Annotated in this window: 98 protein-coding genes and 1 pseudogene (1 of these 99 running past the window's edge); 54 read left to right on the top strand and 45 right to left on the bottom strand. The window is 59.4% G+C overall.

Going from position 1 to position 115343, the window contains the following annotated elements; genetic code table 11:
* From KUF73_RS18360 to KUF73_RS18350, 3 genes are all read left to right on the top strand, one after another.
* Positions 1-170, top strand: partial view of a TusE/DsrC/DsvC family sulfur relay protein gene (locus KUF73_RS18360; protein WP_218439472.1) — the 3' portion only. The gene continues 166 nt to the left of window position 1, outside the view; 170 of the gene's 336 nt are visible here — the last part of the coding sequence; its start codon lies beyond the left edge, outside the window; it ends in the stop codon at positions 168-170.
* Positions 167-1168, top strand: coding sequence for a glycosyl transferase family protein (locus tag KUF73_RS18355; RefSeq protein WP_218439471.1), 1002 nt, complete (start codon positions 167-169; stop codon positions 1166-1168). The genes KUF73_RS18360 and KUF73_RS18355 overlap by 4 nt, the downstream gene beginning before the upstream one ends.
* A 90-nt stretch (positions 1169-1258) precedes the next feature.
* Positions 1259-2260, top strand: a complete 1002-nt coding sequence (locus KUF73_RS18350; protein WP_218439470.1) for a glutathione S-transferase family protein — start codon at positions 1259-1261, stop codon at positions 2258-2260.
* Positions 2261-2373: 113 nt separating this feature from the next.
* Here the strand turns inward: KUF73_RS18350 and cysG are convergent, their stop codons facing one another.
* The 6 genes from cysG to KUF73_RS18320 form a co-directional block, all read right to left on the bottom strand.
* Positions 2374-3768, bottom strand: a complete 1395-nt coding sequence (gene cysG / locus KUF73_RS18345; protein WP_218439469.1) for a siroheme synthase CysG — start codon at positions 3766-3768, stop codon at positions 2374-2376.
* Positions 3769-5049, bottom strand: a complete 1281-nt coding sequence (serS, locus tag KUF73_RS18340; RefSeq protein WP_218439468.1) for a serine--tRNA ligase — start codon at positions 5047-5049, stop codon at positions 3769-3771.
* Between the two features lie 15 nt (positions 5050-5064).
* Positions 5065-5439, bottom strand: a complete 375-nt coding sequence (gene crcB / locus KUF73_RS18335) for a fluoride efflux transporter CrcB (RefSeq protein ID WP_218439467.1) — start codon at positions 5437-5439, stop codon at positions 5065-5067.
* Positions 5439-6761, bottom strand: coding sequence for a replication-associated recombination protein A (locus tag KUF73_RS18330; RefSeq protein ID WP_218439466.1), 1323 nt, complete (start codon positions 6759-6761; stop codon positions 5439-5441). Before KUF73_RS18330 ends, crcB begins: the two co-directional genes overlap by 1 nt.
* Before the next feature lie 154 nt (positions 6762-6915).
* Positions 6916-7539, bottom strand: a complete 624-nt coding sequence (lolA, locus tag KUF73_RS18325) for an outer membrane lipoprotein chaperone LolA (RefSeq protein ID WP_218439465.1) — start codon at positions 7537-7539, stop codon at positions 6916-6918.
* Positions 7540-7605: 66 nt separating this feature from the next.
* Positions 7606-10017 carry a DNA translocase FtsK gene (locus tag KUF73_RS18320; RefSeq protein ID WP_218439464.1) on the bottom strand — a complete coding sequence of 804 codons (2412 nt, stop codon included), beginning with the start codon at positions 10015-10017 and terminating at the stop codon, positions 7606-7608.
* 296 nt (positions 10018-10313) lie between these two features.
* Here KUF73_RS18320 and trxB point away from each other — a divergent pair, with 296 nt between their 5' ends.
* The 4 genes from trxB (at position 10314) to infA (ending at position 13110) form a co-directional block, all read left to right on the top strand.
* Entirely contained in the window at positions 10314-11273 is a 960-nt protein-coding gene (gene trxB, locus KUF73_RS18315) for a thioredoxin-disulfide reductase (RefSeq protein ID WP_218439463.1), read from the top strand.
* A 61-nt stretch (positions 11274-11334) separates the two neighbouring features.
* A complete protein-coding gene (gene aat, locus KUF73_RS18310; RefSeq protein ID WP_218439462.1) occupies positions 11335-12015 on the top strand; it encodes a leucyl/phenylalanyl-tRNA--protein transferase in 681 nt (226 codons plus the stop codon).
* Between the two features lie 57 nt (positions 12016-12072).
* Positions 12073-12780, top strand: a complete 708-nt coding sequence (locus KUF73_RS18305) for an arginyltransferase (RefSeq protein ID WP_218439461.1) — start codon at positions 12073-12075, stop codon at positions 12778-12780.
* Positions 12781-12891: 111 nt separating this feature from the next.
* Positions 12892-13110 (top strand): translation initiation factor IF-1, encoded by a 219-nt coding sequence (gene infA / locus KUF73_RS18300; protein ID WP_002553999.1) that lies wholly within the window; start codon positions 12892-12894, stop codon positions 13108-13110.
* Positions 13111-13355: 245 nt separating this feature from the next.
* Here infA and clpA read toward each other — a convergent pair whose 3' ends face one another.
* Both clpA and clpS read right to left on the bottom strand, forming a co-directional pair.
* Positions 13356-15626 carry an ATP-dependent Clp protease ATP-binding subunit ClpA gene (clpA, locus tag KUF73_RS18295; protein ID WP_218439460.1) on the bottom strand — a complete coding sequence of 757 codons (2271 nt, stop codon included), beginning with the start codon at positions 15624-15626 and terminating at the stop codon, positions 13356-13358.
* A 30-nt stretch (positions 15627-15656) separates the two neighbouring features.
* On the bottom strand, positions 15657-16040 hold the full coding sequence (gene clpS / locus KUF73_RS18290; protein ID WP_020799529.1) for an ATP-dependent Clp protease adapter ClpS: 384 nt from the start codon (positions 16038-16040) through the stop codon (positions 15657-15659).
* Positions 16041-16264: 224 nt separating this feature from the next.
* Between clpS and cspD the strand changes: the two genes are divergently transcribed.
* On the top strand, positions 16265-16531 hold the full coding sequence (gene cspD, locus KUF73_RS18285) for a cold shock domain-containing protein CspD (RefSeq protein ID WP_218439459.1): 267 nt from the start codon (positions 16265-16267) through the stop codon (positions 16529-16531).
* Positions 16532-16609: 78 nt separating this feature from the next.
* Here the strand turns inward: cspD and icd are convergent, their stop codons facing one another.
* Positions 16610-17866, bottom strand: coding sequence for an NADP-dependent isocitrate dehydrogenase (gene icd, locus KUF73_RS18280; protein WP_218439458.1), 1257 nt, complete (start codon positions 17864-17866; stop codon positions 16610-16612).
* Between the two features lie 506 nt (positions 17867-18372).
* Here icd and KUF73_RS18275 point away from each other — a divergent pair.
* The 24 genes and pseudogenes from KUF73_RS18275 (at position 18373) to KUF73_RS18165 (ending at position 45648) form a co-directional block, all read left to right on the top strand.
* Entirely contained in the window at positions 18373-20598 is a 2226-nt protein-coding gene (locus tag KUF73_RS18275) for an NADP-dependent isocitrate dehydrogenase (RefSeq protein ID WP_218439457.1), read from the top strand.
* Between the two features lie 198 nt (positions 20599-20796).
* On the top strand, positions 20797-21243 hold the full coding sequence (locus KUF73_RS18270; RefSeq protein WP_218439456.1) for an NUDIX hydrolase: 447 nt from the start codon (positions 20797-20799) through the stop codon (positions 21241-21243).
* Between the two features lie 59 nt (positions 21244-21302).
* Positions 21303-22448 carry a tRNA 2-thiouridine(34) synthase MnmA gene (gene mnmA, locus KUF73_RS18265; protein WP_218439455.1) on the top strand — a complete coding sequence of 382 codons (1146 nt, stop codon included), beginning with the start codon at positions 21303-21305 and terminating at the stop codon, positions 22446-22448.
* On the top strand, positions 22445-23068 hold the full coding sequence (hflD, locus tag KUF73_RS18260; RefSeq protein ID WP_218439454.1) for a high frequency lysogenization protein HflD: 624 nt from the start codon (positions 22445-22447) through the stop codon (positions 23066-23068). Before mnmA ends, hflD begins: the two co-directional genes overlap by 4 nt.
* Before the next feature lie 124 nt (positions 23069-23192).
* Positions 23193-24563, top strand: a complete 1371-nt coding sequence (gene purB / locus KUF73_RS18255) for an adenylosuccinate lyase (RefSeq protein WP_218439453.1) — start codon at positions 23193-23195, stop codon at positions 24561-24563.
* 86 nt (positions 24564-24649) lie between these two features.
* On the top strand, positions 24650-25822 hold the full coding sequence (locus KUF73_RS18250; RefSeq protein ID WP_218439452.1) for a cupin domain-containing protein: 1173 nt from the start codon (positions 24650-24652) through the stop codon (positions 25820-25822).
* Positions 25815-26240 carry a GNAT family N-acetyltransferase gene (locus tag KUF73_RS18245; RefSeq protein WP_218439451.1) on the top strand — a complete coding sequence of 142 codons (426 nt, stop codon included), beginning with the start codon at positions 25815-25817 and terminating at the stop codon, positions 26238-26240. Before KUF73_RS18250 ends, KUF73_RS18245 begins: the two co-directional genes overlap by 8 nt.
* A gap of 285 nt (positions 26241-26525) precedes the next feature.
* On the top strand, positions 26526-27287 hold the full coding sequence (locus tag KUF73_RS18240; protein WP_218439450.1) for a secretin N-terminal domain-containing protein: 762 nt from the start codon (positions 26526-26528) through the stop codon (positions 27285-27287).
* Between the two features lie 476 nt (positions 27288-27763).
* Positions 27764-29089, top strand: coding sequence for an isocitrate lyase (gene aceA / locus KUF73_RS18235; protein WP_159957769.1), 1326 nt, complete (start codon positions 27764-27766; stop codon positions 29087-29089).
* A gap of 631 nt (positions 29090-29720) precedes the next feature.
* Entirely contained in the window at positions 29721-30134 is a 414-nt protein-coding gene (locus KUF73_RS18230; protein WP_003223812.1) for an NADH-quinone oxidoreductase subunit A, read from the top strand.
* Positions 30135-30144: 10 nt separating this feature from the next.
* Entirely contained in the window at positions 30145-30819 is a 675-nt protein-coding gene (locus KUF73_RS18225) for an NADH-quinone oxidoreductase subunit B family protein (RefSeq protein ID WP_008146035.1), read from the top strand.
* 72 nt (positions 30820-30891) lie between these two features.
* Positions 30892-32676: an NADH-quinone oxidoreductase subunit C/D gene (gene nuoC, locus KUF73_RS18220; RefSeq protein WP_218439449.1), complete on the top strand. Its 1785-nt coding sequence runs from the start codon at positions 30892-30894 to the stop codon at positions 32674-32676.
* Between the two features lie 2 nt (positions 32677-32678).
* On the top strand, positions 32679-33176 hold the full coding sequence (nuoE, locus tag KUF73_RS18215) for an NADH-quinone oxidoreductase subunit NuoE (protein WP_218439448.1): 498 nt from the start codon (positions 32679-32681) through the stop codon (positions 33174-33176).
* Positions 33173-34528, top strand: coding sequence for an NADH-quinone oxidoreductase subunit NuoF (gene nuoF, locus KUF73_RS18210; protein WP_218439447.1), 1356 nt, complete (start codon positions 33173-33175; stop codon positions 34526-34528). Before nuoE ends, nuoF begins: the two co-directional genes overlap by 4 nt.
* A gap of 137 nt (positions 34529-34665) precedes the next feature.
* On the top strand, positions 34666-37380 hold the full coding sequence (gene nuoG / locus KUF73_RS18205) for an NADH-quinone oxidoreductase subunit NuoG (RefSeq protein WP_218439446.1): 2715 nt from the start codon (positions 34666-34668) through the stop codon (positions 37378-37380).
* On the top strand, positions 37377-38384 hold the full coding sequence (gene nuoH, locus KUF73_RS18200; protein WP_218439445.1) for an NADH-quinone oxidoreductase subunit NuoH: 1008 nt from the start codon (positions 37377-37379) through the stop codon (positions 38382-38384). Before nuoG ends, nuoH begins: the two co-directional genes overlap by 4 nt.
* Before the next feature lie 9 nt (positions 38385-38393).
* Positions 38394-38942, top strand: a complete 549-nt coding sequence (nuoI, locus tag KUF73_RS18195; RefSeq protein WP_075947948.1) for an NADH-quinone oxidoreductase subunit NuoI — start codon at positions 38394-38396, stop codon at positions 38940-38942.
* A gap of 9 nt (positions 38943-38951) precedes the next feature.
* Complete coding sequence (gene nuoJ, locus KUF73_RS18190) at positions 38952-39455, top strand: NADH-quinone oxidoreductase subunit J (RefSeq protein ID WP_218439444.1); 504 nt, start codon at positions 38952-38954, stop codon at positions 39453-39455.
* Between the two features lie 2 nt (positions 39456-39457).
* Positions 39458-39766 carry an NADH-quinone oxidoreductase subunit NuoK gene (gene nuoK, locus KUF73_RS18185; protein WP_007946416.1) on the top strand — a complete coding sequence of 103 codons (309 nt, stop codon included), beginning with the start codon at positions 39458-39460 and terminating at the stop codon, positions 39764-39766.
* A complete protein-coding gene (gene nuoL / locus KUF73_RS18180; RefSeq protein WP_218439443.1) occupies positions 39763-41616 on the top strand; it encodes an NADH-quinone oxidoreductase subunit L in 1854 nt (617 codons plus the stop codon). The genes nuoK and nuoL overlap by 4 nt, the downstream gene beginning before the upstream one ends.
* Positions 41617-41656: 40 nt before the next feature.
* Entirely contained in the window at positions 41657-43189 is a 1533-nt protein-coding gene (gene nuoM / locus KUF73_RS18175) for an NADH-quinone oxidoreductase subunit M (protein WP_218439442.1), read from the top strand.
* Positions 43190-43196: 7 nt separating this feature from the next.
* On the top strand, positions 43197-44660 hold the full coding sequence (nuoN, locus tag KUF73_RS18170) for an NADH-quinone oxidoreductase subunit NuoN (protein WP_218439441.1): 1464 nt from the start codon (positions 43197-43199) through the stop codon (positions 44658-44660).
* 334 nt (positions 44661-44994) lie between these two features.
* A pseudogene (locus KUF73_RS31430) lies at positions 44995-45344 on the top strand (toxin).
* Positions 45334-45648 carry a DNA-binding transcriptional regulator gene (locus tag KUF73_RS18165; protein WP_218439440.1) on the top strand — a complete coding sequence of 105 codons (315 nt, stop codon included), beginning with the start codon at positions 45334-45336 and terminating at the stop codon, positions 45646-45648. Before KUF73_RS31430 ends, KUF73_RS18165 begins: the two are co-directional and overlap by 11 nt.
* Positions 45649-45727: 79 nt before the next feature.
* Here KUF73_RS18165 and KUF73_RS18160 read toward each other — a convergent pair whose 3' ends face one another.
* The 6 genes from KUF73_RS18160 to KUF73_RS18135 are packed head-to-tail and all read right to left on the bottom strand — an operon-like array spanning position 45728 to position 51681.
* Complete coding sequence (locus KUF73_RS18160; protein WP_218439439.1) at positions 45728-47470, bottom strand: ABC transporter substrate-binding protein; 1743 nt, start codon at positions 47468-47470, stop codon at positions 45728-45730.
* A 47-nt stretch (positions 47471-47517) separates the two neighbouring features.
* Positions 47518-47790: a DUF2160 domain-containing protein gene (locus KUF73_RS18155; protein WP_218439438.1), complete on the bottom strand. Its 273-nt coding sequence runs from the start codon at positions 47788-47790 to the stop codon at positions 47518-47520.
* 10 nt (positions 47791-47800) lie between these two features.
* Positions 47801-48601, bottom strand: a complete 801-nt coding sequence (locus KUF73_RS18150) for a carbohydrate ABC transporter permease (RefSeq protein WP_218439437.1) — start codon at positions 48599-48601, stop codon at positions 47801-47803.
* 7 nt (positions 48602-48608) lie between these two features.
* On the bottom strand, positions 48609-49475 hold the full coding sequence (locus KUF73_RS18145; RefSeq protein WP_218439436.1) for a carbohydrate ABC transporter permease: 867 nt from the start codon (positions 49473-49475) through the stop codon (positions 48609-48611).
* The gene (locus KUF73_RS18140; protein ID WP_218439435.1) at positions 49472-50587 is read right to left on the bottom strand and encodes an ABC transporter ATP-binding protein; all 1116 of its coding nucleotides are present in this window, start codon (positions 50585-50587) and stop codon (positions 49472-49474) included. The genes KUF73_RS18145 and KUF73_RS18140 overlap by 4 nt, the downstream gene beginning before the upstream one ends.
* On the bottom strand, positions 50587-51681 hold the full coding sequence (locus tag KUF73_RS18135) for an ABC transporter ATP-binding protein (protein WP_218439434.1): 1095 nt from the start codon (positions 51679-51681) through the stop codon (positions 50587-50589). Before KUF73_RS18135 ends, KUF73_RS18140 begins: the two co-directional genes overlap by 1 nt.
* Before the next feature lie 370 nt (positions 51682-52051).
* On the opposite strand from KUF73_RS18135, the gene KUF73_RS18130 reads away from it, so the two are divergent.
* Positions 52052-53908 carry a sigma-54-dependent Fis family transcriptional regulator gene (locus tag KUF73_RS18130; RefSeq protein ID WP_218439433.1) on the top strand — a complete coding sequence of 619 codons (1857 nt, stop codon included), beginning with the start codon at positions 52052-52054 and terminating at the stop codon, positions 53906-53908.
* A gap of 138 nt (positions 53909-54046) precedes the next feature.
* Here the strand turns inward: KUF73_RS18130 and cysS are convergent, their stop codons facing one another.
* A complete protein-coding gene (cysS, locus tag KUF73_RS18125; RefSeq protein ID WP_218439432.1) occupies positions 54047-55429 on the bottom strand; it encodes a cysteine--tRNA ligase in 1383 nt (460 codons plus the stop codon).
* Positions 55430-55449: 20 nt separating this feature from the next.
* Positions 55450-57147 (bottom strand): glutamine--tRNA ligase/YqeY domain fusion protein, encoded by a 1698-nt coding sequence (locus KUF73_RS18120; RefSeq protein WP_218439431.1) that lies wholly within the window; start codon positions 57145-57147, stop codon positions 55450-55452.
* A gap of 263 nt (positions 57148-57410) precedes the next feature.
* Between KUF73_RS18120 and KUF73_RS18115 the strand changes: the two genes are divergently transcribed.
* Entirely contained in the window at positions 57411-57914 is a 504-nt protein-coding gene (locus KUF73_RS18115) for a peptidylprolyl isomerase (protein ID WP_218439430.1), read from the top strand.
* Complete coding sequence (lpxH, locus tag KUF73_RS18110; protein WP_218439429.1) at positions 57911-58657, top strand: UDP-2,3-diacylglucosamine diphosphatase; 747 nt, start codon at positions 57911-57913, stop codon at positions 58655-58657. Before KUF73_RS18115 ends, lpxH begins: the two co-directional genes overlap by 4 nt.
* A 107-nt stretch (positions 58658-58764) precedes the next feature.
* On the opposite strand, the gene KUF73_RS18105 is transcribed toward lpxH, so the two are convergent.
* From KUF73_RS18105 to KUF73_RS18075, 7 genes are all read right to left on the bottom strand, one after another.
* The gene (locus KUF73_RS18105) at positions 58765-60297 is read right to left on the bottom strand and encodes a DHA2 family efflux MFS transporter permease subunit (protein ID WP_218439428.1); all 1533 of its coding nucleotides are present in this window, start codon (positions 60295-60297) and stop codon (positions 58765-58767) included.
* Between the two features lie 192 nt (positions 60298-60489).
* Complete coding sequence (locus tag KUF73_RS18100; RefSeq protein WP_218439427.1) at positions 60490-61692, bottom strand: efflux RND transporter periplasmic adaptor subunit; 1203 nt, start codon at positions 61690-61692, stop codon at positions 60490-60492.
* A gap of 15 nt (positions 61693-61707) precedes the next feature.
* Positions 61708-63177, bottom strand: a complete 1470-nt coding sequence (locus KUF73_RS18095) for an efflux transporter outer membrane subunit (RefSeq protein ID WP_218439426.1) — start codon at positions 63175-63177, stop codon at positions 61708-61710.
* Positions 63174-63647 carry a MarR family winged helix-turn-helix transcriptional regulator gene (locus tag KUF73_RS18090; protein WP_218439425.1) on the bottom strand — a complete coding sequence of 158 codons (474 nt, stop codon included), beginning with the start codon at positions 63645-63647 and terminating at the stop codon, positions 63174-63176. The genes KUF73_RS18095 and KUF73_RS18090 overlap by 4 nt, the downstream gene beginning before the upstream one ends.
* Positions 63648-63883: 236 nt before the next feature.
* A complete protein-coding gene (locus KUF73_RS18085) occupies positions 63884-67558 on the bottom strand; it encodes a translocation/assembly module TamB domain-containing protein (protein ID WP_218439424.1) in 3675 nt (1224 codons plus the stop codon).
* Entirely contained in the window at positions 67555-69282 is a 1728-nt protein-coding gene (locus tag KUF73_RS18080) for an autotransporter assembly complex family protein (protein WP_218439423.1), read from the bottom strand. Before KUF73_RS18080 ends, KUF73_RS18085 begins: the two co-directional genes overlap by 4 nt.
* A 76-nt stretch (positions 69283-69358) precedes the next feature.
* Positions 69359-70009 carry an N-acetyltransferase gene (locus KUF73_RS18075; protein WP_218439422.1) on the bottom strand — a complete coding sequence of 217 codons (651 nt, stop codon included), beginning with the start codon at positions 70007-70009 and terminating at the stop codon, positions 69359-69361.
* A gap of 345 nt (positions 70010-70354) precedes the next feature.
* On the opposite strand from KUF73_RS18075, the gene xthA reads away from it, so the two are divergent.
* Together xthA and KUF73_RS18065 are read left to right on the top strand one after the other, a co-directional pair.
* Positions 70355-71167 carry an exodeoxyribonuclease III gene (xthA, locus tag KUF73_RS18070; protein ID WP_218439421.1) on the top strand — a complete coding sequence of 271 codons (813 nt, stop codon included), beginning with the start codon at positions 70355-70357 and terminating at the stop codon, positions 71165-71167.
* Positions 71168-71365: 198 nt separating this feature from the next.
* Complete coding sequence (locus tag KUF73_RS18065) at positions 71366-72706, top strand: substrate-binding domain-containing protein (RefSeq protein WP_218439420.1); 1341 nt, start codon at positions 71366-71368, stop codon at positions 72704-72706.
* A gap of 113 nt (positions 72707-72819) precedes the next feature.
* Here the strand turns inward: KUF73_RS18065 and KUF73_RS18060 are convergent, their stop codons facing one another.
* Positions 72820-74049 (bottom strand): acyl-CoA dehydrogenase, encoded by a 1230-nt coding sequence (locus tag KUF73_RS18060; RefSeq protein WP_218439419.1) that lies wholly within the window; start codon positions 74047-74049, stop codon positions 72820-72822.
* A gap of 188 nt (positions 74050-74237) precedes the next feature.
* Between KUF73_RS18060 and KUF73_RS18055 the strand changes: the two genes are divergently transcribed.
* The 3 genes from KUF73_RS18055 (at position 74238) to KUF73_RS18045 (ending at position 76756) form a co-directional block, all read left to right on the top strand.
* A complete protein-coding gene (locus tag KUF73_RS18055) occupies positions 74238-75173 on the top strand; it encodes a LysR family transcriptional regulator (protein ID WP_218439418.1) in 936 nt (311 codons plus the stop codon).
* A gap of 134 nt (positions 75174-75307) precedes the next feature.
* Complete coding sequence (locus KUF73_RS18050) at positions 75308-75709, top strand: MerR family DNA-binding transcriptional regulator (protein ID WP_218439417.1); 402 nt, start codon at positions 75308-75310, stop codon at positions 75707-75709.
* A 147-nt stretch (positions 75710-75856) separates the two neighbouring features.
* Positions 75857-76756, top strand: a complete 900-nt coding sequence (locus tag KUF73_RS18045; protein ID WP_218439416.1) for a hydroxymethylglutaryl-CoA lyase — start codon at positions 75857-75859, stop codon at positions 76754-76756.
* Positions 76757-77407: 651 nt separating this feature from the next.
* On the opposite strand, the gene KUF73_RS18040 is transcribed toward KUF73_RS18045, so the two are convergent.
* Positions 77408-79102, bottom strand: a complete 1695-nt coding sequence (locus KUF73_RS18040; protein ID WP_218439415.1) for an AMP-binding protein — start codon at positions 79100-79102, stop codon at positions 77408-77410.
* Between the two features lie 305 nt (positions 79103-79407).
* Here KUF73_RS18040 and KUF73_RS18035 point away from each other — a divergent pair, with 305 nt between their 5' ends.
* The 4 genes from KUF73_RS18035 (at position 79408) to KUF73_RS18020 (ending at position 85077) form a co-directional block, all read left to right on the top strand.
* The gene (locus tag KUF73_RS18035) at positions 79408-80571 is read left to right on the top strand and encodes an isovaleryl-CoA dehydrogenase (RefSeq protein WP_218439414.1); all 1164 of its coding nucleotides are present in this window, start codon (positions 79408-79410) and stop codon (positions 80569-80571) included.
* Positions 80572-80583: 12 nt separating this feature from the next.
* Positions 80584-82191 (top strand): carboxyl transferase domain-containing protein, encoded by a 1608-nt coding sequence (locus KUF73_RS18030; RefSeq protein ID WP_218439413.1) that lies wholly within the window; start codon positions 80584-80586, stop codon positions 82189-82191.
* Positions 82192-82306: 115 nt separating this feature from the next.
* The gene (locus tag KUF73_RS18025; protein ID WP_218439412.1) at positions 82307-83122 is read left to right on the top strand and encodes a gamma-carboxygeranoyl-CoA hydratase; all 816 of its coding nucleotides are present in this window, start codon (positions 82307-82309) and stop codon (positions 83120-83122) included.
* Positions 83122-85077, top strand: coding sequence for an acetyl/propionyl/methylcrotonyl-CoA carboxylase subunit alpha (locus KUF73_RS18020; RefSeq protein WP_218439411.1), 1956 nt, complete (start codon positions 83122-83124; stop codon positions 85075-85077). The genes KUF73_RS18025 and KUF73_RS18020 overlap by 1 nt, the downstream gene beginning before the upstream one ends.
* Positions 85078-85116: 39 nt before the next feature.
* Here the strand turns inward: KUF73_RS18020 and KUF73_RS18015 are convergent, their stop codons facing one another.
* Positions 85117-85755 (bottom strand): LexA family transcriptional regulator, encoded by a 639-nt coding sequence (locus KUF73_RS18015; protein WP_218439410.1) that lies wholly within the window; start codon positions 85753-85755, stop codon positions 85117-85119.
* Positions 85756-85884: 129 nt separating this feature from the next.
* Between KUF73_RS18015 and KUF73_RS18010 the strand changes: the two genes are divergently transcribed.
* Positions 85885-86226, top strand: a complete 342-nt coding sequence (locus tag KUF73_RS18010) for a DUF6124 family protein (protein ID WP_218439409.1) — start codon at positions 85885-85887, stop codon at positions 86224-86226.
* A 504-nt stretch (positions 86227-86730) separates the two neighbouring features.
* Here KUF73_RS18010 and KUF73_RS18005 read toward each other — a convergent pair.
* The 5 genes from KUF73_RS18005 to KUF73_RS17985 form a co-directional block, all read right to left on the bottom strand.
* The gene (locus KUF73_RS18005) at positions 86731-88341 is read right to left on the bottom strand and encodes a gamma-glutamyltransferase family protein (protein WP_218439408.1); all 1611 of its coding nucleotides are present in this window, start codon (positions 88339-88341) and stop codon (positions 86731-86733) included.
* A 131-nt stretch (positions 88342-88472) separates the two neighbouring features.
* The gene (locus tag KUF73_RS18000; RefSeq protein ID WP_218439407.1) at positions 88473-89252 is read right to left on the bottom strand and encodes an amino acid ABC transporter ATP-binding protein; all 780 of its coding nucleotides are present in this window, start codon (positions 89250-89252) and stop codon (positions 88473-88475) included.
* Position 89253: 1 nt separating this feature from the next.
* Positions 89254-90021 (bottom strand): amino acid ABC transporter permease, encoded by a 768-nt coding sequence (locus KUF73_RS17995; RefSeq protein WP_218439406.1) that lies wholly within the window; start codon positions 90019-90021, stop codon positions 89254-89256.
* 11 nt (positions 90022-90032) lie between these two features.
* Positions 90033-90839 carry an ABC transporter substrate-binding protein gene (locus KUF73_RS17990; protein WP_218439405.1) on the bottom strand — a complete coding sequence of 269 codons (807 nt, stop codon included), beginning with the start codon at positions 90837-90839 and terminating at the stop codon, positions 90033-90035.
* 133 nt (positions 90840-90972) lie between these two features.
* Positions 90973-91641 carry a GntR family transcriptional regulator gene (locus KUF73_RS17985; RefSeq protein ID WP_218439404.1) on the bottom strand — a complete coding sequence of 223 codons (669 nt, stop codon included), beginning with the start codon at positions 91639-91641 and terminating at the stop codon, positions 90973-90975.
* Between the two features lie 306 nt (positions 91642-91947).
* Between KUF73_RS17985 and KUF73_RS17980 the strand changes: the two genes are divergently transcribed.
* A complete protein-coding gene (locus tag KUF73_RS17980; RefSeq protein WP_218439403.1) occupies positions 91948-93099 on the top strand; it encodes a M14-type cytosolic carboxypeptidase in 1152 nt (383 codons plus the stop codon).
* A gap of 129 nt (positions 93100-93228) precedes the next feature.
* Here KUF73_RS17980 and KUF73_RS17975 read toward each other — a convergent pair whose 3' ends face one another.
* Both KUF73_RS17975 and KUF73_RS17970 read right to left on the bottom strand, forming a co-directional pair.
* Positions 93229-93774 (bottom strand): cytochrome b, encoded by a 546-nt coding sequence (locus KUF73_RS17975; protein WP_218439402.1) that lies wholly within the window; start codon positions 93772-93774, stop codon positions 93229-93231.
* Complete coding sequence (locus KUF73_RS17970) at positions 93771-94856, bottom strand: catalase family peroxidase (protein WP_218439401.1); 1086 nt, start codon at positions 94854-94856, stop codon at positions 93771-93773. The genes KUF73_RS17975 and KUF73_RS17970 overlap by 4 nt, the downstream gene beginning before the upstream one ends.
* A gap of 164 nt (positions 94857-95020) precedes the next feature.
* Between KUF73_RS17970 and KUF73_RS17965 the strand changes: the two genes are divergently transcribed.
* Both KUF73_RS17965 and KUF73_RS17960 read left to right on the top strand, forming a co-directional pair.
* Positions 95021-95527 (top strand): sigma-70 family RNA polymerase sigma factor, encoded by a 507-nt coding sequence (locus tag KUF73_RS17965; protein ID WP_218439613.1) that lies wholly within the window; start codon positions 95021-95023, stop codon positions 95525-95527.
* On the top strand, positions 95524-96276 hold the full coding sequence (locus tag KUF73_RS17960) for an anti-sigma factor (RefSeq protein WP_218439400.1): 753 nt from the start codon (positions 95524-95526) through the stop codon (positions 96274-96276). Before KUF73_RS17965 ends, KUF73_RS17960 begins: the two co-directional genes overlap by 4 nt.
* A 104-nt stretch (positions 96277-96380) precedes the next feature.
* Here KUF73_RS17960 and KUF73_RS17955 read toward each other — a convergent pair whose 3' ends face one another.
* From KUF73_RS17955 to KUF73_RS17925, 7 genes are all read right to left on the bottom strand, one after another.
* Positions 96381-97352, bottom strand: a complete 972-nt coding sequence (locus KUF73_RS17955) for a spore coat U domain-containing protein (RefSeq protein ID WP_218439399.1) — start codon at positions 97350-97352, stop codon at positions 96381-96383.
* On the bottom strand, positions 97349-99706 hold the full coding sequence (locus tag KUF73_RS17950; RefSeq protein WP_218439612.1) for a fimbria/pilus outer membrane usher protein: 2358 nt from the start codon (positions 99704-99706) through the stop codon (positions 97349-97351). Before KUF73_RS17950 ends, KUF73_RS17955 begins: the two co-directional genes overlap by 4 nt.
* Before the next feature lie 92 nt (positions 99707-99798).
* Entirely contained in the window at positions 99799-100587 is a 789-nt protein-coding gene (locus KUF73_RS17945) for a molecular chaperone (protein ID WP_218439398.1), read from the bottom strand.
* A 28-nt stretch (positions 100588-100615) separates the two neighbouring features.
* Positions 100616-101116 carry a spore coat U domain-containing protein gene (locus KUF73_RS17940; RefSeq protein ID WP_218439397.1) on the bottom strand — a complete coding sequence of 167 codons (501 nt, stop codon included), beginning with the start codon at positions 101114-101116 and terminating at the stop codon, positions 100616-100618.
* A gap of 4 nt (positions 101117-101120) precedes the next feature.
* Entirely contained in the window at positions 101121-101657 is a 537-nt protein-coding gene (locus KUF73_RS17935) for a spore coat U domain-containing protein (protein WP_218439396.1), read from the bottom strand.
* A gap of 20 nt (positions 101658-101677) precedes the next feature.
* Entirely contained in the window at positions 101678-102211 is a 534-nt protein-coding gene (locus KUF73_RS17930) for a spore coat U domain-containing protein (protein WP_218439395.1), read from the bottom strand.
* 95 nt (positions 102212-102306) lie between these two features.
* Entirely contained in the window at positions 102307-102834 is a 528-nt protein-coding gene (locus KUF73_RS17925; RefSeq protein WP_218439394.1) for a spore coat U domain-containing protein, read from the bottom strand.
* Positions 102835-103118: 284 nt separating this feature from the next.
* Here KUF73_RS17925 and zapE point away from each other — a divergent pair, with 284 nt between their 5' ends.
* Positions 103119-104246: a cell division protein ZapE gene (gene zapE / locus KUF73_RS17920; RefSeq protein ID WP_218439393.1), complete on the top strand. Its 1128-nt coding sequence runs from the start codon at positions 103119-103121 to the stop codon at positions 104244-104246.
* Positions 104247-104386: 140 nt separating this feature from the next.
* Entirely contained in the window at positions 104387-105712 is a 1326-nt protein-coding gene (locus KUF73_RS17915; protein ID WP_218439392.1) for a leucine-rich repeat-containing protein kinase family protein, read from the top strand.
* A gap of 62 nt (positions 105713-105774) precedes the next feature.
* On the opposite strand, the gene KUF73_RS17910 is transcribed toward KUF73_RS17915, so the two are convergent.
* The gene (locus KUF73_RS17910; RefSeq protein ID WP_218439391.1) at positions 105775-106479 is read right to left on the bottom strand and encodes a YebC/PmpR family DNA-binding transcriptional regulator; all 705 of its coding nucleotides are present in this window, start codon (positions 106477-106479) and stop codon (positions 105775-105777) included.
* A gap of 217 nt (positions 106480-106696) precedes the next feature.
* On the opposite strand from KUF73_RS17910, the gene KUF73_RS17905 reads away from it, so the two are divergent.
* Positions 106697-108124: a type VI secretion system Vgr family protein gene (locus KUF73_RS17905; RefSeq protein ID WP_218439390.1), complete on the top strand. Its 1428-nt coding sequence runs from the start codon at positions 106697-106699 to the stop codon at positions 108122-108124.
* A 3-nt stretch (positions 108125-108127) separates the two neighbouring features.
* Here KUF73_RS17905 and KUF73_RS17900 read toward each other — a convergent pair whose 3' ends face one another.
* Both KUF73_RS17900 and KUF73_RS17895 read right to left on the bottom strand, forming a co-directional pair.
* Positions 108128-109519, bottom strand: a complete 1392-nt coding sequence (locus KUF73_RS17900; RefSeq protein WP_218439389.1) for an FAD-dependent oxidoreductase — start codon at positions 109517-109519, stop codon at positions 108128-108130.
* A 70-nt stretch (positions 109520-109589) separates the two neighbouring features.
* Positions 109590-110915, bottom strand: a complete 1326-nt coding sequence (locus KUF73_RS17895; protein ID WP_218439388.1) for an MFS transporter — start codon at positions 110913-110915, stop codon at positions 109590-109592.
* 270 nt (positions 110916-111185) lie between these two features.
* On the opposite strand from KUF73_RS17895, the gene KUF73_RS17890 reads away from it, so the two are divergent.
* The gene (locus KUF73_RS17890; protein WP_218439387.1) at positions 111186-112064 is read left to right on the top strand and encodes a LysR family transcriptional regulator; all 879 of its coding nucleotides are present in this window, start codon (positions 111186-111188) and stop codon (positions 112062-112064) included.
* A gap of 117 nt (positions 112065-112181) precedes the next feature.
* Here the strand turns inward: KUF73_RS17890 and KUF73_RS17885 are convergent, their stop codons facing one another.
* Positions 112182-113048, bottom strand: coding sequence for a LysR substrate-binding domain-containing protein (locus KUF73_RS17885; protein WP_218439386.1), 867 nt, complete (start codon positions 113046-113048; stop codon positions 112182-112184).
* A gap of 109 nt (positions 113049-113157) precedes the next feature.
* Here KUF73_RS17885 and KUF73_RS17880 point away from each other — a divergent pair, with 109 nt between their 5' ends.
* Both KUF73_RS17880 and phnX read left to right on the top strand, forming a co-directional pair.
* Entirely contained in the window at positions 113158-114267 is a 1110-nt protein-coding gene (locus tag KUF73_RS17880; protein ID WP_218439385.1) for a 2-aminoethylphosphonate--pyruvate transaminase, read from the top strand.
* Positions 114268-114414: 147 nt separating this feature from the next.
* Positions 114415-115242: a phosphonoacetaldehyde hydrolase gene (gene phnX, locus KUF73_RS17875; RefSeq protein WP_218439384.1), complete on the top strand. Its 828-nt coding sequence runs from the start codon at positions 114415-114417 to the stop codon at positions 115240-115242.
* The last annotated feature ends 101 nt before the right edge of the window (positions 115243-115343 follow it).

Raw genomic sequence — 115343 nt, 5'->3', positions numbered from 1 at the left:
ACGCCGAATTCCAGTTGTCACCGGCCACCCGCCCGCTGATCAAGTACACCGCATTGAAACTCGGCCCGGACAAAGGCAACAGCCTGCACCTGAACCGACTGTTCAAAGGCACCCCCGCCAAACTCGCCGCGAAACTGGCGGGCCTGCCCAAACCGACGAATTGCTTATGACCGACTACCCAGCGCTGAACCTCAAAACGCCCGCCGAACACCCGTTCGCCCAGTTCGTACGGATCCTCGGCAAAGGCAAACGCGGCGCCCGCGACCTGACCCGCGAAGAAGCCAGCGAAGCCATGGGCATGGTCCTCGACGACAAGGTCGAGGACACCCAGCTCGGCGCATTCCTGATGCTGCTGCGCCACAAGGAAGAAAGCGCCGAGGAAATGGCCGGCTTCACCGAGGCCTTGCGTGCGCGCCTGAATCCACCTGCGCTGGCGGTCGATCTGGACTGGCCCACCTACGCCGGCAAGAAACGGCATTTGCCGTGGTATCTGTTGGCGGCCAAGTGCCTGGCGCAGAACGGCGTGCGCATCTTCATGCATGGCGCTGGTGCCCACACAGCGGGCCGGCTCTATAGCGAGCAATTGCTGAATGATTTGAAAATTCCGCTGTGCCGTAACTGGCAGCAGGTCAGTGCGGCGCTGGATAACGGCGGTCTTGCATTCATGCCGCTGGTGGACTGGGCACCGCAACTGCAACGCATGATCGACCTGCGCAACACCTTGGGCCTGCGTTCGCCGATCCATTCCCTGACGCGAATTCTCAATCCACTGCGCGCGCGCTGTGGCCTGCAAAGTATTTTTCACCCTGGCTATCAGGCGGTGCATCGCGATGCCAGCGGCTTGCTTGGCGACACCGCAATTGTGGTCAAGGGCGATGGCGGCGAGATCGAGATCAACCCGGATGCCGACAGTCACCTCTATGGCACCATCGGCGGCGAAAGCTGGGATGAGGAATGGCCGCAACTGTCGAGCCAGCGCCACGTCAAACCCGCTTCGCTGGAACCTGAGCATTTGAAAGCCGTGTGGCGTGGCGATGTGGTCGACAGCTACCCGCAAATGGCCCTGATTTCCACCATGGCTTTGGCCTTGCGTGGCCTAGGCCAAAGCCGTGAGCAAGCGTTTGAGACTGCACAGCAGTATTGGGATGCGCGGGACAGATCGATTTAACCGATCATAACTGCCCAACCTTTGCGCTTTTTGTTCGAACTCATGGGCATAGACTCAGCTCCAACGAATATTGGTTGAGGAGTCTTGAACATGGGTTTGTTAGTCGAAGGCCGCTGGCAGGACAAATGGTACGAAAGCAGCAAGGACGGCGCGTTCCAGCGTGAACAGGCGCAGCGCCGTAACTGGGTGACCGCTGATGGCCAGCCCGGCCCGAGCGGTGTCGGCGGGTTTGCTGCCGACGCCGGCCGCTATCATCTCTATGTGTCCCTCGCTTGTCCGTGGGCGCACCGCACGCTGATCTTGCGCAAACTCAAAGGCCTCGAAAGCCTGATCGACGTATCGGTGGTCAGTTGGTTGATGCTGGAAAACGGCTGGACCTTCGACAAGTCCCTTGGCTCGACCGGCGACAAGCTCGATCACTTCGACTTCATGCACCAGCGCTATACCGCCGACACCGCCGATTACACCGGCCGCGTCACCGTCCCGGTGCTCTGGGATAAACAGCAGAAGCGTATCGTCAGTAATGAATCGGCGGAAATCATCCGCATGTTCAACAGCGCCTTCGATGATCTGACCGGTAATGATCTGGACTTCTATCCGGCGCCGCTGCGCAGTGAGATCGATGCGCTGAACGAACGGATTTATCCGGCAGTGAACAACGGCGTGTACCGCGCCGGCTTTGCTACCTCGCAGCAGGCCTACGAAGAGGCGTTCGATGAGTTGTTTGCCGAACTGGATCACCTGGAGCAGCTGCTCGGTGCCAATCGTTATCTGGCGGGCGAATACCTGACCGAAGCGGACATCCGCCTGTTCACCACGCTGATTCGCTTTGACGCGGTGTATTACGGCCACTTCAAGTGCAACCTGCGTCGGATTGCCGACTATCCGAATCTGTCGAACTGGCTGCGGGAGGTTTATCAGTGGCCGGGTGTAGCCGAGACGGTGGATTTCGAACACATCAAGAATCACTACTACGGCAGCCACAAGACCATCAATCCGACGGGGATTGTGCCTAAAGGCCCGGCGCAGGATTTCGATGCGGCCCATGATCGGGCACGGTTGAATGGGAAAGGGGTTTGGCGGCGGATTTAAAAGCTCAAAATCAAAAGATCGCAGCCTTCGGCAGCTCCTACAGGGGATTGCATAATCCTGTAGGAGCTGCCGAAGGCTGCGATCTTTTTCCAACAGACAACACAGATCTGAAATCAGACCTGTGATTGAGCCCCTTCAAACCACGCCAGTTTCTCGCGCAGTTGCACCACTTCACCCACGATCACCAATGTCGGCGCATGCACTTCATGCTCCGCCACCAGTCGTGGCAAATCGGCCAACGTGCCGGTAAACACCCGCTGATTGACCGTGGTGCCCTGCTGGATCAATGCCGCCGGTGTATCGGCGCCGCGACCGTGCTTGATCAACTGTTCGCAAATGATCGGCAAGCCCACCAACCCCATGTAGAACACCAGGGTTTGCGCCGGCGCGACCAGGTCCGCCCACGGCAGATCGGTGGAACCGTCCTTCAGATGCCCCGTGACAAACCGCACTGACTGCGCGTAATCGCGATGGGTCAGCGGAATACCGGCGTACGCCGCGCAACCGCTGGCTGCCGTGATACCCGGCACAACCTGGAACGGGATGCCATGGGCCGCCAGCTCTTCGATCTCTTCACCGCCACGGCCGAAGATGAACGGATCGCCGCCCTTCAACCGCACCACACGCTTGCCTTGCTTGGCCAGGTCTACCAATTGCTGGTTGATCTGATCCTGCGGCACGGCGTGATCGGCGCGACGCTTGCCCACATAAACCCGCTCGGCATCACGACGACACAGCTCCAGAATTGCCGGTGCCACCAAGCGGTCGTACAGCACCACATCGGCTTGCTGCATCAAGCGCAAGGCGCGGAAAGTCAGCAGGTCGGGATCACCAGGACCCGCGCCCACCAAGTAAACCTCACCCGTCGCCACTGGCGCTTCACCATCGACTTTCGCTTGAAGCAAACGTTCGGCTTCAGCGCCCTGCCCAGCCAATTGCCGGTCTGCAATCGGGCCCTGGAACACGTCTTCCCAGAAGGCCCGACGCTGTTGCACATCCGGAAACAGGCCTTTGACCTGGTTACGGAAGCGCGCGGCCAAACCGGCGAGTTGACCGTAAGTAGAAGGAATCCAGGTTTCGATCTTGGCGCGGATCAAGCGGGCCAGCACCGGCGCATCGCCGCCGCTGGACACAGCAATGATCAGCGGCGAACGGTCAACGATCGCCGGGAAGATCACGCTGCACAAGGCTGGCGCATCCACCACGTTGACCGGCACGCAACGCCGATGGGCGTCGGCGGAGACTTGCGCGTTCAGCGACTCGTCATCGGTGGCGGCAATGATCAGCCCGCAACCCTCCAGATCCGCCTCGACGTAACCGCGCAACACGCACTCGCCATCGCTGGCGGCAACCAGTTCGCGCAATTGCTGTTCGATTTCAGGTGCAACCACCCGCAGCAGCGCACCGGCATCGGCCAGCAGGCGGGATTTGCGCAAGGCAATTTCCCCTCCGCCGACGACCAACACACGACTGCCGCGAAGGTTATGGAACAGCGGCAGATATTTCATTTAGCCGATGACCTCAAGGCCACCCATGTATGGCTTCAGTACTTCAGGCACGCGGATCGAACCGTCAGCCTGCTGGTAGTTTTCCAGTACCGCCACCAGCGTACGACCGACCGCCAGGCCGGAGCCGTTCAGGGTGTGCACCAGTTCAGGCTTGCCGGTTTCCGGGTTGCGGAAACGCGCTTGCATGCGACGGGCCTGGAAATCGCCACAGTTGGAGCACGAGGAGATTTCGCGGTATTTGTCCTGGCTCGGAATCCACACTTCCAGATCGTAAGTCTTGACCGCACTGAAACCCATGTCGCCGGTGCACAGCGCGATGGTGCGGTAAGGCAGTTCCAGCAATTGCAGGACTTTTTCGGCGTTGGCGGTCAGGCCTTCCAGCGCTTCCATCGAGGTCGACGGCTCAACGATCTGCACCATCTCGACTTTGTCGAACTGGTGCTGACGGATCATGCCGCGGGTGTCACGACCCGACGCACCGGCTTCACTGCGGAAGCACGGAGTGTGGGCAACGAATTTGATCGGCAGCAATTTCGAATCGACGATTTCGCCGGCAACGATATTGGTCAGCGACACTTCGGCGGTTGGAATCAGGTACAGATCGGCTTCGCCTTCGCGAGCGATCTTGAACAGGTCTTCTTCGAACTTCGGCAGTTGGCCGGTGCCTTGCAGTGCCGGAGCTTGAACCAGATAAGGCGTGTAAGCCTCTTCGTAGCCGTGCTCAGTGACGTGCAGGTTGATCATGAACTGCGCCAGGGCGCGATGCATACGGGCGATCGGGCCGCGTAACAAGGCGAAACGGGCACCGGACAGCTTGGCGGCGGTTTCGAAGTCCAGCCAGCCGAACTTCTCGCCCAGGGCGACGTGATCCTGAACCGGGTAATCGAACGCGGTCGGGGTGCCCCAGCGGCGCACTTCGACGTTGTTTTCTTCGTCTTTGCCGACCGGCACGGATTCGTGCGGCAGATTGGGGATGCCGAGCACGATCGAGTCCAGTTCGGTCTGGATTGCGTCCAGTTCGACTTTACCGGCGCTCAACTCGCCCGCCATGCGCTCGACGTCCGCCATCAACGGCGCAATGTCTTCGCCGCGCTGCTTGGCCTGACCGATGGATTTGGAGCGCGCATTACGTTCAGCCTGCAGTGCTTCGGTGCGGGTCTGGACGGTCTTGCGCTGTTCTTCCAGCGCTTCGATGCGCGCGGTATCCAGGGCAAAGCCACGGGATGCCAGGCGGTCCGCTACGTCCTGAAGGTTGCTACGTAACAGTTTGGAATCGAGCATGTCGGTCTCTCGTTATCAAAGTTTGGTCAAGGACAGGCCAGCCCAGGTGGCGAGCAGCCCGCCGAATACGCTGATGGCAGCATAGCCCAGGGCCAGTGGCACCTGCCCGCTTTCCAGCAGGCGCACCGTATCCAGTGAAAAGGATGAAAAAGTCGTCAGCCCTCCGAGGAAGCCGACGATCAAACCGGCGCGCACCTCGAACGGCACCTCCGGGCGTATCAAAAACAGACCGTATAGAACGCCGATCAGCAAACAGCCGACGATATTAACGGCCAGCGTCGCGGTATAGAAGTGCCGCGGCCAATTAGCGTTGACCCAATTCCCCGTGGCGAAACGCAACAGCGTGCCGGCAATGCCGCCGACGGAAACCGCAACGATCAATGAAAGCACTATTTTCTCCGCTGCCGGGGACTGAGACGGTCAAGTTGAGCAAGATGATTGAGCTTCTCGCCGATCTTCAATTCCAGGCCACGGGGCACTGGCTGATAGAACGGGATCGGGTCGAGTTCTTCGGGGAAGTAGTCTTCGCCGGCGGCATAGGCGTCCGGCTCATCGTGGGCATAACGGTATTCATCGCCGTAACCCAATTGCTTCATCAGCTTGGTCGGCGCATTGCGCAGGTGCAGCGGCACTTCCAGCGAACCGTGTTCGGAGGCACTGCGCAGCGCAGCCTTGAAGCCCATGTACACCGCGTTGCTTTTCGGCGCGCAAGCCAGATAAGTAATGGCCTGAGCCACTGCCAATTCGCCTTCGGGGCTACCGAGGCGCTCCTGGACTTCCCACGCTGCCAGGCACAGGCTTAGCGCGCGCGGGTCAGCGTTGCCAATGTCTTCGCTGGCCATGCGCACCACGCGCCGGGCCAGATACAGCGGATCGCAACCGCCGTCGATCATTCGCGCGAACCAGTACAGCGCGCCGTCGGGGTTGGAGCCGCGCACCGATTTGTGCAGCGCGGAAATCTGGTCGTAGAACGCTTCGCCGCCCTTGTCGAAACGCCGACGGGTATCGCCGAGCAGGCTTTGCAGCAGATCGACGCCGATCTCGCTGTTGTCTTCGGCCAGGTCCGAGGCGTTTTCCAGCAGGTTGAGCAGGCGCCGGCCATCGCCGTCGGCGGCCGACAGCAACATCTGGAAGCCTTCATCGCTGAGGGTCAGCTGGCGTTTGCCCAGGCCACGTTCTTCGGTGAGCGCGCGCTGCACCAGCTTGCGCAGTGCCGCTTCGTCGAGGCTTTTGAGCACGTAGACGCGGGCCCGAGACAACAAGGCGTTATTGAGTTCGAATGAAGGGTTTTCCGTGGTCGCGCCGATGAAAATCAGTGTGCCGTCTTCAACGTACGGCAGGAACGCATCCTGCTGAGACTTGTTGAAACGGTGCACTTCATCGACAAACAGAATCGTGCGCCGGCCGTACTGCGCGGCCTGCTGTTTGGCGATTTCAACCGCCTGACGAATTTCCTTCACACCGGCGAGCACCGCCGACACTGTTTCGAAGTGCGCATCCGAGACTTCCGCCAGCAGCCGCGCCAGCGTGGTCTTGCCTACGCCCGGCGGGCCCCAGAAAATCATCGAATGCAAGGCACCCTGCTCCAGGGCTTCGCGCAATGGTTTGCCGCGAGCGAGCAGGTGTTCCTGACCGACGTACTCGTCCAGATTGGCCGCGCGCAAACGAGCGGCCAATGGTTGAGAGATCGGGGCACTGCGAAACAGGTCCATCACTGCTTATGAAACCTCACTTGGGTCCTGATGCCGGTCACTGTAGGAGCGAGCTTGCTCGCGATAAACCCAAGTACGCTGCGGGGTGTCAGGTTTACAGCGTTATCGTTGACGACCATCGCGAGCAAGCTCGCTCCTACAAAGGTCCTGCGGGTTATTCCTGGATCACGTCCGCCCCTTTAGGGATGTCGAACTTGAACTTGGACGCCGGGATCGGCTCGTTGGCCTTCACGCCGGTGAACAGGATGTTGGTGCGCTGGCCGACGCTGTCGATCAGTTGCATGTCATTGACCAGGCCATTGCGGAAGGACAGGCGCAGGCTGTCGAACAGGGTGTCTTTGGTTTTCGGCTTCAAGGTGAAGTCGATCACGCCTCCGGCTTCCTTGGCACTGATGTCGAAGCTCTGGCTAATCTTGGATACATCACCGGACAGCAGCAAGGCTGGCGTCTGGGTCAGGCGCTGGTCGAGGTTCTTGATGGTGGCCTGTTCCAGGTCAGGGTCCCACAGGGTGACTTTCTTGCCGTCGGAAACCATGGTCTGCTCGGCCGGCGCGTTGGTGTGCCAGTAGAACAGGCCAGGACGCTGCAGGGACATTTCGCCGGCAGTTTCCTGCAATTGGGTGCCGCTGCCATCCAGCGTCAGCTGAGAGAAGCGCGCGGTCAGGGTCTGGGACTTTTCCAACAATTGAGTCAGACGCGCCACGTCCTTGTCATCGGCGTGGGCCGAGAGCGTGGTCAAAGCCAGTACCGGCAGCAACAGCATGCGGATAAGACGCATGGGAGTCCTCATAACATTCGTGGGAGTACAGGCGGCGCCTCAAGACGCCGCCCTTTCAAAATCAGATCAGTCGCGCACCGGGCCGGGAGCCAGGACTTCACGCGAACCGTTGGTGTTCATGGACGTCACGACCCCGGCCATTTCCATGGCTTCGATCATGCGCGCAGCGCGGTTGTAGCCAATCTTAAGCTTGCGCTGAACCGCAGAAATGGATGCGCGACGGCTTTCCAGAACGAACTGCACCGCTTCGTCGTACAACGCGTCGGTTTCAGGATCATCACCATCGCCGCCACCGCTGCTGCTTTCGAAGCCGCTGCCGGCCTCTTCGACACCGTTGAGAATGTCGTCGTTATATTCCGGCGCACCGCGCAGTTTCCAGGCTTCTACAACCCGGTGAACCTCTTCATCGGAAACGAACGCGCCGTGAACACGGATCGGCAGGCTGGTGCCCGGCGGCATGTACAGCATGTCACCGTGGCCCAGCAATTGTTCGGCGCCGCCCTGGTCGATGATGGTCCGGGAGTCGATCTTGCTCGATACCTGGAACGCCATACGGGTCGGAATGTTGGCCTTGATCAGGCCGGTGATCACGTCCACCGACGGACGCTGGGTCGCGAGGATCAAGTGAATGCCGGCGGCACGGGCTTTCTGGGCGATACGGGCGATCAGCTCTTCCACCTTCTTGCCGACGATCATCATCATGTCGGCGAATTCGTCGACGACCACAACAATGGTCGGCAGCTTTTGCAACAGCGGCGCTTCGTCGTGGATGCTCTCGCGTTTGTACAGCGGATCGCTCAACGGCTCGCCGGCGTCCTGGGCTTCCTTGACCTTGGCGTTGAAGCCCGACAGGTTTCGTACGCCCATCTTTGCCATCAGCTTGTAGCGCCGCTCCATCTCGGCAACGCTCCAGCGCAGGGCGTTGGCCGCGTCCTTCATGTCGGTGACCACCGGGCACAGCAGGTGCGGAATGCCTTCGTAGATCGACAGCTCAAGCATTTTCGGGTCGATCATGATCAGCTTGGCGTCTTCCGGGCCGGACTTGAACAGGATCGACAGGATCATCGCGTTCACGCCCACCGACTTACCGGAACCGGTCGTACCGGCCACCAGCAGGTGAGGCATTTTCGCCAGGTCGGTGATCACCGGTTTGCCGCCAATGTCATGGCCCAGTGCTAACGTAACAGGCGATTTGAAGTTGTCGTACTCGGGGGTCGACAGCACCTCGGAGAAGCGCACGATCTGCCGGTCTTCGTTGGGAATCTCGATACCGACCGTGGTCTTGCCCGGAATCACTTCCACCACCCGCACACTGGTCACGGCCAGGGAGCGCGCCAGGTCTTTCGCGAGGTTGGAGATACGGCTGACCTTGACCCCGGCCGCTGGCTGGATTTCGTAACGGGTGATCACCGGGCCCGGATGGATCGAATCCACGGTGACTTCGACGCCGAATTCCTTGAGTTTGATTTCCAGCAAGTGGCCAACCGCAGCCAGCGATTCAGGCGAATAATTGAGTTGTTTCTTTTCCGCAGGATCAAGAATCGAGATCGGCGGCAGCGTCCCTTCCACGGCGCTGTCGACGAACAGCGGTGCCTGCTTCTCTTTTTCCACGCGCTTGCTGGGCGCGGCTGGCTTGGGAGGCGCAGGCGCAATCACCGGCGGCACCTGTTTCTCGCGCTCGGACATGTGTTTGCTCAGGGCCTGCTCACGCTCGATCAGGCGCTCCTTGACCTTGGCTTGCTCGCGCTTGTCGGTGACGGTCGGCGCAACCACGTCATGCACGCGATCGTCGACTTCACGCAGCTGGGCGACCAGTTGCTTGCGTTCCGTACGGGCCGACCACCAGCGATTGGCTGCGCCCTGGAACAGTTCGAACAGATCGAGGGTAATTTTGCCGGTGAGGTCCATCACCTTGAACCACGACAGGTCGGTAAACACTGTCAGGCCGAACAGGAACAGCGCAATGAACAGCAGCGTGCTGCCTTGAATGTTCAGCGCGTTTTTTGCCAGATCACCAAGGCTTTCACCCAGCGCACCACCCGCGCCGGCCGGCAAACCGGTCGCGGCATGGAAATGGATATGGGCCAGCGCGGCACCCGACAGCACCAGGAATACCAGGCCGATCAGGCGCCAGGAAAACAACCAACCGCTCCACTGCCACGGCTCGTGGCGTTGACGGAAGATCTGGTAAGTCTTGATCGCCAGCAATAGCGGGAAGATATAGGCGAAGTAGCCGAGCACCATGAACAGGATATCGGCGCTGTAAGAGCCCGCGGGGCCACCGAAGTTCTGCACGTCGTCGATCTTGCTGTTATGGCTCCAGCCCGGATCGTCCTTGCCATAGGTTAACAAGGCCATCATCAGGAACAGGCACAAGGCACCAATGGCGATCAGTGCACCTTCCTTGAGTCGGTAGTGCAAATGCTGGCGCCAGAGCGGAACGACGGCTGGTTTAGGTGCTGCGGTGGATTTCTTCAAAACGCTTCTATTCCTGCGCCATGGGCGCGTCCATCTGTTGAATGACTATAAAAAACCGCCCAATCCAGGCAGGTAAAAAAGTTAACAGGCGCAACTGGGACTACTTTTAACACTGCACTCCGGCTTTTATAAACACGCAGTACAACGAATATTCTGTAACAACCCGGCATTGTACGGATTTGTTCACCCGATGCCATGCTTCAGCCCTCGGGTTGCAGCATAGCCAACAGCACAATACGCGCAGCTCAATTTGAGCATGCATTCTCTTTTGTGACAAAGGCTTATGAGGTGTTTTTATGAGCGCAGCGAAGCATCACCGCCTGATCATTCTGGGTTCCGGCCCCGCCGGTTACAGCGCAGCCGTGTATGCCGCCCGCGCCAACCTCAAACCCGTTGTCATTACCGGCATACAGGCAGGTGGCCAGCTCACCACCACCGTGGAAGTCGATAACTGGCCAGGCGATGTCGAAGGCCTTACCGGTCCAGTCCTGATGGAACGCATGCAAAAACATGCCGAGCGCTTTGACACAGAGATCGTCTACGACCACATCCACACGGCCAAGTTGCAACAGCGCCCGTTTGAACTCACCGGCGACAGCGGCACCTATACCTGTGATGCGCTGATTATTGCCACTGGAGCTTCCGCGCAATATCTCGGACTGCCTTCGGAAGAGACCTTTGCCGGCAAAGGCGTTTCAGCTTGCGCGACTTGTGACGGGTTCTTCTATCGCAATCAAGTAGTGGCGGTGATCGGCGGCGGCAATACAGCGGTTGAAGAAGCGTTGTACCTGTCGAACATCGCCAAGGAAGTTCATCTGATTCATCGTCGCGACAAGTTACGTTCGGAGAAGATCCTGCAGGACAAACTCTTCGAGAAAGCCGCCAACGGGAATATCCGCCTGCACTGGAACCAGAATCTGGATGAAGTGCTGGGCGACGCCAGCGGCGTGACAGGCGCACGCCTGCGCGACAGCCATACCGGCATCACCCAGGAGTTGCCCCTCGCTGGCGTATTCATCGCCATCGGCCACAAGCCCAATACCGATCTGTTCGTCGGCCAGCTGGAAATGCGTGACGGCTACCTGCTGGTCAAGGGTGGTAGCGAAGGCGATGCCACCGCGACTGCCATCGAAGGCGTGTTTGCGGCAGGCGACGTGGCCGACCACGTCTATCGTCAGGCCGTTACATCCGCGGGGGCCGGTTGCATGGCCGCACTGGACGCGGAAAAATACCTCGACGACATTCCTGCTGTTTGACGGCACACTAGCGGCGGGCCGACACCCGCCACTGCCCTCCCCTTTTGCAAGCCCGGACGCCATGCTGACTTGGTTACAACGCAACACCCTGACTTTCCCGCCGCTGGAAAAAGCCATGCGCGACCCCAACGGGCTGCTGGCTGCCGGTGGCGATCTGTCCGCCGATCGGCTGATTCGGGCCTACCGTCACGGATGCTTCCCATGGTTTTCAGAAGGCCAGCCAATACTCTGGTGGTCGCCGGATCCACGCACGGTTTTGTTTCCCGACGAACTGCATATCTCTCGCAGTCTGAACAAACTGCTGCGTCAACAGCGCTACCAAGTGACCTTCGATCAGGATTTTTCCGCGGTCATCAGCGCCTGCGCAGCGCCTCGCGACTACGCCGACGGCACCTGGATCACCCAAGCCATGCAGGACGCTTACCTTGAACTGCACAGGCGTGGCTACGCGCATTCCGTGGAAGTCTGGGATCAGGGCGAACTGGTCGGCGGGCTGTATGGCCTGGCGATGGGGCAACTGTTTTTCGGCGAATCCATGTTCAGCCGCGCCGACAACGCCTCCAAATATGGCTTTGCCACGCTGGTTCGACATCTGAAAAATTCAGGCTTTGTCCTGATCGACTGTCAGATGCCTACCGACCATCTGCACAGCCTGGGTGCCAGGGCGATTCCTCGCAGCGCGTTTGCCGGTTACCTGGCGCAGTATCTGGATCAACCCAGCCGCGCAACCTGGGTTTGCTGAGCGACTTTTGCGCGCGTGGCTTACACTTAATCCAAAGCACTATCCCGAGGGTTGATCATGACCGAGTTGGCGCGTTTGAAGTTCTATGCCACTCAGCCGCACTCTTGCAGTTATCTGCCCGAGGAGCAGGCCACGACCCTGTTCCTCGACCCTAGCCAGCCCATGGATGTGCATGTCTATGCAGACCTGTCGGAGATGGGTTTCCGTCGCAGCGGCGATCATCTCTACCGCCCGCATTGCCAGAACTGCAATGCGTGCGTTCCCGCGCGCATCCCTGTAGGGGTATTCACGCCCAATCGTCAGCAGAAACGTATTTTCAAACGTAACGCCGACTTGCAGGTACGCCCGGCCAAGCCAGGTTTCAGCGAAGAGTACTTCGATCTGTACCAGCGCTATATCGAACAGCGCCATGCCGATGGCGACATGTACCCACCCAGTCGCGATCAGTTTTCGACGTTTTTGGTCCGTGACCTGCCGTTTTCACGTTTTTACGAATTCCGCCTCGACGGCCGGCTGCTCGCTATCGCCGTCACCGACCTTCTGCCGAACGGTCTGTCGGCGGTCTACACCTTCTATGAACCCGCTGAAGAGCGTCGCAGCCTGGGGCGGTTCGCGATCCTCTGGCAAATTGGCGAAGCCCGGCGGCTGGGGCTGGATGCGGTCTACCTGGGCTACTGGATCAAAAACTGCAAAAAAATGAGCTACAAGACCCAATATCGCCCCATTGAACTGCTGATTAATCAGCGTTGGGTCGTTCTGAACTAGAGCACGCCCTAAACCCCTTGGCTTGAACCCCACTTTTCGGGCACAATGCACGCCGCTTTTGCCTGGCGCAGTTGCACCGGGCCATTCATTGGACACCGAGGGCTTTACTGCATGTCGAAAGAAGACAGCTTCGAAATGGAAGGCACTGTCGTCGACACCCTGCCCAACACCATGTTTCGCGTGGAGTTGGAAAATGGGCACGTCGTAACCGCGCATATTTCCGGCAAGATGCGCAAGAACTACATTCGTATTCTTACCGGTGACAAGGTGCGCGTCGAGCTGACGCCCTATGACTTGAGCAAAGGGCGCATCACTTACCGCGCTCGCTAAGGTAGGAGCGAGCTTGCTCGCGAAAAACCTGAGAGCACCGCGTCAAGTCAGACTCCCTGCATCATCTTTGACGACCATCGCGAGCAACCTCGCTCCTACATAGGGCGCGCTCGCTAATCAAGTCAATACAAAACGCCCGGCATTGCCGGGCGTTTTTGTTTGTCCGCAATCTGGCCTCGGCAGCTCCTACAAAGGGAAAGCAAAAAGGCGCCAATCGGCGCCTTTTTGCTTAGTTGCGGTTAAAGTCAGGCCATTTCAGCCGTAGTCTCGAACTCGAAGGTCAGTTCGCCGTCCTTGATGTCGATGTGCACCACACCGCCATGTTCGGCCAGCTCGCCAAAGAGAATCTCCTCCGCCAGTGGCCGCTTGATCTTGTCCTGGATGAGGCGAGCCATAGGTCGAGCACCCATTGCCGAGTCGTAACCACCTGCCGCCAGCCAGCTGCGGGCAGCATCGGTGACTTCCAGCAAGACACGCTTGTCTTCCAGCTGCGCCTGAAGTTCGATGAGGAATTTGTCCACCACGCTTTTGATGACCTCATGGCTGAGGCGACCAAATTGGATGATGGTGTCCAGTCGGTTGCGGAATTCCGGCGTGAAGCTCTTCTTGATCACTTCCATCGCATCGGAAGAGTGATCCTGATAGGTGAAACCGATCGAAGCACGCGCTGCAGTCTCAGCACCGGCGTTGGTCGTCATGATGACGATCACGTTACGGAAGTCTGCCTTGCGCCCGTTGTTATCGGTCAGCGTACCGTGGTCCATGACCTGCAATAGCAGGTTGAAGACTTCCGGGTGCGCCTTTTCGATTTCATCGAGCAACAGCACGCAGTGTGGCTGCTTGGTGATCGCTTCAGTCAACAGACCGCCCTGGTCAAACCCGACATAACCTGGAGGTGCACCGATCAGACGCGATACGGTGTGACGCTCCATGTATTCGGACATGTCGAAACGAACCAGCTCAACACCTAACGCCTTGGCCAGCTGACGCGCCGCTTCGGTTTTACCCACACCGGTAGGACCGGCGAACAGGAACGAACCTACAGGCTTGTCTGGTGACTTGAGGCCGGCACGGGACAGCTTGATCGCGGTAGCCAGAGAGTCGATCGCGGCATCCTGACCAAACACGGTCAACTTCAGATCACGCTCAAGGTTACGCAGCAGTTCTTTATCGGAACTGGTGACGTGTTTTGGCGGAATCCGCGCGATTTTCGCAACGATGTCCTCGACCTGAGGCACTTCGATGCGTTTTACGCGCATCTCAACCGGCTGCAGGCGCTGATAGGCACCGGCCTCATCGATTACGTCGATGGCCTTGTCCGGCATATGCCGGTCATTGATGTAACGCGAGGCCAGTTCGGCAGCCGCGCGCAGGGCTTCATCACTGTATTCGATATTGTGATGACTCTCGAAACGCCCTTTCAGGCCGCGCAGAATACCGATGGTGTCTTCCACCGAAGGCTCCGACACATCGACTTTCTGGAAGCGCCGAGCCAAAGCACGGTCCTTCTCGAAAATCCCGCGGAATTCCTGGAAGGTGGTCGAACCGATGCATCGGATATCGCCGGACGACAGCAACGGTTTGAGCAGATTCGAGGCATCCATGACGCCACCGGACGCAGCACCCGCACCGATGATGGTGTGGATTTCGTCGATGAACAGGATTGCCTGCGGACGTTTTTTCAGTTCATTGAGCAACGCCTTGAAGCGCTTCTCGAAATCGCCGCGGTATTTGGTCCCGGCCAGCAAGGCGCCGAGATCAAGGGAGTACACCACGCTGTTGGCCAGCAAGTCCGGCACCTGGTTGTCGACAATGCGTTTGGCCAGACCTTCGGCAATCGCGGTTTTACCCACGCCCGCCTCGCCCACCAGCAACGGATTGTTTTTGCGACGGCGCGCCAGGATCTGCGCAACGCGTTCGACTTCCAGCTCACGACCTACCAGCGGATCGATACGACCCTGGCGTGCGAGTTCGTTAAGGTTACTGGCATAAGCATCCAGTGGATTGCCTGAAGATGAAGACTCACCGCCCTCGTCGTCCTGCATATCTTGCTCGCCCTCAGAGTGATCGCCGTGCCCTGGCACTTTGGAAATGCCATGGGCGATATAGTTGACGACATCAATACGGGCAACGCTCTGCTGTTTCAGCAGGAACACTGCCTGACTCTCTTGCTCGCTGAAGATCGCGACCAGCACGTTGGCGCCGGTCACTTCGCGTTTGCCCGAGCTCTGTACGTGAAACACAGCACGTTGCAGGACACGCTGAAAGCCCAGGGTTGGCTGGGTTTCGCGATCCTCGTCATGGACGGGGATCAATGGCGTGGTGGAGTCGATGAACTCCTGCAGGTCATGCTTGAGTTTGTCGAGGTTTGCGCCGCAGGCACGCAAAACGGTGGCGGCAGCCTCATTGTCCAATAGGGCCAGCAGGAGATGCTCGACGGTCATGAACTCATGACGCTTCGAACGGGCCTCCTTGAAGGCAAGATTGAGGGTGACTTCGAGCTCGCGGTTTAACATAGCTTCACCTCATACCCAAGTGTCCGGCGATTAACCGTCCTTCTCGATTTCACAGAGTAGCGGATGCTGGCTTTCCCTGGCGTACTGGTTGACCTGCATGGCCTTGGTCTCGGCGATGTCGCGGGTAAACACTCCACATACTGCCCGTCCTTCTGTATGGACGGCCAGCATGACCTTGGTCGCCAGCTCGCGATTCAGGTTAAAAAACACCTCGAGCACTTCGACGACGAAATCCATCGGTGTGTAGTCATCATTAAACAAAACCACCTTGTACATCGGCGGCGCCTGTAAAGCAGGCTTGGCCTCCTGAACAGCAATGCCTGCGGAATCGTCGTCGTGTTCCTCCGGGCGATCCTTTTGGAGAGTCGGGCGATCCTGATTGAATGTTAGTCGAATCTGGCTGATTGCATGCATGGAAAGAAAGGTTCGTCAGTTGTGCAAATACAGTGGTGGGGGCGCCCATGGACGATTTCAACTCCGACTACCGGGTCAACTTGACTATCGGCAAAACGGTGTTACAACCAATAGAGCCCACAGTGGGTAAAAAAGGTCCGCGGAGTCAACTTTTTTCGAAGAAGTGACTGCGGATGAACTGGATGATACTCCAGTGATGGAGTCAGTTGCAGAGGGATATGGGTATGTCAGGCGTCAAGGTCAGCGGCAAGGTGAAATGGTTCAACAACGCCAAGGGTTACGGTTTTATCAACGAGGACGGCAAAAGCGAAGACCTGTTCGCCCATTACTCGGCCATCCAGATGGATGGCTATAAAACCCTGAAAGCCGGCCAGGCTGTCGTCTTCGAAATCATCCAGGGCCCTAAAGGCCTGCACGCCATCAACATTGGCGCGCCTCAGGACATCTCGGCCGTCGCGGCACCCGCCGGGCAACAAACCGTTACGGCCTGAACCGCACACGCCCCCAGTCATAAAAAACCGCCCGGCTCAATCACTTGAGCCGGGCGGTTTTTTGCTGCCTGGATTCGCTTACATGTGCGAGATCATGGCATCGCCGAACGCCGAAGAAGACAGCAGTTTGGCGCCGTCCATCAAACGTTCGAAGTCATAGGTCACGGTCTTGGCGGAAATTGCGCCGTTAGTGCCTTTGATGATCAGGTCGGCCGCTTCGGTCCAGCCCATGTGACGCAGCATCATTTCGGCGGACAGGATCAGCGAACCCGGATTGACCTGGTCTTTGCCGGCGTATTTCGGCGCAGTACCGTGGGTGGCTTCGAACATGGCCACGGTGTCGGACAGGTTGGCACCTGGCGCGATGCCGATCCCGCCCACTTCCGCCGCCAGGGCATCGGAGAGGTAGTCGCCGTTCAGGTTCAGTGTGGCGATCACATCGTATTCGGCCGGGCGCAGCAGGATTTGCTGAAGCATGGCGTCGGCGATGGCGTCCTTGACGATAACGTTCTTGCCGGTTTTCGGGTTCTTGAACTGCATCCACGGACCGCCGTCGAGCAGGGTCGCGCCGAATTCTTCAGCTGCAACTTCGTAGGCCCATTCCTTGAAGGCACCTTCGGTGAACTTCATGATGTTGCCTTTGTGCACAATGGTCAGCGAATCGCGATCATTGTCCACCACATATTGCAGGGCCTTGCGCGCCAGACGCTTGGTGCCTTGCAGGGAAACGGGCTTGACGCCGATGCCGCAGTTTTCGTCGAAACGGATCTTGGTAACGCCCATTTCTTCTTTCAGGAACTTGATGACCTTGGTGGCTTCCGGCGAACCGGCCTTCCACTCGATACCCGCATAGATGTCTTCAGAGTTCTCGCGGAAGATCGTCATGTCGACGTCGCCTGGTTTCTTGACCGGGCTAGGCACGCCTTCGAACCAGCGCACCGGGCGCAGGCAAACGTACAGGTCGAGTTGCTGGCGCAGCGCCACATTGAGGGAGCGGATACCGCCGCCAACCGGGGTGGTCAAAGGCCCTTTGATGGAAACCACGTAATCCTTGACCGCGTCCAGGGTTTCCTGAGGCAGCCAGGTGTCCTGATCGTAAACCTGAGTCGCTTTTTCCCCGGCGTACACTTCCATCCAGGAAATCTTGCGCTCGCCGCCGTAAGCCTTCTTCACAGCAGCATCGACAACCTTGATCATGACCGGGCTGATATCAACGCCGATGCCGTCACCCTCGATGAAGGGAATGATCGGGTTATTAGGAACATTGAGAGAATGGTCTGCGTTGACGGTGATTTTGTCGCCGACGGCTGGAACCTGAATCTTCTTGTAACCCATGCTGAACTCCATTGTTTGGATTGAACATCTGGCTTGGTTCGAGCGTAACCCAGTTAAATCAGCACGCAAACCCTCTGTTCCATCGATGTGCCGCGAGGCGGCATAACTCGCGACCTACAAGCCTGAAAGCAAAGGGAAAAGCGCCAAACTACAGCACGACGAATGACGCTACGCCCGGCTCTCGCCTGCGACCTTTAGACCAATGGACGAGAATCGTTGCGTATGAACCATCGGCAGATTGCCAGCTACCTATGTATAATGCCGCCGCTGACTACAGGGTCACGACGGCTGAGTCTCCTGCTACAGATTAATAGCGATGAGACTTGCCGCCCTATAAGCCGGTCTGTTACCGCAGGCCGACCGCTTGACGCTCGACTGATGCACCCAACATCACAGCAACGAAACCTCGACATTCGGCTCATGGATGACTTTGAACGAACGCGCTTACCCGGCGCCCCTCGAGTTTCTGCGCACGCTTTAGCAAAGAAGAGAGAGTTAATCCGAATATGCCCACCCGCTCGAAGATCATCTATACCTTCACCGACGAAGCCCCAGCCCTCGCCACCTATTCACTGTTGCCTATCGTAGAGGCCTTCACCGCCTCGGCTGATATCGCCGTTGAAACCCGCGATATCTCTCTTGCAGGGCGCATCCTGGCCAGCTTCCCCGAGCAATTGGGTGATAAAGCCGTAGCCGACCACCTCGCCGAACTGGGTGCCCTGGCCGTTACGCCTGAAGCCAACATCATCAAGCTGCCGAACATCAGCGCCTCGGTTCCGCAACTGCAAGCCGCAATCAAAGAGCTGCAAGCCCAGGGCTACGCTCTGCCGGACTACCCGGAAACCATCACCAGCGACGCCGACAAAGAAGCCAAGGCCCGTTACGACAAGATCAAGGGCAGCGCCGTGAACCCGGTTCTGCGCGAAGGCAACTCTGATCGTCGCGCCCCGCTGTCGGTCAAGAACTACGCACGCAAGCACCCGCACAAAATGGGCGCCTGGGCTGCAGACTCCAAGTCCCACGTCGCGCACATGAACACCGGTGATTTCTACGGCAGCGAAAAAGCTGCCCTGATCGACGCCGCTGGCGCAGTGAAAATCGAACTGATCGCTCAAGACGGCACCACCACCGTCCTGAAAGAAAAAACCACCGTACAAGCCGGTGAGATCCTCGATTGCGCGGTCATGAGCAAAAACGCTCTGCGCAGCTTCATCGCTGCCGAGATCGAAGACGCCAAGCAAAAAGGCGTGCTGCTGTCGGTTCACCTGAAAGCCACCATGATGAAGGTCTCCGACCCGATCATGTTCGGCCAGATCGTTGCCGAGTTCTATAAAGACGCACTGGCGAAGCACGCAGACGTGCTGGCACAGATCGGCTTCAACCTGAACAACGGCATCGGCGACCTGTACGTTCGCATCAAGGCCCTGCCGGCCGAGCAGCAAGCTGCCATCGAAGCCGACATTCAGGCGGTCTACGCCGCTCGTCCATCGCTGGCGATGGTCAACTCCGACAAAGGCATCACCAACCTGCACGTGCCGAGCGACGTCATCGTCGACGCCTCGATGCCAGCCATGATCCGTGACTCCGGCAAAATGTGGGGCACCGACGGCCAGTTGCATGACACCAAGGCTGTGATCCCGGATCGCTGCTACGCGACCATTTACCAGGCAGTCATCGAAGACTGCAGGGCAAACGGCGCGTTCGATCCAACCACCATGGGCAGCGTGCCAAACGTTGGCCTGATGGCGAAAAAAGCCGAAGAGTACGGCTCGCACGACAAGACCTTCCAGATCAAGACCAACGGTGTTGTCCGCGTCAGCGACAGCAACGGCACCTTGCTGCTGGAACAGTCGGTTGAAGCCGGCGACATCTTCCGCATGTGCCAGACCAAAGACGCGCCGATCCAGGACTGGGTCAAACTGGCCGTCAACCGCGCTCGCGCCAGCGCCACTCCAGCGATCTTCTGGCTGGACCCGATGCGCGCCCACGACGGTGTAGTGATCGAGAAAGTTCAGGCTTACCTGAAGGACCACGACACTGCCGGTCTGGACATCCAGATCATGGCCCCGGTCGACGCGATGAAGTTCACCCTGCAGCGCACCCGCGACGGCAAGGACACCATTTCGGTAACCGGCAACGTACTGCGCGACTACCTGACTGACCTGTTCCCGATCATGGAACTGGGCACCAGCGCCAAGATGCTGTCGATCGTTCCGCTGATGAATGGCGGCGGCCTGTTCGAAACCGGCGCCGGCGGTTCGGCACCGAAGCACGTTCAACAGCTGCTGGAAGAGAACTTCCTGCGCTGGGATTCCCTGGGCGAGTTCCTGGCCCTGGCCGCTTCCCTCGAGCATCTGGGTGTGACTTACAACAACCCTAAGGCGCTGGTTCTGGCCAAGACCCTGGACCAGGCCACCGGCCAGTTCCTGGACAACAACAAGTCGCCATCGCGCAAAGTCGGCAACATCGACAACCGCGGCAGCCACTTCTACCTGGCGCTGTACTGGGCTCAGGCCCTGGCCGCCCAGACTGAAGATACCGCGCTGCAATCGCAGTTCAGTACCCTGGCCAAAACCCTGACCGAGAACGAAGCAACCATCGTTGCCGAACTCAACGCCGTTCAGGGCAAGCCAGTGGACATCGGCGGTTACTACCACGCCAGTGCCGAGCTGATCAGCAAGGCCATGCGCCCAAGCGCCACTCTCAACGCGGCGATTGCTGCGCTGGTTTAAGGTTGTAAGGAAGCAAAGAAGCCCCGGCCACGTGCCGGGGTTTCTGTTTTCAGGATCCACACAATTCAATTGTAGGAGTGAGCCTGCTGGCGATAGCGGTATACCATTCAACAACTGTGGTGACTGACTTTGCGCTATCGCGAGCAGGCTCACGCCTACATTTGACCGTATTTACACCTTGGAAATTGAGGAAGATTCATGGACTGGAAACCCCACATCACCGTCGCCACCATCGTCGAAGACAACGGCCGCTTCCTGATGGTCGAAGAACTCAAAGGTGGACGAACGGTACTCAACCAACCCGCGGGCCACCTGGACCCGGACGAAACCCTGACCGAAGCGGCTATCCGCGAAACCCTCGAAGAAACCGGCTGGGACGTCGAGCCGACCGGCGTACTGGGCATTTACCTCTACACTGCCCCTAGCAATGGCGTGACCTACCAACGGGTCTGCTTCATTGCCAAAGCCTTGAAACACCACCCGGACTACCAACTGGACGACGGCATCGTCGGTGCCAAGTGGCTGACCCGCGAGGAATTAATCGAGCAGCGCGACAACTGGCGCAGCGAGTTGATCATCCGCTGCATCGACGACTATCTGACAGGGATTCACTTCGACCTCGAATTGATCCGTCCTTCTCTTTAGCCTTGCGAGCTCCAGCCTGTTAGAATCGCGTCCTTTTTCAAGACACTCATTGAATCCCTATGCGTGATCCAGCCCCTTCTGATACACAAAAGAAGCGCGTCATTGTCGGCATGTCCGGCGGCGTGGACTCTTCCGTTTCCGCTCTCCTGCTAATCGAGCAGGGTTATGAGGTGGAAGGCCTGTTCATGAAGAACTGGGAAGAAGACGATGGAACTGAATATTGCACCGCCATGGACGACCTGGCGGACGCCCAGGCCGTGTGCGACAAGATTGGCATCAAGCTGCACACCGCCAACTTCGCCGCCGAGTACTGGGACAACGTGTTTGAGCACTTCCTGGCCGAATACAAGGCCGGCCGTACGCCGAACCCGGACATCCTGTGCAACCGCGAGATCAAGTTCAAGGCGTTCCTCGACTATGCCATGGTGCTCGGCGCCGACCTGATCGCCACCGGCCATTACGTGCGCCGCCGCGACATCGACGGCCGCACCGAACTGCTCAAGGGCCTGGACGCCAACAAGGACCAGAGCTATTTCTTGCACGCAGTCGGCGGCGAACAGATCGCCAAGACCCTGTTCCCGGTCGGCGAACTGGAAAAGCCGGAAGTGCGCGCGATTGCCGAGAAATACGAACTGGCGACCGCGAAGAAAAAGGACTCCACCGGGATCTGCTTTATCGGCGAACGCCGTTTCAGCGATTTCCTCAAGCAATACCTGCCGGCCCAACCGGGCGAGATCAAGACCACTGAAGGTGAAGTCATCGGCCGTCACCACGGCTTGATGTATCACACCATCGGCCAGCGTCAGGGCCTGGGAATCGGCGGTTTGAAAGACGCCGGCGAAGAACCGTGGTACGTGCTGATCAAGGACCTGGAGCACAACGAGCTGATCGTCGGCCAGGGCAACGACCATCCATGGTTGTTCTCCCGCGCCCTGCTCGCTTCGGACATCTACTGGGTCAACCCGATTGACCTGAGCGAACCGCGCAAGCTGACCGCCAAGGTCCGTTATCGCCAGAGCGACCAGCCCTGCACCCTGGAAAAAACCGCCACCGGCTACCGCGCGACTTTCGATGATCCACAACGTGCAGTGACTCCGGGCCAGTCCGTGGTGTTCTACGACGGTGAAGTGTGCCTGGGTGGTGGCGTGATCGAAGTAGCAGAACCCTGGACGAGTAAGAGCACCAGCAAAGGCCAGGCCCAATGAGCCCGACCCAGGAGCAACTGACAGCACTGGGCGGCGTATTCCTCGCCGCCGTGCTCGTCGACAAGATTGCCAAGTCAGGCCAGACCAACGAGGCCGGCCTGACTTGCATGCTCGGCAGCCTGTTGATCCGCGACCCCAAGGACACCCTGGAAGTCTACGGCGGCGACGACATCAATCTGCGTGAAGGCTATCGCGCCTTGATTGGTGCCCTGGAGCGTGATCCGAGCGCCCTGCAGCGCGAGCCGCTGCGCTATGCGCTGGCCATGCTCGGTCTTGAGCGTCAACTGGCCAAGCGTGGCGATATGCTGGACGTGATCGGCAAGCGCCTGCCGCAGATCCAGTCGCAGGTCGAGCACTTCGGCCCGGCCCACGAAAACGTGATTGCCGCCTGTGGCGCACTGTATCAGGACACCCTGAGCACCTTGCGCCAACGCATCCAGGTTCACGGCGACATGCGCAACCTGCAGCAACCAAGCAACGCCTCTAAAATTCGCGCGCTATTGCTGGCCGGTATACGTTCGGCACGCCTGTGGCGGCAGCTGGGTGGGCATCGCTGGCAGTTGGTGGTCAGCCGCCGCAAATTGCTTAAAGAGCTTTACCCGTTGATGCGTAACGAATAAGTAGCATCGACACACCTTTACACCGTGTTACGCGTAATACGCCGGTCAGTTGGCAACGGACCGGCGAATTTTTTCATGTATGATACGCGCCCCATTTCGTTGCCCGACTGTCCGAGAACACCCCATGCAGCTCTCTTCGCTCACTGCGGTTTCCCCTGTTGACGGCCGCTACGCCGGCAAAACCCAGGCCCTGCGCCCAATTTTCAGCGAGTACGGCCTGATCCGTGCTCGCGTTCTGGTTGAAGTGCGCTGGCTCCAGCGCCTGGCCGCTCACCCTGCCATCAGCGAAGTGCCGGCGTTCTCCGCCGAAGCCAACGCCGTTTTGAACGAGCTGGCAGAAAACTTCGCTCTGGAGCACGCCGAGCGCGTCAAAGAGATCGAGCGCACCACCAACCACGACGTCAAAGCCATCGAATACTTGCTCAAGGAGCAAGCGGCCAAGCTGCCGGAACTGGCCAAAGTCAGCGAGTTCATCCACTTTGCCTGCACCAGCGAGGACATCAACAACCTGTCCCACGCCCTGATGCTGCGCGAAGGCCGTGATGACGTGATGCTGCCGCTGATGCGCCAGACCGCCGAAGCCATCCGCGAACTGGCCATCCGTTTCGCCGGCGTGCCGATGCTGTCGCGCACCCACGGCCAACCGGCTTCGCCGACCACCCTGGGCAAAGAGCTGGCGAACGTGGTTTACCGCCTGGAGCGTCAGATCGCTCAAGTCGCTGCCGTTCCGCTGCTGGGCAAGATCAACGGCGCTGTCGGCAACTACAACGCTCACCTGTCGGCCTACCCTGAGATCGACTGGGAAGAAAACGCCCGCGCCTTCATCGAAGACGAACTGGGCCTTGGCTTCAACCCGTACACCACGCAGATCGAACCGCACGACTACATTGCCGAGCTGTTCGACGCGATCGCCCGTTTCAACACCATCCTGATCGACTTCGACCGCGACATCTGGGGCTACATCTCCCTGGGTTATTTCAAGCAGCGCACCATCGCTGGCGAAATCGGCTCGTCGACCATGCCGCACAAGGTCAACCCGATCGACTTCGAAAACTCCGAAGGCAACCTGGGTATCGCCAACGCGCTGTTCCAGCACCTGGCGAGCAAACTGCCAATCTCCCGCTGGCAGCGCGACCTGACCGACTCCACCGTACTGCGCAACCTCGGTGTCGGCTTCGCCCACAGCGTGATCGCGTACGAAGCCAGCCTCAAAGGCATCAGCAAGCTTGAGCTCAACGAGCAGAAAATTGCCGCCGACCTCGACGCGTGCTGGGAAGTATTGGCCGAGCCGATCCAGACCGTGATGCGTCGCTACAACATCGAAAACCCGTACGAAAAACTGAAAGAATTGACTCGCGGCAAGGGCATCAGCCCTGAAGCGTTGCAGACTTTCATCGACGGCCTGGACATGCCAGCCGCCGCCAAGGCCGAGCTGAAATTGCTCACCCCGGCGAACTACATCGGCAACGCTGTAGCTCAAGCCAAACGCATCTGATCGACCGCTTGACCCTTTTAAGACGCCCGGCAGCGCCGGGCGTTTTTATTCCCGTCTGAAAAGTGCATTTTTTCAATAGGTTACACATGAATCCTGACATTCCTCTTCAACTTCTGGGCGGCATCACGGCACGGGAATTCCTGCGCGACTACTGGCAGAAAAAACCACTGCTGATCCGCCAGGCCATCCCTGACTTCGAAAGCCCGATCGACGCCGACGAACTGGCCGGCCTGGCGCTGGAAGAAGAAGTCGAATCGCGCCTGGTGATCGAGCACGGCGAGCGCCCTTGGGAATTGCGTCGCGGCCCATTCGCCGAGGACGAATTCAGCAAATTGCCGGAGCGCGAGTGGACCCTGCTGGTGCAGGCCGTTGACCAGTTCGTGCCGGAAGTCAGCGAGCTGCTGGAAAATTTCCGCTTCCTGCCGAGCTGGCGCGTCGACGATGTGATGATCAGCTTCGCCGCACCGGGTGGCAGCGTCGGCCCTCACTTCGACAACTACGACGTGTTCCTGCTGCAAGGCCACGGCAAGCGCAACTGGAAGATCGGCCAGATGTGCAACTCCGAAAGCCCGCTGCTGCCACACGCGGACCTGCGGATCCTTGCCGATTTCGAAGCGACCGACGAGTGGATCCTGGAACCGGGCGACATGCTCTACCTGCCGCCGCGCCTGGCCCACTGCGGTGTAGCAGTCGATGACTGCATGACCTACTCCGTCGGTTTCCGTGCACCAAGCGCCGCTGAAGTGCTGACCCACTTCACCGACTTCCTCAGCCAATTCCTGACAGATGAAGAGCGCTACACCGACGCCGACGCCCTGCCCGCGGCTGATCCTCATCAGATCCAGCACGACGCCCTTGATCGCTTGAAAGCCCTGCTGGCCGAGCACATGAGCGACGAGCGCCTGCTGCTGACCTGGTTCGGCCAGTTCATGACCGAGCCGCGCTACCCGGAACTGGTGGCTGGCCCCGAAGACCTCGAAGAAAACGAGGTCATCAGCGCGCTGGAGCAAGGTGCGATCTTGATTCGCAACCCGAGCGCCCGCCTCGCCTGGTCGGAAGTCGATGACGACCTGCTGCTGTTCGCCAGCGGCCAGAGCCGCTATCTGCCAGGCAAACTGCGCGAGCTGCTGAAAATGATCTGTGCCGCCGATGCCCTGCATCTCGACAATCTTGGCGACTGGTTGACCGACGAAGACGGCAGCGGCCTGCTGTGTGAACTGGTCAAGCAAGGTAGCCTGGGGTTCGCCGACGATGAATAAAATTCACGTACGTGTCGCAGACTGGCAAAAGGACAACGCCGAGATCCGGCGCATTCGTGAAGCGGTGTTCGTCGCCGAGCAGTCCGTTCCACCAGAACTGGAATGGGATGCCGACGACCAAGGCGCCGTGCACTTCCTCGCCCTCGAAGGTGACTTTCCGGTTGGCACTGCCCGCCTGCTGCCTGACGGCCACGTCGGCCGGGTCTCGGTGCTCAAGGATTGGCGCGGTTTGAAAGTTGGCGATTCGCTGATGCAAGCAGTGATCGGTGAAGCCGAGAAGCGTGGGCTGAAGCAGCAGATGCTCAGCGCTCAGGTACAAGCCACGGCGTTCTATGAGCGCCTGGGCTTTACCGTGGTCAGTAGCGAATTCCTCGAAGCAGGGATTCCGCATGTGGACATGGTGCGCGAGTCGGCTTAGACCCAGTGGCGAGGGGGCTTGCCCCCGCTGGGTAGCGAAGCAGCCCAATAAATTCAGGGCCGCTTCGCGCCCCAGCGGGAGCAAGCTCCCTCGCCACAATAGTTCTTCGATCACACCACAAAACGCCCCGTCATTTTCGGATGCCGGGGCGTTTTGCTGTCTAGCATTCAACTTGCCCCACCCCGGGCCGACAAACTGGCACTATCGATAAATCAAAGGGCAAGATCAAAAGATCGCAGCCTTCGGCAGCTCCTACGGGCTATTTAATTGGCGGAGATAACGGATATGTCCCTACGCACCCTGCTCACCACGCTGCTGGTGACCTGCAGCTTTTCGGTCATGGCAGCCACCGAAATCGTGCCTCTGAACTACCACACCAGCGCCGACCTGTTGCCAGTTGCGCAGGACTTCATCGGCAAGGACGGTCAGGTCAGCGCTTACGGAAATCAGCTCATCGTCAACGCCGATCAACGCAAAATCGACGAACTTAAGACCCTGTTAGCCCAACTCGATACGGCGCCAAAACGCCTGCTGATCACCGTCGACACCAACGAAAACAACTTCCAGGGTGACCAGGGTTACTCGGTGAACGGCACCAAGCCTAGCCAGACCCGCATCATCAACCGCAGCACCGCAAGCCGTGATGGCGGCATTCAGCAAGTCCAGGCCAGCGAAGGCGCACCGGCACTGATCCAGGTCGGCCAGAGCGTACCGCTCACCAGCAGCCAGACGGATTCCTACGGCGACCTGCGCAGCCAGACCGAATATCGCAACGTTACTCAGGGTTTTTACGTCACCGCGACGGTCACCGGCGACATCGTTCACCTGGCAATCAGTACCAACCGTGACCGCATGAGCCAGGAACGTCCCGATGTAGTGAACGTGCAAAGCACCGACACAACTGTCACGGGACGCTTGGGCGAGTGGATTCTGCTGGCCGGCGTAAACAGCCAGACACAAGCCGACAAACAGGGCCTGACCCGCAGCTACTCGACCCAGGGCAGGGATGACATGACTCTGCGGGTGAAAGTCGACACTCTGGACTAAGGCACCGAAAACTGACTGGCAAGTCGTATTAGACCAAAGATGTAGTGCTCTAAAAAAAGCACTACAAAACGTTTGACGAGCCAAAAAAGCGAAGGCATGATGGCCTCGCTCCCGCTAATCAGAGGCCCTGGCAAGGGCCTTCGAGTCGCCGCTTGCCACTTATCCCCGCAAGCCGATTCGTGTCTGTACCGCCCACAAGGTGTGTTTGACGAGGTTGCCGACTGGAACGAAGTTGTCCCGAGGGACGGAAGCGTAATTAGGTAACCCGGCACCACACTGATGTTCGTACCAAGGCCCACGACGCCCGAATGCGCCCGCAGTTTGCCTTTACCTGCTCACTTCCCCTCGAGCTCATCGTTCATCCCGTCGCCATCCCCGCCGAACCCGACTTGACCACCTAAGCTTCTGGTCAGCGAGCGCAGGAATTTTCCACCGCAGAACAACTTTTCATAAAGACGCGACGAGGTTTATCTCCCATGGCACTGACACGCGAACAGCAAATTGCAGCCCTCGAAAAAGACTGGGCTGAAAACCCGCGCTGGAAAGGCGTGACACGCGCTTACTCCGCTGCTGACGTCGTCCGTCTGCGTGGCTCGGTTCAACCAGAGCACACCTTTGCAAAATTGGGCGCCGAGAAACTGTGGAACCTGGTTACCCAGGGTGCCAAGCCGTCCTTCCGTCCTGATAAAGATTTCGTCAACTGCATGGGCGCCCTGACCGGCGGCCAGGCTGTGCAACAAGTCAAAGCCGGTATCCAGGCGATCTACCTGTCGGGCTGGCAAGTGGCTGCGGACAACAACTCCGCCGAATCGATGTACCCGGACCAGTCGCTGTACCCGGTGGACTCGGTTCCAACCGTGGTCAAGCGCATCAACAACTCGTTCCGTCGTGCCGACCAGATCCAGTGGAAAGCCGGCAAGAACCCAGGCGACGAAGGCTACATCGACTACTTCGCGCCAATCGTGGCTGACGCTGAAGCCGGTTTCGGCGGTGTATTGAACGCCTACGAACTGATGAAGAGCATGATCGAAGCAGGCGCCGCCGGCGTTCACTTCGAAGACCAACTGGCTTCCGTGAAAAAATGCGGCCACATGGGCGGCAAGGTACTTGTTCCTACTCAGGAAGCCGTACAAAAGCTGACCGCTGCTCGTCTGGCGGCTGACGTTGCCGGTACGCCGACCATCATTCTGGCCCGTACCGACGCTAACGCGGCTGACTTGCTGACTTCCGACTGCGATCCGTACGACCAGCCATTCGTGACTGGCGAACGTACCCAGGAAGGCTTCTACAAAGTGCGCGCTGGCCTGGACCAGGCTATCGCTCGCGGCCTGGCTTACGCGCCGTACGCCGACCTGATCTGGTGCGAAACCGCCAAGCCGGATCTGGACGAGGCTCGTCGCTTCGCTGAAGCGATCAAAAAGGAATACCCGGACCAACTGCTGTCGTACAACTGCTCGCCTTCCTTCAACTGGAAGAAGAACCTGGACGACGCGACCATCGCCAAGTTCCAGCGCGAATTGTCCGCCATGGGTTACAAGCACCAGTTCATCACCCTGGCCGGCATTCACAACATGTGGCACAGCATGTTCAACCTGGCGCACGACTACGCCCGCAACGACATGACTGCCTACGTAAAGCTGCAAGAGCAGGAATTCGCTGACGCCTCCAAGGGCTACACCTTCGTGGCTCACCAGCAGGAAGTGGGCACCGGCTACTTCGACGACATGACCACTGTGATTCAAGGTGGCTCGTCTTCGGTGACCGCGCTGACCGGCTCGACCGAAGAAGAACAGTTCCACTGATTTGCTTCGCTTGAGACAACGGCCGTTGCGGACTGATTAGAAACCGCAACGCCGCACATCTGACGCCCCGACTGGTTCGGGGCGTTTTTTTGCCTGCGTTTTCCCAAACACCAGAAAATCCTGTACGAGCTGACGAGTGAAACGAGGCTGCGATCTCTTGATCTTGCTTGTTAAAGGTCAAAAGATCGCAGCCTCGTTTCACTCGTCAGCTCCTACAGGGAGTGGCGGTGCCCCTGGCAAAGACATTGAGCCTCAGCCAAGGAAAATCCGCCAAAACGAACGCCACCGCTACTTGCAGTAATGCGCATATAAGACAACTTCCACAGCACTTGCTCGTTAAACAGTTTAAAAACCAAGCCAAACAATACTGATTATCATTTAGCTGAAAACCTGTTCGTTACATTCCCTACAAAACATAATTAACGAAATGCCAGCTAATGCCCACAGGCCAAGGGTTACAGGGCTTTTGGCATGCGCCATGTCCTTATTCCTATAAATAATTTCGCTATAGGAATTTTACTTGCCGGGTGTTTAGCCATAAAATCAGCGGGATTGATTGCTGCGACATATCGTCACTGCTTTGTTTCTTTTCAAGCTCAGAGACCTTTGCTCTCTGTTAAGGATTACCAGCATGCCCGAAGCGACAGGACTCATGGCCCACAACTGGGGCTTTGCCATTTTCCTTCTAGGCGTCGTCGGCCTCTGTGCCTTCATGCTGGGTGTCTCCAGCCTCCTCGGGTCAAAAGCCTGGGGCCGCAGCAAAAACGAACCGTTCGAGTCCGGCATGCTACCTACAGGTGGCGCCCGCTTGCGGCTTTCAGCCAAATTCTATCTGGTCGCGATGCTCTTCGTGATCTTCGATATCGAAGCCCTCTTTCTCTTTGCATGGTCTGTGTCCGTCCGCGAAAGCGGCTGGACCGGATTCGTCGAAGCTCTCGTTTTCATAGCAATTCTGTTGGCAGGCCTTGTCTACCTATTCCGAGTGGGCGCCCTTGATTGGGCTCCGGAAGCTCGGCGCAAGCGGCAAGCGAAGCTGAAACAATGAGGCTTTGGCAATGCAATACAATCTCACCAGGATCGACCCCGATGCTCCTAACGAGCAGTATCCGATTGGCGAACGGGAAACCGTTTCCGATCCGTTAGAAGATCAAGTCCACAAAAACATTTTCATGGGCAAGCTCGAAGACGTGCTTAACGGCACGATCAACTGGGGGCGCAAAAACTCCCTGTGGCCGTATAACTTCGGTCTTTCGTGCTGCTATGTGGAAATGACCACCGCCTTCACGGCGCCCCACGACATCGCGCGCTTTGGCGCCGAGGTTATCCGGGCATCACCGCGTCAGGCGGATTTCATGGTTATCGCCGGTACCTGCTTCATCAAGATGGCGCCGATCATCCAGCGTCTCTACGAGCAAATGCTCGAACCTAAATGGGTTATTTCCATGGGTTCGTGCGCCAACTCCGGTGGCATGTACGACATCTACTCTGTCGTTCAAGGGGTGGACAAGTTCCTGCCCGTGGACGTCTACGTGCCTGGCTGCCCGCCCCGTCCTGAAGCTTTTCTGCAAGGCTTGATGCTCTTGCAAGAGTCCATTGGACAGGAGCGTCGTCCGCTTTCCTGGGTCGTTGGTGATCAAGGCGTATACCGCGCCGAGATGCCTTCGCAAAAGGAACAGCGCCGCGAACAGCGAATCGCAGTCACCAACCTGCGCAGCCCCGACGAAGTCTGATCCAGATCTGCTGTTTCAAAGAAACGAGAAGCTGGCTTCATTCTTTACGTTGACCGAAAGCGATAAATAACCATGACTACAGGCAGTGCTCTGTACATCCCGCCTTATAAGGCAGACGACCAGGATGTGGTCGTCGAACTGAACAATCGTTTTGGCCCGGAGGCGTTTACCGCCCAGCCTACCCGCACCGGCATGCCGGTGCTTTGGGTTGCCCGTGCCAAACTCGTCGAAGTCCTGACCTTCCTGCGCAACCTGCCCAAGCCGTACGTCATGCTCTATGACCTGCACGGCGTGGACGAGCGCCTGCGCACCAAGCGTCAGGGGCTGCCAAGCGGCGCCGACTTCACTGTGTTCTATCACTTGATGTCGATCGAGCGTAATAGTGACGTAATGATCAAGGTCGCCTTGTCCGAGAGCGACCTCAGCGTACCGACCGTTACCGGCATCTGGCCGAACGCCAACTGGTACGAGCGTGAAGTGTGGGACATGTACGGGATCGACTTCAAAGGTCACCCGCACCTGACCCGCATCATGATGCCGCCGACCTGGGAAGGTCACCCGCTGCGCAAGGATTTCCCGGCTCGTGCCACCGAGTTCGACCCGTTCAGCCTGACCCTGGCCAAGCAACAGCTTGAGGAAGAGGCCGCGCGCTTCAAGCCTGAAGACTGGGGCATGAAGCGTTCCGGTCCGAACGAGGACTACATGTTCCTCAACCTCGGCCCTAACCATCCTTCGGCGCACGGTGCGTTCCGCATCATCTTGCAGCTGGACGGTGAAGAGATCGTCGATTGCGTTCCGGACGTCGGTTACCACCACCGTGGTGCCGAGAAGATGGCCGAGCGTCAGTCCTGGCACAGCTTCATTCCGTACACCGACCGTATCGACTACCTCGGCGGCGTGATGAACAACCTGCCGTACGTGCTCTCGGTCGAGAAGCTGGCCGGCATCAAGGTGCCCGAGAAGGTCGACGTCATCCGCATCATGATGGCCGAGTTCTTCCGGATCACCAGCCACCTGCTGTTCCTGGGTACTTACATCCAGGACGTCGGCGCCATGACGCCGGTGTTCTTCACCTTCACCGATCGCCAAAAGGCGTACACGGTGATTGAGGCCATTACCGGTTTCCGTCTGCACCCGGCCTGGTACCGCATCGGCGGCGTCGCACACGACCTGCCACGCGGCTGGGAAAAACTGGTGAAAGACTTCGTCGAGTGGATGCCAAAGCGTCTGGACGAATACCAGAAAGCTGCCCTCGACAACAGCATCCTGCGTGGCCGTACCATCGGCGTCGCCGCCTACAACACCAAAGAAGCCCTGGAATGGGGCGTCACCGGTGCCGGCCTGCGCTCGACCGGTTGCGATTTCGATCTGCGTAAGGCGCGTCCGTACTCGGGCTACGAGAACTTCGAATTCGAAGTGCCACTGGCCGCCAATGGCGATGCCTACGACCGTTGCATCGTGCGCGTCGAGGAGATGCGCCAGAGCATCAAGATCATCGACCAGTGCATGCGCAACATGCCGGAAGGCCCGTACAAGGCGGATCACCCGCTGACCACGCCGCCACCGAAAGAGCGCACCCTGCAGCACATCGAGACCTTGATCACGCACTTCCTGCAAGTTTCGTGGGGCCCGGTCATGCCGGCCAACGAATCCTTCCAGATGATCGAAGCGACCAAGGGCATCAACAGTTATTACCTGACGAGCGATGGCGGCACCATGAGCTACCGCACCCGGATTCGCACCCCAAGCTTCCCGCACCTGCAGCAGATCCCTTCGGTGATCAAAGGCAGCATGGTCGCGGACTTGATTGCGTACCTGGGTAGTATCGATTTCGTTATGGCCGACGTGGACCGCTAAGCATGAACAGCACGCTTATCCAGACAGACCGTTTCGCCCTGAGCGAAACCGAGCGCTCGGCCATCGAGCACGAGCTGCATCACTACGAAGACCCGCGCGCGGCGTCGATCGAAGCCCTGAAGATCGTCCAGAAGGAACGTGGCTGGGTGCCGGACGGCGCTCTGTACGCCATCGGCGAGATCCTCGGCATCCCGGCCAGCGACGTTGAAGGCGTGGCGACGTTCTATAGCCAGATTTTCCGTCAGCCAGTCGGTCGCCACATCATCCGCGTCTGCGACAGCATGGTCTGCTACATCGGTGGCCACGAGTCCGTGGTCAGCGAAATCCAGAGCAAGCTGGGCATCGGCCTGGGCCAGACCACCAGCGATGGTCGTTTCACCCTGCTGCCGGTCTGCTGCCTCGGCAACTGCGACAAGGCGCCGGCGTTGATGATCGACGACGACACTTTCGGTGATGTGCAGCCAGCCGGCGTTGCCAAATTGCTCGAGGGCTACGTATGACCCTGACTTCCTTCGGTCCAGCCAACCGCATCAAGCGTTCGGCCGAGACTCACCCGCTCACCTGGCGTCTGCGTGATGATGGCGAAGCCGTATGGCTCGACGAGTACCAGGCCAAGAACGGTTACGCCGCTGCGCGCAAGGCCTTTGCCGACATGGCTCAGGACGATATCGTCCAGACCGTGAAGGATTCAGGCTTGAAAGGTCGCGGCGGTGCAGGCTTCCCCACTGGCGTGAAGTGGGGCCTGATGCCAAAAGACGAATCCATCAACATCCGCTACCTGCTGTGCAACGCGGATGAAATGGAGCCGAACACCTGGAAAGACCGCATGCTGATGGAGCAACTGCCCCATCTGCTGATCGAAGGCATGCTGATCAGTGCCCGCGCACTGAAAACCTACCGTGGCTACATCTTCCTGCGTGGCGAATACACCACCGCCGCCAAGCACCTCAACCGTGCCGTGGAAGAAGCCAAGGCAGCGGGCCTGCTGGGCAAGAACATCCTGGGCAGCGGCTTCGATTTCGAGCTGTTCGTCCACACCGGTGCCGGGCGTTACATCTGCGGTGAAGAAACCGCACTGATCAATTCCCTCGAAGGTCGCCGCGCCAACCCGCGCTCCAAACCGCCCTTCCCTGCTGCCGTTGGCGTGTGGGGCAAGCCGACCTGCGTGAACAACGTTGAAACCCTGTGCAACGTGCCGGCGATCATTGCCGACGGCGTGGACTGGTACAAATCGTTGTCTCGCGAAGGCAGCGAAGACATGGGCACCAAGCTCATGGGCTTCTCCGGCAAGGTCAAGAACCCGGGCCTGTGGGAACTGCCGTTCGGCGTCACCGCTCGCGAGTTGTTCGAAGACTACGCTGGCGGCATGCGCGACGGTTACAAGCTCAAGTGCTGGCAGCCTGGCGGCGCCGGTACCGGTTTCCTGTTGCCGGAACACCTGGACGCGCAAATGTACGCCGGCGGCATCGCCAAAGTGGGCACCCGTATGGGTACCGGCCTGGCCATGGCGGTGGACGACAGCGTCAACATGGTGTCCCTGCTGCGCAACATGGAAGAGTTCTTCTCCCGTGAGTCGTGCGGTTTCTGCACTCCTTGCCGTGACGGTTTGCCGTGGAGCGTCAAGCTTCTGCGCGCCATCGAGAACGGTGAAGGGCAAGCCGGCGACATCGAGACCCTGCTGGGTCTGGTCGGCTTCCTCGGCCCAGGCAAGACCTTCTGTGCTCACGCACCGGGCGCCGTGGAACCGTTGGGCAGCGCAATCAAATACTTCCGTCCAGAATTCGAAGCCGGCATCGCGCCTACCAGCGCCGCCGTCCCGCCTCTGGCAAGGCCGATCGTAGTCGGTGCGTAAACGCTTAAAAAAGGCGAAGGGTCCGTGCCCTTCGCTTTTCGTGTGATGACGCCTTTACCGGCTGTTTTGATTCACGCGGATAACAAGATTCCATTAGCCACGCCCGCTGACACCGGGCCAACGAAGAACTTTGAACCATGGCCACTATCCACGTAGACGGCAAAGAGCTCGAAGTCGATGGGGCAGACAACCTGTTACAGGCATGTCTGTCGCTAGGCCTCGATATCCCGTATTTCTGCTGGCACCCAGCCCTAGGCAGCGTTGGCGCTTGCCGCCAGTGCGCGGTCAAGCAGTACACCGACGAGAACGACAAGCGTGGTCGGATCGTCATGTCCTGCATGACCCCCGCCACCGACGGCAGCTGGATCTCCATCGACGACGAAGAAGCGAAAGTATTCCGCGCCAGCGTTGTTGAATGGCTGATGACCAACCACCCGCACGACTGCCCGGTCTGCGAAGAAGGCGGTCACTGCCACCTGCAAGACATGACGGTAATGACCGGCCACAACGAGCGCCGTTACCGCTTCACCAAGCGTACCCACCAGAACCAGCAACTGGGCCCGTTCATTTCCCACGAAATGAACCGCTGCATCGCTTGCTACCGCTGCGTGCGCTTCTATAAGGATTACGCTGGTGGCACTGACCTCGGTGTGTTCGGCGCACACGACAACGTGTACTTCGGCCGTGTAGAAGACGGCACCCTGGAAAGCGAGTTCTCCGGCAACCTCACCGAGGTCTGCCCGACCGGTGTGTTCACCGACAAGACTCACTCCGAGCGCTACAACCGCAAGTGGGACATGCAGTTCTCGCCGAGCATCTGCCATGGCTGCTCCAGCGGTTGCAACATCTCCCCGGGCGAGCGTTATGGTGAGCTGCGTCGTATCGAGAACCGTTTCAACGGTTCGGTAAACCAGTACTTCCTGTGCGACCGTGGCCGTTTCGGCTATGGCTACGTCAACCGCGAAGACCGTCCGCGTCAGCCTCTGCTGGCCAATGGCGCCAAGCTGAGCCTCGACGAAGCGCTGGACAAAGCCGCCGAACTGCTGCGCGGTCGCAATATCGTCGGTATCGGTTCGCCGCGCGCCAGCCTCGAAAGCAACTACGCGTTGCGCGAACTGGTCGGTGCCGAGCACTTCTACTCGGGTATCGAAGCGTCCGAGCTGGAACGCATTCGTCTGGTCATGCAGGTGTTGAAAGACAGCCCGCTGCCGATCCCGAACATGCGCGATATCGAAGACCACGACGCGATCTTCGTCCTCGGTGAAGACCTGACCCAGACCGCTGCGCGCATGGCCTTGTCCCTGCGTCAATCGGTCAAGGGCAAGGCTGAAGACATGGCCGACGCCATGCGCGTTCAGCCTTGGCTCGACGCCGCCGTGAAGAACATCGGTCAGCACGCGCTGAACCCACTGTTCATCGCCAGCCTGGCTGAAACCAAGCTCGACGACGTTGCCGAAGAGTGCGTTCACGCTGCTCCCGACGATCTGGCCCGCATCGGTTTCGCCGTGGCTCACGCCCTCGACGCCAACGCTCCAGCCGTTGAAGGCCTGGACACTGAAGCCCTTGGGCTGGCCAAGCGCATCGCCGACGCCCTGCTCGCGGCCAAGCGCCCACTGATCATCGCCGGTACTTCCCTGGGCTCCAAAGCCCTGATCGAAGCCGCCGCGAACATCGCCAAGGCCTTGAAGCTGCGCGAGAAGAACGGTTCCATCAGCCTGATCGTGCCAGAGGCCAACAGCCTCGGCCTGGCCATGCTCGGCGGCGAATCGGTCGATGCCGCGCTGCAAGCAGTGATCGACGGTAAAGCCGACGCCATCGTCGTGCTGGAAAACGATCTGTACACCCGAACCGACAAAGCCAAGGTCGATGCCGCCCTGACCGCCGCGAAAGTGCTGATCGTCGCCGACCATCAGAAGACTGCCACCAGCGATCGCGCGCACCTGGTCCTGCCAGCCGCCAGCTTCGCGGAAGGCGACGGTACGCTGGTCAGCCAGGAAGGTCGCGCCCAGCGCTTCTTCCAGGTCTTCGATCCGAAGTACATGGACGCGAGTATCCTGGTTCACGAAGGCTGGCGCTGGCTGCATGCCCTGCGCGCGACCCTGCTGAACCAGCCGATCGACTGGACCCTGCTGGACCACGTCACCGCCGCCGTCGCTTCCAGCACCTCGATTCTGAATCGCATCGTCGATGCCGCACCGTCCGCCGCGTTCCGCATCAAGGGCATGAAACTGGCCCGTGAACCGCTGCGCTACTCCGGTCGGACCGCCATGCGCGCCGACATCAGCGTGCACGAACCGCGTACTCCGCAAGACAACGACACCGCGTTCAACTTCTCGATGGAAGGTTACTCGGGCTCGGTCGAACCGCGTCAGCAAGTGCCATTCGCCTGGTCTCCGGGCTGGAACTCGCCGCAAGCCTGGAACAAGTTCCAGGACGAAGTCGGTGGTCACATCCGCGCTGGCGACCCGGGCACCCGCCTGATCGAAAGCACTGGTGATTCGCTGAACTGGTTCGCCGCTGTTCCGCGTGCATTCAACCCGGCTCCGGGCACTTGGCAGGTCGTGCCGTTCTTCCACCTGCTGGGCAGCGAAGAGACCTCTTCGAAAGCCGCGCCGGTTCAGGAACGCATCCCGGCCGCCTACGTCGCTTTGGCCAAGTCCGAAGCCGACCGTCTGGGTGTCAACGAAGGTGCCATGCTCAGCTTGAACGTGGCCGGTCAGACCCTGCGTCTGCCGCTGCGCATCAACGAAGAACTGGGTGCCGGTCTGGTTGCATTGCCTGCGGGCATCGCCGGCATTCCGCCAGCGATCTTTGGCAAATCCGTTGACGGTCTGCAGGAGGCAGCGCAATGACTTGGTTCACTCCTGAAGTGATCGCTGTGATCATCTCGGTCATCCAGGCCATCGTGATTCTGCTCGCCGTGGTAGTGTGCGGCGCGTTGCTCAGCTGGGTCGAGCGCCGTCTGCTCGCCCTCTGGCAGGATCGTTACGGTCCGAACCGCGTGGGTCCGTTCGGCGCGTTCCAGATCGCCGCCGACATGATCAAGATGTTCTTCAAGGAAGACTGGACGCCTCCGTTCGCCGACAAGATGATCTTCACCCTGGCACCGGTAGTCGCCATGAGCGCCCTGCTGATTGCCTTCGCGATCATCCCGATCACCCCGACCTGGGGCGTGGCGGATCTGAACATCGGGATCCTGTTCTTCTTCGCCATGGCGGGTCTGTCGGTCTACGCGGTGCTGTTCGCCGGTTGGTCGAGTAACAACAAGTTCGCCCTGTTGGGCAGCTTGCGTGCCTCGGCACAAACCGTGTCGTACGAAGTGTTCATGGGCCTGTCGCTGATGGGCATCGTGATCCAGGTCGGCTCGTTCAACATGCGCGACATCGTTGATTACCAGGCCCAGCACCTGTGGTTCATCATTCCGCAGATCTTCGGTTTCCTGACCTTCTTCATCGCTGGCGTGGCCGTGACTCACCGTCACCCGTTCGACCAGCCGGAAGCGGAACAGGAACTGGCCGACGGTTACCACATTGAATACGCCGGCATGAAATGGGGCATGTTCTTCGTCGGCGAGTACATCGGCATCGTGTTGATTTCGGCGCTGCTGGTGACCTTGTTCTTCGGTGGCTGGCACGGTCCGTTCGGCATCCTGCCGCAGATCCCGTTCATCTGGTTTGCACTGAAAACCGCGTTCTTCATCATGATCTTCATCCTGTTGCGCGCTTCGATTCCGCGCCCACGGTATGACCAAGTGATGGATTTCAGCTGGAAGTTCTGCTTGCCGCTGACCCTCGTCAACATGCTGGTGACCGCTGCGATCGTGTTGCTCAACACGCCCGCCGTCGCGGCTCAGTGAGGATAGAGAATCATGAAGTACATAATTGACATCGTGCATGGCTTCTTCACCCAGCTTCGCAGCCTGGTGATGATTTTCGGCCACGCCTTCCGCAAGCGCGACACGCTGCAGTACCCGGAAGAAGCCGTGTACCTGCCGCCGCGCTACCGTGGCCGTATCGTCCTGACCCGCGACCCTGACGGTGAAGAGCGTTGTGTAGCGTGCAACCTGTGCGCCGTGGCTTGCCCGGTCGGTTGCATCTCGCTGCAGAAAGCTGAAACCGAAGACGGTCGCTGGTACCCGGACTTCTTCCGCATCAACTTCTCGCGCTGCATCTTTTGCGGCCTCTGCGAGGAAGCCTGCCCGACCACCGCGATCCAGCTGACACCGGATTTCGAAATGGCCGAGTTCAAACGTCAGGACCTGGTGTACGAGAAAGAAGATCTGCTGATCTCCGGCCCCGGCAAAAACCCTGATTACAACTTCTATCGTGTTGCAGGTATGGCGATTGCCGGTAAGCCAAAAGGCTCCGCGCAAAATGAAGCCGAACCGATCAACGTGAAGAGCTTGCTGCCTTAAGGAAGAAAGATGGAATTCGCTTTCTATTTCGCATCGGGTATCGCTGTGGTGTCCACGCTTCGCGTGATCACCAACACCAATCCTGTGCACGCCCTGCTCTACCTGATCATTTCGCTGATCGCCGTGGCCATGACGTTCTTCGCCCTTGGCGCACCGTTTGCCGGTGTCCTGGAAGTGATCGCCTACGCTGGCGCCATCATGGTGCTGTTCGTGTTCGTGGTGATGATGTTGAACCTGGGCCCGGCCTCGGTTCAGCAAGAGCGCGTCTGGCTCAAACCCGGCATCTGGCTCGGCCCGGTCATCCTCGGTGCCCTGCTGCTGGCTGAACTGCTGTATGTGCTGTTCTCCCATCAGAGCGGCCAGGCCATCGGCCACACCACCGTAGACGCCAAGGCCGTGGGCATCAGCCTGTTCGGTCCTTACCTGCTGGTGGTCGAACTCGCCTCGATGTTGCTGCTTGCCGCAGCCGTCACGGCGTTCCATTTAGGCCGTAACGAAGCCAAGGAGCAATGACGATGCCTGCTATCCCTATGGAGCATGGTCTGGCGGTCGCCGGCATCCTGTTCTGCCTCGGTCTGGTCGGTCTGATGGTCCGCCGCAACATCCTTTTCGTGCTGATGAGCCTGGAGGTCATGATGAATGCCTCCGCTTTGGCGTTCATCGTTGCCGGTAGCCGCTGGGCGCAACCGGATGGACAGATCATGTTCATCCTGGTGATCAGCCTTGCAGCCGCCGAGGCCAGTATTGGCCTGGCGATTCTGTTGCAGCTGTATCGCCGCTTCCACACGCTCGATATCGACGCTGCCAGTGAGATGCGCGGATGAACCTACTCTTTCTGACTTTCGTATTCCCTCTCATTGGTTTCCTGCTGCTGTCGTTCTCCCGTGGACGCTTCTCGGAAAACCTCTCGGCGCTGATCGGCGTCGGCTCCATTGGTCTGTCGGCAATCGTTACTGCTTATGTGATCTGGCAGTTCAACGTCGCGCCACCTGAAGGCGGTCATTACACCCAAGTGTTGTGGCGCTGGATGGCGGTGGAAGGCTTTACGCCGAACTTCGCCCTGTACCTGGATGGTCTGTCCGTGACCATGCTCGGTGTGGTGGTCGGCGTAGGCTTCCTGATCCACCTGTTCGCTTCCTGGTACATGCGCGGTGAAGACGGTTACTCGCGCTTCTTCGCCTACACCAACCTGTTTATCGCCAGCATGCTGTTCCTGATCCTGGGCGATAACCTGTTGTTCCTGTACTTCGGTTGGGAAGGCGTGGGCCTGTGCTCGTACCTGTTGATCGGTTTCTACTACAGCAACCGCAACAACGGTAACGCAGCACTGAAAGCCTTCATCGTCACCCGTATCGGCGACGTGTTCATGGCCATCGGCCTGTTCATCCTGTTCGCGCAATTGGGCACGCTGAACGTCCAGGAACTGCTGGTGCTGGCACCGCAGAAATTCCAGGCCGGCGACTTCTGGATGGTCATGGCCACCCTGATGCTGCTGGGCGGTGCGGTCGGTAAATCCGCGCAATTGCCGCTGCAAACCTGGCTGGCGGATGCGATGGCCGGTCCTACTCCGGTTTCGGCACTGATCCACGCCGCAACCATGGTGACCGCCGGTGTCTACCTGATCGCCCGTACCCACGGCCTGTTCACCCTGGCGCCGGAAATCCTGCACCTGGTAGGCATCGTTGGCGGCGTGACCCTGGTACTGGCAGGTTTTGCCGCACTGGTTCAGACCGACATCAAACGTATCCTCGCCTACTCGACCATGAGCCAGATCGGCTACATGTTCCTGGCCCTGGGCGTTGGCGCCTGGGACGGCGCAATCTTCCACCTGATGACCCACGCCTTCTTCAAGGCCCTGCTGTTCCTTGCCTCCGGTGCGGTGATCGTTGCCTGCCACCACGAGCAGAACATCTTCAAGATGGGCGGCCTGTGGAAGAAACTGCCGCTGGCCTACGCCAGTTTCATCGTCGGCGGTGCGGCCCTTTCGGCCCTGCCACTGGTGACCGCAGGCTTCTACTCCAAGGACGAAATCCTCTGGGAAGCGTTCGCCAGCGGCAACCACGGTCTGCTGTATGCAGGTCTGGTTGGCGCGTTCATGACCTCGCTGTACACCTTCCGCCTGATCTTCATCGCGTTCCACGGTGAAGCGAAGACCGAAGCCCACGCGGGTCACGGCATTGCCCACTGGCTGCCACTGTCGGTGCTGATCGTGCTGTCGACCTTCGTCGGCGCAATGATCGTTCCGCCACTGCACGGCGTGTTGCCGGAAAGCGTCGGCCATGCCGGCGGCGAAGCCAAGCACAGTCTGGAAATCGCTTCGGGTGCCATCGCCCTGGCCGGTATCCTGCTGTCCGCGCTGCTGTTCCTCGGCAAGCGCCGTTTCGTCACCGCCATCGCCAACAGCGGCATCGGCCGCGTCCTTTCGGCCTGGTGGTTCGCTGCCTGGGGCTTCGACTGGATCTACGACAAACTGTTCGTCAAGCCATACCTTGCGATCAGCCACGCACTGCGCAAAGACCCGCTCGACCAGACTATCGGTCTGATCCCGCGTATGGCCAAAGGCGGTCACACCGCCCTGAGCCGTACCGAAACCGGTCAACTGCGTTGGTACGCGGCATCGATGGCAGCCGGCTCCGTGCTGGTCATCGGCGCCATCGTGCTGGTAGCGGTCTGAATATGAACCTTGCGAACTTGCGAAAGGAATTGAGCCCGTCATGATTCTGCCTTGGCTAATCCTGATCCCCTTCATCGGCGGCCTGCTGTGCTGGATGGGTGAGCGCTTCGGCGCTACCCTCCCCCGCTGGATTGCGCTGTTGACCATGACCCTGGAACTCGCGCTCGGCCTCTGGCTGTGGGCCCACGGTAATTATTCATTTGCCCCGGCGCCTGGCGCCGATCCGACCTGGGCGATTGAGTTCAAGCACATCTGGATCGAACGCTTCGGCATCAGCGTGCACCTGGCTCTCGACGGCCTGTCGCTGCTGATGATTCTGCTGACCGGTCTGCTGGGTATCCTCTCGGTACTCTGCTCTTGGAAAGAGATCCAGCGTCACGTTGGCTTCTTCCACTTGAACCTGATGTGGATCCTGGGCGGCGTCGTCGGCGTGTTCCTCGCCCTCGACCTGTTCATGTTCTTCTTCTTTTGGGAAATGATGCTGGTGCCGATGTACTTCCTCATCGCGCTCTGGGGTCACAGTTCTTCGGACGGCAAGAAAACCCGGATCTACGCGGCGACCAAGTTCTTCATCTTCACTCAGGCTTCCGGCCTGATCATGTTGGTGGCGATCCTGGGTCTGGTACTGGTCAACTTCAACAACACCGGCGTGATTACCTTCAACTACGCCGACCTGTTGAAAACCAAGATGTCGATGACCACCGAGTACATCCTGATGCTCGGTTTCTTCATTGCCTTCGCGGTGAAGCTGCCAGTGGTGCCGTTCCACTCCTGGTTGCCTGACGCTCACGCCCAGGCGCCGACCGCAGGTTCCGTCGACCTCGCCGGTATCTTGCTGAAGACTGCTGCGTACGGCCTGCTGCGTTTCGCCCTGCCACTGTTCCCGAATGCCTCGGCCGAGTTCGCGCCGATCGCCATGACCCTGGGTCTGATCGGGATTTTCTACGGTGCGTTCCTGGCGTTCGCGCAAACCGACATCAAGCGTCTGATTGCCTACTCGTCCGTTTCCCACATGGGCTTCGTGTTGATCGGCATCTACTCCGGCAGCCAACTGGCGCTGCAGGGTGCGGTGATGCAGATGCTGGCTCACGGTCTGTCGGCCGCGGCACTCTTTATCCTCAGTGGTCAGTTGTACGAACGCACTCATACCCGCGACATGCGTGAAATGGGTGGCCTGTGGTCGAAGATTGCTTACCTGCCGGCCATCAGCCTGTTCTTCGCAGCGGCGTCGCTGGGCTTGCCGGGTACCGGTAACTTCGTCGGCGAGTTCCTGATCCTGATCGGCACCTTCGCGGCTGCGCCGTGGATCACCGTGATCGCAACGTCGGGCCTGGTGTTCGGTTCGGTCTACTCGCTGATCATGATCCACCGCGCCTACTTCGGCCCGTCCAAATCGGACGCGGTGCTGCATGGCATGGACGGTCGCGAACTGATCATGGTGGTCGGTCTGGCGGCGCTGCTGATTTACATCGGCGTGTACCCACAACCGTTCCTCGACACCTCTGCCGCTACGATGCATGGCGTGCAGCAATGGCTCGGCACCGCCTTCACTCAACTCGCTTCGGCCCGGTAAGAGCGCTATGGAATTCACGACTCAACACTTTATCGCGCTAGCGCCGTTGTTGATCACCAGCGCCACGATCATCGTGGTGATGCTGGCGATTGCCTGGCGCCGCAACCACTCGCAGACCTTCCTGATTTCCGTGGCGGGCCTGAACCTGGCACTGCTGTCGATCCTGCCTGCATTGAAAGTCGCGCCGCTGGCCGTGACGCCATTGCTGCAAATCGACACCTTTGCCTGCTTGTACATGGCGTTGATCCTGGTCGCCACGCTCGCCTGTGTCACCCTCGCCCACGCCTACCTCGGCGATGGCGGCTCGGGTTACCCGGGCAACCGTGAAGAACTGTATTTGCTGATCCTGATGGCCGCCGCCGGCGGCCTGGTGCTGGTCAGCGCGCAGCACCTGGCCGGGTTGTTCATCGGTCTGGAACTGCTGTCGGTGCCGGTCTACGGTCTGGTGGCTTATGCCTTCTTCAACAAGCGCTCGCTGGAAGCCGGTATCAAGTACATGGTGCTGTCGGCCGCCGGTTCCGCGTTCCTGTTGTTCGGTATGGCCCTGCTCTACGCCGAATCCGGCAGCCTGAGCTTCACCGGCATCGGTCAAGCCCTGGCGGCCACCGGCCTGCCTAGCCCGATCGCACAACTGGGCCTGGGCATGATGCTGATCGGTTTGGCGTTCAAACTGTCGCTGGTGCCGTTCCACCTCTGGACCCCAGACGTTTACGAAGGTGCTCCGGCACCGGTCGCAGCGTTCCTGGCGACCGCTTCGAAAGTGGCTGTGTTCGCGGTGATGGTGCGTCTGTTCCAGATCTCGCCAGCGGCGAGCAGCGGCGTACTCAGCAACGTACTGACCATCATCGCCATTGCGTCGATCCTGTTCGGTAACCTGCTGGCCCTGACCCAGAGCAACCTCAAGCGTCTGCTGGGTTACTCGTCCATCGCCCACTTCGGTTACCTGCTGATCGCCCTGGTGGCGAGCAAAGGCCTGGCCGTGGAAGCCATCGGCGTGTATCTGGTCACCTACGTAATCACCAGCCTCGGCGCGTTCGGTGTGATTACCCTGATGTCCTCGCCGTACAACGGCCGCGACGCCGATGCCCTGTACGAATACCGCGGCCTGTTCTGGCGTCGTCCGTACCTGACCGCCGTACTGACCGTGATGATGCTGTCCCTGGCCGGCATCCCGTTGACCGCGGGCTTCATCGGCAAGTTCTACATCATCGCTACCGGTGTCGAGTCGCATCAATGGTGGCTGGTCGGTTCCTTGGTACTGGGTAGCGCCATCGGCGTCTTCTACTACCTGCGCGTGATGGTCACCCTGTACCTGATCGAGCCGAACCTGCGTCGTCACGATGCGCAACTGCACTGGGAACAACGTGCAGGCGGCGTGATGCTGCTGGCCATCGCCGTACTGGCGTTCTTCCTCGGCCTGTATCCGCAGCCATTGCTGGTGCTGGTTCAGCAATCGGGTCTGGCGGGCTGATCGCCTGGCGATACTTGGCAGAAAACTTAAACGGCACCCTCGGGTGCCGTTTTTGCGTTTTGGGGGTTTGAAAATTAAAAGATCGCAGCCTGCGGCAGCTCCTACAGGAATCGCATTTCAATGTAGGAGTTGCCGAAGGCTGCGATCTTTAGATCTTCATTACTGCCACTCTCCTCACAGATCTCCAGAATAGTCTCGCGGGTGAATCAGCCGTGTCCTACATCCCCGTCTCCGCCTTCAACCTTAACGTAATGAGCTGACCGAATTGGCAGGAACAGACCCCTTGACCGATTCGATTCTTGTGATAGAAATATACGCAGGTAACGTACAGAACATGGACGCTCTTTTTATCGAATTACCCGCATTTCAAAAGCTCCGAAATGATTATCTGGACGACGAATTGTTTCGCAGCTTTCAACTGGGCTGCTGAAAAACCCGGAAGCAGGCGAACGAGTGGAAGGTATGGGCGGGTTGCGGAAACTCTGTTTCTCCGATCAGCGACGAGGCAAAGGCAAGCGCAGCGGATTAAGGGTTATTTATTACTGGTGGTCGGGTTTTGATCAATTCTGGCTGTTCTCCGTATACAGCAAAAACGAGCAAGACGATCTGTCACCTTCCCAGAAGAAACTTTTTAGGCAAGCTCTAGATCGCGAAATCAACACGAGATCCCATTATGAAACGTGACATTTTTACCGAACTGATGGAAGGCCTTGAATCGTTGGCCGATGAGCGCCAAAGCAAAGTCACGCTGCGAACCCACAAGGTCAAACTGCCAAAACTGGTGCCGATCACTGCCGAGGAGGTCGTAGCCATACGCCAACAGCTCAACCTTTCCCGTTCGGTATTCGCGATGTATCTGCGTACGAATACCCGGACGCTGGAAAACTGGGAACAAGGACGTGCACAACCAAATGCGCAGGCCACGACCTTGATTCGACTGGTCGAGCGCTTTCCAGAAACAGTCGCGCAATTGGCGGCGCTGACTTGATTCCAGCGCGAAGGAGTCAGATCAGGCACAAACAAAAACGGCACCTTTCGGTGCCGTTCGCCTTTCACACTCACATCACTTACTTACGCGCATCCGCCCAGGACTTCAGCAGTTCGTTGTAGCCCACGGTTTCGCCTTTAGGCTTTTCGTTTGCCAGTTTCGGTTTCGGTGCGCCCGGTTGGTCGAACCAGTATTGAGCGTCGCGTTCCGGGTTCATTTTCGGTGCGCATACGGCTTGCGCCTTCGAGCGTTCCAGACGGGACATGATCGCGTCCTGATCCTTGGCCAGACCGTCCAGTGCCTGTTGCGGAGTTTTCTCGCCGCTGGCAGCTTCGGCGATGTGGCTCCACCACAGTTGCGCCAGACGCGGATAGTCCGGCACGTTGGTCCCGGTCGGGGTCCATTGCACGCGGGCCGGGCTGCGGTAGAACTCCACCAGGCCACCGAGCTTAGGTGCCAGGTCGGTCATCGCTTGCGAGTTGATGTCCGACTCGCGGATCGGCGTCAGGCCGACGATGGTTTTCTTCAGTGACACGGTTTTCGAGGTCACGAACTGCGCGTACAACCAGGCCGCCAGTTTCTGTTTCTCAGGCGTGGACTTCATGAACGTCCACGAACCCACGTCCTGATACCCCAGTTTCATGCCCTCTTCCCAATACGGCCCACGCGGCGACGGCGCCATCCGCCATTTCGGCGTGCCATCGGCGTTTACCACTGGCAGACCCGGTTTGGTCATGTCGGCGGTGAACGCGGTGTACCAGAAGATCTGTTGGGCGATGTTGCCCTGGGACGGCACCGGACCGGATTCGGAGAAGGTCATGCCCGCCGCTTCCGGTGGCGCATAGGCTTTCAGCCAGTCGACGTATTTGGTCGTGGCAAATACCGCCGCCGGACCGTTGGTGTCGCCACCACGGGTCACGCTGGAACCCACAGGATGGCAGTCCTCGACGCGGATACCCCACTCGTCCACCGGTAAACCGTTAGGCAAGCCCTTATCGCCGCCGCCGGCCATGGAGAACCAGGCATCGGTGAAGCGCCAGCCCAGCGACGGGTCTTTCTTGCCGTAGTCCATGTGGCCATAGACCCGCTTGCCGTCGATTTCCTTGACGTCTTCGCTGAAGAATTTGGCGATGTCTTCATAAGCCGACCAGTTCACCGGGACGCCCAGCTCATAACCGTACTTGGCTTTGAACTTGGCTTTCAGGTCTGCGCGCTCGAACCAGTCGGCGCGGAACCAATACAGGTTGGCGAACTGCTGGTCAGGCAATTGATAGATCTTGCCGTCCGGCGCCGTGGTGAAGGAAATACCGATGAAGTCCTTGATGTCCAGGGTTGGCGAGGTGAAGTTCTTGCCCTCGTTGGCCATCAGGTCGGTGATCGCTTCAGTCTTGCCGTATCGGAAGTGAGTACCGATCAAATCCGAGTCGTTGACCCAGCCGTCATAGATGCTCTTGTCCGATTGCATCACGGTCTGCAGTTTCTCCACGACATCGCCTTCCTGCAGCAAGTCGTGGGTGACTTTGATCCCGGTGATTTCGGTAAAGGCCTTGGCCAGCACCTTGGACTCATACTCGTGCGTGGTCAGGGTTTCCGAGACGACCTTGATGTCCATCCCGCGAAACGGCTCGGCGGCCTTGATGAACCACTTCAACTCTGCGAGCTGCTGATCGGCCGTCAGGGTGGACGGTTTGAACTCGCTGCCAATCCATTTCTGGGCAGCTTCTTCATAGGCATCGGCCCAGGCCGAAGCGCTCAAACCGCTGAGTGCCAGCATGGCTGCCAATGAAATGCTATGTCGCAGCTTATTGTTTTTGTCGAACATAGAGACCTCCTGTTTAAGTTTCGGAGCAACATTGCCGAGCGATTCGACTAGCCCCAACGCATCACTGCCAACAGCCACACCAGGGACAACGCGGACGCTACCCAGATGCTCCAGTCGGTCACGCCGATTACCAGCAAATGCAGGTAGGCGCTGCCGAGAAGACCGATAAACAGCCGATCGCCACGGGTAGTGGCAATCGGCAAAAAGCCACGCCGAAGAATGCTTGGCGAACGCAATTCCCAAGTGGTCATGCCCACCAGGATCAAGGCAATGACACTGAAGAACGCTGCTGTCGGGGTGGTCCAACTCATCCATTCCATCATCAGCTCCTCATACCCGGCCCAGGGCAAAGCCCTTGGCCACGTGATTGCGAACAAACCAGATCACCAGCATGCCCGGCAGAATGGTCAACACCCCCGCCGCCGCCAGCACGCCCCAGTCGATGCCGGACGCCGAGACCGTTCGAGTCATCACCGCCGCGATAGGCTTGGCGTTGACCGAGGTCAGCGTTCGCGCCAGCAAGAGTTCGACCCAGGAAAACATGAAGCAGAAAAACGCTGTGACGCCGATACCGGAACCAATCAGCGGGATGAAAATCTTCACGAAGAACTTGGGAAAACTGTAGCCATCGATGTAGGCGGTTTCGTCGATTTCCTTGGGTACGCCAGACATGAAACCTTCAAGAATCCACACCGCCAAAGGCACGTTGAACAAGCAGTGGGCCAAGGCCACGGCAATGTGCGTGTCGAATAACCCGATCGACGAATAGAGCTGGAAGAACGGCAGCAAAAACACCGCCGGGGGCGCCATGCGGTTGGTCAGCAACCAGAAGAACAAGTGCTTGTCGCCCAGGAAGCGATAACGCGAGAACGCATAGGCTGCCGGCAGCGCCACGCTCAAGGAAATCACCGTGTTCAAACTCACGTAATACAGCGAGTTGAGATAGCCGGTGTACCACGCCGGATCGGTGAAGATCACCTTGTAGTTGTGGAGGGTGAAATCCTGCGGAAACAGCGTCAGGCCGCCGAGAATTTCGGTGTTGCTCTTGAACGACATGTTCAGCAGCCAGTAGATCGGCACCAGCAGGAACAGGATGTAGATCAGCAGTGGAATCAGCTTTCTCTTGCTCATGATGGCCTCAGCGGTTGGCGTCAGAGTGAGTCATGGCGGTGTAGAACAACCAGGACACCAACAGGATGATCAGGAAATACACCAGCGAAAATGCCGCGGCCGGTCCCAGGTCGAACTGCCCGATGGCCATCTGCGTAAGCGTCTGGCTAAGGAACGTCGTGGCATTCCCCGGACCACCACCGGTCAGCACGAACGGCTCGGTGTAGATCATGAAACTGTCCATGAAGCGCAGCATCACCGCGATCAGCAGCACACTCTTGAGCTTGGGCAACTGGATGTGCCGGAATACTGCCCAGGCCGATGCCCGATCAATTCGCGCGGCCTGGTAATACACATCCGGAATCGCCCGCAAACCGGAGAAACACAGCAACGCCACCAGCGACGTCCAGTGCCACACATCCATTACCAGCACGGTGACCCAGGCATCCATGGTGTTCGCCGCATAGTTGTAGCTGATGCCCATTGCATTGAGGCTCGACCCGAGCAGGCCGATATCGGCCCGACCGAAAATCTGCCAGATGGTGCCAACCACGTTCCATGGAATCAGCAGCGGAATCGCCAGGATGATCAGTACCAGCGATGACCAGCGGCCCTTGGTCGGCATGGTCAGCGCGATGGCAATGCCCAAGGGAATTTCGATCAGCAACACGCAGGCCGAATAGATGAACTGACGCAGCAACGAGTCGTGCAGACGCGGATCGAGCAGCACCTGCTTGTACCAGTCGGCGCCGACGAAGTAACGGCTCGACTGGTCGAAGATGTCCTGCACCGAATAGTTGACCACGGTCATCATCGGGATCACCGCACTGAACGCCACCAGCAGGAACACCGGCAGCACCAGCCACCAGGCCTTGTTGTTCTGCACCTTGTTCATGGCTGTACCTCATGAGTGGCTTGCGCTTCCAGGAGGAATTCGTCGGCGTAGACCATCAGCCACTGCGCCGGAAAACTGATGTGCGCCGTGCCCACCGGTACGGGTTTGTCTTCAGCCAGCCGCACCTTCAACGGTGCGCCATCGAGGTTGAGCGTCATGATCTTGTAAGTGCCGAGGTCTTCGACGTGTACGACTTGTGCCCGCATCGCGTCATCAAAGGGTTCGTCCCACACATGGACGAATTCCGGCCGGATGCCGACCTTCAGGGTTTTCCATTGCGTCTCGGCAATACGCTGCTGCATGGCCTCGGAAAGCGGCAGATGGGTCGAGGCGAAACCGACACCACCGGGTTGCGGTTGAACGTCGATCAGGTTCATCCCCGGGCTGCCAATGAAATAGCCGACAAAGGTGTGGCTCGGCCGCTCGAACAATTCCCGTGGTGTGCCGAACTGCACGATCTGCCCGCCGTACATCACCGCAATCTTGTCGGCGAAGGTCGAGGCCTCCAGTTGATCGTGGGTCACGTAGACCATGGTGATGTTGAACTGCTCGTGAATCTGCTTGAGCTTGCGCCGCAGTTTCCACTTCAGGTGCGGGTCGATCACCGTCAGCGGTTCATCGAAGAGGATTGCCGAGACGTCATCGCGCACCAGCCCGCGCCCCATGGAAACTTTCTGTTTTTCGTCGGCCGTGAGGTTGCTCGCTTTTTTGCCCAGCAAGCCCTGAAGATCGAGAACCTCGGCGATTTCCTGCACCTTGGTGTGAACTCTTGCCTCGGCCATGCCCTGATTGCGCAACGGGAAGGCCAGGTTGTCGAACACCGTCATGGTGTCGTAGACCACGGGAAACTGGAAAACCTGGGCGATGTTGCGTTTTTCGGGGGTCAGGTTGTTGACCGCTTTACCATCGAACAAAACATGGCCTTGGGACGGGCTGAGCAACCCGGAGATGATGTTAAGCAACGTCGACTTGCCACACCCCGAAGGGCCGAGCAACGCATAGGCACCGCCCTGCTCCCAGATGTGGTCCATCTCGCGGATCGCGTAATCCTCGGGGCCAACCGGTGTTTTGGTGTAGCTGTGGGCGAGGTTCCGCAAACGGATTTCGGCCATCAGGCAACCCTCGCGATACGCCGGCCCGGCGCCTGGACCAGCCGCCCCTGCATATCGAACACGAATAGTTTATGGGTCGGAATGTAGATGCGAATCGGCGCATCGACGTCGTACTCGTGAACACCGGGCAAGTGCAGTACCAGCAAAAAATGCTCGTTGCGCACATGCAGGAAGGTTTCCGAGCCGCTGATTTCCGCGACCTCGACGGTCACCGCCAACTCCAGGTCATCGTCGTTGCTCGGCACCAGCGAGATATGGCTGGGACGCACGCCAAAGCGAAACTCGCCCTCGCCTACCGGACGCAAATCAACGTTCAACGGAAAGTGCACGAAGTTGGCGAAACTCACTTCGTTGCCCGCAATGCGCCCCGGCATCAGATTGATCGGCGGCTCGGAAAACAGCTCCGCCGCCAACACCGTTTGCGGCTGGTGGTAGACCTCGGAGGATTTGCCACTCTGGATCACCCGGCCTTCGTGAAGAATGGTCGTGGTGCCACCCAAGGCCAACGCTTCGTTGGGTTCGGTGGTGGCATAAATCGCAATGGTGTGCCGGGCTTTGAACAACTCGCGCATTTCCTGGCGCAGCTCTTCGCGCAGCTTGTAATCGAGGTTGACCAGCGGTTCGTCGAACAGGATCAGTTCGGCGTCTTTGACCAGCGCCCGGGCCATCGCCGTTCGTTGTTGCTGGCCGCCGGAAAGTTCGAGGGGATAGCGCTGGAGGAACTTCTCGATGCGCAGCATCTTCGCGGTTTCCAGCACTTTGCTCTGGATGATTTCATTGGACACACCGGCCTGACGCAGCGGCGAGGCGATGTTCTCGAAGACGGTCATGGTCGGGTAATTGATGAACTGCTGATACACCATCGACACGTTGCGCAGGCGCACGGGACGCTGGGTGACGTCCACGCCATTCATCAGCACGCGGCCACTGTCAGGCTTGTCCAGCCCGGCCATCAGACGCATGAGACTGGTTTTGCCGGACAGCGTGCGGCCGAGCAAAACGTTGAAGGATCCGGGTTCGAAACTTAGGCACGCATCGTCAATCCAGGTCTGGCCCTCGACGGTGCGGCTGACATGCTCCAGGGTTAATGACATGGCTCGGCCTTTTTTATTTTTGGAGTCAAGCGACCGGAGCGATATAGCGACATTCGTGCCAAGAATCGCAAGCCTTTGATCTGGCTTGGAATATTCGAAAACAGAGGAACAACCACATTCGTTGCTGAACAGAAATGAACAATCGTGAATGAACAACTGAACACCTGAACGATTGACAATGAACAATAGTGAACAACACTCTACGCATGCTTTTGCTCGGCTCGCGCGGGCCATGTAGGAGCTGCCGCAGGCTGCGATCTTTTGATCTTGTTTGTAAAAAAATCAAAAGGTCGCAGCCTGCGGCAGCTCCTACAGGGGTTGCGCTTAAGCACTTATAAAAACAATAAAGTTTGTTCAGAGATCGACTGCCATGGCCGTACCTGCCTCACCGCTCTCCCACGACGCCGTCATCCAGGATTCCTGGTCTCGTTGCCGCGCGTTCGGCCTTGATCATCAGAACGCACCGGCGTTCGATCAGCTGCCGGCCGATGGCATTGCGCAGTTGCTGGAGAGCCAGCATTCGCTGGTGCAAACCACCCATCAGGAAGTGCTGCCGTATTACGAGAACATCCTGAGCAATTCCAATTGCCTGATCATGCTCGCCGACAATCAGGGCCAGGTACTCACTTCCTGGGGCACCCAGCGCTTCATCGAGCCGAGCCTGACCCGTGGTTTCAGCGCCGGCGCCAGCTGGATGGAGCGTTGCAGCGGCACCAACGCCATCGGCACCGCTCTGGCCTGCGAGCAGGCAGTGCATATCGAACACGATGAACACTTCCTCAAGGCCAACCGTTTCATGACCGGTTCCGCTGCGCCGATTTTCGATGCCGAGCGCAAGGTCATTGCGGTGCTGGACGTGTCCAGCGACAGCTACCTGCCGCCATCCCATACGTTGGGCATGGTCAAGATGATGAGTCAGACCGTGGAAAACCGGCTGATTCTCAACCTGTTCCATGGCCAGCATTTTCAGCTGACCTTCAACACCGGCCTGAACAACCTCGACAGCCAGTGGGCCGGGCTGCTGATTTTCGATGAGAGCGGCCAGATACTGTCGGCCAATCGCCGGGCCGACAATCTGTTGGGCATCCGCCTGTCGCGGGTCAGCGTCGAGAGCCTGTTCAAGGTCTCGCTGCTGGAGTTGCTGAATCAGCCCGAAGGCCTGCCCTTCGCTCTCCAGGCTTCCGGACGCAACCGTTTCCAGTGCCTGCTGAAACGACCGAAGCAGGCACCGATTCAGCCAAGGCTGTTTGCAGAACCCAAGAAGTTCCAACCCGAAGTAGCAAACCCGGCAGCGGCACCGATCAACCTCAATACTCTGCATTTTGGCGACAGCCGCGTGGAAAAGGCCGTGCGTCAGGCCGAGCGCTTGCTGGAAAAAGACATTCCGTTGTTGATCCACGGTGAAACCGGGGTCGGTAAAGAGGTGTTCGTCAAAGCCCTGCATCAGGCCAGCTCCCGCAACAAACAGGCGTTCATTGCCGTCAACTGTGCAGCGATCCCCGCCGAACTCGTCGAGTCGGAGCTGTTCGGCTACGAGAAAGGCGCGTTTACCGGAGCCAACCAGAAAGGCAGCATCGGCCTGATCCGCAAGGCCGATAAAGGCACGCTGTTCCTCGATGAAATCGGTGACATGCCGCTGCCAACGCAGGCGCGCTTACTGCGCGTGTTGCAGGAACGCTGCGTACAACCGGTGGGCAGCAGTGAGTTGTTCCCGGTGGATATCCGCATCATTTCTGCGACCAACCGTTCCCTGCGCGAGCAGGTGCAACTGGGGCGTTTCCGCGAAGATTTGTATTACCGCATCGGCGGGTTGACCCTCGAATTGCCTCCGTTGAGGGAGCGCAGCGATAAAGAGGCGCTGTTCAAGCGCCTGTGGGAACAGCACCGTGAACCGAGCCAATGGGCTGGGTTGAGCCGTGAGGTAATGGAATTGTTTGGCCGGCACCCGTGGCCGGGGAATTTGCGTCAGGTCAGCAGTGTGATGCAGGTGGCGCTGGCCATGGCCGAGGAACAACCGGTACGTCTGGAGCATTTGCCGGATGATTTTTTTGTCGATCTGGAGATGGAGCCGGTGGATTCACCGGAACCGCTGGCGGTGGATCTTGATGATGCCGAGGATTTGAATCGGCAGTTGGAGGCGGTTGGGGGGAATATCTCTCATCTGGCTCGCAGGTTGGGGGTGAGCAGGAATACCCTTTACAAGCGGCTGCGTCAGTCGGGCGATTAGAAACAAAGATCAAAAAATCGCAGCCTTCGGCAGCTCCTACAGGGAATTCATGCAGGAGCTGCCGAAGGCTGCGATCTTTTGATCTTGAAAAAACAAAAACCCGCACAAGGCGGGTTTTGTTTGAATCTAAAACAGCAATCAGTCAGCCAAACGCCACGTCGTGCCGCCCTTGCCGTCCTCCAGCACCACGCCCATGGCGGTGAGCTGGTCGCGGATGCGATCGGATTCGGCCCAGTCCTTACCGGCACGCGCCGCCAGACGCGCAGCAATCAGCGCGTCAACCTCAGCTGCATCGACACGCCCTTCGGCGCCGGCTTGCAGGAAGTCATCGGCTTCAAGCTGCAACACACCCAGTACGCTGGCCAGTTCCTTCAAGCGCGCCGCCAGACCGGCCGCTGCGTTCAGATCGCTCTCACGCAGGCGGTTGATCTCTCGCACCATCTCGAACAGCACTGCACAAGCTTCCGGCGTGCCGAAGTCGTCGTTCATCACTTGGGTGAAGCGCTCGACAAACGCTTCGCCGCCAGCAGGCGCCACGTTCGGCAGGCCTTTCAACGCGTGGTAGAAACGCTCCAGGGCGCCTTTGGCGTCCTTGAGGTTGTCTTCCGAGTAGTTGATCGCGCTGCGGTAGTGGCTCGACACCAGCAGGTAACGCACGACTTCCGGATGGTACTTTTCCAGCACGTCGCGAATGGTGAAGAAGTTGTTCAAGGATTTGGACATCTTCTCGCCATTGATGCGAATCATGCCGCAATGCATCCACGCGTTGGCGTAGGTCTTGCCGGTGGCTGCTTCGCTCTGGGCGATTTCGTTTTCATGGTGCGGAAACTCAAGGTCGCTGCCACCGCCATGAATATCGAACGTCTCACCCAGGCAGCAGGTCGACATCACCGAGCACTCGATGTGCCAGCCCGGACGCCCGGCACCCCACGGCGATTCCCAGCTCGGCTCGCCTGGCTTGGCGGCTTTCCACAGCACGAAATCCAACGGGTCCTGTTTGGACTCGTCGACTTCGATGCGCGCGCCGATGCGCAGATCTTCGATCTTCTTGCGCGACAGCTTGCCGTAGCCCATGAACTTGCCGACGCGGTAGTACACGTCGCCATTGCCCGGCGCGTAGGCGTAACCCTTGTCGATCAGGGTCTGGATCATCGCGTGCATGCCTGGGATATGGTCGGTGGCACGCGGCTCCATGTCCGGCTTCTTGATGTTCAGACGTGCTTCATCTTCGTGCATCGCCGCGATCATGCGCTCGGTCAAGGCTTCGAACGACTCGCCGTTCTCGTTGGCCCGATTGATGATCTTGTCGTCAATGTCGGTGATGTTGCGCACATAAGTCAGGTCGTAGCCGCTGAAGCGCAGCCAGCGGGTCACCAGGTCGAACGCGACCATGCTGCGGCCGTGGCCCAGGTGGCAGTAGTCGTACACGGTCATCCCGCACACGTACATGCGCACCTTGTTGCCATCCAGCGGCTTGAAGACTTCTTTGCTCTTGGTGAGCGTGTTGTAGATCGTAAGCACGTTAAATCCTTGGCACTAAATCACTGGCCCCACGAATCACGCAGGGTCACGGTACGGTTGAATACCGGTGCGCCCGGTTTCGAGTCCTTGATATCCGCGCAGAAGTAACCTTCGCGCTCGAACTGGAAACGGTCTTCCGGCTGTGCATTGCCCAGCGAGGGTTCAGCACGACAACCGGTGAGTACCTGCAGCGAGTCAGGGTTGATGTTGTCCAGGAAACTGGCGCTGTCTTCGGCCTTCTCCGGGTTGGCGGAGCGGAACAGGCGGTCATACAGACGCACTTCGCACTCGACGCTGGCAGCGGCCGGCACCCAGTGAACCACGCCCTTGACCTTGCGGCCTTCCGGGTTCTTGCCCAGGGTTTCCGGGTCATACGAGCAACGCAGCTCGACGATGTTGCCATCAGCGTCCTTGATCGCTTCGTCGGCACGGATCACGTAGCTGCCGCGCAGACGCACTTCACCGGCCGGTTCCAGGCGCTTGTAGCCTTTTGGCGGTTCTTCCATGAAATCGTCACGGTCGATGTAGATTTCCCGGGCGAATGGCAGAGCGCGCACGCCCATGTCTTCTTTCGGGTGGCAGGGCAGTTCGAGGTTTTCGACCTGACCTTCCGGATAGTTGGTGATCACGACTTTCAGCGGACGCAGCACGCACATGGCACGCGGGGCGCTATGGTCGAGGTCGTCACGGATGCTGAATTCGAGCATGCCGAAGTCGACCACGCCGTCGGAGCGGTTGGTGCCGATCATTTCGCAGAAGTTGCGGATCGATTTCGGCGTGTAGCCACGGCGACGGAAACCCGACAGCGTGGACATGCGCGGGTCATCCCAGCCATTGACGTGCTTTTCATCGACCAGCTGCTTGAGCTTGCGCTTGCTGGTGATGGTGTAGTTGAGATTCAGGCGGCTGAACTCGTACTGACGCGGTTGCGCCGGAACTGGCAAATGCTCCAGGAACCATTCGTACAGCGGACGGTGGCTTTCGAACTCCAGTGTGCAGATCGAGTGGGTAATGCCTTCGATGGCGTCCGACTGACCGTGAGTGAAGTCGTAGTTCGGGTAGATACACCACTTGTCACCGGTCTGGTGGTGGTGAGCGTGACGAATGCGATACATGATCGGGTCGCGCAGGTTCATGTTCGGCGAAGCCATGTCGATCTTGGCCCGCAGTACGCGTGCACCGTCCTGGAATTCACCCGCTTTCATGCGGGCGAACCAGTCGAGGTTCTCTTCCACGGAACGGTCACGGAACGGGCTGTTCTTGCCCGGCTCGGTCAGGCTGCCACGGTATTCCTTGGCCTGTTCAGGGCTCAGGTCGTCAACGTAGGCCTTGCCGGCCTTGATCAGTTCGACCGCCCAGTCGTGCAGCTGGTCGAAGTATTGCGAGGCGTAGCGCACTTCACCGGACCATTCGAAGCCCAGCCATTTGACGTCGCTTTCGATCGCGTCGATGTATTCCTGGTCTTCCTTGGCCGGGTTGGTGTCGTCGAAACGCAGGTGCGTGACGCCGCCGAACTCCTGGGCCAGGCCGAAGTTCACGCAGATCGACTTGGCGTGGCCGATGTGCAGGTAGCCGTTGGGCTCAGGCGGAAACCGCGTGACGATCTGCGTGTGCTTGCCCGAGTCCAGGTCTGCCTGGATGATCGGCCGCAGGAAATTGACCGGCACGGCTGGGCCGGTCTTTGCATTCGAGGTAGGGTCGACAGTGGGCTTGCTCATAGGATCCTTGGCGTACAAGTGCATGGCCGTAATAAAGGCCGGACAAAACAAAGCCGCTATCATAGCCGATGCCGTCAAGCAGCTGACAGAGCAGGCCCGAAAACGGCTGCATTTAATCGGATGCAAATGAAAAACAGCCTCGAAATTCGCGCCCGTCGCGCTAAACTGCGCTCCTTGGCCGAAACAGGCTGAACCGGTTTGCGGGCTTAGTGTCCCAAACCACGAATTCCTTATAAAACTGCTGTTAAAAAAGAGTGCCGATCATGACCCAAGTCAAACTGACCACCAACCATGGCGACATCGTCATCGAACTGAACGCCGAGAAAGCCCCGATCACCGTGGCCAACTTCGTTGAGTACGTCAAAGCCGGTCACTACGAAAACACTGTTTTCCACCGCGTTATCGGTAACTTCATGATCCAGGGCGGCGGTTTCGAGCCAGGCATGAAAGAAAAGAAAGACAAGCGCCCAAGCATCCAGAACGAAGCTGACAACGGCCTTTCCAACGACAAGTACACCGTCGCCATGGCCCGCACCATGGAGCCGCATTCGGCTTCCGCGCAGTTCTTCATCAACGTGGCTGGCAACAGCTTCCTGAACCACAGCGGCAAGAACGTTCAGGGTTGGGGCTACGCGGTATTCGGCAAAGTGACCGCCGGCACCGACGTTGTCGACAAAATCAAAGGTGTTTCCACCACCATGAAATCCGGCCACCAGGACGTACCAGCAGACGACGTGATCATCGAGAAAGCCGAGATCATTGAGTGATATTGCTGATTTCAGACTTGCATCTGGAAGAGGAGCGCCCGGACATTACCCGGGCGTTTCTGGATTTGCTCGCCGGACGCGCCCGCTCGGCGAGTGCGTTATACATTCTGGGCGACTTTTTCGAAGCGTGGATTGGCGACGATGCCATGACGCCGTTCCAGCGTTCCATCTGCCAGGCCCTGCGCGAACTCAGCGACAGCGGCACGGCCATTTTTCTGATGCACGGCAATCGCGACTTCCTATTGGGCAAGGCCTTTTGCAAACAGGCCGGTTGTACCCTGCTGAAGGACCCTAGTGTCGTGCCATTCAACGGCGAGCCGGTGCTTTTGATGCACGGCGATAGTCTTTGCACCCGCGATGTCGGCTACATGAAGCTGCGTCGCTACCTGCGTAACCCGATCAGCCTGTTCATCCTGCGTAACCTGCCTTTGCGCACGCGCCACAAACTGGCGCGCAAGCTGCGCAGCGAAAGTCGCGCGCAAACGCGGATGAAGGCCAATGAAATTGTCGATGTCACGCCCGAGGAAATTCCGCGGATCATGCAGCAATACGGGGTGAAAACCCTGATCCACGGGCATACCCACCGGCCTGCCGTGCACAAGTTGCAGCTTGGCGAACAAGCTGCCCGGCGCATTGTGCTGGGCGATTGGGATCGTCAGGGCTGGGCGTTACAGGTGGATGAACACGGGTTTGCGTTGGCGCCGTTTGATTTCGCCCCGCCACCACAACTGGCTGTCGAATGAATTCTTTGTAGGAGCGAGGCTTGCCCGCGAAGGCAGTGTGTCAGTCGATATCATAGTTGAATGACACACCGCCTTCGCGGGCAAGCCTCGCTCCTACAGGTTTCGGTTCAATGCCCCGCTGAAGCCGCCGGCCCTGCCTTGGCGCTAAACGGCGGTTTGGCCAGCCACACAATCAGTATCAGCCCCATGAACATCCAGCCCAGCAAGGTGAAATAATCCACCGTAGACATGATGTAGGCCTGACTGATCACCGTCTGATCCAGTTGCGTATAGGCCTTGGCCCCCGCACCACCCAGGCGGGTCAACGCCTCGCGGGTCGCCGGATCGAACGGGGTGATGCTTTCGGTCAAGTAAGCGTGGTGCTGATCGGCCCGACGAATCCAGATCCAGGTGGTCAACGACGCCGCAAAACTACCGCCCAAGGTCCGCAGGAACGTGGCCAGGCCGGAGCCGTCGGCAATCTGGCTCGGTGGCAAGTCCGACAGCAGGATGGTCAGGGTTGGCATGAAGAACAGTGCCACACCAATACCCATGAACAGCTGCACCAGGGCGATGTGCTGGAAGTCCACTTCATTGGTAAAGCCTGCGCGCATGAAGCAACTCAAGCCGATGGCCAGGAACGCCCCACCCGCGAGAATTCGCATGTCGAATCGTGGTGCGTATTTGCCGACGAAAGGTGACAGTAGCACCGGCAAAATACCCAATGGCGCCACGGCAAAACCGGCCCAGGTCGCGGTGTAGCCCAATCGCGTCTGCAACCATTGCGGCAGGATCAGGTTGATCCCGAAGAACCCGGCATAACCCAGAACCAACACGATGGTGCCGTAGCGGAAGTTGCGGTGGGCAAACAGCCGCAGATTCACCACCGGGTGTTCGTCGGTCATTTCCCAGATCACGAAGAACGCCAGGGCGACCACCGAAATGGCCGTGCCGACAATGATGAAGGTTGATTCAAACCAGTCGGCATCGTTGCCCTTGTCGAGGACGATCTGCAACGCGCCGACGCCGATGATCAGGGCAATCAGGCCGACGTAGTCCATCGGCTGGCGGCTGGTGACCACAGGGCGCTTCTTCATCTGCTGCACCACGACCCACGCGGCAAACAGGCCGATCGGCACGTTGATGAAGAAGATCCACGGCCAGCTGTAACTGTCAGTGATCCAGCCGCCGAGGATTGGCCCGGCAATCGGCGCAACCACCGTCACCATTGCCAACAGTGCCAGCGCCATCCCCCGTTTTGCCGGGGGGTAGACCGCAATCAACAGCGTCTGGGTCATCGGGTACAACGGCCCTGCCACTACGCCTTGCAGGACCCGAAAGCCCACCAGTTCCGGCATTGAGGTGGAAATCCCGCACAGAAACGAAGCCAGCACGAACAGCAGCGTCGCCCAGACGAACAGCTTGACCTCGCCGAAACGCCGGCTGAGCCAACCGGTCAGCGGCAACGCGATCGCGTTGCTGACCGCGAACGAAGTGATCACCCAAGTGCCCTGCTCCGAGCTCACCCCGAGGTTGCCGGAAATGGTCGGCAGCGCCACGTTGGCGATGGTGGTGTCGAGCACTTGCATGAAGGTCGCCAGCGACAGGCCGATGGTACTGAGCACCAGGCTGGGAGGCGTGAAAGACGCGTTATTGCTCATCGCGAATCCTTTGAAACATGATTGGCGCTGCGCCTGTTACAGACACAGGAGACCCTGTGGGAGCGAGCCCTTGTGGCGAGGGAGCTTGCTCCCGCTCGGCTGCGAGCAGTCGCAAAGCGTTGGGGCTGCCTCGCGACCCGGCGGGAGCAAGCTCCCTCGCCGCAAAGTCTCGCTCCCACAAGGACGAGGTGATCAGCGGTTCGCGGTTTTGCTGACCGCAGCGCTGTTGTCGTGGATCAGTTGAGTGATCATCGCGTCGGCCTCCGCCAATTGGCGGTCATAAATGTTGGTGCTGAACGACGCCTTTTGTGGCGGTTGTTGCGCCAGTACCGGGCCGCTCTGGTCGTGCAGATTCACATCAACGATGGTCGACAGGCCGACCCGAAGCGGGTGCTTGGCCAGCTCTTCAGCGTTGACGTGAATTCGAACCGGTACGCGCTGGACGATCTTGATCCAGTTACCGGTGGCGTTCTGCGCCGGCAGCAAGGCAAACGCGCTACCGGTCCCGGCGCCGAGGCTGTCGATAGTGCCGCTGTATTTCACGTCGCTGCCGTAGAGGTCAGTTTCAATTTCAACCGGCTGGCCAATACGCATGTCGCGCAGCTGGGTTTCCTTGAAGTTGGCGTCGATCCACAGCTGATCCAGCGGAATCACCGCCATCAGCGCCGTGCCTGGTTGCACACGCTGACCGAGCTGCACCGTGCGTTTGGCCACGTAACCGGTGACCGGCGCGATCAAGGTGCTGCGCGCATTGTTCAGGTAGGCCTGACGCAGTTGTGCGGCGGCGGCCATCACGTCCGGGTGGGAAGAGATCACGGTGTCATCGACTAAAGCACTGGTGGTTTTCAGTTGCTGTTTGGCGTTGGACAGGGCGTTTTGTGCCGAGGTCAGGTCATCGCGGGCATGGGACAGTTCTTCCTGGGAAATCGCCCCGCCGGCGGCGAGGTTTTTCCGGCGATTAAAGTTGTCCTGGGCTTTCTGCACTTCCGCCTGTTGCGCGTTGACCTGGGCCTTCTGGCCGTCGACGTTGCTGTACAAGCCACGCACCTGGCGCACGGTGCGCGCCAGTTGGGCCTGGGCATTTTGCAGACCGATTTCGGCATCGTTCGGGTCGAAGTTCACCAGCACCTGACCTTCATGGACCAGATCGCCGTCGTCGGCGCCGATGCTCACCACCGTGCCGGTGACCAGCGGCGTGATTGATACCACGTTGCCGTTCACATAGGCGTCGTCGGTGCTTTCGCTCCAGCGCCCGTAAAAATCGTGGTAAACCCAGACACCCGCGCCACTGAGCGCGACGACTACGGCGAGGATCAGCAACATGAATTTGCGTTTGCCCGAGTTTGGGTTGCCCGGTGTGGTTTCAGCAGTTTGAGTTGTATCGACAGTGGCCATGACAAATACCTTGAATTAGTGGCTCAGCGTGGCTGGCGAAGTGTTGGCAGAAGCAATGTTGTCGGGCTGAAACCCGCCACCCAGCGCCTGCATCAGTTGGATCGACAGGTCGATCTGCTCGGCATTCAGGTTGGCCAATTGACGCTGGGCCTGGAGCAATTGCTGCTCGATGCTGAGCACGTCCAGGTAGTTGCCGATGCCGGAACCGTACCGCTGGACCACGGTGTTGTAAGAATCCTGGGCAATGTCCGTGGCGTGCTGCTGTGCAGCGATTTGCCGGCCGATATCGCGCAGCTGGTTGATGCTGTCGCTGACATCCCCCAGCGCTTTCACCAGGCTTTTGTTGTACTGCGCCACTGCGAGGTCGTAATCGGCGTCGCGGGAATCGAGGTCGGCACGCAGGCGGCCACCGTCGAAGATCGGCAGCGAAATCGTCGGCCCGACGTTGAAGAAACGACTGGCCGAACCGAACATCGCGTCGCCCAACAAAGATTCGGCACCGGCGGCGGCGCTGAGGTTCAAGTTGGGATAAAACTGGGTCTTGCCGGCGTCAATGTTTTTGCTCGCCGCCTCGACCCGCCAGCGCGCAGCCACCAGGTCTGGACGACGACCGAGCAGCTCGGCTGGCAGTACCGACGGCAACGCCACGGCGCTGGCCTGAAGGATTTTCGGTCTAGCGATTTCATTGCCGCGATCCGGGCCTTTACCGAGCAGCACGGCCAGTGCGATTTTCGCACTTTGCAGGCGTTTCTCGGCGTCGATCAGGTTTGCTTCGGATGTCGCTTCCAGGCTTTCGGTCTGCTGGAACTGGTACTGGCTGTCGATCCCGGCACTCAAGCGGCGCTTGCTCAGGTCGAGCATCTGCCGGGTGCGCTTGAGGTCTTCAGCGGACAGGTCATAAACGATGTGCGCCTGACCCAGATCGCTGTAGGCGCGGGCGACGTCGGCAGACAAGGTCAACTGCGCAGCCTGCTGATCGACTTCGGCGGCACGGGCCTGGCCCAGTGCGGCTTCCCAGGTGTCGCGCTGGCCGCCCCAAAGATCGAAGTTGTAATTGAAACTGGCGCCGATGTTACGCACCGTCGCGTACGCATCGCCCTGCCCTTTTGGATCTTGATCACGGGCCAGACGCGAACGGGTGACACCCGCGCTGGCATCAACGGTCGGCATCCGCGCGGCGTCGGCGGCGTAAGCGGCGGCGCTGGCCTGATGCGCACGGGCGTCGGCGATTTGCATGTCGGGGCTGTCGTGCAGGGCTTCGCGGATCAGGCCGTCGAGCTGCGGGTCACCGAGGCTTTTCCACCAGTCGCTTTTCGGCCAGGCCGCCGGCGACAGTTTCACGCCGCTGAGGGTTTGCCCGGCGTTGAGGTGTTTCGCATCGAGGCTGACGCCTTCGGTGTTCAGGCCGCTGTAGTTGGCGCAACCGGCGAGGGTCATGGCCAACAGCACCAGACTGAAACCGGTACGCAAGGTTTTGCTGCTCATTTGTCACCTACCCGCAGCAAGGTGATCGGGTCACCCGCTGCCACCAAAATTTTCTTGAGGATCTGTTCCAGGGTTTTCAATTCGTCCGAAGTGATGCCGCCGGCCAGTTCGTTCATGGCTTCGGCACCGATGTGCGGCAGAAGAGCGGCCAGCTTCAGGCCCTCTTCGGTGAGCACCAGCTGAACCTGACGGCGATCCGCTTCGGAACGCTGGCGGGCGAGGAAACCTTTCTGCTCCAGACGATCGAGCATCCGCGTCATCGAACCGCTGTCCAGGGATAGGTGCCGGCACAGCTCGGCCGGCGTATCGACGCCGTACTGGGCCATGATGATCAGCACTTTGAACTGCGCGGCGGTGATGCCGTGGGGTTCCATGTGCGTGTCGATGATCTTGTCCTTGAGCAGCGCGGCGCGTCCGAGCAAGAGACCGAGATGGCAATTGTGGAAATCGTCTGGCGTGAAATGTTTCATCTGGACACCAATTAGCTGCCTAGGCAGTGAATGTATGTCGAGATGTTACTGCCTAGGCAGCGAATGTCAATGAAATAGTTAGGATGCTTTGTAATTCGTTGATAAACGGTGGGGCAGGATGCAAAAAATCGCAGCCTTGGGCAGCTCCTACAGGGGCGCATACACCCCATAAATACGGGCGAACACGGTCAATGTAGGAGCTGCCGAAGGCTGCGATCTTTTGATTTTTTAAGGGACTAAAAATCCCGCTTGTAGAAGATATCCAGCGAACTGGCCACGCCGCCGGCCGCTTCGAGGTAGACCTTTTTGCTCAGTTTGTAACGCAAGGCAATGGTGTTCGCCGGCTCGAACACACCCACGCCATAACGCAAGCTGAGTTTCTCGGAGAGGTTGCCACTGGCCACCACGCTGGTGGTGTTGCCGCTGCCCTGGGTGTCGAGCTGGAAATCCTCGATGCCGAGGTTTTTCGCCAGACCGCCGGTCACCCCGGAACTGCCCATCAAACCTAAGCCGAGGGCCGCTTGAGCGAGCATGTTGTTGTCCTCGCCGTTGCTGCTCAACGGACGGCCCAGCACTAGGTAGGACAACGCCTGTTCCTGACTCATGGCCGGCTCGGAGAAAATTTGCGTGGTCGGCTGTTCGGCGCTGCCGCTCAAGCGAATACCGGCGATCACGTCGTCGGTCTGGCGAATGGCTTCGATGTCCAGGTACGGCTGGTCGATCGGGCCGGCAAACAACAAGCGCGCCCGGCGCACCGTCAGCCGTTGGCCATAGGCACGATAACGCCCGTCGTTGAGCCAGAGTTCACCGCGAGTGTCCAGGTTGTCGCCGATGTGCACATGACCTTGCAGGTTTGCCGTGAGACCAAACCCGGCGAAACTCAGTTTGTCCTCGCCGACCACCACGTCAATGTCCATGACCGTGGCCATTGGCGGCTTACCCTCTTCGGTCTGCTGGCCGACGATCACCGTGTCGCCGGAAACCTTGATCGTCGAGGGTGGTAATTCGCGAATGGTGATTTCACCCCTGGGTATCAACACTTTACCGGCCACCGCCAGCTTGTCGTCCTTGATCGAGATCTTCAGGTCCGGCGCCACTTCGAGCTTGGCGTAAGGTTCGACGGTCACCGGCAACTGAGAACCCTTGAGTGCCAGATCCACCACCAGCGCCTGGCCCCAGGCAACATTGCCGGTCAAGCTGCCCTGCCCGCTCTTGCCGCTTTTCCAGCCGCCATTGAGCTGCACGGTTTCGCCGGCGATAACAGCTTGAAGCTGCAAGCCTTGAAGTGCCATCGGCAATTCGGGGCCGGACACTTCGCCGTCGCTCAGCAGCAGGTTGCCGTTGACCAGCGGCGCCATCAGCGTACCGGCAATCGTGCCGCTGCCATTCAAACGCCCGGTCAGTTTTTCGACCATGGGCACGAACGGCCGCGCCACCGACAAGTCGAGGCCACTCAAACGGAATGAACCACTCAACGGTTTGTTTTTTGGCAACGGGTTGATCTGCGCCTGCACCATCAGTTCGCCAAGCTTGCCACCGACGAAGTTGAGATCGGTGTCGATGCGCTTGGGCGTGAGTTTGCTGGTGAGCTTCAGGGTCTGGTACGGGAAGTCCAGCCACTGATCTTTTTCCTTCATCCGCAAGGTGCCGCCGCTGGCGTCGATGCTGATCTGACCGTTCGGGCCGCTGGCCGGCAGGTCCAATTGCACATCGGCATTGAGCCGGCCTTGCCAGGCAAAATCCTTGGGCAGCCATTGCGCGAGGCTGTCGATGGGGAATTGCTTGAGGTGGTAACGCAGCTTCGGCTCAGGCATCAGACGAGAATCTTCCCCGCACAGGCTGGCCTGTCCGGACGCCCAGCAATGGGCGCCAAAATTGATTTTGCCGTCCGCCAGTCGCTCCAGTTTTGCGGGGCCTTGCAGCTTCCAGTCCTGGCCACCGGCCTGGATATCGCCGCTGGCCAAGCGTCCACGCCAGTTGCCTTTGTCCAGATTGCCGTCGAGGCCGAGGGCGAGTTTCAGCTTCGGCCCTTGCAGGTCGAGGTTCAGTTTCTGGTTTTTGATATCGCCCTGGCCGCTGGCGGTCAGTGTGCCCAGCGAGGTGTCACCGGCCTGAATGCCGCTGCCCTTGAGGTCGATCTTCGCCCGTTGCGCGCTGTCGAGGGTCGCGTCCAGGTTCAAGCTTTGCAGACGATTGTCGGCAAACGCCAGTTGCGATCCTTGCAGCCCGAACTTGCCTTGGGGTGCCTTGAGTGTTCCAGCGACATCGACCCGCCCGTTGATTTGTCCGCGCAGTTGCGGCCAGAGCTGGGCCAGGCGCGGTAGCTTGATATCGATCTGCCCGGCGAGCTTCTGGTGCAGGCTGCCCTTGCCGTTGATGCTGTTGTCACCCAAGCGAATTTGCAGCGCGTTGAGGTTCCATTGCTCGCCGCCACCATCGGCCTTGGCTTGAATCACGGCAGGCTGGCCACGCAGTTTGCCTTTCAGATCGAGATCGGCGCTCAGGCTGAGTTTTTCGTTTTTCATTTCGCCTTGACTGCGCAGCGGTCCGGCGAGAGTGCCCGGTAGTTCGGCAACCCAATACGCCGGGTTGATCGCCGACAGATCCAGCGCGGTATCCCAGGCGATGCCGTCGGCGAATTGCAGGTTCAAGTGGCCTTCGGCCTTGCCCTGCCCGGCGGTGAGTTGAATTTGTTGCAGGTAGATTTTCGTCAGGTCACCGGCAAACGGGCTGGTCAGGCTGAACGCCCCGGCCGGGCCGTCCAGCGCCGCTTTAAAATTGCCGAGGTATTTGCCGTCGGTGTAGGAGACTTCACCGATGAAACTGCGCAAGGCCACGTCAGGTTCGTCGATCAGCGGATAGAGGCGGTGCCACGGGAAGTCCAGCCAGTCGATTTTCGCTTCGGCACTCAGGCCTTTGCTCCAGTCGATTTGCCCACTGAGCTTGAGGTTTTGCTTGTCGTTGGCCGTCAGTTCCAGCGCGGCGATTTGCGCGCCATTGGCGTCGACCCTGCCTTGCAGCATCAGTGCAACCGGGCCCAGTTCGGCGGGCAACGAGGCGTTGCCGAGCAGCGCGTAACCGTTTTTCAGGTCGCCTTCACCCGTCAGCTCAAGTTGATTGAGTTGCAAGGTGTCCGGCAGCTCGGCACTGGGTTTGAAGCCATCGGCGGTGATGCGTACCTTGGCGGGCAGGTTCGACACCAGCGGTTGCAATTCGCCGGTCAGTTGCCCGTTCAGGTAACCGCTGCTGGCAGCGTTCAGGTTCAGGGTTTTCAGCAGATCGCCGTCGATTTTTAGCGCCAGCGCCCACGGTTCGGGGCCGGGTGCTGGCAGCGTCAGTTTGCCTTCGGCCTTGAGCGGCCAATTACCAGAGGGTTGCAGCAGGCCAGACAGGTTCAGGCTCAGCTCGTCGCGCTGCAGTTTCACCGAATCGATCTGCAAGCCGTTGGCCGTCCAGTGCGCCGCCAGTTGCAGCCCCTTGAGTTGCTCACTGCCGTTGAACAGCAGACTGCCAACCTGCACATCACCAAGTTCGAGCGCCAACGGCAAGTTGAGGTCTGGGAGCTTGATCTCACCGCTGCTGTTTTCGTCCGTACCCGGCGGGAATTGCAGGCTGACTTGATCGGCCTTCAATTGCTCGATGCACAAGGCCCTGCGCGTCAAACACAACGGTGACCAGGCAAAAATGACCTTGTTCAGCTCAACCCGGCTGGTGTCCTGCTGCCACAAAACGCGATCGGCGCTCCATTGGCCGCCCAAACGCCCCTGAAAATTGTCCAGCGTCAAACCCGGAACAAAGCCAAGTGCCCAGCGGCTGCCCGTTGCCGTACCCAGCACCGAACCCAGCGCCACGATAATCAGCACCAGCAGGGCCAAAATTGTCAGCAGCGTTATTTTCAAACCACGCTTCAAAGCTCAGGCCCCATGGAAAAGTGCAATCGAATACCGCCATCGTCGTCCAGCGCATGGGCCAGGTCGAGGCGGATCGGCCCCACCGGCGAAACCCAGCGTATGCCGATACCAACCCCGGTCTTGAGGTTAGGCAGTTCGAGTGTATTAAAGGCATTGCCTTGATCGACAAAGGTTGCAACCCGCCACTTTTCGGCGATGGAGTACTGGTACTCCGCGCTGGCGGTGACCATGTAGCGACCACCGATACGGTCACCCTCGTTGTTTTCCGGGGACAGGCTTTGGTAGTCGTAGCCGCGCACGCTCTGATCGCCACCGGCGAAAAACCGCAGCGATGGCGGCACCGACTTGTAGCCGTTGGTGGCACTGCCACCGACCTGCACCCGACCCAGGAAACGGTGTTTGTCGAAGACCGTGGTCAGGCCTTTGACCAATGCCGTGCCGTAAACCAGATTGTTATCAGAACCCAGGCCTTCCTTGGCCACTTTGCTTTCGAATTGCAGACGATAGCCGTTGTGCGGATCGATACGGTTGTCACTTTTCAGGTACGAATAACTCACGCCGGGCATCAGCAAGGTGCTGAGCCCTGAGTCGTCACCGAGGCGGTATTCCTCGCGCTGCCACTTGAGTGACACCACGCGCTGCCAGCCGCTGGGCAACTTGCTGTGCCACTCGGGGCCGAGGGTCAGCAGCTTGCTCAGGCTGTCCTTGTCGGCAATTTCTTCATTTTGATAGCCGCCGGCGAAACGCAGTTTGTCGGTCAGCGGCGGGTCCAGGGGAATGTCGTAAAACACCCCGACATTTTGCCGTGGCGCCGAGACTTCGGTTTCCCAGCCATAGCTGTGCCCCTGCGGATTGACCCAGTGCCGGGTCCAGTTGGCCTTGATCCGCGGGCCGACGTCAGTGGAATAGCCCAGCCCGAGGCCCATGGTGCGCGGCTTGCGGGTTTCGAGCTTAACGTCCACCGGGATCACATTGTCCTTGGACGCGGTCGGTGTCGCGTCCACTCGAACGCTCTCGAAATAGCCGCTCGATTGCATCGCCTGGTTGAGTTCGGCGATCAGCTCGGAGTCATACGGCGCGCCCGCCTTGAACGGCACCATGCGTTGCAGCAGGTCCTCGTCGAACGGCGTGTCGCCTTCAAAACTGACCTTGCCCAGGGAATAACGCGGCCCGCTGTCGTAGATCAGTTCGATATCGGCGACGCCGGCTCGCGGGTCCACCGAGAGTTTCGAACTGGTAAAGCGCCCATTGAAGAAACCGTAACGCGAGGCCTGGTTCTGGATCAGCCGCTTGGCGTCTTCGTAATGACCATGGTTGAGTACCGCGCCGGTTTTCAGCGCGTGGTCATTGGGTAAGCGAAAGGATTTGAGGGAAGCGGCCGGACCGTCGATACGGATGGTGACGTTGCGCAAATGCACCGGCTCGCCAGGGTCGATGGTCAGTATCAAACGCGGTTTTTTGCCGCCCTTCACGTCGCTGTCGATCTGCGGCTGGTAGTAACCCAAGGCCTGGGCGGCCTTGCGCGCCTGTTCCTCGGCGCCACGACTGAAGCGCAGCAAGGCTTCTTCGTCACGATCGCCAAGGCTGCCGATATAGCCCTCTATATTGGCTTTCAGTTCGTCGTTGGACGGTTTGATCCGCACATCCAATTCACTTTGCGCCAGCGCCGCGCAGCTGGAAATCAGCATCAGCACGCCACTGGTAATTCTTCCTGGAAACTTCATAGGCGCGGATGCTATCACGAGCGGAACTTGAACAAGGGAGCGTGATAGAGCCTGGCCGGTCCCGAAAGTTCGATGTTTATGCCGTCGCTGTTTGTACCACCTGAGGGTTGGCGTGAAAAAACACATGTTCACGGATCGGGCCTACGGCAACCTCACCGATTTCCTCATAGCCCTGACGTTTATAGAACTCCAGATAGCGCGGATTGCCGGTATCAAGGACAACGCCCTGAGAGTGCTCATCGACTGCGCACCAGTTATGGACCGCTTGCAGCAGTTGTTCACCGAAGTGCTTGCCTTGAAATTGCGGGTGAATCCCCAGCAACGGCAGCAAGTGCACCGAATCGGACGGCACACAAGCCATCACCGCATCGTGATATTCGAGGTAACGGCGGGTGCAGCGAAATCCGGTGCTGAGCACCATGCGCAGACGCCAGGCCCAACTCTCCGTGATGCCCAGACGCCGTTGCGGCGGCGCGATCAAAGCGATGCCGATCAAGCGGTCGTTGACCAGCAGGCCGATGGCCGGCAAATCTTGTAGAAAGTGCTGTTTGACCAGTTCGCGTACGGTGGCGCGCACCCGCTGCTCATAACCGGGACGTTCTGCTTCGAACAGATAGCCGAACGTCGGCTCGTGCCGGTAAGCCTGATACAACAGGGATCGCGCTTCGCGGGAATAGCCGCTGTCGAGCATGTGAATATCGGCGATGGCGATCGAGGTTTCGGGCATGACGGTTGATCTCCCCGGCACAGCTCGGAGGGCTGCACTCTTGTTGTTACGAGCCGTTGGGTGACGACACAGTTCCCCCACAGGTATAGACCAGACATGGGATGGCGAGCCAACTAATGCGTCGAGCCGAGCTGAATTTGTTAGTACTGCCGGCCACTTCGCGGGCAAGCCTCGCTCCTACAGGTTTTATGGATGACACCGATTCACTGCAGGAGCGAGGCTTGCCCGCGAAGAGGCCGGTACCACCAGCAGAGATCTCACAGAACTGAGTAAATCCCCTCACCCCAACACTGGCCCGATTCCCACATGTCAGCTAGCATCGCCCTTTTGCCAGGACTGCCGACCATGAAGATCGTCTCCTTCAACATCAACGGGCTGCGCGCTCGTCCCCATCAGCTGGCGGCGCTGATCGAAAAGCACCAGCCCGATGTGATCGGTTTGCAGGAAACCAAGGTCCACGACGACCAGTTCCCGCTCGATGAAGTCAAAGCCCTGGGCTACCACGTGTATTTCCACGGGCAAAAGGGTCACTACGGTGTCGCCCTGCTGTCGCGTCAAGAACCGCTGGCGTTGCACAAAGGTTTTGCCACCGATGAAGAAGATGCTCAGCGGCGCTTCATTTGGGGCACTTTCGCTGACGCCAACGGCGTGCCGGTGACGATCATGAACGGCTATTTCCCACAAGGTGAAAGCCGCGACCACCCGACCAAATTCCCAGCCAAGCAACGTTTTTACAACGATCTGCAGCAACTGCTGGAAACCCAGTTCAAAAACGATCAGCCGCTTGTAGTGATGGGTGATGTGAACATCTCCCCGGAAGACTGCGACATCGGCATCGGCCCCGATAACATGAAGCGCTGGCTGAAAACCGGTAAGTGCAGCTTCCTGCCCGAAGAACGCGAGTGGATGGCCCGCCTGAAAAACTGGGGCCTGGTGGACAGCTTCCGTCACCTGAACCCGGAGGTGGCCGACCGCTTCAGTTGGTTCGACTATCGCAGCCGCGGCTTTGAGGACGAGCCCAAGCGTGGGCTGCGGATCGACGTGATCATGGCGTCCCACGGGCTGTTGCCACGGGTCAAGGATGCTGGCGTGGATTACGAACTGCGCGGTATGGAAAAGCCTTCGGACCATGCGCCGATCTGGCTTGAGTTGAGCTAAAAGCAAAAGATCAAAAGATCAAAAGATCAAAAGATCAAAAGATCAAAAGATCGCAGCCTTCGGCAGCTCCTACAGGTGAATGCAAATCCCACTGCCGCAGGATCGGGCCGCGTTCGGACGATCTTTTGATCTGTCATTTTTTGGAAACCTTACTGACTTAATCTCCTGGCACCTCCTTTGGCTATTTAAGGTGCCGGCATGACGCTGCGCGTGTTGTTCCTGTTGATGCTGTGCAATTGGCTGCCACAAATGGCCGCGGCCAGCGGCTTGCCGGTGCCCGACCATGGCCCGGTGCTACGCATCCAGGGTTCCAACACCATCGGCGCGGCACTGGGTCCGGCGCTGGTCGAAGGGTTGTTGCGTGAACAGGGTCTGCTAAAGGTGCACAGCGAAGCCCCGGACAAGGCCAACGAGCTGCGGATCGTTGGTGAAACCCTACAAGGACGCCGGGTCGAGGTGGAACTCGCGGCCCACGGTTCCAGCACCGGTTTCACCGCACTGAAAACCGCCAACGCCGACCTCGCCGCTTCATCGCGTCCGATCAAGGACAGCGAGGTGGTTGACCTGCAGATGCTCGGCGATCTGAAAAGCGCCGGCGCCGAACAGGTTATCGCGATCGACGGCCTGGCGATCATCCTTCACCCGCAAAACCCGCTGAACCAACTCAACACCGTGCAACTGGCGCGCATTTTCAGTGGCGAAGCCAAAACCTGGGAAGAACTCGGCGGCAGCGGTGGAACGATTCATCTGTATGCACGGGATGATCAGTCCGGCACGTACGACACCTTCAAGGAATTAGTCCTCAGCAGCCGTGGGAAAAACCTGAGCAGCGCGGCGAAACGGTTCGAATCCAGCGAGCAGTTGTCCGACGCTGTCAGCCTGGACCCGCAAGCTATCGGTTTTATCGGCTTGCCCTACGTGCGTCAGGCCAAGGCCGTGGCGATTGTCGACGGTCAATCCCAGGCCATGTTGCCGCTCAACAGCCTGATCGCCACGGAAGACTACCCGCTGTCGCGCCGATTGTTCTTTTACCTGCCGCCTGCCGGGAACAATCCCTGGGCCGAAGCGCTGGTAGCGTTCGCCCAGAGCAGCCAGGGCCAGGCGATTGTCGCCGCCAACGGTTTTATCGCCCAGACGGTGCAGGCCATGGCCGTCACGCCGAATGCGTTGATGCCCGAGGGTTATCAGGCGCTCAGCCGTCACGCCCAGCGACTGACCGTGAACTTTCGCTTCGAAGAAGGCAGCGCCAGCCTGGACAACAAGGCACGGCAGGACCTTTCACGGGTGCTCGACTATATAAAGCAACACGACAAAACCGATCGGCAGGTAACACTGGTGGGATTTGGCGATGCCAAGAGCGACCCGGCACGCGCCGATCTACTGTCGAAGTTGCGGGCCATGGCGGTGCGACGAGAACTGGTGAAAAGCGGCGTGGTGTTCCGCGAGATTCGTGGCTTTGGCGCCGAGATGCCAGTGGCGGCCAATAGCGCGGATGAAGGGCGGATCAAGAATCGGCGGGTTGAGGTTTGGGTTTACTGAATCTCATGTTGCTGTGTTGAATAGGCGGACGCCTTCGCGGGCAAGCCTCGCTCCTACAGGTCACACTAAACCTGTAGGAGCGAGGCTTGCCCGCGAAGAACGATGACTCGGTCTTAATGACTGCTACGCATCATTTCCTTCGGCACGTACTTGCCGATCTCGAACTTGCCGATCGCCGCGCGGTGCACTTCGTCCGGGCCATCGGCCAGGCGCAGAGTTCGCTGCATCGCATACATGTAGGCCAGCGGGAAATCATTTGAAACCCCTGCCCCGCCATGAATCTGGATCGCCCGGTCGATCACCCGCAAGGCCACGTTCGGCGCCACGACCTTGATCTGCGCGATTTCACTTTTGGCCACTTTGTTGCCAACGGTGTCCATCATGTACGCCGCTTTCAAGGTCAGCAGGCGCGCCATGTCGATCTCCATCCGCGAGTCGGCGATCTTGTCGATGTTGCCACCCAGGCGTGCCAGCGGCTTGCCGAACGCCGTACGGTTCACCGAGCGCTTGCACATCAATTCCAGTGCGCGTTCAGCCATGCCGATCGAACGCATGCAGTGGTGAATCCGGCCAGGGCCGAGGCGGCCTTGGGCGATTTCGAAGCCGCGTCCTTCGCCCAGCAGGACGTTTTCGTACGGCACCCGCACGTTTTCGAATAGCACTTCGGCATGGCCGTGCGGCGCGTCGTCGTAACCGAACACCGGCAGCGGACGCACGATCTTCACGCCGGGGGTATCGACCGGCACCAGAATCATCGAGTGCTGGGCATGGCGCGGCGCGTCGGGGTTGCTCAGGCCCATGAAGATCAGGATCTTGCAGCGTGGATCACAGGCGCCGGAGGTCCACCATTTCTTGCCGTTGATCACCCACTCGTCACCATCGCGCACGGCTCGGGCGGCCATGTTGGTGGCATCGGAGGACGCAACGTCCGGCTCAGTCATGGCGAACGCGGAGCGAATCTCGCCGCGCAACAGCGGTTCTAGCCAGCGTTGTTTCTGTTCTTCATTAGCGTAGCGCACCAGCACTTCCATGTTGCCGGTGTCCGGCGCGGAGCAATTGAACGGCTCAGGGCCCAGCAACGAGCGTCCCATGATTTCCGCCAGGGGTGCGTATTCGAGGTTGGTCAGGCCGGCGCCGAGTTCGGACTCAGGGAGAAACAAATTCCACAAGCCTTCGGCCTTGGCCTTGAGTTTGAGTTCTTCCATGATTGCCGTCGGCTGCCAGCGATCGCCCTCGGCGACTTGGCGCTCGAACACGGCTTCGGCGGGATAAACGTAGGTGTCCATGAACGCGGTCACGCGCTCACGCAGTTGTTGCACCTTGGGCGAATAAGCGAAATCCATGGGCAGCTCTACCTTTTTAACGGGGTTTCGATGAGTTGTTCAGGTCATGCAATCGATGCTAGAACAACTACGAAAATTTACCTAGCCTATTCTCGGCGTGTATTAACATTCATCACCGATATATGATCGGCTGATTGGCAAGGCCCTCGGGTCCGATCAAGACGCCCCTAAAAACAAGAGTGCAGCGCATGAATCTGAGCAAGGTCGACCTCAACCTTTTCATCGTCTTCGACGCGATCTACACCGAAGCCAACCTGACCCGCGCCGGGCAGATTGTCGGCATCACCCAACCGGCGGTGTCGAACGCCCTGGCCCGTCTGCGCGAGACCTTCAACGACCCGTTGTTCGTGCGTACTGCCCAAGGCATGGTGCCGACGCCGATGGCCCAGAACATTATCGGCCCGGTGCGTAACGCGCTCTCGCTATTGCGCGTATCGGTACAGGAAAGCCGCATTTTCAACCCGCTGCAGGCGGTCAAGACCTATCGCATCAGCATGACCGACCTCACCGAAGCGGTGATCCTGCCACCGCTGTTCCAGCGCCTGCGCCGCCTGGCGCCGACGGTGATCATTGAGAGCTTCCTGTCCAAACGCCGCGAGACCACCAAGGAGCTGGCCGCCGGTCGCCTCGACTTCGCGGTGGATGCGCCGCTCAACACCGACCCGCAAGTGCGTCACGTCAAGTTGATGGAAGATCGCTACGTGTGTGCCATGCGCAAGGGACATCCTCTGGCCGGCAAAGAAAAATTCACCCTCGATGATTACCTGGGCCTGACCCACATCCACATCTCCAGCCGCCGCAGCGGTCTGGGCCATGTCGACCTGGCCCTGGGCAAGATGGGCATCCAGCGCAAGATCGCCCTGCGCTCACAGCATTACCTGATGGCCTCGCAAGTGTTGCAGCAGACAGACATGGTCATGACCGTGCCGGAACGCTTCGCCCGCCGTAATGACCTGCATGCTTTCAGCCTGCCGGTCAACGACGTACCGCCCGTGGAAACCCATCTCTACTGGCACGAAAGCACCGACCAGGACCCGGCCAACCGCTGGATGCGCGAGCAGATGATCGAGTTGTGCCAGCAGGTGACGGCGCACGAGAAAAAGCTGGATAAGCAGGTGGTTTGATGAAGATCAAAAGATCGCAGCCTGCGGCAGCTCCTTGGAATGCTCTGAGCTGCCGAAGGCTGCGATCTTTTCTCCCTTGACGTAAACGTCAACCTGACATTAGCTTAGCGCCATGACCTTTTGCGAGCGCGCCCATGAGCAGCCAGACCTACAGCATTTCCGACCTTGCCCGCGAGCTCGATATCACCACCCGGGCGATTCGATTCTATGAAGAGCAAGGCCTGCTCAGCCCGGAACGGCGCGGTCAGGAACGGATCTATTCGCCCCGTGACAAGGTCAGCCTGAAGCTGATCCTGCGGGGCAAGCGCATCGGCTTCTCACTCGCCGAGTGCCGTGAGCTGATCGAGCTCTACGACCCCACCGGTGGCAATCAAAAACAGCTGCAAACCATGCTGACCAAAATCGCCGAACGTCGCGAACAGCTGGAGCAGCAGATGCTCGACATCGAACAGATGAAGCTTGAACTGGATACCGCGCAGGAGCGTTGCATCCAGGCGCTGGAGCAGACGATCAAGAGTCAGGAAGTCATTCAGTAAACCCGCCCATCCACTGTAGGAGCCGAGCTTGCTCGCGATGAGGGCGTGACTTTCAACATTGATGTTGACTGAAAGAGCGCCATCGCGAGCAAGCTCGGCTTCTACAGGGTTCTCTGAGCATCAGACAATCAGCACAGGTCCAATCCCATGTCCCTTCCAACCAAAGTACGCCTTGTCGAAGTCGGCCCCCGCGACGGTCTGCAAAACGAAGCCCAACCCATCAGCGTCGCCGACAAGGTGCAACTGGTCGATGCACTGACGGCCGCGGGCCTCGGCTATATAGAAGTCGGCAGTTTCGTCTCGCCCAAATGGGTGCCACAGATGGCAGGCTCTGCCGAGGTCTTCGCGCAGATCCAGCGCAAACCGGGTGTGACCTACGGCGCACTCGCCCCCAACCTTCGCGGTTTTGAAGATGCCCTCGCCTCCGGGGTCAAGGAAGTTGCGGTGTTTGCCGCCGCGTCCGAAGCGTTCTCACAACGCAATATCAATTGCTCGATCAGCGAAAGCCTGGAGCGTTTCGTGCCGATCATGGATGCGGCCAAACAACACGGTGTGTCAGTGAGGGGTTACGTGTCCTGTGTGCTGGGCTGCCCCTATGAAGGTAACGTCACGCCGGAACAGGTCGCCCACGTCGCCCGCGAGCTCTACGCCATGGGCTGCTACGAGGTTTCGTTGGGCGACACCATCGGTACCGGTACCGCTGGCGCGACCCGCAAGATGTTCGATGTGGTCTCGGCCGTCGTGCCACGGGACAAACTGGCCGGGCACTTCCACGACACCTACGGCCAGGCAATGGCCAACATCTACGCCAGCCTGCTGGAAGGCATCTCGGTGTTCGACAGCTCTATCGCTGGTCTCGGCGGCTGCCCGTATGCCAAGGGCGCCAGCGGTAACGTCGCCACGGAAGACGTGGTTTACCTGCTCAACGGGCTGGGAATTGAAACCGGAATCAACCTGGATACGTTGATCCTGGCCGGCCAGCAGATTTGCAGCGTGCTGGGCCGCCCGACCGGTTCGCGTGTGGCCAAGGCCCGAAGCGCACAGTGAGTGCGCGGATGTGTCCAGGTGTTACCGCTGTATCTGAAACGTGGGCAAAAGCGAGTAACACGGAAACAAATTGTCAGGGTTTGCCTGAGTGAAAAACCTTACAAAATTTCAAACTGTTGATTTTAAAGGGTTTTTAAAAGTTGGCACGACACCTGCTATCTCTATTGCATAACAAGAATAAAAAAAGCGGCAAACCTAATAAAAACAAGACGTAACGACTCTGACATAACAAAAACAACACGGCAGAGACGCAGCTAACAGATTTTTTTGGAGAAGATGTGCTTTTCAGGGTGCTTTTCGGAGTAACCCGCAACCGGGCAGAGAACAATAAAACTACCTTGAGGTAGCTCCCGAACTGGTTGGATCGCTTAGCGAAAAAGTAGATCAGCGCTCAAAAAAATACGTTTGCTCTTGATCCCGGATGGGGATCGAAAAAAACAGCGGTAAAGGGTCACGGTTACCAAAAACAAAAACAGACCGCCCCTCAATAATAAAAAAAGAGCACGCGCAACGAAAAATTAAAGGGGAGCTTCGGCTCCCCTTTGTGCTGTCTGGTGTTTGGCTTTTTAAAAGATCGCAGCCTTCGGCAGCTCCTACATGGTTTTGTGTGCACCTGTAGGAGCTGCCGAAGGCTGCGGTCTTCTTATTTTTTTACCGTGACGCTTTGAGATCCTCGATGCTTATTTCACGCATGCGGAATTTCTGGATCTTGCCGGTCACTGTCATCGGAAACTCCTCGACGAATTTGAAGTAACGCGGCGTCTTGAAGTGCGCAATGCGCTCCTTGCACCAGGTTTGCAGCTCCTGCTCGGTGGCGCTGTGGCCGGGGTGGAACTTGATCCAGGCGACAATCTCTTCGCCGTAACGCGAACAAGGAATTCCGATCACCTGCACGTCTGCCACCGCCGGGTGGGTAAAGAAGAACTCTTCCAGCTCCCGCGGATAAACGTTCTCACCGCCACGAATGATCATGTCCTTGTTACGCCCGGCAATGCACACATAGCCCTCGTCGTTCATGCTCGCCAGGTCACCGGTGTGCATCCATCCCGCCTGATCGATAGCTTCTGCCGTGCCTTCAGGATTTTTCCAGTAACCGAGCATCACGCTATAACCGCGGGTGCACAGTTCGCCAATAGTGCCCCGCGGGACCAGGTTGCCCGCCTCGTCGATGATTTTACTTTCGAGTTGCGGCTGAGTACGTCCGACGGTGGTAACACGCAATTCCAGGTCGTCTGACGGACCGGTCTGCAACGACACCGGACTGGTTTCCGTCATGCCGTAGGCAATCTGCACTTCACTCATGTGCATTTCGCTGATGACCCGACGCATCACCTCGATGGGACACGTCGCCCCCGCCATGATCCCGGTACGCAGACTCGACAGATCAAACTCCGCACGCTGCGGCTGATCGAGCATGGCGATGAACATGGTCGGCACACCGTACAGCGCCGTGGCTTTTTCTTCGACGACGGTGTTCAACGTCAACAGCGGATCAAAGGCATCGTTGGGGTAAATCATCGTACTGCCGTGAGTAATGCAGCCGAGATTGCCCATGACCATACCGAAGCAGTGATACAGCGGCACCGGGATCACCAGGCGATCAGCGGCGGTCAGGCCAAGGCTCTCACCGACCATGTAACCGTTGTTGAGAATGTTGTAGTGACTGAGGGTCGCGCCTTTGGGAAAACCGGTGGTGCCGGAGGTGTACTGAATATTCACCGCTTGATCGAAATGCAGGCTGCCCTGGCGTTCGTGCAACTGCTCCACCGAGACGCTGCCCGCCAGATCCGCCAGCTGCGACCACGGCAGGAAACCGACGGGCGGCTGCGCATCCAGACTGATGACGCCGCGCAGTTCTGGCAGGCGTTCACTGTGCAATTTTCCGATGGACTGCTGCGCCAGTTCCGGTACCAGGCCTTGCACCATGACGTGGTAGTTGGACGTCTTGAAGGCCCCGGCGCAGACCAGCCATTGGCAGCCGGATTGCTTCAATACGTATTCGAGTTCGGAACTGCGGTAAGCAGGGTTGATATTGACCAGGATCACGCCGATTTTTGCACTGGCAATCTGACTGATGCACCACTGTGCACAGTTGGGTGCCCAGATACCGAGACGGTCGCCAGTCTGCAGGCCCAGCGCCAACAGCGCTCTGGCATGCAGGTCTGCAGCGTCCGCCAGTTGTCGCCAGGTGTAGCGCAGCTGTTGATGGCGCACCACCAGCGCCTCCCCGTTCGGATGCTGAGCGACGGTGTTGTCGAACGCCTGGCCAATGGTCATCGCCAGCAAGGCTTTGTCCTGTGAGCCACGGGTGTAGCTGCGCTGCGGGTTTACACTGGGTTGATCCATGACGACCCCTATTGTCTTTATTAATGGGCTACCAGCGGTTACCTGCAGGAGCGAGCTTGCTCGCGATGGAGGTCAACGATGACGCGTATAGTCCGAAAAATGCGTCGCCTTCAGGCTCATCGCGAGCACGCTCGCTCCTACAGAGATTGGTCCGCGTTCTATCTTGAACTGCCCCTACTCTCGCTCAAGTTGACGTTAACGTAAAGGGTGATTGACAGCCATTCGTCACAGGCTTACGTTAACGTAAAGGTGAGAGTTGAATCACTGCCCTCCCCACCCCTACAAAAAAAGCCAAAAGGTGACCCATGAGCTACCCATCCCTGAACTTTGCCCTCGGTGAAACCATCGACATGTTGCGCGATCAGGTTCAGTCCTTCGTCGCCAAAGAGATCGCCCCGCGCGCCGCTCAAATCGACATCGATAACCTCTTCCCCGCCGACCTGTGGCGCAAATTCGGCGACATGGGCCTGCTGGGTGTCACTGTCCCGGAAGAGTACGGCGGCGCGGGCCTGGGTTATCTGGCCCACGTTGTAGCCATGGAAGAAATCAGTCGTGGCTCGGCTTCGGTGGCCCTGTCCTACGGCGCGCACTCCAACCTCTGCGTCAACCAGATCAACCGCAACGGCAATCACGAGCAAAAAACCAAATACCTGCCGAAGCTGATCAGTGGCGAGCATATCGGCGCCTTGGCCATGAGCGAGCCGAATGCCGGTTCCGACGTGGTATCGATGAAGCTGCGGGCCGACAAGCGTGGCGATCGCTACGTGCTCAATGGCAGCAAGACCTGGATCACCAACGGCCCGGACGCCAACACCTACGTGATCTACGCCAAGACCGACCTGGAAAAAGGCCCACACGGTATCACCGCGTTCATTGTCGAGCGCGACTGGAAAGGCTTCAGCCGCAGCAACAAATTCGACAAGCTCGGCATGCGCGGCTCGAACACTTGCGAGCTGTTTTTCGATGACGTTGAAGTACCGGAAGAAAACATTCTCGGCGTGCTCAACGGCGGCGTGAAAGTCCTGATGAGCGGCCTCGACTACGAGCGCGTTGTGCTTTCGGGCGGCCCGACGGGGATCATGCAGGCCTGCATGGACTTGATCGTGCCGTACATCCATGACCGCAAACAGTTCGGCCAAAGCATCGGCGAATTCCAGCTGATCCAGGGCAAAGTCGCTGACATGTACACCCAACTCAATGCCAGCCGCGCCTACCTGTACGCGGTTGCCCAGGCATGCGAGCGCGGCGAGACCACACGCAAGGACGCCGCTGGCGTGATCCTCTACAGCGCCGAACGCGCCACGCAAATGGCCCTCGACGCGATCCAGATTCTCGGTGGCAATGGCTACATCAACGAATTCCCGGCTGGTCGTCTGCTGCGAGACGCCAAGCTGTACGAAATCGGCGCCGGCACCAGTGAGATCCGTCGCATGCTCATCGGTCGCGAACTGTTCAACGAAACCCGCTAAACGGAGCTGTCCATGGCTATCCTGCATACCCAGCTCAACCCTCGTTCGGCGGAGTTCGCCGCCAACAGTGCGGCGATGCTCAAACAGGTCGACGCCCTGCACACTCTGCTCGCCCAAGTGGCGCAAGGTGGCGGTCCTAAGGCGCAAGAACGCCACACTTCGCGCGGTAAATTGCTGCCGCGCGAGCGCATCAATCGTCTGCTCGATCCAGGCTCGCCGTTTCTCGAAATCAGCCAATTGGCGGCCTACGAGGTGTACGGCGAAGACGTGCCGGCCGCTGGTGTGATTGCCGGGATCGGCCGTGTCGAAGGCGTCGAATGCATGATCGTCGCCAACGACGCCACGGTGAAAGGTGGTTCGTACTACCCGCTGACCGTGAAAAAGCACCTGCGTGCCCAGACCATCGCCCAGCAGAATCGCCTGCCGTGTATTTATCTGGTGGACTCCGGCGGCGCCAACCTGCCGCGTCAGGACGAAGTGTTTCCGGACCGTGAGCACTTCGGTCGAATCTTCTTCAACCAGGCCAACATGAGCGCCATGGGCATCCCGCAGATTGCCGTGGTCATGGGCTCTTGCACCGCTGGCGGCGCTTATGTCCCGGCGATGGCCGACGAAGCGATCATGGTTCGCGAGCAAGCGACCATCTTCCTGGCCGGCCCGCCGCTGGTAAAAGCGGCGACTGGTGAAGTGGTCAGCGCCGAAGATCTCGGTGGGGCCGATGTGCACTGCAAGATTTCCGGGGTGGCCGACCACTACGCCGAGAGCGATGAACACGCCCTGGCCATTGCTCGACGCAGTGTCGCCAACCTCAACTGGCGCAAGCTTGGCGAACTGCAGCAACGCACGCCCATCGCCCCTCTGTACAACAGCGACGAGCTGTACGGCGTGGTCCCGGCCGATGCCAAGCAACCGTTTGACGTGCGCGAAGTCATCGCACGGCTGGTGGACGGTTCGGTGTTCGACGAATTCAAAGCCTTGTTCGGAACTACGCTGGTATGCGGCTTTTCCTACCTGCACGGTTACCCGATCGCGATCCTCGCCAATAACGGCATCCTCTTCGCCGAAGCCGCGCAGAAAGGCGCGCATTTCATTGAACTGGCCTGTCAGCGCGGCATCCCGTTGCTGTTCCTGCAAAACATCACCGGTTTCATGGTCGGCCAGAAATACGAGGCCGGCGGCATTGCCAAGCACGGCGCGAAACTGGTGACCGCCGTAGCGTGCGCCAAGGTGCCGAAATTCACCGTGATCATCGGCGGTAGCTTCGGCGCCGGTAACTACGGCATGTGCGGCCGGGCTTACGACCCACGTTTCCTGTGGATGTGGCCGAACGCGCGCATCGGCGTGATGGGCGCCGAACAAGCTGCTGGTGTGCTGGTGCAGGTCAAGCGCGAGCAGGCCGAGCGCAGTGGCCAGGGTTTCAGCGCCGAGCAGGAAGCCGACATCAAGCAACCGATCCTCGACCAGTACGAAGAACAGGGCCACCCCTACTATTCCAGTGCGCGCTTGTGGGACGACGGTGTCATCGACCCGGCACAGACCCGCGATGTCTTGGGCCTGGCCTTGTCGGCGTCGCTGAATGCGCCAATCGAACCGAGCCGCTTCGGCGTGTTCCGGATGTGATTTTCTTGCAGGAGCGAGCTTGCTCGCGATGGAGTGTCAGTCCCCATCATGGTCATTTGACACACCGCAATCGCGAGCAAGCTCGCTCCTACAGAGACCGTGGAGACGGACGAACATGAGCGACTTCAACACCCTCGAACTGCAGACCGACCCGCGTGGTTTTGCGACCCTGTGGCTAAGCCGCGAAGAAAAGAACAATGCGTTCAACGCCGAGATGATCCGTGAACTGATCATCGCGATGGACAAGGTGGCGAGCGATGCCAGCCTGCGTTTCCTGTTGGTGCGCGGCCGCGGTAAACATTTCAGTGCCGGTGCCGACCTGGCCTGGATGCAGCAATCGGCCGAACTCGATTACCACACCAACCTCGACGACGCTCGGGAACTGGCGGAGTTGATGTACAACCTCGCCAAACTGAAAGTTCCGACCCTGGCAGTGGTGCAAGGTGCAGCCTTCGGTGGTGCCTTGGGCCTGATCAGTTGCTGCGACATGGCCATTGGTGCCGATGAAGCACAATTCTGCCTGTCGGAAGTGCGCATCGGCCTGGCGCCGGCCGTGATCAGCCCGTTCGTGGTGCAAGCCATTGGCGAACGCGCGGCACGGCGTTATGCCTTGACCGCTGAACGTTTCGGCGGACAACGGGCTCGGGAAATCGGTTTGTTGTCGGAGAGTTATCCTTCCTCTGAGCTGGAACAGAACGTCGAACAGTGGATCGACAACCTGCTGCTCAACAGCCCCGCCGCCATGCGTGCCAGCAAGGACCTGCTGCGCGAAGTCGGCGACGGCTCGCTGACGCCGTCACTGCGTCGCTACACCGAAAATGCCATCGCGCGAATCCGTGTCAGTCCCGAGGGCCAGGAAGGCCTGCGCGCTTTTCTGCAAAAACGTCCGCCGAGCTGGCAGGACGAAACCACCACCAAGGAGCCGCGTTGATGAGCGCACCTGTCCTCACTACCCTGCTGGTGGCCAACCGCGGCGAAATCGCTTGCCGGGTGATGCGTACCGCCAAGGCTCTGGGCCTGACCACTGTGGCCGTACACAGCGCCACCGACCGTGATGCTCGCCACAGCCGCGAAGCCGACATTCGCGTCGACCTGGGTGGCAGCAAAGCTGCCGAGAGCTACCTGCAAATCGACAAACTGATCGCCGCCGCCAAGGCCAGCGGTGCTCAGGCAATCCACCCCGGTTATGGCTTTTTGTCGGAGAACGCCGGGTTCGCCCGTGCGATCGAAGCGGCCGGTCTGATTTTCCTCGGCCCGCCCGCCTCGGCCATCGACGCCATGGGCAGCAAATCCGCGGCCAAGGCCTTGATGGAAACCGCTGGCGTGCCGCTGGTGCCTGGTTATCACGGCGAGGCGCAAGACCTGGACACCTTCCGCGCTGCCTGCGAACGCATCGGCTACCCGGTGCTGCTCAAGGCTACCGCCGGTGGTGGCGGTAAAGGCATGAAAGTGGTCGAGGACGTCAGCCAACTGGCCGAAGCCCTGGCCTCGGCCCAGCGTGAAGCACTGTCGTCGTTCGGCGATTCGCGGATGCTGGTGGAGAAGTACCTGCTCCAACCACGCCACGTGGAAATCCAGGTGTTCGCCGACCAGCATGGCAACTGCCTGTATCTCAACGAACGTGACTGCTCCATCCAGCGTCGACACCAAAAAGTCGTCGAAGAGGCACCCGCACCAGGCCTTAGTCCGCAATTGCGCCGCGCCATGGGTGAAGCGGCAGTGCGTTCGGCGCAAGCCATCGGTTACGTCGGTGCTGGCACTGTGGAATTCTTGCTGGACGCGCGCGGCGAGTTCTTCTTCATGGAGATGAACACGCGTCTGCAAGTCGAGCACCCCGTCACCGAAGCCATTACCGGCCTCGACCTGGTGGCCTGGCAGATTCGTGTGGCGCGTGGTGAAGCCCTGCCGATGACTCAGGAACAGGTTCCGCTGATCGGCCATGCCATTGAAGTGCGGCTGTATGCCGAAGACCCGGGCAATGATTTTCTGCCTGCAACCGGGCGCCTGGAGTTGTATCGCGAATCCGCACAAGGTCCGGGCCGTCGAGTGGACAGTGGCGTCGAAGAAGGCGACGACATTTCGCCGTTCTACGACCCGATGCTCGGCAAACTGATCGCCTGGGGCGAAGACCGTGAACAGGCGCGCTTGCGATTGTTGAGCATGCTCGATGAATTTGCGATTGGCGGGCTCAAGACCAATATCAATTTCCTGCGCCGAATCATCGGCCACCCGGCATTTGCCGCAGCCGAACTGGATACCGGGTTCATTCCGCGTTATCAGGAACAACTGCTGCCACCGCCTGCCGCACTGAGCGATGAATTCTGGCAAGCCGCCGCCCAGGCGTTTGCCCAGAGCCAGCCTCATTCATTTCGCGCCGATGACCTGAGCTCGCCATGGGCCAACAGCAACGGTTTCCGGGCGGGACTGCCGACAGAAATCACTCTGCATTTGAGCTGCGAAGGGCAAGACAGGGCGCTGACATTGGGCAACCTCAACATCCAAACCGCGCAACTCAAGGGCGAGCAATTGCTGACCGAGCACGACGGTGTACGCCGCCAGCATCGGGCGATCCGCCGTGGCGCAGGGGTGTACCTGCAATGGGAGGGTGAACTGCGCCGCATCGAGTCCTACGACCCGATCAGTGCTGTCGAAGCCAGCCACAGCCATCAGGGCGGGCTGACCGCACCGATGAACGGAAGCATCGTTCGTGTGCTGGTAGAGGCCGGTCAAGCGGTTGAAGCCGGAGCGCAACTGGTGGTGCTGGAAGCGATGAAGATGGAGCACAGTATCCGAGCACCACACGCAGGGGTGATCAAGGCGCTGTATTGCCAGGAAGGCGAAATGGTCAGCGAAGGCAGTGCGCTGGTCGAACTGGAAGAAGCGTGAAAAGAGGATCGGTCCTACGCCATGCGAGGACCGATCTGATTAAAACTTGGCTGTTGCCTGAACCACCACGCCGATGATTCGGCACTCTTCGGTGAAAAGGGCTTTCGGGTACGTCGGATTAAGCGGGACCAGGTAACGCTGCCCGCCTTCTTCGATCAGCTTGCGAAAAATCGCCTCGCTGCTGCTGGGCCATTGCGCAATCACCAGCTTGCCTGGCTCCGCCTCCACGTCGGGGTCCACCAGAATCAGCATGCCTTCGGCGATGCTGAGACCCGTGGGTGCGGTCATCGCATCACCTGCGACCGTCAACCAGAATGCCGCGCCTTGTGCATGGTAATCGGACAATTCGAAACGGTACTGGGCCTGTTCGCCATCACGCACTTCGCTGGTTTCCCGCCAGTCACTGACCGGGTAGCGGAAGTACGGGTTGTACTTTTGCGTCAGCGAAATTTCATCGTCCTGTGAGTCCAGTGGCTCCCGGATCACCAGCGCCACTTCCAGAAATCCCAGACCCAGCGCGTGCAAGACACGATTCATGTCGTCGATGCCGGGTTGCCGGCGTTTTGTCAGCCAATGCCCGATGCCGCCCTGGGACATCCCGAGGCGCTCGGCGAGTATCTCTTGAGTGACTTTGAGTTCACTCATCTTGGCCTTGACCAATTCAATCCATTTATCCATGTGCGGCACGATACGTGGGCGACTCCGGCCATCAAAACACAAATTGTAGTATTTAATTTATGGTCACAAATACAGATCGTACTAGGATGAATTCACGGATCTGAATCTATCACGGAGCTTGCCATCACCATGAACCAACCCGTCAATGACTTGCCTGACATGCAAATCGACACGTCCCTCACCTCGCCTCAAGGCTCTGCCGCTGCGCAGCGCGCGTTGGACTACTACTTGAAACCAGCTGTTTCAGAGGAAGGCGTCGAGGAGCGTTTCTTTGATGTGAACCGAAATATCAGCTGTGAAGAGGCACTGGTTCATGCGTCGGATCTACTGCGTTGTGCTGCAGCTACGGCGCACGAATCAGCCAACCACTTGCAGGGTGCGAGCCGGGATCTGGCGTTTTCGACGGTGCATATGATCGATATGGCTAAAGCCATGGTAGATCGGTCCCTGGAGGGCCATCAGAACGGGTGAGGCGAAGGTATTTAAACAGAGGACTGGAAAGAATTTTCCAATCACGCAGATAAAATCATTTGACTTGCAAACGAGAATGATTATTATTGCACCAACTGGTCGCGAGATCAGTCGATGGGCCAAGGGACCTTAGGTCGGATCCTTGGACTATCTCCTCATCAGGCTAATCACGGTTTTTGACCCGGCTTTTTGCCGGGTCTTTTTTTTGCCAGTTTTCTGGCTTATAGCTTCAGGCTAATGAAGTCTTTAGGTGCCGCAAATTCGATGGCGCGGATGATATCAAAAGAATATTGGCTGGCAAGCGTAGCCCGGCATCATTGGGCCAAACTAACGACAAATAGCACTTGAGAATCAATCGCACAGCCTCTAAGCTGCGTCGGCGTCAAGGAGGACGCCCCCCTCGATTTCATTCATTTCCCCAGCCTATTGCGCAGTCATTTCCCCCAAAGAAGTTACTAAAGCAGGCAAGCGAAGGCACGGCGCCCTCGCCTTCCCACCAGCACTTCAATACACCGCGATATGCGAATCCGCCCGCGGTTCAGTCCCCCCGCATAACACGCCGGTTTCAGGATCGCGCAGGATAATTTGCCCGCGCCCGTAGCTGGTGAGGTCGCACACCACTTGCACCTCATGCCCGCGACGCGCCAATGCGGCGGCCATATCCCGCGAAGCGTTCTGCTCGATGCCGACCTTCAGCCCGCCCAGCCACTGCCAGCGTGGAGCGTCGAGCGCCGCTTGCGGGTTGAGTCCGAAATCCACCAGGTTCATGACCATCTGCACGTGCCCTTGCGGTTGCATGTAGCCGCCCATCACGCCGAAGGGCCCCATGGCCACACCATCCTTGCTGAGAAACCCCGGAATAATGGTGTGGAAGGTCTTCTTGCCGGGTGCCAGGCAATTGGCATGCTCGGGATCCAGGCTGAACTCTTCGCCACGGTTTTGCAGGGCGATGCCACTGTCGGGCAGCACCACACCGGAGCCGAACCCGTGGTAGTTGCTCTGGATGAACGACACCATGTTGCCTTCCGCATCAGCGGTTGCCAGGTACACCGTGCCGCTGGCATGGGGATCACCCGGTTGAGGCGCCACGGCTTGCTCACCGATCTGCGCCCGACGATGGGCGGCGTAGTGATCGCTCAGCAAGTCGTCCACCGCGACCCGCATGTGCTCAGGATCAGTGATGTAGTGCAGGCCATCGCTATAGGCGAGTTTCATCGCTTCGAGTTGACGGTGCCAGGTTTGCTGGCTGTCACGGTGATCGAAGTCGAAACCCTCCAGCATCTTCAGCGTCATCAAGGCCACGAGCCCCTGCCCGCTCGGCGGAATCTCCCAGACATCGACACCGCGGTAGTTGACCTTGATCGGCTCGACCCATTGCGCGCGATAGTCCTGCAAATCACTGGCGCGCAGATAGCCACCGGTGGCCCGCGAATGCGCGTCCAGCCGTTGCGCCAGCGCGCCGCGATAGAGGCTCTCGCATCCGGTGTTTGCCAGTTCGCTCAAGGTGCGGGCCTGGGCCGGGTTGCGGAACAGTTCACCGGCGCGGGGTGCGCGGCCATCAATCAGGAAGGTGTCGAACCAGCTTTCCAGCACATCGCTGCGATCGGGGGTGAAATCCTCCAGCGCGGTTTGCCACTGCAACGCGACCACCGGCGACACGGGAAAACCATCCCGCGCCAGACTGATTGCTGGCTGCAACAGGTCCGCGAAAGGCAGACGACCGAAACGCCGGGACAGCTCGGCCCAGGCCGACGGACAACCTGGAACAGTCACCGGTGTCCAGCCATGCAATGGCATCTTTTCGTAGCCGGCCGCTTTGACGGCTTCGATGCTCAGCGCCTGCGGGGCAGCGCCGTTGGCGTTCAAACCGTGCAGTTTGTTTTGCGTCCAGACCAACGCAAAGGCGTCGCCGCCAATGCCGCAGCCGGTGGGTTCGACCACGGTCAGCGCGGCGGCCGTGGCGATGGCCGCATCGATGGCATTGCCGCCGCGACGCATGATTTCAATTCCGGCTTCGGCGGCCAGCGGTTGTGAGGCGGCGACCATGCCGCGCTTGGCGAAGACACTTTGACGTTGTGACGCGTAGGGATACTCATGGGCAGAAAATTTGAACATGGCAGGACTCACACAAAAGAAATGTTCATAAAAACCTGTAGGAGCGGGCCTGCTCGCGATGGACTCAAGTGCACCGCGTTTTTCCAGGAAGTCCGCGTCATCGTTAACGTCCATCGCGAGAAGGCTCGCGCCTACAACACGCGGCTGAGAAACGCCCGGGTACGAGCATGGCTCGGGTTGCTGAAGATCTGCTCGGGCGGGCCTTGCTCGATCAGTTCACCTTGATCGAGCACCACCACCCGGTCGGCCACTTCACGGGCAAAGCCCATTTCATGGGTGACGACGACCATGGTCATGCCCTCCTCAGCCAGCTCCTTCATGACTTGCAGCACCTCACCCACGGTTTCCGGGTCCAGCGCACTGGTGGGTTCGTCGAACAGCATCGCCTGAGGCTTCATGGCCAGCGCGCGGGCGATGGCCACGCGCTGCTGCTGGCCCCCGGACAACATCGACGGATAGTGATCCGCCTTCTCCGCCAACCCGACGCGCTTGAGCAACGCCCGCGCCTGCTCCAATGCTGCGGCGCGAGACACGCCCAACACCTGAATGGGCGCTTCGATAATGTTCTCCAGCGCCGTCATGTGCGGGAACAGGTTGAAGCGCTGGAACACCATGCCGATGTCGCGACGCTGTCGCGCAATATTGCGCTCCGAGTCACGGGCCAGGCTGCCATCGGCACGGGTGCGATAACCCATCGGCCGGCCGCCAACGCGAATCTGCCCAGACTGAATGTCTTCCAGCAAATTGATACAGCGGATGAAGGTGGTTTTTCCCGAACCAGAGGCGCCGATCAGCACCACCACTTCTCCTCGTCGCACTTGCAGGGAAATGCCCTTGAGAATTTCCAGGTCACCGAAGGACTTGTGAACGTCCAGCGCTTCGATGACCAGCTCTTCACTCATGTGCGCCATCTCAACGCCCTCTCAACATTTTCATGGTATTGCGACCGAACATCCGGCTGGCGGCGGGTGCCGGGCGATCGGACTGGCCGAATCGTGCTTCGAGCCAGCGCTGGAAGAAGCCCCAGAGTGTGGTCAATGCCAGGAAGTAGATGGCCACTACCAAATACAGCTCGAACACGCGGAAGGTCGCCGAGGTCACCATTTGCGTACTCAACAGCAATTCCTGTACGCCAATAACGCTGACCAGCGTGGTGTTTTTCAGCATCACGTTGAACTCGTTGCCCAGTGGCGGCACGATCACCCGGAACGCCTGGGGCAGCACGACTCGCCGCATCAACTTGGGAAAGGTCATGCCCAGCGAACGCCCGGCTTCGTATTGGCCCTTGTCCACCGCACCGATACCGGCACGAATGATCTCGGCCATGTACGCGCCTTCGTTGAGCCCCAGCGCGATGATCGCCGCCTGGATGTTGCCCGGCACGATGAACCAGCCAAGGTCCAGGTCTTCGAAGCGGAAAATCCCGCCCGCCGCCAATGCCGTGTACAGAAAAACGATCTGTACGAGCAACGGCGTGCCGCGCATCAGCCAGACATAAAAGCGCACCGGGTACTGCAACAACGGGTTACTCGACAGCTTCATCAACGCAGCAATCAGCCCCAACACACAACCGAGCAACATTGCCGAAACGCTGATCAGACAAGTCAGCCACAGTCCCGTCAGGTAGACATCGCTGGGCTGCAACAGGTACTGCCAGAACACATCCCAATTGAAGTTCATCAGGTTCGTCCTCAGTCCAGTTTGTCGCTGCTGACATGCCACTTATCAAGCAGCGCGGTGTAACTGCCGTCGGCGCGCATGCCTTGCAGAACTTCGGTCAGGGCGGCGGTCAGCTGCGGGTCGCCTTTGCGTACACCGAAACCGGTCAGAATCCTGTTGAACGCCGGCACCGCCGACTGGAACAGGTCCGGTGCCAGTTGCTGATAATGGCCGGCGGATTCGACCGTGGTGCCGAAGGCGTCCACCTGATTGATGCGCAAGGCCTGGAAGGCATCGGCGTCAACGTTGTACACCACCAGTTTCATCGGTGGCTTGCCGGCTGCTTCGAGCTTTTCGTTCTCTTTGCCCAGCAGCACGCGAATGGTCGAACCGTTACTGACCGCGACCTTGAGCCCGGACAAATCTTCCAGGGTGTTCACCGATTTCGGATTGCCTTTGGGCACCACGATGGACTGGCTGGAATACATGAAGTTGACGATGTCGATCACCTCGCGGCGTTCGGGTTTATCGAACAACTGATCGACGATCATGTCGCACTGTTGCGCCAGCAGCGCCGGGATCAGCCCGGCGAAAGGCGAGATTCGCCATTCGACTTTCTTGTCACCCAAACGCTGGGCAATCGCTTCACCCATATCCACCTGAAGCCCGACCGGTTTTTGCTTCAAGTCAAACGACACCAGCGGCGGCGAGTCCATGCCGGAGCAATAAACGATCTTCTCGCTCTTGCTTAAACGCTCGGGTAACTCAGGGGCGGCGAGCGCCCATTGCGAACACAGACTCAAGGTAAACAAGGCAACTAACGCGCAAGGCTTGTGCATAGCATGACTCCTGATGGCTGCAACGGATGTCCCTTGTAGGAGCTGCCGAAGGCTGCGATCTTTTGATGTTGCTTTCAAAAAGATCAAAAGATCGCAGCCTGCGGCAGCTCCTACAGAGGGATTGGGTGTTGGTTTATTGATGGGCTTCGAGGAACTGGATCAGTCGCGGAATGGTGCCTTCGATGTGCTCGCACACCACGGCGGCTGCCTTGTCCGGATCGCCGGAACGCAGCGCTTCAACAATCGAGGCGTGCTCGTCACGGGCGCTGCGGGGTTTGTCGGCGTGCTGCAACCACAGGCGCATGTGCGGCTCGATCACCGAGTACAGCGCCGAGATCTGCCGCATCAGGCGCGGGCGCTCGCTCAGGCTGCACAAGTATTCATGGAAGGCGCGATGTCGACTGACCCACTCGGCACCGTCCTCGCGGTACTCGTCCATCTCGTCGAGCAGACGCTCCAGGTGACTGAAATGGCGCTCGGTGATTTTCGTCACCGCCACTCGAATGGCCAGGCCTTCGAGGGCGCTGCGCATTTCGAACACCTCGCGCATTTCCTCGATGTTCAAGCCGCGGACAATGGCACCGCGATTGGGCCGCAACGTCACCAGGCCATCGGCATCCAGACGCCGGAACGCTTCGCGAACCGGCATGCGGCTCATGCCGATTTCACCTGCGATGTCCTCGGCAATCAGTCGCTCGCCCGTGCGGTAACGACCTTTGCAAATCGCCTCCAGGAGAAAGTTGTAGGCCTCCTCTTCGGCAGTAATGGGCTGGCGTTCGGTATAGACAGGGGCAAATTTCATCCGGTGCACCTTTTGTATTTTTGTATCCAATTATCCATAAAGCCAAAAAAGCACGATGCATGCCAAATCCCGCTAATGGATTGCAGGTATTTGATTAGATTGGGTTATTGGTGATCAGAAGCGCAGATGCTGAATACGGCCGTGCGGGGCGAACGAGTTAAAATGCCCCACCCCGGAGCCTGCCGGCCTCAAATCGGTGCCAGAAGTAACACGGGGGTCAACGATTCATCGGCGGCCATTGCTCTGCGCTGCTAACCCTCTACGCTTGCGTGTAAAGTAGCCGCCATAAAATCTATTTCAGGAACCATGACCGTGGCCAAATCCTCACTCGACATCAGTGCCAACTTCGACAGTGGCAACATCCAGGTGATCGACCTCAGCGATCCGCTGAGACCTCTGCTGGCAATCCGGCCCGATACCCGCAGCAACCACTTTCAATGGTTCCACTTCAAGGCCAGCGGCCTGCATGTCGGCCAGGAACACTGGTTTCGTTTGAACAATGCCAGCCAGTCTTCTTACAACAAGGCCTGGGATGGTTATCAAGCCGTGGCGTCCTACGATCACGTCAACTGGTTCCGCGTGCCGACCATTTTCGAAGGCGACTGCTTGCGTTTCAGCCTGGAAGCCACCGCCACCCACGCCTGGTTTGCCTACTTCGAACCCTACAGCCGTGGCCGTCACGACTGGCTGATCGAGCAAGCGCTGAGCAAGGCCGGCACCGAACTGCTGGCGACTGGCAAGAGCGTCGAAGGCCGTGACATTCAGCTCCTGCGCAAAGGCTCGGGTGCCGAAGGCCAGCGCAAGGTGTGGATCATCGCCCAGCAACATCCGGGGGAGCACATGGCGGAATGGTTCATGGAAGGTGTGATCGAGCGCCTGGAAAAACATGACGACCCGGTGTTGAACAAACTGCTGGCCAGCGCCGACCTGTACCTGGTGCCGAACATGAACCCGGATGGTGCCTTCCACGGCCACTTGCGAACCAACGCCATGGGGCAGGACCTCAACCGTGCCTGGCAGAGCGCCAGCCAGGAAGTCAGCCCGGAAGTGTTTTTCGTACAGCAACAGATGGAAAAGTACGGCGTCGACATGTTCCTCGACATCCACGGCGACGAGGAAATCCCCTACATTTTCACCGCCGGCTGCGAAGGCAATCCAGGGTATACGCCACGCCTGGAAACACTCGAAACTCACTTCCGCGATCACCTGAAGCATCTGACCAAAGACTTCCAGACCAAGCACGGCTATACCCTCGACGCGCCGGGCAAGGCGAACATGACCCTGGCCTGCAACAGCGTCGGCGAGAAATTCGATTGCCTGTCATTGACCCTGGAGATGCCGTTCAAGGACAACAACGACGCGCCGAATGCAATGACGGGGTGGTCGGGTAAGCGCTCGAAGCAACTGGGCAAGGATGTGTTGACCACCGTTACTGAAATGATCGACACCCTGCGCTGACCCCTACCCCGGATTCGTGTGAACACACGGCCTATGTAGGAGCTGGCGCAGCCTGCGATCTTTTGATCTTGAAAAAGAAAAATCAAAAGATCGCAGCCTGCGGCAACTCCTACATTGAGCTTGTGTAATTCAATTCCGGTCCTTACCCCGCAGCATGCTGTCCAGCACGTCATCGCGACGCACCCAGGCGTGAAACAGCGCCGCCGCCAGATGCAGCAACACCGTCAGAAACAGCAGGTACGCGAGGAACCCGTGCGCTTTGCGCAGGAACGCAAACACCTGCGCATTCGCCGGCACGATCGACGGCAATTGCAACGAACTGCTGAGCATCACCGGGTCGCCGGCCGCTGAAATCATTGCCCAGCCGAGCAGCGGCAGAATCAGCATCAACGCATACAACAACAGATGCGAGGCCTTGGCCGCCAGCACTTGCCAGCCTGGCAAGTCAGCCGGCAACGGCGGCTGTTGCGTCGAGAAGCGCACGCCCAGGCGCACGATCACCAACAGCAAGATGGCGATGCCCAAGGGTTTGTGCAGGTGAATCAGCCACTCATGGCGCTCGGACACCGAGGCAACCATGCCCGCACCGATAAACAACATGGCGATGATCATCAATGCCATCAGCCAGTGCAGCAGGCGCGCCAGTGGAGCGAAGTGGTTCGGTTGGGCGCTCATTGCTTGGCCTCCTGTTTGGCGGCGGGTAACTGGCTGACTTCGCTGGTGCGACGCAAATAGGACGTGGCATAACCGGCCGAGCGAGCGGCGAGTAATGGGTCGTCGGAACCTTCGATGCCGGCAGGCAATACCAGCGGGTCGTAGTTGATGTCTCGGCACTCACCGTTCAATTGTGGCTGGGTGCTTTCAAGTACCAGGGTGCCGGCGTTCAATACTTTGCGCCCGTCTGGCCAGGCTTTGCTTGCGTCGTTGACCGGATCACCGGGGTTGGCCAGGGTGATGTTCAACTGCCAACGCAATGGCCCGGCGGCAATGCGCTGAACCAGGTCTTTTTCCAGGTAGTCGCTGCCTTCGGGCGCCGTCGCGCCCGGCGCGTCCTGAGCCACAGGCGACATGCTCCAGCGCACCGCTTGCCGTTGTCCGGCCGCGTTCACCAGGTAAAACGCATTGACGCTGTTGTAGGTTTCCGTCACGTAGCTGGCTGACGGTTTGGCAGTTTTGATCCACGCCAGGAACGGCGCTGCTTCCGGGTGCGAACCAAAGAACGCAGGCACCGCGGCCGGGTTCGGTTTGCCAGTGGCCGGGTCCGGAGACTGGGCCTGCTGCAACTGATAGAACGCCTCGGGCGTGCCCACCGGGAACACCGGCATGCTGTTCATCCCGGTACGCCATTGCTGACCGTTAGCCTGGTTGAAACGCAACGCCATGCTGCGGATCGGCACGGCACTGTCCGGCGCGTAGGGATTACCCGCCGGCAAGGCCAAGCGACCAACCACTGGCGTGCGCGCCTCGTTAAATACCTGCGCCGTGGAGTAACTGCGCGCCTCGCCGCTGCTCTCGAAATGGCCGATCACGCACACACCTTTGGAGTGATTACGCCGGAACCCGGGATGCACGCCGTTGTTGGTCTCCAGCACATTGATCAGCTTTTTCGGCGTCAGGCGTTGTGAGTCAAAGGTGCCATTGACGTAGGCAAACGCCCCGGCCAGCGCAGCGACAACCACGGCAATGCCCGTCAGGCGCAATGTCAGGCTCGCGGCACTCAAGGGTGGCCGGGTGGGCGGCGATGATCGATCTACCATGAAAGACTCCAGGGCCATCGGCCACAAGTGAGAAGAATCAAGCAGACGTACCCCACGAAGGTTTATTCCCTCGTGCGGTATTTATTTTTTCAGACGTGGAATAACCTCGAATGCCAAGCGTCTTCCTTGGCACTCACCACAGCGTAGTGACTAGTCAGAATTTCATGAACGACATCGACGAACAACTGAGAGAAATCATTCCCAGATTGCGGCGATTTGCCGTGTCGTTGACGCGCAATTCCAGCAGCGCCGACGATCTGGTGCAGTCGTGCCTTGAGCGCGCATTGTCGAGTTGGGGCGATAAGCGGCCCGACGGCGACCTGCGCGCCTGGCTGTTTTCGATTCTCTATCGGCAGTTTCTCGACGCTCACCGGCGCTCGAAGCGTTATGCGCGGATGCTCGAATTCTTTACCGGGCGCGATGATGCGCAGCCTTCGGTCGAACGCACCGTGATAGCCCAGTCCACCCTCAACGCCTTCGATCAACTGCCCACCGAACAGCGCGCGCTGCTGCTGTGGGTGTCGGTCGAAGGCCTGACTTATAAAGAGGTCGCCGAGATTCTCGGCGTACCCACCGGCACCGTGATGTCCCGCCTGTCCCGGGCCCGCCAGGCCTTGCGCCAACTCAGCGATGGCGAAATCAACCGCCCTGCTCTGCGGAGACTCAAATGATCAGCATGCCCCCAAGCGAGCGTGACCTGCACGCTTACATCGACCACCAACTCGGTGATGACGACCGACGCCTGGTGGAGACTTTTCTCGCCAGCAACCCGCAAATTCGCGCACAAGTACGCGCCTGGCAGCAGGACGCCCAACAACTGCGCGCGGCCCTGAGCGGCGCGTTGCAGCAACCGGCCAATCCGGAGCTCGATCCTGCGCTGATTCGCCAGCGCCTGAAACGTCAGTCCCGTCGACACCTGGCCAGCGCTGCGGTATTGCTGATCGCCGTCAGCGTCGGTGGTTTCAGCGGTTGGCAGGCACGGGAGATGACACTGGTCGGCACCCAGCTGCCAATGACCGACGCCCTGCAGGCCTATCGGCTGATTGCCGAGCAGGGCATCCTGCCCGCCGACTACAAGGCCAGCGATGATGGCGACATGCAAGGGTGGCTCGACCGTTATTTCACCCAGGCCAATCGCTTGCCCGACCTCTCGGGTGCCGGGTTCAAACCGGTCAGCGGGCGCTTGCTCAGCACCGAGCAAGGGCCGGCGGCGATGGTGGTCTACGAGAACCAGAGCGGGCACAAAATCAGCTTCTACGTGCGCCCCCCAGGGCCGAAAAACTTCCTGCTGCCGCGCGGCAGTCGCAGCGATGGCGGGTTGCAGGCCGAGTATTGGTCGGGAGGCGGCTACAACTACGCGATGGTCAGCCCGACAGATACCCCGGCGGCGCAGTTGCTCAAGCAAACCGTGCAGTTTTGATCCCCCTGTAGGAGCTGCCGAAGACTGCGATCGTTTGATCCACTCTTGATCTTCTGCGCTTGGAGAGGCCGAGAGCAGCACCGGAGCGAGGGCAATCACGGAGATCAGAACCCCACATCCAGCACAACGCTGTCCAGATACGTACCCGCTGGCGGTGTGGTCTGGTCGGTGTAGATCCTGGCGTTGTAGTTGAAAATCTGACTGCCAGTGCCCAACCCATTACCCGGATTGACCTCGGCGTCGGTGCTCGCCCGTCGCGCACTGCCGACGCTGCCCCACCGGGTCGTGCCGGCACTTTTGAAGATGTCGTACGCCAGATAATTACCCCCGGAGACCATGCGCCGCCGACCACCCACAGCGACCGCGTTTTGCCCGTCACTCAAACCCACCGTATAGGCACTGCCCTTGGTGCAAGCCAGGTTGATGGTCTGCCCGGTGACCGGGGTAAACGCACTGACCACCGGCGCACTGCCAAACGCAATATTCGGCGCTGTGATGGTGCAGTCGTTGGCGACCGTCAGGTTGACCGTCAGCGTGATGGTGCCGCTATTGATATCGCGCCCCAGGCAGACGCTGCCGACGCCAATGCCAGAGCAGTAATTCCAGTTCCAGAAGATCGTCAGGGTTTCGCTGTAGATCCCGGCCGCGACATTGCTGCCGATGGTTGTGCCGAGATAGAGCGGCACGGTTTTCGGCACCGTGCCATTCAGCAGGCCGAGGGCGTCGATGATGCCGTTGCGGGCGAAGTCGTAGGCAACGCCGCGGGTCAGCGGGTAGCTGGTGCTGTTGTTGGCGTAGATCGTGTAGCCGATGACATCGCCGGTAGGACCGACCAAGCCGCTCTGGGACGAAGTGACGGTGGCCCAGAAATGATCATTGGTGGTCAACAGCGAAAGCAGCGAGCCGGTGCAACTTAATCCACCATTCACCGTGGAACTGGATTGCGACGTGGTGCGCACGGCAATCGAACTGAGGGAGCCGAACGCCACCGGCGTGGTGCCGACCGCCGCGCACAATGCCTGCGCCGAACTGGGCAGCAACAACGCCAGCCACGCCAGCCACTTCGCGCCGTTCACTGACACACCAACGGCCCGATCAGCGGGATCTGATCCTGCTGCATGTCGACGGCAAACTGCACCTGACAGGTTTTCCCATCGGCCAGACTCACCCGCAAACTGTTCTGCGCCTGCAGGTTTTCCAGGTAAACCAGACCGTCCCAACCCACTACCGTTTGCGCGCCGCTTTGCTCATGCACCACGCCGCTGCCCAAGGGCAGGTTCTGCTGTTGCGCATCCACCAGGACGATGCTTGCGGCGAGCACCCGGCTCAATGGAAATTCCAGCAGATATCCGCTGCCTCGGCGTACCGCGATGCGTTGTTCGACGTTCGGGCTGCGCACGTTGGCCGGCAGGTTCAGCGGGTCGATTTCATATTTGCCACGGTAATAGGCGCTGCTCCACGGCACGAGCAAGTGGCCGTTGCGATCGGTCTGGCCGACCTGCTGGTTTTCGTATCGCACCGGAACGTCGGCGTAGCCGTCGGTGCTCACGACCACAAAAGCGTCGTCGATGCGGTTGGCGGCGAACACCTGGCGGTCCATCCACACCAACGAACCGCTGGCATCGGCCCAGCGGGTTTCGACATCGCTGTTGCCGTAGACGCCGGCCTGCAATTGCACTGATTGCAGTCGCCAGGTCACATCGGCCTGACGATAATCCGGCCCGTCGCCATCGGCGTAACCAAGGTTGAAACCCACGCCGCCTTCGGTCGGCACGGCGCGGCTGTAGTTGACCCGTTGCTGGGTTTGCCCGGCCTTGCTGCGCTCACTGCTGATGGCCAGGCTGCCGCGCAAATCGAACGGAATGACCAGTTGCGCCTGCACCGCCCAGTTGCTGTCGCCGATTTCGCGGTTGGCCGACAGATAAAAACTGGTGTTGCGCCACAACGGTTTGCTCCATGTCAGGTTGAGCAAGCGCGTGCGTGAGTCATCGGCGGCGCGCACGTCGAAGTAGCCGGCACCGAGGCTGCCCCAGCTGTCGAGGTTCAGGCTCAGGGTTGCCTGCTCACTGCGTTTGCTCAGCGCGGTGTAAGGGCTGTCGACCAGGGTCAGGTCAGCGTATTGGTCACGGCGTTGCAAACGCTGATAAGAGAAGCTGTAGCGCTGGCTGCTGTATTGATAGCCGAGGCTCAGTTGTTGACCACTTTCACCGTCGAAACGGCTTTGGCTGATGGCGGTGTTGAGCACGCCGAAATTGCCCAGGCGAAGATTGCCGCCGATACCGCCCAGGGTCAGTGAATCAGACGCTTCGGCATGGCTTTCCAGGGTGAGGTTGTCGCTCAGGCCATAACGCAAACTGCCGGAACTGGCACCGGGGCCGTAGCTGAAATCGCGAAGGCCGTAATCCTGGCGCAAGGTGCCGGCGGCCACCGAGAAATCGCTCAAGCCTTTTTGCAACAGGCTGCTGGTGACGTAGAACGGCACCGTGGTCGAGACCTGTCGACCCAAAGCATCGGTGGTGACCACCACCGCTTCGCCGGCGCCGTTGATGAACGGGATATTGGTCAGCGTGTAGGGGCCGGGTTGCAGCTCGGCGCTGCTGGATTTGTAGCCGTTGATAAACAGATCCACCGATGACGGCACCGCCGCCTCCCCGGCGAACTGCGGCAACGGGTAAGTCACCAAGTCCGGGCGCACGCCGAAATCCCGGGACAACTGCACCCCGCCCAGACGCACTGAATTGCTCCAGGGCAAGGCACCGCTCACGAGATCGCCGGCCTCGTACGTGAGCAGCCGATCATCATCGGAGTAGCGCCAGGTGGTGTCGTAGCGCAGGTAGCCATTGTTCAGCGTATTGACTTCATCCCCCGACATCGTGCGGCGATATTGCCCGGTGTTGGACAACGTGCCCCAGTTGTCGAATACCCGCACTTCGTTCCAGGCCGCCAGATAAGTGCCGGCGTCATCGGTGTCGTTGAGGTACAGGTCATAGTTGAGTAACGCCCCGAAACTGCTCAGGGCCGGGGTGCGCGGATAGACGTCACGACGACCGATAAACTGTTCGGGCAGCCAGTCTGGCGGGACGTCGAGCAGCAGCCGTTGACCGTTGCCGTCGTACTCGCTGTGCAGGCCCGGCACGCTGTCGAGGCCGACTTCGACGCCGGTGCTGTCCGGCAACTTCATGCCGGTGTCACGCAATGCGCTGGCCGGCACAAAGAGCTGCCCGTTACGCTGCTCGACCGCCACGACCCGTCCGGTGTTCATCTGGTTGACCACCAGTTCCAGAAACAACTGCGCATCGGCTACAGCCTCCATGCCACTGGGCGGAGGCGGCAGATCACCGGCCTCTGCGGGATGAACGAGTGCCAGGCAACAGACACAGCCAACGACCCACAACGGACGCTGCACACTGCGAGCCCTACCCTGGCTCATTACGGCTTGTTGTCCGTCACTGGACATTTTCCTCCGTGTGCTGCCTGAAAAGATCGCAGCCTTCGGCAGCTCCTACAGGTGAACGCGTGTGTTCATTTGGCCGGCGCGACACTCTGAATCTGCGGTGCGCCATTGATCCGCACCTGCAACGCCGGGTCGCCGGCAAGCGGTCCGGGCGCCGGCCATCGCATGATCGCGCCGGGCAGCACATAACCCAGCAACCCTTCCACCAAGGGTCTGGTCTGGCTGCCCTGCTTCAGCGCCACGTCGGTAAGCCGCGCATGCACCGCGCCCTGATTGCGCACTTCAACGTAAGGACGCCCGTCCACCGCCACTGTGCGCCAGCTCAAATCTGGCAGGCCCACACCTTTTGGATCACGCGGGCGGGTGGTGTCTTCCTTGCTCCAAAGACCTTCGCCATAGGCAAACAGCGGCACCGAATAGCGCATCTGAAAACGAATCGCTGCGGCGGTTTTGCCGTCTTCAGCCGCCGGTGGTTTCGCCGAGGGAATTTCATCGATGATGATGCGGTAAGCCAGTTCCTGCCCCGGCGGGATTTGCCGAGTGCGCGTCAGACGTACCAATTGCTTCTGGCCCGGTTCGATTTTCGCCACGGGTGGGCTGCCGATCACGTCGCGCTGGTTTTGGTACTGATCGCTGAAACCGCTTTGGCTCCAGGCAAACACGCGGATCTGCAGGTTGGCGGTTTCGTTGCCGCGATTTTCCAGCCACAACGCACTGGCCTGTTGATCGGCTTCCAGCACCGGATCAATCGGCCAGATCAGCACCGAACTGGCCGCCTGTACCTTGGCTGCTCCCAGCCAGAGCAAGGCCAACAGCGCATGACACACGACCGAAGGCCGCCGCGAGGGTGAATACATATGCCGACTCCTATGGCCAATCATTCCGTTACCACGACAGCTGCACTTGCAGCACATCGCTGTATGTTCCTCCGGGTTGATTGCCCGGTAGCTGCACCTGACCGTAAATCGGCAGGCTGATGTTGTTTGCATCGCTATAGGCCACGGTTACGCTCTGGCCGATGCCCAGGCTCTGGCTGAACGCCGCATCGCGAAACAGTTGGTACGCCACCCGATTGCTGCCGGTGGTGAGCTGCAGATGTCGGCCGCCACTGTTGTACTGGCCGCCATCGACACTCATGTTCAGCGTCACGCCCGGCGTGCACTGCAACTGCACGCCCCCGGTCAGCGCCACCTGCACCGTGCCGGTAGCCAGGGCCGGGCGACTGCCGAAATTCAGGTTGCCGTAACTGGAAACCCCGCCGACCACCAGGCAACCGGCGGTTACCGTGGCACTGACCTGAAAGCTCTGGCTGGTCACCGCCGCCAGCGGCAACGGCACACTCGCCCCGCAGAACAGGAGCAGCGCCGCACAACCGTGGCCGTTCATCTCCCTAAAAGGTCAGTTCGACGGCAACGGTGTCGGTGTAGGTGCCTGCCGGCAGTCCGGCCTTGCCCAGGGCCTGGCCGTAGATGTTCACGGTCTGCGCTACGCCAGTGCTGGCGGCAAGGTTGATCACGCCGTCAATGGCCAAAATCTGCGAGTGACCGGCATCGGTGTACAAGTCGTATGGCACGTAATTGGCGACACCGTCGAACAGCGCACGGGTGCCGCCCGACGATTTCCCGTCGTTGGCACCGGCACGCACCTTGACCGTGGGTGTGGTGCCGTTGGAGCAGAGAATCGACAGCGCCCCACCGCCACCGCCGAGTACTTGCCCGCTGGCCGAGGTGAACAGGCTATTGGTGGTGCCGAAGTTCAACGAACCGAAATTCAGGTTGCTGGAGCCGCCGACGCCGTTCACCTGACAACTGCTGGTCAGGATCAGGCTGGAGTTAATCTGGCCCGTGACAGTGGTGGCCGCCTGGACGCCGGCTCCCAACATCAGGCCGAGCAATGACAAACCTATCTTTGATACAAGCATGTGCATGGTGTCCGTCCTCTACAGGTTTACCAGTCGAGCGTCACCGTCAGGGTGTCGGTATAGACACCGGCCGGTAACGCGCGGGCGTTCGCTACCACGGAGCCGAATACCGGAATCGGTACTTGCGCCCCGCTGGTGACAGCGAAATTGTGTTGTTGCCCGATGTTGTAGCTCTGGTTGCCGGAAGCATCGAGGAACAATTGATAGGGAATGGTCTGCGTGCCGTTGCTCAGTCGCCGGGTGGTGCCGTCGCCGTGCGTGCCGCCATCGATGGTGACGGTGAAACCGGTGACCGAGGGATTGCAGGCGACGTTCAGTTTGCCGCTGCCGTCATCACTGAGGCTGGCCTCGATCGGGTTGTTCCAGGTAGGGCCTTGCTGGCCGAAATCGAGCGTGCCGAAGTCGCTGACCGGGCTGCCAGAGCGGGTGCCATTGGTCACTTCGCAACCGGCGATGATGGTCAGCCGCGCATGGATCTGCCCGCTGATGGCCGCTTGCACAACGGGGGCCAGCAACACCAGCGCGCCGAAGGTGAACACTTTCCAGAGCCTGCCTTTCATCACGACAACCACTACTCCTTCAGACACGGCCGTTCGTCCGCGAACGCCCCTTCCCTGCCAACCCGAGTCCGGTAGGTTGTTTGCTGCACAGTCGTCTACCAGCTGACCGTCACCTTCACCAGGTCCGAGTAACGGCTGACCCGCGGTATCTCCGCCAAGGGTTCAATACGCGCGTACAGCGGCAAATCCACCGATCCGGTCTCCGGCACCCGGCCACTCATCGGCACGTCCACCGCCAGCGGGATTCGCCGCGCCGGGTCCTGATAAAGCCGATAAGGAATGGGTTTGCTGTGTGCGGCGCTTCCCGCCATGTAACGCACGTCGCCGACGCCACCGTGCAGGCCGCCATCAACGCGTAATTGATAAGGGGTATCGGGATTGCATTCGAGCCTTGGCAGGCGCTCGTTCATCAGCGCCGTGCCCAGCGGCCCGGCGGGATTATCCAGCCGCGCCGTAGTGCCGAAATCGAGCACGCCCAATTGCTCGATGCCCGCCGTGCGTTGTTGCCCGACCAATTGACAGCCACGTTGTACGTCGACCCGCACCTCCACCTGAAGCTCGGCGGCCGATATCGTTGCACTGAGCCCCAGGCCCAAGACTGCCAACACCACATGTCCATTCACGGCCCCATTCCTTTTGAGGGGTGACTTGTAAAAAACAGGTTAGCAACACACCGGGAAATCGCCAGTGAACGAACGAAACTGGATCCACTCCGAAAACGTGAATTTGTACCGTCTCAGCTGCAAAACGCCGTCATTGCGGCGCGAAATAAGCTGTACACACCCGAGTATTTTGTCGAGAAAAGCCTTGATTCCATCGACACAACTGGAAGCGAATTCCCCCCTCTGGTTACACTATGCCGCCCCAGTCCGGGGCGCTTGCCTGACGATGACGGGGTGACACCACAGTGACCGTTCGACCGCCCAACCGTTCGCGCTTCAAGCCACGCTGGCCAGCACTGCGCCGCCTCTTCGGCAAGGCATCGACTGCGTCCGCCAGCGGGGTCGCGACAGGCCGGGTGATCCACGACTACTTTCACCACAAGGCCCATTCTCAGGGCTATACCCTCAGCCACAGCCAGCAGCGCGTCATTGATTGCATGGCACAACACGCCACAACACTGCTGGCTGCGTCAGCGAAGACCTTGCCCGGTCTTTACTTGCATGGCGCCGTCGGTCGCGGCAAGAGCTGGTTGCTCGACGGTTTTTTCCAGGCCATCCCCCTCGCGCAAAAACAGCGTCTGCACTTCCACGAGTTTTTTGCCCGGTTGCACCAGGGCATGTTCAGCCATCGCGAGCAACCGGATGCACTGGCGACCACCCTCGATGAGTTGCTGCGCGATTGCCGGGTGCTGTGTTTCGACGAATTCCATGTGCATGACATCGGCGATGCGATGCTGATCACGCGGCTGTTCAAGGCGCTATTCCGGCGCGGCATTCTGTTGCTGGTCACCTCCAATTATCCGCCGGAAGGCCTGTTGCCCAACCCGCTGTACCACGCGCGATTCAAGCCGGTGATCGACCTGATCAACACGCGTATGCAGGTGATGGAAGTCGGCGGGCCGCACGACTACCGCAGTCAGGCCAGGACCCACGCGCAACAACTGTTTACCCAGGGCCAATACGTCTGGCCCGCCACCGCGTCACAGCGTCAGGCGTCGAACCTGCCAGCCGCCGATGCACCGGCCATTGCCCTGCCCGTCGGCACACGCCACCTCTCCGCGCGCTACTGCGAAGGGCGCACCATCGGTTTTACCTTCAGTGACCTGTGCGACCAGCCCACGGCGGTCATGGATTATCTGGAACTGTGCCGGCGCTTCGATCACTGGATCATCGACAAGCTGCCCGACCTGGCCGACTGTTCGATTGCTGCACAGCAGCGCTTCATTAATCTGGTGGACGTTTTGTACGACCAGGACAAGCATCTGACTCTGCTTGGGCAGCGCTCATTGCGCGAAAGCCTGGGTGGCGATGCCATTGACCTGGCGCGTACGCGCAGTCGGTTGGGGCAGTTGGTGGAAATCCGGGAGGAATAGATTAAAAATCAAAAGATCGCAGCCTTCGGCAGCTCCTGCATTGAACGCAATCTCCCGTAGGAGCTGATCTTTTTGGCCTTGCCAAGGCCTCAAGTCGCTATCATGCCGCCCATTCATTCGATCGATGGCGAACCCCGCTCATGCATTCCCTCGCACAACTGCGCGCCGGCACGCTGGCCGGCATCACCCGTCTGGACCTCGCCTGCGGCCTGACAGAATTCCCCCGGGAAATATTCGACCTGGCGGACTCCCTGGAAGTGCTGAATCTCAGTGGCAACGCCCTACGCAGTTTGCCGGAGGACTTGCACCGTCTGATCCGCTTGCGGGTGTTGTTCTGCTCGGACAACCTGTTCACCGAACTGCCCGTTTGTGTGGGCCGATGCGAAGCCTTGACCATGGTCGGCTTCAAGGCCAACCGTATCGAACAGGTTCCGGGACAAGCGCTGCCACCGCTGTTGCGCTGGCTGATCCTGACCGATAACTGCATCTCTGAACTGCCGACCGAACTGGGCCAGCGCCCATACCTGCAAAAACTCATGCTGGCCGGTAACCGGTTGCAGCGTTTGCCGGAAAGCTTGCGCGATTGCCATCGGCTTGAGTTGATCCGCATCGCCGCCAACCAACTCACCGAGTTGCCCGAGTGGCTGCTGGCCCTGCCGAGCCTGACCTGGCTGGCCTACGCCGGTAACCCGCTGGAAACCGAAGCCGATGCCGCCGCCCTTGAAGCCACCGCGAGCATTCCCTGGTCGCAAGTGCGCCTGGAGCAGCAGCTGGGCGAAGGCGCTTCGGGGGTGATTCATCGGGCTGCCTGGTCTCGACCGGGCCAACCGGACACCCAGGTTGCGGTCAAGCTCTACAAAGGCGAAATGACCAGCGATGGCTCGCCGTTGCACGAAATGAACGCCTGCATCACCGCCGGCATCCACCCGAACCTGATTTGTGTCGAAGGCCGGATTGTCGATCACCCGCAACACACCAACGGCCTGGTGATGCAGCTGATCGAGCCGAGCTACCGCAACCTTGCCGCGCTGCCGAGCCTGGCCTCTTGCAGCCGCGACATCTACGCCAACGACACGCGCTTCACCGCCGATGTCGCCCTGCGCATCGCCCGTGGCATTGCCTCAGTTGCTGAGCACTTGCACCGTCAGGGCATTACCCATGGCGACCTCTACGGCCACAATATTCTGTGGGACGAGCACGGTGATTGCCTGCTGGGGGACTTCGGTGCGGCGTCGTTCCACGCGCTCGAAGACAACACTGAAAGCCGTGCACTGCAACGCATCGAAGTACGCGCGTTCGGGGTGCTGCTGGGGGAATTGCTGGAGCGGATTGATTTGGGGTTGAGTGAGGAACTGCGCGTGCAGTGGGAGGCGTTGCAACAGAGATGTTGTCAGCCGGATGTGCTGGCCCGACCGGGGTTTAGCGAGATTGTGCGTGTGTTACAGGAAGTTATTACGGCACATTAAGAAAAAGATCGCAGCCTTCGGCAGCTGCTACAGATGCACCGTAGGCTGCGATCTTTCGATGTTTAGCCGGCCAACCCGACAAACATGTCCTGCACGTCGTCGTGGTTATCGAGGCCTTCGAGGAAGGCTTCAACTTCAGCCATCTGCTCATCGCTCAGGCCGCTGACCGGGTTTTTCGGCTGGTAACCCAACTTGGCCGACAGCACGGTGAAACCCTGCCCCGGCAACGCTTTTTGTACCGCGTCCAGGTCTGCAGGTTCAGTCAGGAACAGCGTTGCGCCGTCTTCACCTGGCTCGAAATCCTGAGCGCCCGCTTCAATAGCGGCCATTTCCGGATCGGCGTCCGGGGTTTCCGGCGCGGCTTCGATCATGCCAACGTGGTTGAAGTCCCAGGCCACCGAACCGGAAGCGCCCAGTTGGCCCTTGCGGAAGGCGACGCGGATTTCAGCGACGGTACGGTTGATGTTGTCGGTCACACATTCAACGATCAGCGGCACTTGATGCGGTGCAAACCCTTCATACGTCACGCGATGGTATTGCACGGTTTCGCCGAGCTGGCCGGAGCCTTTCTTGATCGCACGTTCCAGGGTTTCGCGAGGCATCGAGGCTTTTTTAGCCTGTTCAACCACCAGGCGCAGGTGTGCGTTAGTGGTGACATCGGCACCGTTACGCGCGGCAATGGTGATTTCTTTCACCAGTTTGCCGAAGATCTTGCCCTTGGCGTTAGATGCCGCTTCTTTGTGTTTAACCTTCCACTGTGCGCCCATTACTCACTCTCTTGTCTGTGGCGCCGAGACATCTATTGGCCGACGCTTTGCGCAAGTTTAACCGGCCTAAAGTCGGCAATCGACCAAAAATTCTGACCTTGAATCGACATCTTCGCCTTCGGTTGTAGGGCGATTCGGAAACGTCAGTTTGTGATGACTATTAACAGCTGTGGTTTCGTACTCTCTGCGCCCGTATTCCATGGCAGAAGCGCGTTCGATGCACAACGACAAGGAAAGTCCCTTCACCCTGACACTGCTGGACGACGATTTAAGCCTGCATGTCGTGCAATTCAGTGGTCTGGAAGCCCTCAACCAACCCTATCGATTCGACATAGAAGTGATCGGCCTTGCACCGGCCATTCACCCTGATCGGTTGTTGCAACAATCGGCGTTCCTGAGCCTTGGGCAAGGCCTGGGCATTCACGGCGTGTTGCACAGCGCCAGTCGCGAACATTGCGGGGCGCACCGGGTTGGTTACAAAGTGGTGCTGGTGCCCGCGCTGCAAGCACTGGATCGGTATCGCTGTCGGCGCATCTTCGTCCACCTCAGCGTGCCGATGATCCTGCGTCAGTTATTGGAGGAACATGAGCTGCCCGATGACAGCTATCGCTTTGAACTGACCCTCGAGCACTACCCCCTGCGGCCTTTTTGCATTCAGTACGATGAAACCGACCTGGCCTTGCTGCAACGGCTGTGCGAGGAAGAAGGCATTCACTATCACTTCGAACATCAGCGCAACGCTCACGTACTGGTGGTAGCCGATGACAGCCTGAGCTTCCCCCAAGCCCCCCTGCTGATGCCGTTCCACAGCGACGCATCCGACGATGAAAGCCAACCGCTGATCAGCGAATTGTTCCAGCGCCATGATTCGCCGCCCTCACCGTCGGGACGTAATGCCAGAAACCGCGGCGCGCCGGACGCTGACGACGGTGCGGCCAATCACCCCATCACCCGGCCGCCGCCAATGTCCCGCCCGGCGCCTGAGCAGCACCACGGCGATCAACTCGCCCGCCGGCATCTGGAGCGACTGCGTTGCCTGCAATTGCAAATCCATGGCCAAAGCAATAACGGCGAGTTAAGCAGCGGACGCATCGTGCAGGTGGCAGACCATCCGCTGCCGGGGTTCAACGATCAATGGCTGGTGACCCAGGCGCGGCATCAGGGGCATCAGCGTTCGATTCTGGCGCAAGACACGCCCGACAGGCTGCCGCATTACCACAATCAGTTCAGCGCCATTCCCTGGTCAACGGCGTTCAGGCCGCCGCTGAAACAGACAAAGCCGAGTGTGCCGGGTTATCAACCCGCCCATGTATGCGGCCCGGCCGGGCAACCGGCAGCATTGGATGATCAAGGTCGAATTCAGGTACGTTTGTGGCCCGCACAGCCCGCTGTTGCGCAGGCATCCAACAGTCTCTGGCTGCCTATTGCGTTGACGACCGTGCACGGGCGGATCGATCCGGCCTGTTTGCCGTTGGCCGGCAGCGACGGGTGGGTCAGCTTCCTGGACAGTGACCCCGACCGCCCGGTGTTCTGCGCCAGCACCGGACATCGCGATACGCCACCGCCCGCCCGCGACCATCAACCACGCAGCGATAGTCGCCTGCTGCTCGACTGGCTGATCAACCCCACGCAGCCTAAGCCATGACCGTCAGCCCTTGTCAGCCTTGCCGGCCGCCGCCGCGAACTTCGCCAGGCGCACGTCGAGGTGCCGAGGCCGATGCCCGTGATCCTCGGCGCGTTCCTTGCGGCGGATGGCGTTGCGCACCATCAGCGAACCGAGGTAACGGATCGGCTCTGGCGGGAAGAAGCCCAACGGTCCGTTCACCAACGGCGAGCGGGTCCAGGCGTTGTCGAGACCCTGGACCATCGAGGCCAGAATCTGCCCGCCCATATGGCATGGCCCGACGCCGCTGCCGGAGTAGCCGAAACCGTAGAACACGTTGCCGCTGGCACTCATCTGCCCGAAGAACGGCAGCCCCGTGACCGAGCGATCGGAAGGGCCGTTCCAGGTCGCTTCGACCTTGACGTCGGCAAACGCCGGGAAAAAATCCGCCAGACTGCTTTTTAACAGACTGGCATAAGGTGACGGCTGATCGAACACCGGCAACATGCGCCCACCATAGGCGAAGGTATTGCCGCCCTTGCCGAGCATGATCCGGCCGTCCGGGGTGTTGTGATAGTAGTGCACGAAAATCCGCGAATCGAGCACGGTGACGCCGCTGGTCAAGCCGATCTCATTCAGCAGGTCGGGCCGGGGTTCGGTGATTGCCATATCGCTGGAGACGATCGCCACGCTGCGTTCGAATTGCGGGAATGCCCGGGCCATCCAGGCGTTCATCGCCAGCACCACACGATCGGCGCGGACGGTGCCGTTGGCGGTTTGAATCCCCGCCGGCTTACCTTCTTCCAGCCCGGTCATCGCCGTGTTTTCATGAATTTTCACGCCAAGCTGCAAGGCGACTCGACGCAAGCCGCGTACCAGTTTGCCCGGTTGCACGCTGGCAGCGGCCGGGGAAAACCAGCTCTCCAGGTGCTTGCTGGAGCCGGCCATGCGCTGCACATCAGCCAGTGGTCGCTGGGTAAAAGAGTTGATGCCGTTGCGTTCCAGTGCCGCAATCACCGCGTCGGTCGAGCCCATCTGGGCACGGTTGGTCGCGGTGTAAAGGGTGCCGTCGAGACGGTAATCGGCGTCCACCGCGTACTGCTCGCAAAAGGCACCGATGGCGTGGATGCTGCGCTCGGATTCCTTGACCAGCCGCACGGCTTCTTCGACGCCGAACAGCCGCTCAAGGGTGAAGTACTTGGCCGACCACGACAGCGCACAACCGCCGTTGCGGCCACTGGCGCCGGCACCGCAGACGTCCGCTTCGATCAGCACCACATCCAGTTCGGGGTTCTGCTCCTTGAGCATGATGGCGGTCCATAACCCGGTGTAGCCACCGCCGACAATGCAGACATCGGCGCGGATGTCGCCTTGCAGTGTCGGACAGGTTTCGGACGTATCAGCCTTCAAGGCCTGGTCCAGCCAAAAGGGTCTCATGGGGTAACTCTCCGGTCATTCGTCCACACGCCAGCCTGCCGCAGGCGCAGCAGGCCGCGCGGGACAGGGTTCAGGTACGCAGGGGTTTTATGGTCATTGCCTGGTTAGGCACAAAGGGATAGTTGGTACGCAGGCCTCCCGGGCGACTGTTCCAGTGCGGGATCAACACCAGGGCCGAGAACATCGCGCAGCCGGCAAAGACAATGAACACGGTGACGGTGTCGAAGTAGCCCGGCAGCAATCCGCCGAGAATTGCCCCGACCGAGCCGCAGCCGTTTACGAAACCTGCCGCTGTCGCACCCGCCTTGGCGGTGCCGAAATCGATGGCGGCCGCGCCGCTGATCATCGAGTCCGGTCCGTAGAGCGTCAGGCCCATGACAAACAACAGCGCCACCACCAGCAACACGCTGCCGGTATGCAAGGCACCCATGAACAGCGCCAGCGACACGGTCAGCGCCAACAGGCTGATGACGCAGGCCGGCATGCGCCGGGCACCGAAGAGTTTGTCCGAGGCCAGACCGATCATGATCGGCCCGAGCAACCCCGCCAGTTCGAACGAAGTGGGAATGATCGCCGCGCCGACTTTGCCTACCGATGGCATTTGTTCGAAAACGATCACCGGGCCCCACAGCAGAATCGCATAGCGCGCCGGTTTCAGCATGAAATAGGCCAGGCCAAGAATCAGCACCGTGCGGTTGCGCAGGATCTCCTTTAACGGCTCCCACATGCTGATCTTGCTTTGCGCATCAGCTTCTGCGGCCGTCAGTTCAGGCTCTGGCTCCACAGCGGGCAAGCCAACGTCTTCAGGTTTATTGCGTTGGAAAATAAAGAACAGCACAGCGACCAATGCGACCACGACGGCACTGGAAATAAACGCCGCATGCCAGGTGCCGATCTGTGTGTACGCCCACCAACCGGCGAACGGCGATGCCACCAGACCGCCAAAGGCGTAGCAGGAACTCCACAAGCCCAGCACCCGTCCGCGCTGTTCGGCGGGGAAGAAACTGCCGAGGTTCTTGCACAGCCCGGACCAACCGGTGGACTGCGCCAGGCCCTGAATCAGCATGCACGTGGCGAAGATCGGTAACGTGGCGAAACTGCCCATTACCAATGCTGCCGCCGCAGAGATCAGCAAGCCACCCAGCACCACAACCCGTGGCCCGAAGCGGTCGGCAAGAATGCCCCAGGTGAATTGGCCGATGGCGTAAGCGGTCAGGTAAATTGCATCGAGGTTGGCCATGGCCATTTTGTCGAGCATGAACGTCGGGTCTTCGCCGATGCCCAGTTTCGCAACGGAAAACGCTTTGCGGGTGAAATAGAACGCGGCGTAGGCGAGCCAGGTGATCGCGAAGATCTGCACGCGCCAACGCTTGATGGTGCCGATGTGCTTGTTCATTGTGGTTCTGACCTCAGGGTGTGAGTGTGCCGGCAGAATTGGTAGAAAAACGCCTGTGTTTTTATTGTTGAGCACTGCGAAATCACCCTGTCCCTGTTAGGCGATTCCGGTCAGATGAGTCCTGCTGTTGCACGCACAGGCTCATGGCCACCGTTGCTGTTCGACCGAACAGTCAGCTGGGCTGAAGCGGATAAAAACAATTACTGATTAATAAGTGAAATCGATTTATCGTATTTCCAATATAAGCACAGCTTGTTACTGGAGGTTTCGATGTCGGTTTCCCACGCCCAGCTCAAAGCCTTCCACGCCGTAGCGGTACACGGAAGCTTTACCAAAGCCGCCGAGCGGCTATTCCTCACGCAACCGGCGATTTCCGACCAAGTGCGAAAACTCGAAGAGCGCTACGGGGTGTTGCTGTTCCACCGCAACAAACGCTCGGTGCGCCTGACCGATCTGGGCGAGCGTTTGCTGAGCGTTACCCAGCGGCTTTTTGTGATTGAGGCGGAAGCTCAAGAGCTGTTGCAGGATTCCCAGGCGTTGCAAACCGGCAGCCTGATTCTGGCGGTGGATGCACCGGTACACGTGCTTCCGCAAATCGCCCGTTTCTGTGAGCGTTACCCCGGCATCAGCGTGAAAATCGAAACCGGTAACACCGATGAATCTCTATTTCGACTGTTCAACTATCAGGCTGATCTGGCACTGCTCGGTCGCGATGTCAGCGATGAGCGGCTGATTTCGCTGCCCCTGCGCAATGACCCGATGGTGGCGTTCGTCTCGCGCAATCACCCATGGGCCGACCGCGAATCCATTTGCCTGGCGGACCTGGACGACACGCCGCTGGTACTGCGGGAAATCGGCTCGGTGACCCGCCAGACCCTGGAAGAAGAAATGGCCGGCGCCGGGTTCCGCATCCGCCCGGCGATTCAGGTTGAAGGCCGGGAAGCAGCGCGTGAGGCGGTGGTGGTGGGGATTGGCGTGGGGGTGGTGTCGGCGGCTGAGTTCGGTGCGGACTCTCGGGTGTGCGCGCTGCCGATTACCGATTGCAAACGGCGATTGACCGAGACACTGGTGTGCTTGCGCGAGCAAAGTTCGCGGCGGATTGTGGCGACGTTTTTGCAGATGGTGCGCGAAAGCCTCACACCGATGTAGGGGCCCTGTAGGCGCTGTCGAGTGAAACGAAGCTGCGATCTTTTGATCTTGCTTCTTAAAAACAAAATCAAAAGATCGCAGCCTCGTTTTACTCGGCAGCTCCTACAGGGTTTTCGATCAACCGGGATTGGGGGCCAAGCCGAAAAACGCCTGGATCAAACGCAAGTCCCGCCGCCGTTCCATGCACCCCATCATGTGCCGATTCACCAACCCCTCACCAATAATCGGCACCGCCGCCACGCGCGGGTCATGGCTGACTTCCACAGACGAGACCACACCTACACCCAACTCGGCGGCAACGGCCTCGGTCACCGCTTCGCGACTGTCCAGTTCCAGCAACACCCGAGGATGCACTTTGGCCTGGGCACAAGCTTCGTCAAACGTACGTCGGGTGATCGAACTCGGCTCACGCAACACCATGATCACCTGGTCCAGCTCCTTGAGCGGCACGCCTTTGCTCCTCTGCGCCCACGGATGACCGTCGGGCACCAGCGCACAAATCCGTGATTCGCTCAGGGCTTGCAGATGCAGGCCCTTGCGCGGTTCGACTTCGGTCAGCACCGCCACGTCGGCATGCTCGGACAACAACGCTGCCAGGGTTTCCTGGGCGTTGCCCAATCGCAGGTTCACGGTGACCCCCGGATAACGCGCTCGCAGGCTCGCCAGCATCGGCATGACCATGTGCGGCCCGTCCGCTGCCACTTCCAGGCGACCGGTCAACAATTGCCGATTGGCTTCCAGCATCACTTGCGCTTCTTCGGCGAGGCCGAACATCGCCCGGGTGATCGCCGCCAGTTTGGTGCCCTCTTCCGTCAACTCCACCCGTCGCGCGGTGCGCCGCAACAGGGTGATCTGGTAATGCTCCTCCAACGCCTTGATGTGCCCGGTGACCGCCGGCTGGCTGATGAACAGCCGCGCGGCAGCCCTTGTGAAGCTGCCCTCCCGGGCCACGGCATCGAAGGCGCGGAGCTGAAACAGGTTCATGAATAACCCTCACTGATGGCTGGCATAACAACAAACAATTTGATTGATAACACGGCAAATTGCAATTTAAGCCCCGTAGCTTCATCCCATCGATTGCGAGGACACGAGAATGAGTATTGCCGCACCCATCCTGCTCACCCCCGGCCCATTGACCACTTCGGCCCGCACCCGTCAGGCGATGATGGTTGACTGGGGTTCATGGGATGACCGCTTCAACCAACTGACCGCCAGCCTCTGCGAACAATTGCTGGCAATCATCAACGGCGCCGACAGCCACCATTGCGTGCCTCTGCAAGGCAGCGGCACCTTCGCCGTCGAAGCGGCAATCGGCACCCTGGTGCCTCGCGACGGCAAAGTACTGGTGTTGATCAACGGGGCCTACGGCAAACGCCTGGCGAAAATCTGCGAAGTGCTCGGCCGTTCGTTCAGCACCTTCGAAACCGCCGAAGACGAACCGACCACTGCCGCCGACGTCGACCGCCTGCTGCGCGCCGATACCAGCATCACCCACGTCGCTTTGATTCACTGCGAAACCAGTACCGGCATCCTCAACCCGCTGCCAGAAATTGCCGACGTCATTGCGCAGCACGGCAAACGCCTGATCATCGACGCCATGAGTTCATTCGGCGCGCTGCCGGTGGATGCGCAACAGGTGCCGTTCGACGCACTGATCGCCGCTTCCGGTAAATGCCTGGAAGGCGTACCGGGGATGGGTTTTGTCTTCGCTCGCAAAGAAGCCCTGGCCAAAGCCGCCGGTAACTCGCATTCGCTGGCGATGGACTTGTTCGACCAGCACACCTACATGGCCAAGACCGGCCAATGGCGCTTCACCCCGCCGACCCACGTAGTCGCCGCCCTGCACGAAGCGCTGCTGCAATACAACGAAGAAGGCGGCTTGCCGGCCCGCCATGAACGCTACGCGGCCAACTGCCAGGCACTGATGGAAGAGATGGGCAAACTGGGCCTGCGCAGCTTCCTGCCCGCCGCGATCCAGGCGCCAATCATCGCCACGTTCCATGCGCCAAAAGATCCGCGCTACGAGTTCAAGGAATTCTACGAACGGGTCAAGGCCAAGGGTTACATCCTCTACCCCGGCAAACTGACCCAGGTCGAAACCTTCCGCGTCGGCTGCATCGGCCACGTCCAGCCGGCCGAGATGCGCGAAGCCGTTGCGGCCATCGGCGAAGTGCTGCGCGAGATGGAAGTCCTCGAAATCTAAGCCCCACCGCCCTGTAGGAGCGATCGAGTGAAACGAGGCTGCGATCTTTTAACGTTGCCTTTGTAAAACGGGATCAAAAGATCGCAGCCTCGTTTCACTCGACAGCTCCTACGGAGATCACCATTTCCCATAGGCAGGAATTGCAACATGAACTACAAAAACCCAACCAAACTCCAAGCCGCCATCCTCGATTGGGCCGGCACTGTCGTCGACTTCGGCTCCTTCGCCCCGACGCAGATTTTTGTTGAAGCCTTCGCCGAGTTCGACGTTCAGGTGTCCATCGAAGAAGCCCGTGGCCCGATGGGCATGGGTAAGTGGGACCACATCCGCACCCTGTGCGATCAGCCGGAAGTCGCCGAGCGGTACCGCAAGGTGTTCGGCCGCACACCGACTGACGATGACGTGACCGCCATTTACCAACGCTTCATGCCGTTGCAGATCGAGAAAATCGCCGAGCACTCGGCGCTGATTCCAGGTGCCCTGGACACCATCGCCAACCTGCGCCAGCAAGGGATCAAGATCGGTTCCTGCTCCGGCTACCCGAAACAAGTCATGGACAAGGTGGTTGAACTGGCTGCCACCAACGGTTACGTCGCCGACCACGTGGTCGCTACCGACGAAGTGCCGAATGGCCGCCCATGGCCGGCCCAGGCACTGGCCAACGTGATCGCCCTGGGCATCGACGACGTTGCCGCTTGCGTGAAGATCGACGACACCGTGCCGGGGATTCTCGAAGGTCGCCGTGCCGGCATGTGGACCGTCGCGCTGATCTGCTCGGGCAATGCGCTCGGCCTGGACTACGAAGGCTACCGTGCCCTCGGCAGCGACAAACTGGACAGCGAACGCAAGCGTATCCACGCAATGTTCGAAGGTTCGCGCCCGCATTACATGATCGACACCATTACCGACTTGCCGCAAGTGATCGCCGACATCAACAAGCGCCTGGCCAACGGTGAGATGCCGCAAACCAACTGATCCAAAACTCACTGGCCCCTGTAGGAGCTGTCGAGTGAAACGAGGCTGCGATCTTTAGATTTTCAAGATCAAAAGATCGCAGCCTCGTTTCACTCGACAGC

This window comes from Pseudomonas sp. PD9R (assembly GCF_019200975.1).
Taxonomy (GTDB): Bacteria; Pseudomonadota; Gammaproteobacteria; order Pseudomonadales; family Pseudomonadaceae; genus Aquipseudomonas.
This window is presented reverse-complemented; position numbering and strand designations above follow the sequence as displayed.

What these genes read in the sequence shown, in the direction of transcription:
- KUF73_RS18355 (WP_218439471.1), top strand. Translation starts at nt 167, where the DNA reads ATGACCGACTACCCAGCGCTGAACCTCAAAACGCCCGCCGAACACCCG.
- KUF73_RS18350 (WP_218439470.1), top strand. Translation starts at nt 1,259, where the DNA reads ATGGGTTTGTTAGTCGAAGGCCGCTGGCAGGACAAATGGTACGAAAGC.
- cysG (WP_218439469.1), bottom strand. Translation starts at nt 3,768, where the DNA reads ATGAAATATCTGCCGCTGTTCCATAACCTTCGCGGCAGTCGTGTGTTG.
- serS (WP_218439468.1), bottom strand. Translation starts at nt 5,049, where the DNA reads ATGCTCGATTCCAAACTGTTACGTAGCAACCTTCAGGACGTAGCGGAC.
- KUF73_RS18330 (WP_218439466.1), bottom strand. Translation starts at nt 6,761, where the DNA reads ATGGACCTGTTTCGCAGTGCCCCGATCTCTCAACCATTGGCCGCTCGT.
- lolA (WP_218439465.1), bottom strand. Translation starts at nt 7,539, where the DNA reads ATGCGTCTTATCCGCATGCTGTTGCTGCCGGTACTGGCTTTGACCACG.
- trxB (WP_218439463.1), top strand. Translation starts at nt 10,314, where the DNA reads ATGAGCGCAGCGAAGCATCACCGCCTGATCATTCTGGGTTCCGGCCCC.
- aat (WP_218439462.1), top strand. Translation starts at nt 11,335, where the DNA reads ATGCTGACTTGGTTACAACGCAACACCCTGACTTTCCCGCCGCTGGAA.
- KUF73_RS18305 (WP_218439461.1), top strand. Translation starts at nt 12,073, where the DNA reads ATGACCGAGTTGGCGCGTTTGAAGTTCTATGCCACTCAGCCGCACTCT.
- infA (WP_002553999.1), top strand. Translation starts at nt 12,892, where the DNA reads ATGTCGAAAGAAGACAGCTTCGAAATGGAAGGCACTGTCGTCGACACC.
- clpA (WP_218439460.1), bottom strand. Translation starts at nt 15,626, where the DNA reads ATGTTAAACCGCGAGCTCGAAGTCACCCTCAATCTTGCCTTCAAGGAG.
- clpS (WP_020799529.1), bottom strand. Translation starts at nt 16,040, where the DNA reads ATGCATGCAATCAGCCAGATTCGACTAACATTCAATCAGGATCGCCCG.
- cspD (WP_218439459.1), top strand. Translation starts at nt 16,265, where the DNA reads ATGTCAGGCGTCAAGGTCAGCGGCAAGGTGAAATGGTTCAACAACGCC.
- icd (WP_218439458.1), bottom strand. Translation starts at nt 17,866, where the DNA reads ATGGGTTACAAGAAGATTCAGGTTCCAGCCGTCGGCGACAAAATCACC.
- KUF73_RS18275 (WP_218439457.1), top strand. Translation starts at nt 18,373, where the DNA reads ATGCCCACCCGCTCGAAGATCATCTATACCTTCACCGACGAAGCCCCA.
- KUF73_RS18270 (WP_218439456.1), top strand. Translation starts at nt 20,797, where the DNA reads ATGGACTGGAAACCCCACATCACCGTCGCCACCATCGTCGAAGACAAC.
- mnmA (WP_218439455.1), top strand. Translation starts at nt 21,303, where the DNA reads ATGCGTGATCCAGCCCCTTCTGATACACAAAAGAAGCGCGTCATTGTC.
- hflD (WP_218439454.1), top strand. Translation starts at nt 22,445, where the DNA reads ATGAGCCCGACCCAGGAGCAACTGACAGCACTGGGCGGCGTATTCCTC.
- purB (WP_218439453.1), top strand. Translation starts at nt 23,193, where the DNA reads ATGCAGCTCTCTTCGCTCACTGCGGTTTCCCCTGTTGACGGCCGCTAC.
- KUF73_RS18250 (WP_218439452.1), top strand. Translation starts at nt 24,650, where the DNA reads ATGAATCCTGACATTCCTCTTCAACTTCTGGGCGGCATCACGGCACGG.
- KUF73_RS18245 (WP_218439451.1), top strand. Translation starts at nt 25,815, where the DNA reads ATGAATAAAATTCACGTACGTGTCGCAGACTGGCAAAAGGACAACGCC.
- KUF73_RS18240 (WP_218439450.1), top strand. Translation starts at nt 26,526, where the DNA reads ATGTCCCTACGCACCCTGCTCACCACGCTGCTGGTGACCTGCAGCTTT.
- aceA (WP_159957769.1), top strand. Translation starts at nt 27,764, where the DNA reads ATGGCACTGACACGCGAACAGCAAATTGCAGCCCTCGAAAAAGACTGG.
- KUF73_RS18230 (WP_003223812.1), top strand. Translation starts at nt 29,721, where the DNA reads ATGCCCGAAGCGACAGGACTCATGGCCCACAACTGGGGCTTTGCCATT.
- KUF73_RS18225 (WP_008146035.1), top strand. Translation starts at nt 30,145, where the DNA reads ATGCAATACAATCTCACCAGGATCGACCCCGATGCTCCTAACGAGCAG.
- nuoC (WP_218439449.1), top strand. Translation starts at nt 30,892, where the DNA reads ATGACTACAGGCAGTGCTCTGTACATCCCGCCTTATAAGGCAGACGAC.
- nuoE (WP_218439448.1), top strand. Translation starts at nt 32,679, where the DNA reads ATGAACAGCACGCTTATCCAGACAGACCGTTTCGCCCTGAGCGAAACC.
- nuoF (WP_218439447.1), top strand. Translation starts at nt 33,173, where the DNA reads ATGACCCTGACTTCCTTCGGTCCAGCCAACCGCATCAAGCGTTCGGCC.
- nuoG (WP_218439446.1), top strand. Translation starts at nt 34,666, where the DNA reads ATGGCCACTATCCACGTAGACGGCAAAGAGCTCGAAGTCGATGGGGCA.
- nuoH (WP_218439445.1), top strand. Translation starts at nt 37,377, where the DNA reads ATGACTTGGTTCACTCCTGAAGTGATCGCTGTGATCATCTCGGTCATC.
- nuoJ (WP_218439444.1), top strand. Translation starts at nt 38,952, where the DNA reads ATGGAATTCGCTTTCTATTTCGCATCGGGTATCGCTGTGGTGTCCACG.
- nuoK (WP_007946416.1), top strand. Translation starts at nt 39,458, where the DNA reads ATGCCTGCTATCCCTATGGAGCATGGTCTGGCGGTCGCCGGCATCCTG.
- nuoL (WP_218439443.1), top strand. Translation starts at nt 39,763, where the DNA reads ATGAACCTACTCTTTCTGACTTTCGTATTCCCTCTCATTGGTTTCCTG.
- nuoM (WP_218439442.1), top strand. Translation starts at nt 41,657, where the DNA reads ATGATTCTGCCTTGGCTAATCCTGATCCCCTTCATCGGCGGCCTGCTG.
- nuoN (WP_218439441.1), top strand. Translation starts at nt 43,197, where the DNA reads ATGGAATTCACGACTCAACACTTTATCGCGCTAGCGCCGTTGTTGATC.
- KUF73_RS18165 (WP_218439440.1), top strand. Translation starts at nt 45,334, where the DNA reads ATGAAACGTGACATTTTTACCGAACTGATGGAAGGCCTTGAATCGTTG.
- KUF73_RS18160 (WP_218439439.1), bottom strand. Translation starts at nt 47,470, where the DNA reads ATGTTCGACAAAAACAATAAGCTGCGACATAGCATTTCATTGGCAGCC.
- KUF73_RS18155 (WP_218439438.1), bottom strand. Translation starts at nt 47,790, where the DNA reads ATGGAATGGATGAGTTGGACCACCCCGACAGCAGCGTTCTTCAGTGTC.
- KUF73_RS18150 (WP_218439437.1), bottom strand. Translation starts at nt 48,601, where the DNA reads ATGAGCAAGAGAAAGCTGATTCCACTGCTGATCTACATCCTGTTCCTG.
- KUF73_RS18145 (WP_218439436.1), bottom strand. Translation starts at nt 49,475, where the DNA reads ATGAACAAGGTGCAGAACAACAAGGCCTGGTGGCTGGTGCTGCCGGTG.
- KUF73_RS18140 (WP_218439435.1), bottom strand. Translation starts at nt 50,587, where the DNA reads ATGGCCGAAATCCGTTTGCGGAACCTCGCCCACAGCTACACCAAAACA.
- KUF73_RS18135 (WP_218439434.1), bottom strand. Translation starts at nt 51,681, where the DNA reads ATGTCATTAACCCTGGAGCATGTCAGCCGCACCGTCGAGGGCCAGACC.
- KUF73_RS18130 (WP_218439433.1), top strand. Translation starts at nt 52,052, where the DNA reads ATGGCCGTACCTGCCTCACCGCTCTCCCACGACGCCGTCATCCAGGAT.
- KUF73_RS18120 (WP_218439431.1), bottom strand. Translation starts at nt 57,147, where the DNA reads ATGAGCAAGCCCACTGTCGACCCTACCTCGAATGCAAAGACCGGCCCA.
- KUF73_RS18115 (WP_218439430.1), top strand. Translation starts at nt 57,411, where the DNA reads ATGACCCAAGTCAAACTGACCACCAACCATGGCGACATCGTCATCGAA.
- KUF73_RS18105 (WP_218439428.1), bottom strand. Translation starts at nt 60,297, where the DNA reads ATGAGCAATAACGCGTCTTTCACGCCTCCCAGCCTGGTGCTCAGTACC.
- KUF73_RS18100 (WP_218439427.1), bottom strand. Translation starts at nt 61,692, where the DNA reads ATGGCCACTGTCGATACAACTCAAACTGCTGAAACCACACCGGGCAAC.
- KUF73_RS18095 (WP_218439426.1), bottom strand. Translation starts at nt 63,177, where the DNA reads ATGAGCAGCAAAACCTTGCGTACCGGTTTCAGTCTGGTGCTGTTGGCC.
- KUF73_RS18090 (WP_218439425.1), bottom strand. Translation starts at nt 63,647, where the DNA reads ATGAAACATTTCACGCCAGACGATTTCCACAATTGCCATCTCGGTCTC.
- KUF73_RS18080 (WP_218439423.1), bottom strand. Translation starts at nt 69,282, where the DNA reads ATGAAGTTTCCAGGAAGAATTACCAGTGGCGTGCTGATGCTGATTTCC.
- KUF73_RS18075 (WP_218439422.1), bottom strand. Translation starts at nt 70,009, where the DNA reads ATGCCCGAAACCTCGATCGCCATCGCCGATATTCACATGCTCGACAGC.
- xthA (WP_218439421.1), top strand. Translation starts at nt 70,355, where the DNA reads ATGAAGATCGTCTCCTTCAACATCAACGGGCTGCGCGCTCGTCCCCAT.
- KUF73_RS18065 (WP_218439420.1), top strand. Translation starts at nt 71,366, where the DNA reads ATGACGCTGCGCGTGTTGTTCCTGTTGATGCTGTGCAATTGGCTGCCA.
- KUF73_RS18060 (WP_218439419.1), bottom strand. Translation starts at nt 74,049, where the DNA reads ATGGATTTCGCTTATTCGCCCAAGGTGCAACAACTGCGTGAGCGCGTG.
- KUF73_RS18055 (WP_218439418.1), top strand. Translation starts at nt 74,238, where the DNA reads ATGAATCTGAGCAAGGTCGACCTCAACCTTTTCATCGTCTTCGACGCG.
- KUF73_RS18050 (WP_218439417.1), top strand. Translation starts at nt 75,308, where the DNA reads ATGAGCAGCCAGACCTACAGCATTTCCGACCTTGCCCGCGAGCTCGAT.
- KUF73_RS18045 (WP_218439416.1), top strand. Translation starts at nt 75,857, where the DNA reads ATGTCCCTTCCAACCAAAGTACGCCTTGTCGAAGTCGGCCCCCGCGAC.
- KUF73_RS18040 (WP_218439415.1), bottom strand. Translation starts at nt 79,102, where the DNA reads ATGGATCAACCCAGTGTAAACCCGCAGCGCAGCTACACCCGTGGCTCA.
- KUF73_RS18035 (WP_218439414.1), top strand. Translation starts at nt 79,408, where the DNA reads ATGAGCTACCCATCCCTGAACTTTGCCCTCGGTGAAACCATCGACATG.
- KUF73_RS18030 (WP_218439413.1), top strand. Translation starts at nt 80,584, where the DNA reads ATGGCTATCCTGCATACCCAGCTCAACCCTCGTTCGGCGGAGTTCGCC.
- KUF73_RS18025 (WP_218439412.1), top strand. Translation starts at nt 82,307, where the DNA reads ATGAGCGACTTCAACACCCTCGAACTGCAGACCGACCCGCGTGGTTTT.
- KUF73_RS18020 (WP_218439411.1), top strand. Translation starts at nt 83,122, where the DNA reads ATGAGCGCACCTGTCCTCACTACCCTGCTGGTGGCCAACCGCGGCGAA.
- KUF73_RS18015 (WP_218439410.1), bottom strand. Translation starts at nt 85,755, where the DNA reads ATGGATAAATGGATTGAATTGGTCAAGGCCAAGATGAGTGAACTCAAA.
- KUF73_RS18010 (WP_218439409.1), top strand. Translation starts at nt 85,885, where the DNA reads ATGAACCAACCCGTCAATGACTTGCCTGACATGCAAATCGACACGTCC.
- KUF73_RS18005 (WP_218439408.1), bottom strand. Translation starts at nt 88,341, where the DNA reads ATGTTCAAATTTTCTGCCCATGAGTATCCCTACGCGTCACAACGTCAA.
- KUF73_RS18000 (WP_218439407.1), bottom strand. Translation starts at nt 89,252, where the DNA reads ATGGCGCACATGAGTGAAGAGCTGGTCATCGAAGCGCTGGACGTTCAC.
- KUF73_RS17995 (WP_218439406.1), bottom strand. Translation starts at nt 90,021, where the DNA reads ATGAACTTCAATTGGGATGTGTTCTGGCAGTACCTGTTGCAGCCCAGC.
- KUF73_RS17990 (WP_218439405.1), bottom strand. Translation starts at nt 90,839, where the DNA reads ATGCACAAGCCTTGCGCGTTAGTTGCCTTGTTTACCTTGAGTCTGTGT.
- KUF73_RS17985 (WP_218439404.1), bottom strand. Translation starts at nt 91,641, where the DNA reads ATGAAATTTGCCCCTGTCTATACCGAACGCCAGCCCATTACTGCCGAA.
- KUF73_RS17980 (WP_218439403.1), top strand. Translation starts at nt 91,948, where the DNA reads ATGACCGTGGCCAAATCCTCACTCGACATCAGTGCCAACTTCGACAGT.
- KUF73_RS17975 (WP_218439402.1), bottom strand. Translation starts at nt 93,774, where the DNA reads ATGAGCGCCCAACCGAACCACTTCGCTCCACTGGCGCGCCTGCTGCAC.
- KUF73_RS17970 (WP_218439401.1), bottom strand. Translation starts at nt 94,856, where the DNA reads ATGGTAGATCGATCATCGCCGCCCACCCGGCCACCCTTGAGTGCCGCG.
- KUF73_RS17965 (WP_218439613.1), top strand. Translation starts at nt 95,021, where the DNA reads ATGAACGACATCGACGAACAACTGAGAGAAATCATTCCCAGATTGCGG.
- KUF73_RS17960 (WP_218439400.1), top strand. Translation starts at nt 95,524, where the DNA reads ATGATCAGCATGCCCCCAAGCGAGCGTGACCTGCACGCTTACATCGAC.
- KUF73_RS17950 (WP_218439612.1), bottom strand. Translation starts at nt 99,706, where the DNA reads ATGAGCCAGGGTAGGGCTCGCAGTGTGCAGCGTCCGTTGTGGGTCGTT.
- KUF73_RS17945 (WP_218439398.1), bottom strand. Translation starts at nt 100,587, where the DNA reads ATGTATTCACCCTCGCGGCGGCCTTCGGTCGTGTGTCATGCGCTGTTG.
- KUF73_RS17940 (WP_218439397.1), bottom strand. Translation starts at nt 101,116, where the DNA reads ATGAACGGCCACGGTTGTGCGGCGCTGCTCCTGTTCTGCGGGGCGAGT.
- KUF73_RS17935 (WP_218439396.1), bottom strand. Translation starts at nt 101,657, where the DNA reads ATGCACATGCTTGTATCAAAGATAGGTTTGTCATTGCTCGGCCTGATG.
- KUF73_RS17930 (WP_218439395.1), bottom strand. Translation starts at nt 102,211, where the DNA reads ATGAAAGGCAGGCTCTGGAAAGTGTTCACCTTCGGCGCGCTGGTGTTG.
- KUF73_RS17915 (WP_218439392.1), top strand. Translation starts at nt 104,387, where the DNA reads ATGCATTCCCTCGCACAACTGCGCGCCGGCACGCTGGCCGGCATCACC.
- KUF73_RS17910 (WP_218439391.1), bottom strand. Translation starts at nt 106,479, where the DNA reads ATGGGCGCACAGTGGAAGGTTAAACACAAAGAAGCGGCATCTAACGCC.
- KUF73_RS17905 (WP_218439390.1), top strand. Translation starts at nt 106,697, where the DNA reads ATGCACAACGACAAGGAAAGTCCCTTCACCCTGACACTGCTGGACGAC.
- KUF73_RS17900 (WP_218439389.1), bottom strand. Translation starts at nt 109,519, where the DNA reads ATGAGACCCTTTTGGCTGGACCAGGCCTTGAAGGCTGATACGTCCGAA.
- KUF73_RS17895 (WP_218439388.1), bottom strand. Translation starts at nt 110,915, where the DNA reads ATGAACAAGCACATCGGCACCATCAAGCGTTGGCGCGTGCAGATCTTC.
- KUF73_RS17890 (WP_218439387.1), top strand. Translation starts at nt 111,186, where the DNA reads ATGTCGGTTTCCCACGCCCAGCTCAAAGCCTTCCACGCCGTAGCGGTA.
- KUF73_RS17885 (WP_218439386.1), bottom strand. Translation starts at nt 113,048, where the DNA reads ATGAACCTGTTTCAGCTCCGCGCCTTCGATGCCGTGGCCCGGGAGGGC.
- KUF73_RS17880 (WP_218439385.1), top strand. Translation starts at nt 113,158, where the DNA reads ATGAGTATTGCCGCACCCATCCTGCTCACCCCCGGCCCATTGACCACT.
- phnX (WP_218439384.1), top strand. Translation starts at nt 114,415, where the DNA reads ATGAACTACAAAAACCCAACCAAACTCCAAGCCGCCATCCTCGATTGG.